Origin of the sequence: Psychrobacter sp. Ps1 (assembly GCF_022129425.1) — a bacterium.
Classification (GTDB): domain Bacteria; phylum Pseudomonadota; class Gammaproteobacteria; order Pseudomonadales; family Moraxellaceae; genus Psychrobacter.
Genome location: NZ_JADQAN010000001.1, coordinates 1 through 115,343, shown reverse-complemented (window position 1 = coordinate 115,343; position 115,343 = coordinate 1). Strand labels below are relative to the sequence as shown.

Sequence of the window (115,343 nt, the reverse complement as noted above, 5' to 3'; positions counted from 1 at the left end):
GGTATTCCAGGTGGACAAGTTGGCTACAATGGTGCGGTTATCGTTGATAACTCAAACGCTGTCATCACTGGCGCTGAGAATATTCAAGCAGTGGTCTACTTTGCCTTTGATAGCAGCGAAATTACTGCTCAATCAGCGAGTGTCCTTAACCAACACGTAAGCCTATTAAATTCAAACCCAGCAGCGACTGTCGTTATCGCAGGTCACACTGATGAGCGTGGTAGCCGTGAATATAACATGGCACTAGGTGAGCGACGCGCACAAGCTGCACGTAACTACCTTGCTGCTCAAGGTGTCACTGCAAACAATATCCGTGTGATTAGCTATGGTGAAGAGCGCCCTGCAGCAGCTGGCAACACTGAAGACGCGTATGCACAAAACCGTCGTGCTGAGCTGTCTTACTAAATTGTGATTTAGCGTTATTTATAGAGTTTGATAGTTTAATTAAAGCCCAGCAATAGTATATTGCTGGGCTTTTGATATTCTTGACCAGATAATTAAATATAGATTATTTAGACATAGCTATTGAGATATGACTATCTATGAGCAAAATACTAAATACATAGCGTTCAGACTTACACAATTTTATATACTCAATTCTATAATAATCGTTTTTGATGACTATTAATATATGCCGACTTCTAACCTCACCCAGATACAGTATACTCAACTCGACACCACGACATGGTGTGTGACTGCTCAAGTGAGTGAGTCAGTCAGTCATTTAGTCACTGGAAGCTTGTGGAATAAGTTATTATGGTTGTCATCCTGTAATACGTCGTATAAAGGCATCATTAAGCTCAATAATCTAAGCTGGCACTATCAGGTGGCGACAGCAGCACCTAGACACTCAGTACCTGCTCTAGCACGTAAACAGCGTCAGCAGCAGCGGCAAGGCGTCAGGCAACTATTACAAGAGCTGCTCAAAAAATTAGAAATAGATGACACCTTGGATGAGTCAAGTTTTCCCTATCGGCTTGTTAATAGTCAGCATTATGTATGCTTTAGCCATACAGGAACTAATAGTTCGAAGCAAACTACAGAATCGAATCAGACAAATTTTACACGTTTACACAGCAAAATAGCGGTTGTTATCAGTCGTCAGCGTCCTGCTGGTATCGATATAGAGAGTAATAATATTTCGTGGCATGTAGTCAAGCGTTTCTATTCAAAGAGCGAATTGGCTATTTTACAGGAGCTATCTACAGATCAGCGTGAACGCACCGCCAAACTGTTATGGCAAATAAAAGAAAGTTTTATCAAAGTGAACCAATATACATTAGCTCAAGGCTTGGGTATGGATTACTCTCACCTTATTTCTAGCTTAATCGAGAATGATAAAGAGATTAACTCTACCTCTGTACCCAATGATAGTGAGGATGCTAACTGCCAATCTGTTTACCGCATTGCCGCGTTACAATCTCAGCAAACTGTCATTGTTTTTTGAGCAGAGTTTTCTGAGTAAAGTTCAAACCTGATTTTTAGAATATCTTTCAATACTTTATTTTAAGCATAAAAAAACGACCCTAAAAAGGATCGTTTTTTTATTTTCTACTAATGACAGTCTTTAAACTGTGATTAGATTAGAAACGGTAAGTTGCACCAAGTTTAACAATTGGGAACCACTCTAACCAATCTTTATCTTCTAAATCTTTCTCAGCTTGGTCAGCTACAAGTTCTGCATCTGGATTAGTATTACCAGCTACGCGATTAATTGTTGCAGTGGTTTTACCCATATATGCTGCGCCAACTTCACCAAACAAACCAAAATTGTTAGTAATATTAGGACGGAAACCAACTGTTAGGTAAGGTGCTAACTTGTTACGATGTTCAATAGTCCCTTCTAAAGCACCTACGTCACTTAATAGATACTTTTCACCATTAACACTGTAATACGCGTCGTCACCACTACCCTCAGGATTTGCACGCACATCAATATCGTTGTCAGGAACGATGATACCAGCACCCATCGTGAACCAGTTACCAGTAGGACGTAATTGCACACCTAAGTAAGGATTGCTAAAATCACTATCAACATCATAATTGATGTCATTTGCGTCAAAATCACCGCCGAAAAGGTCAGCTACATCGCCACCTGCCCAACCAGCTTGCAGTTCAACTTTTTCGTTTAGTGACCAACCAATGTTAGCACCATATCCCAAAGAACCAACTTCAGCACTAACTGACGCTGGGTTCACTACTTTATTAAAGAAACCTTTAGTGCCACCAACAACAGCGCCAGTAGTGTTGCTTACTACACCAGCGTCAGCATTGTATGCATAAGAAGTAGGTTCTGCTTGATAAGCAACTGCAACTGGCTCAGCTTCATATGCGACTGCAGCATTGTTATCAACAACGATAACTGGCTCAGCAGCTAATGCAGCAGTTGATGCTAGAACAGCAGCAGAGATTGCCGTCAATTTAATCAATTTCATAATTATTCTCCTAAAGTGTGAAATAAACCCGCCCATAAAAAACGATGATTGTGCTTTTTTTAAACCATCATTTTGTTGAGGTGATTAAAACAATTCTGACTTGAAAAGTCACCCCTACTGATGCTGTTTTTATTTGCCATTATGTAAAGATTGCATAGGTACTGTAATAATTGCTACACCAATCTGCAAAAATTCGCCTTTATGTTACATAACGTCCTTAAAGTAACCAAACAGCGTAAACAGGAGACTTCGCTTGCTTATTGTTTATGTAAGGGTATTGCAAAACATGTCCACATAATTATCTAGAACGCACTTTGAATCAATGACAGTTATATGGCTTAACCTTACAGAATAGTATGCCTTGTGAATTGACGTATCTATTGTTACTTATATAAGAGAATCTACGCCAATAAATAAAACGATATAAATGATCTCATATAACGCGACTAACGCTTGCCTCAAGCGAATATTATGCTAAATTAGTTGTTATAACAGATTTGTTATAGAACGTCAGTATTGTCACTATTTGTCTTAGTTATGAAAACCTTGTGATGCTGTCTGCTCTATTTCTTTACTCCTACTGAGTCATATATATGCCTAAAGTATCTTCGATTACCCGTGTACTAGAAATCATAGAAGCAGTGTCCTATGCTTCAAAACCGCTTTCTCCACTCGAGCTCTCACAAGAGCTAGATATTCCTAAACCGACCATTCATAGATTGATTCAAAACTTGGTTGATGATGGTTTTTTGACTGTTGATATTGGTGGCGGCATTATCCCTGGTAAGCGCGTGCGCAACTTGAGCGTTGAGCTATGGCAACAACGACTGTTCTTTAACGAGCGACAGATGATTTTGCAAAAACTGGTTGATGAGCTTAAAGAAACGTGCGGTATCGGCATCCCCTATCATATGGATATGATCTATACCAACCGAGCTCAGACGACCTTGCCACTACAGATTTATCTTCCTGTCGGGGCAAAGTCACCTATGTGGTGTACAGCGACTGGCAAGCTATATCTAAGCCAACTATCTACAACTAGCCGTATGAAAATACTACAAGGGTTGCCACTAGATAAGTTTACTAAGAATACGATTACTGATATCGATGCATTAAATGCCGAGCTTGATCGCATTGCTGATACTGGTATCGGCATCGATAATGAGGAGTTTATCTCTGAGATGGTGGCAGTGGCTGTACCTATACTCGACAAAAAGTCACGCTATCTGGCTTCTCTCTATTTGCATGCACCAACTATACGAGTATCACTCGACGATCTGCTGACTCATGTACCACGCCTACAGAAAGCTGCGCAAGACGTTCAGACGCTCGTCTACGATCTGCAAAGCTAACACAGTCTATTAGCCATAAAAAAAGGTCTACGCTATGATTTTAGCGTAGACCTTTTTTCTTTTTAGCAAATGCATTCTCTTAATTAATGCTACCTACTAATGATACGAAAAATTCTTAATATTAGTATCTTTAAGAATTGGTATTCCTAAAAATTGATATGTCTAAGAAGGTTACATTCAAAAGAGAAGCAGTCAAGAGAGTCATGTTTGAGACAATAATGAGACGTCATGACGTCCGATAATACTAGAAAAATCTTTATCACCATTCTCTACAGTATGTGAGGCATATAACTCTGTTGCTTTGGCACCCATTGGTGTTTCTACTTCAGTGTCTTGAGCAGTCTGCATCGCAAGGTTCAGATCTTTTTGCATCAATTTGCTCATAAAGCCGCCTTGATAGCCATTGCTAGACGGCACATTTTCCATGACTTGTGGATAAGGGTTATAAACTTCTAATGTCCAGTTACGCCCTGAGCTCTGTAGCATAATGTCTGATAGCACTTTGGGATCTAAGCCGTTCTTGACGCCTAGATTAATCGCTTCTGCCGTGCCCGCCATCAAGATACCTAACAGCATGTTGTTGCAAATTTTAGCCACTTGTCCCGCGCCGTGCTCGCCAGCATGAAAGATGTTTTTCCCCATCACGGCAAGTATTGGCTCAGCCTTGGCAAAAGCTTCAACGCTACCACCAACAATAAAAGTTAAACTACCCGCAATTGCTCCGCCTGTACCACCAGAGACCGGTGCATCCAAAAAGTCGATACCTGCTTTACTTGCCGCCTCTGCTACTGTCCTTGCATCAGCCGCCGCAATCGTACTACTGTCAATCACAAGCGTGCCTTTTGGTAACTCTGCGAGCAATCCATCAGAGCCACTATCGCCTAAATATACAGAATGTACATGCTGACCTGCAGGTAACATACTAATCACGACTTGAGCATTACTTGCAGCGTCTTTAGGACTTTCTGAGACACTAGCCCCTGCTTGCTTCAAGCGCTTAGTCGCTGCATCAGACAAGTCAAACACAGATAGCGCGTAACCTGCCTTTAATAAGTTCTCTGCCATTGGCGCACCCATATTACCAAGCCCAATGAAGGCGATATTTGGTTTAGAGTTATTATTATCCATCGTACTTGTATCCTTTGTACCCATCTCATCACTCCTTGATGATTTATGATGTAGCTATTGCTACATACTATTTAACAGTATTTATTAGTGAATCTTGATTATTAATGAATGCTGCTATCTTATGTCTTAGCACCTTTCTTTAAAACTTTATGAAATCGCTGACAGTCTTACGTTATAAATCTCTTTTAGGCAACTAGCCGACGTATTGACTACCCAAAGCGTCACTACCTAACCAATCGCTCAAAGGATGCTCACCTTTTGCATAAGGATTGACAAAATGCTGGTCGATATACGCCTGCCCTTCTACACTGATACAATCTACTAATGAGCGCGACCATTTAGGACTTCTATCTTTATCAATCAATAATGCCCGTACACCTTCTTTGAAGTCAGGATTGGCCGCGCAATGTACTGCGACGTTGGTTTCTAAATACAGGACTTGTTCAATCGATAAATCGGCGACTTTGTAATACAGCGCATAGGTTAATGCAGCCGTTACTGGGCAGCCATGGCGATAAGTGGCGACTGCGCGCTGCGTCCAGCTGTCTGCTGCAAAATCTTGGTTTAGCTGCATGAGTGCTGCATCGCTTTGTAGCAGCGTATCGATATCAGCCAAACCGCCACTATTCATCAGTTGCTGGATAGGTTGCCAATATGTTGCCAGCTTACTATCTGGCAGTTCGGCTACGGGCAGTTCAGCAAGCGCACGACTAACAATACTATGTGCGCTATTGTCATGGCACTTATCTGCACTGCTAGTGTTATCGACTGCCTGCCAGTTGCTCTGTCTGAGGCGCTGCATGACGGCATCATAGTCATGGCTGGCAACGGCATACTCTGCCAGATTGGCCAATAGCGCGTCACTGCCATTGCACATCGCGCCAGTTAGACCTAAAAACAAACCCGTCTTAGCAGGCATACGCTGCAAAAACCAACTGCCAGATGCATCAGGGAACAGTCCAATAGTGACCTCAGGCATGGCAAAACGTGTGCGCTCAGTGACTAGACGATGACTACATCCTGCCATCAGTCCCATACCGCCGCCCATGATGATACCGTCACCCCAAAGTATTAGTGGTTTCGGATAAAAATGCATTTGACGATAAAGACGATATTCGTGACTGAAAAACTCAGTAGCATAAGGGTTTGGCATCGGTGCACTGGTAGACATGCTGTCATAAAGCTTACGGATATCACCGCCCGCACAAAAGGCCTTATCGCCTGCACCTTTTAACACAATCGCCACTACTTGGTCATTCGCTTGCCACTCCTCTAACTGCGCTGCTAGCAGTTGGCACATGTCAACACTGAGCGCATTAAGCGATTTTGGTGTATTGAGTGTCATTACCCCAATTAGGTGCCCACAATCTGTCGGTTCAGTATTGAATAATACAGACGCTTCTTGTGCTGTATTATTGGCTGATGTTTGCGCGTTAGTGCTGTTGGTATCGTTAGTCGATGTCGTAGCTGCTGTCATAAAAGTGACCTACAAAGTTAAATAATAAAATGGCTCAAGCGTTTTGACCGCTAGTTATTTGTTTTGCCAATTGGGTTGACGCTTTTCTAAAAAGGCTTGCACCCCTTCACGCTGATCCATTGTGTCAAATAGCTTAACGAAAGCTTCACGCTCATGGATAAGATTTTGTGCAGGCGGTGTGTCTCTAGCCGCTTGAATCAGTGTTTTAGAATAACTGACAGCGACGGGTGATTGTTTAGCGACTTTTTTTGCCAAATCTTGAGCGGCTTGCAACCCCTCGCCTTTTGCAGTGACCTCTTCAACCAGACCGATACGCAATGCTATATCTGCATCGACGCGCTCGCCGCACAGTATCATGCGCTTAGCCCAACCCTCTCCTACTAACATAGCTAGGTTCTGTGTGCCGCCTGCACAGGGCAGTAATCCCACACCTGTCTCTGGCAATGCCATCTGGGCGTGCGCTTCTGCGATACGAATATCACATGCAAGCGCACATTCAAGTCCACCGCCCATCGCATAGCCATTGATGACAGCAATACTGACACCGCGATAGGCAGATAGGGCCTCAAACGCTTCGCCAAATGCAATCGCCATGCTGATGGCACGGCCTTTATCGCCGTCTGAAAAATTGTTTAAATCTGCACCAGCTGAAAAAAATTTTTCACCATCTCCATGCACGATCAATGCGTAGACATCGTCATTGGCATTGAGGTCGATAATGAGCTGCTTAAGCGCATGCAAACTGTCCATCGTCCATGTATGTGCCGGTGGGTTATTCAACGTCAATGTTGCGGTATGGCCATCAATTGATAGCTGTAGATTTGTATACTCTGTCATAAAACATCCTTGTTTCAGTAAAACGAGATAAATTAGCGAAGTTGGCTTAGCCCTTCATCTTGCAAGACTTGACGCGAAATAATCACTCGCATGATCTCATTGGTGCCTTCCAATATCTGATGCACACGCAAATCTCGTACATGACGCTCAAGTGGATATTCATTTAGATAACCATAGCCGCCGTGCAATTGCAGAGCTTCATTAGCAACATCGAAACAAAGATCCGTAGACAGACGTTTTGCCATTGCGCAGTAGGTAGACGCTTGCCCATCATTGTTGTCGACTTTATCAGCTGCTAGATACAGCATTTGGCGCGCGGCAATAGTCTGAGTCAACATATCAGCAAGTTTAAACTGTACCGACTGCAAGCTAGCAATTGGGCTGCCAAATTGACTGCGCTCTTGCACGTAACTGGTTGCCGTCTCTAACGCTGCTTGTGCCGTTCCTACCGCACAAATACCGATATTAATGCGACCACCATCGAGTCCTTTCATCGCGATACGAAAACCTTGACCTTCTTCACCTATCAGGTTTTCTACTGGCACTTTGACGTGATTAAAGCTAATTGTGCGTGTCGGCTGTGCTTTCCAGCCCATTTTGTGCTCGTTTTTGCCATATTCGATACCAGCACTATTGGCGTCTACGACGAACGCTGACACGCCTTTTGGCCCAGCAGCACCAGTACGCGCCATCACCACCAATACATCGGTTGAGCCTGCGCCAGAAATAAAGGTTTTCTCACCGTTTAGTACGTAATGCTCGCCTTGCTTCTCCGCTTTGGTACGTAAGGAGGCTGCATCAGACCCTGCATTTGGTTCTGTTAGGCAATAGCTGCCAAGCCACTCACCGCTGACCATATTGGGTAGATATTTTTTGCATAGCGTATCGCTACCATATTCACCAATCATCCATGCCGCCATATTATGAATACTCATATACGCTGCTACAGCCGTGTCGCCCCATGCAAGCTCTTCGAATACCATCGCTGAGTCCAGTCTTGGTAAGCCCAAGCCGTCATATTCTGGATTGGTGTACAGTCCCAAAAATCCAAGCTCACCAGATTTTTTGATCACATCTATTGGGAAATGCGAGTTACGATCCCATTCAGCAGCATTTGGCTTTAGCTCTTTTTGCGCAAACTGACGGGCGGTTTGGCGAAAGGCGACTTGGTCATCGGTCAATGAAAAATCCATAGGGTCATCCTTGTTCTTATAGATCGAATAGAGGGCTTAAATCTCAGATAAACATTAATAAAAGCGCTAGTAAAAATGTTGGTCAGAGATTTTATAAGACCTTAGCGCGACATGATAGCGGCATAACGATAATAAAATTGCGTTTAATAGTACCGCAAGTCGCATTATCGTCATACCGAAAACACAAAATGTCATAATGAAACAACAATGAGCGGACGACTAAATTGAAATCGTCGTGTTAACACCGCGGCTCGCTTCATCATCAAACCAACGTGCAGTGACTGTCTTTGTCTGAGTATAGAACTGGACGGCTTGCTTGCCATAAGGACCTAGGTCACCAAGCTTGCTGCCACGTGACCCTGAGAAGGAGAACATAGGTAGTGGCACAGGGATTGGCAAGTTAATACCAATTTGACCGACTTGAATGTCTTGCTGGAATTTATGTGCAGCTGCCCCTGACTGAGTAAATATCGCCGTGCCATTGCCATGTGGATTGGCATTCAATAGTGCAATCGCTTCGTCCAAGCTGTTAGCACGCATAATACATAGTACTGGACCAAAGATTTCTTCTTTATAAATTTGCATATCACTTGTGACATTATCAAAGATAGTTGGACCAACGAAGTTACCCTTTTCGAACCCTTCAACAGTAATTCCGCGACCGTCTAGAATCAAGCTCGCACCTTCTTCTACCCCAGTTCCAATCAAGTGCTCGACACGGGCCTTCGCAGCAGGCGAAATCAGTGGGCCCAAATCCTTGTCATTTTTGCCAGCTGAGACGACCAAGCTTTCTGCTTTTGCTTTAATCTCATCAATCCATTCACCAGCTGCGCCTACTAGTACGACGACTGACAGTGCCATACAGCGCTGACCAGCGGCACCAAATGCTGCGCCTGCTAGCTGATTGAGCGTTTGCTCTTTATTAGCATCAGGCAGGATAACGCCATGGTTTTTGGCACCCATCATGCACTGGGCACGTTTACCTGATTGGCTGGCACGCTCATAGACGTGTTTGCCTACATGAGTAGATCCGACAAAAGAAACGGCTTTGATATCTGGATGGTCGCAGATAGCATCGACGGTTGCTTTGCCACCATGTACCACGTTTAGAACGCCTTCTGGTACGCCCGCTTCAATCGCTAGCTCAACCAAACGCATAGTCACCATCGGATCTTGTTCAGACGGTTTTAGGATAAATGTATTACCCGTAGCAATCGCCATTGGGAACATCCATAGTGGAATCATCGCTGGGAAGTTAAATGGTGTGATACCAGCGCAAACGCCGAGTGGCTGCCAAATACTATAAGTATCGACACCTGACGCCACGTTTTCTACGAAGTCGCCGATTTGCAGATTGGCAATACCAGCGGCATGCTCTACCACTTCTAGACCGCGGAACACATCACCGCGTGCATCTGCAATCGTTTTGCCTTGCTCTGCGGTCAAGATTTCTGCCAGCTCATCCATATGATCACGAATCAAAGATTGATACTTTAAAAAGATACGCGCACGCGTGGTAATTGGCGTTTTGCGCCATGTCTCAAACGCAGTCTGTGCGGATGCAACCGCTTGGTTAATCTCATCATTGGTAGTTTGTGGCACTTTGGCGATGACTTCTTGCGTCGCAGGATCGGTGATATCGATCCATTCATCGGTGTTTGATTGTACGAACTGACCATTGATGAGCTGTTGAACGTGGTGCATAAGATATCCTTATCTTTTTTGCGAGACTACCGTGTGACGGCACCTATATATTTATTAGAAAAATAAAAGCGATGAGTATTTGTCTGTAAAGCATTATTAAAAACTGAATTTTAAAATGATTTATTTTGTATCGTTATTGACTATAACAATAAATCAATTTTACGGTCAAGCGCTTTATCAAAATTTTATCTAAGTTTTTTTTGATGGCACGTGTTTTTATAAAAATTGTTTAAATAACGAAAACAAAAAAGCCCATGATGACTCATGAGCTTTTTGAGATTAAATTTATTTGTTATGTGAAATAAAGATCATTGCTGACTTATAGATGATTGGCTTATAGGTGGTTGGTTTATAGATCGATATATTGCACCAATCAATAATCTTTCATCGCCTGCTTAATCGCATCAATAGCGGCTGGATTATCAAGCGTCGACATGTCGCCTGTAGGCCTGTCCTCTGCTAATGCCCGAATAGATCGGCGTAGGATTTTGCCAGAACGCGTCTTTGGCAATGCCTGCGGGAAATAAATGGCCGCCGGCCTTGCAATACCGCCCAAAGATTTGACGACTGCGCCTATCACTTGCTGCTCAATACGAAAACGGTTTTCGGTGGTTTCAATTTGCATCTGATCTTTTAGAACACAGAATGCAATGGGCAGCTCGCCTTTTAGCTCGTCTTGAATACCCACTACAGCGCACTCTGCCATCTCTGGATGTGTACTGATGGCCTCCTCAATCTCTTGTGTGCCTATGCGATGTCCTGCGACGTTAATCACATCATCGGTACGCCCTAAGATGTAGAAATACCCTTCTTCATCTGTCACTGCATAGTCCGAGGTTGAGTACTGCTGACCATCAAACAGACCAAAGTAGCTGCTGATAAATCGCTCGTCATTACGCCATACCGTAGTGAGACAGCCAGGCGGTAGTGGTGCTTTAATTGCGAGCAGCCCTTTTTCGCCAGCCTGACAAGAATCGCCAGTCTCCTCATTGATGACATGCGCTTCATAGCCATACATCGGGTAACCAGGTGACCCCTGCTTGTGCGGCTTATGATTGAATTTTGGTGTATGGCTCAAGATTGGCCAACCAGACTCTGTTTGCCAATAGTGATCTAAAATTGGCACGCCCAGATGCTCAGTCAACCAACTAGCCGTTGATTCATCAAGCGGCTCACCTGCCAAAAAGAACGACTTCACACTAGAGACATCGTAACGCGTCATCCAGCTTTCGTCTTGTTTTTTGAGCATGCGCACACCTGTGGGTGCGGTGAATAGAATATTGACTTTATTTGCTTCAACGATACGCCACCAGATACCAGGGTTTGGCATATGCGGCAAGCCCTCATACATAATACTGGTCATACCCGCCAGTAACGGCGCATAGATCGTATAAGAATGCCCGACGGCCCAACCAATATCAGATATCGCCCAGAACGTCTCGCCAGCCTTGCCGTCATAGACATAATCTATCGACGTCGTCAGCGCGACTGCATGACCACCTGTATCGCGCTGCACCCCTTTCGGTGTGCCAGTAGTACCAGAAGTATAAAGCAAATAGGACGGGGTATTTGACTCGAGCCAAACTGGCTCTACGACTGCATTGGCCTCACAACTATGACGACGCTCAGTTGCATAATCAACATCGATCGCTTTGGTTTCAAATGGCAATATACCGCGATTAATCACTAGCACATGTTCTGGTTTGACAGTCGCTTGTTCGACGCCTTGATTGACTAGGTTTTTATAATTAACAACCTTACCACCGCGTAGCCCTGCATCTACGGTAATGACCATTTTGGCTTCGGCATCATCCATACGGATAGCCAAATTATGGGCGGCAAACCCACCAAACACGACTGAATGGACGGCACCAATACGCGCACAAGCCAGCATGGCGTAAGCGGCTTCTAATATCATCGGCATATAGATAATGACACGGTCACCCTTGTCAATACCGTGACGCTGTAGCACATCGGCAAAATAATTAACTTCTTTATGCAAGTCATTATAAGTTAGGCGGCGCTTGGTATAGTCTGTATAAAACTCGACGTTGTTACCTAAATCTTTAAACGAATCAACGACCGCTGGAAAGGTTTCTATCAATTCTTGATTAATCTCTGATGACACCCACACAAAAGCATCTTGCTCTGCACGGTCTGCCAGATGACGATCGACACAGTTATAACAAAGATTGGTCTCACCGCCGACAAACCATTTGGCAAAAGGCAGATTACTGTCATCTAGAATTTGCTCCGGCTCTTTATGCCAATAAATACGCTTCGCCTGCTCAGCCCAAAACTGCTCTCGATCCGTAATAGACTCATGATAAATATCAGCAAAGTTTGGCGTGTCTGTCGTTTGGGTGGAAACTGGGGATAGGGAATGGTCGCTCATAGTAGCTGTCCTTAGCATAAACGAGAAATGAGGCAATAGTATTTTATAGTTAAGGCACTCAATAAGTTATAACGGTATTCACCTCGCGCGACGCTCTGTCTGCGTGCAACTGGCTGATACCAACTCTAAAATGCTTCAACTATAAAAAACCATGTCTTAGTAGATACTGGTCATCCTTGCCAGAATTAAAAAACCGATACATATCGTATCGGTTTAAAATGTAGCAGAGCCTATGGGAAAGGTCAACTATTAAGCGTGTAATACGCGCTACATTTTGACGAATACAAATATTTGAACATTTAACTAATACTAATTATATCTCAGTTTGATTGGCATACATCTCACGCATGACTTTTTTGTCATGTTTACCAACGGAAGTTTTGGGTAGCTCATCAACGAATTTAAACTGGCTTGGCACACCATACTTAGGAATGATACCGCGCTCTACCGCTTTTTCTGCAATCGCTTTGATATCATCAGCACTAGTATCCTTAGCATCAGGCTTTAGCACCACCAAAGCCAACGGACGCTCGCCCCATTGCTTATCACGCACCCCAATCACTGACACATCGGCTACTGACGGATGTAGTGATAAAATAGTCTCAATCTCTAGTGATGAAATCCACTCACCACCTGATTTGATCACATCTTTTAAGCGATCGGTGATTTTGATATAGCCATCAGGACGTATGTAAGCGATATCTTGGGTATGCATATAGCCATTTTCCCATAACTCTTTGCCAGCGTCGTCGTTTTTAAGGTAACTTTGGGTCAACCAAGGTGCACGCAGTACCAGCTCGCCTGTATTGTCTGGTCCAGTTCCTACTGACTTATTGCCTTCACCCCATACCTGAGCATCAACCATAAGCACTGGTTTACCTGTCATACAACGACGGGCAATGTCTTCTTCCTCTGTCATTTCAGGATCATCGAGACTAAAGCCCGTTAAACTAATAAGCGGCGCTGTCTCCGACATGCCATAGCCTGTATAGACCTCAATGCCTTGGGCCATCGCCGTTTTTGCTAGACCTTCTGTCAATCTTGAACCACCAATAATCATTTTTAGACCATTAAAGCTAGCGTCGCGGTCTTGTGCTTCTTTGAGTACCATTTGCAAAATCGTTGGTACACAATGGGTGATACTGACCTTTTCATTGACAATTAAGTCCATCAACGTATCAGGCGCATAACGACCTGGATAGACTTGCTTTAGACCGACCATCGTTGCTGTAAACGGAAAACCCCACGCATGTACATGGAACATTGGCGTCATCGGCATATAGACATCACCATAGCTTACGCCTTGCTTATCAGGCAGCATACCCAAAGTTGCCGCTTCTGCTAGTGTATGTAGCACTAGCTGACGATGACTAAAGAAAACCCCTTTTGGATCACCTGTCGTGCCTGACGTATAAAAAGTCGTCGCAATAGTGTTTTCATCAAAATCCGGGAAATCAAATTCGCTATTGGCAGCTTCTAATAGCGCTTCATATTCGCCTGTAACACGGCTTTGATTGCTACCAAAGATACCTTCAGCAGTGACACCATTGTCATCTAGCCAGATAATATGCTCAATACTTGAGTTCTCGAACTGATAGTCTTTAACCAATGGCGCAAACTCAGAGTTGAGCATGAGCACTTTAGGCTTGGCATGGTTGATGGTATAAAGGATTTTCTCAGGCGATAGACGGATATTGACGGTCTGTAAAACGTACTCTGACATTGGTACGGCAAAATAAGACTCAAGATAGCGATGACTGTCCCAATCCATCACGGCAACCACATCACCTGCATCGAGCTTTAGGTCTGCCAATACATTGGCCAGGCGATTGATCCGCTCAAACAACTCTTTATAAGTCAGGCGCTTTTTGTCCGCATAAACAATCTCTTGGTCTTGCGATACCGTTTTTGCACGGCTTAATAACTGCTTTACCAGTAATGGATAATCGTAGGCAGATGGTGCACTGTGGTAAATGTTTGACATAGATCTGACTTCCTTGTTTGTCGTACTTATAAGGGATAAATAACAATAATAATAACAATCAAGTTAATAGCAGCATAAAATCTACTGCGCTAACCATTTTAATTTTTATAATAACATCGTTATTGATAGTAAGAAAAAAGCGACGCTGTGTAAAGCGGTCTTACATTAAGTATCATAAGATAGCTAACTGAACATATGCTACATAAGACAGCCAATCACTTTGCCCGTACTGTGGTTTTAATCATGCCAAAACTGGCTATCAATAACGCCAATATCTGCACAAACAATAACAACCATACGGTAAGAGACCACTGCCCTCGCGCATAAGCTATGCCACCCAGCCATGCCCCTAGCGTACCGCCTGTATAGTAGCCCATATAATATAGACCCGATGCTAATGAGCGACCCTTTTTCACATTGACAGCGATATAGCTGATGGTCGCTGACTGTGTGATAAATACACCAGACGACATAATAGCCAGTCCTATAATCACCCCCCATAATGGCGTGACCAGAGTCAATAACAATCCAACCATAGACACGACGATAGCCACCCGTACTGTACGCGCTGAGCCAAACCGACGTAGCAATGTCGTCGATAATGGCGTGATAATAACACCAAGCAAATATACCGCAAAAATATTGGCGAGCGCACCAGTACCAAGCTCATAAGGCTTATCCGCCAAATGTAAATTGATAAAAGTGAAGCAGCCTACAAGGGAGAACAGCACGCAAGCGCCAAGCAGACATGCTGTTACCACATAGCGATTGGTGACATGCTCACCCAGCGTCTGTATCGCTGAGCGAAAATTAGGATTGGCTACAAAATGACGAGACGATGGTAGCATCTTGCCGACCCATATCGCGCCTAGCAAGGTCATTGCCGTCATCACATAGTAACCATGACGCCAGCCTATCAGCTCATGCAAATGCCCCAACAAGAACCGACCCATAAAGCCGCCAAGCACACATCCTGACACATAAAAGGACATCAACTCAGTCATTGCCCGGCCCTCAAACTCCTCACCGATATAGGCAATTGTCACCACCGTAATACCCGGTACAGACAATCCTTGCATAAAACGCCAAATGCCGACCCATTCAATGCTCGAGCTCTGGGCAATAAGCGCTGTCGGTATCGCTAAAAACAATAAAGCACCAACGATAAACGACTTGCGCCCGACTGCATCGGAGAGCATGCCTAGAAATGGTGACATAATCGCAATGGCTAACACAGTGGCACCAACGATCATGCCAGCCTGTACTTCGGTCGCAGCAAAGTCCACCATCATGACCGGTAGCACCGCTTGAATAGAGTACACTTGCAAAAAAGCAAACATACCTATCAGGCCAATTGTGAGCTTCAATATCCACGATGTTGAATGATTGGAGGTGACTGGTGGCACAGCTGTTATATCTTGAATCTGATCTTTAGAATTATTCACAGGGGATCTGACTATATTGGTTATACCATGACTGTAAATAATAACCGTCACTGGCGTGGATGATAGAGAGAAATAACGGTGATTTATGCTAAATGTATAAGCAAAAGCACCATTATTAAACGATAAATGCTCATCATAATGACAAGCAAATTATGGTAGCACATTCATCAATATACTCAGGTTTAAAAGTGTTATTGCCACTTGATAGATTCTTTATTCGGGTACGAGATTATCGTAGAAAAACTTGACTAGGAATCACATTTCGACTTGAGACGGTGAAGACAGCTTTCGACTCACAAGTTCATGATCAAAGTTACGTTTACTGCATATACAGGATAGTATGGTTAGATGCTCTTGACGCACTTGTTGAGTACTTAACTGCTTTAACGATTGATGACGTTGACAATTAACAATCACTACCTACGTCTATTTTTTCTAACCCATAGACATGCACGACCACACAACCTTTTAGAATAAAATTTACTATGACGAAAAATATGGTGCTTTCAAAACTTATTATCGCGATGTGTACATTGGTTTTCTCTACGATGGCCATAGCAGAAATAACTGTGTCCGAAACTAGCGTTAAAAGTCTCAATCCAGTTGGATCAACACTCGACGCTACAAACTCATTAGCGGTAGTAGACTGTATAAAGGATGACGCTATCACTGCTACTGAGCTCACTAAAACACGCGATAATGGTCCGTTTTCTGTAAAGTCCAAGCATGTGAGTCGCCAATCAGCCAATGGCTTTGGTGGCGGTACCATACATTATCCAACGGATGCTGCTAACTGTGGTCTGCTAGGTGGTATCGCGGTAGTGCCAGGTTATGTGTCATATGAGTCTTCTATCAAATGGTGGGGACCGCGTTTGGCCTCTTGGGGATTTGTCGTTATCACTATTAATACTAGCTCCATTTACGATAATCCAGATAGCCGTGCTGAGCAACTGAGCGCGGCTCTCGATTATCTCATCGTTAATGAAACAGTGGGGCATATGATAGATCCAAATCGTTTGGGCGCGATTGGCTGGTCAATGGGCGGCGGCGGTACGCTACGATTGGCAACTGAACGCAGTACGGTGCAAGCCATCATTGCACAAACACCCTATCACGATACGAGCTATGGCGCGATGGATACGCCTGCTCTATTCATCGCTTGTGAAAACGACCGTATCGCCCCGAATAAAAAATATACCAATACCTTTTATCAAAAAGCTGACGGTCCAAAAATGAAGGTCGAGATTAACAACGGCAGTCATTTCTGTGCCAGCCATCGTTTTAACGAGAAACTATTAAGCAAGCCTGCTATCGCATGGATGCAACGTTATATTAACGGTGATACCCGTTTCGATAAATTCTTATGTGGCAATGAAAGCTACAAAGATGATCCTCGTATATCAGCCTATGATTACAAAGACTGTTTATAAGCTATCTTTTAACCCACTTAATAAAAGGAAGGAAAGACAGCTTTCACTGCTGATGATGACATTTGAATAACAACTCTTTTTTATTTTTACACATTTACATTGCTTCTATCTTTTTTCTTACAGACTTTACTCCCATAAAAATTAATAATCATATAGTCAATCCTCTATAAATTGGATACGATGTCAGGCCCGATTAGTCTACAACTGGTAGTACTTTCACTCGCCTTCCTTGTATCCAAATTATATTGAACCGACTGTAGGGTGCTACAAACAAGTAAGATGATTGAATAAATGCACAATTAAGGAGCAATATTGATGACTGATGAAATGTATGATTTGGGCGCAGGGTTCTGGAGTATTCGAGGATCATTTATCAAAAACGGTATCCTTGATATTGGTGTCCAGTGTGCGCTCATAAGACTACCATCAGGTCGATTTATATTCTTAGATAGCTATACATTAACTGGCGATGTGCGTCAGCAAGTCATGGCATTGACCAATGACGGTCAAAATGTCGAAGCTGTCCTCAATGTTCATCCGTTTCATACAGTACACTGTGCTCGAATGGCCAAAGACTTTCCGCAAGCCACATTCTATGGCAGTAGCCGACATCCGAAACAAGTACCTGAAGTCAATTGGGCAGACGACTTGGTCGAAAGCGATGCCGTTGCTGCGCGCTACCCTGAACTCAAATTCTCTATACCTCAAGGCATCCATTACATCTCACCTGACGAGACGGTGCATGCCAGCTCGCTTTTGGCCTACCACCCTGCCAGCCAGAGCATTTATGTCGATGATACCTTTGAGATACCCCCTTCCAAGTTAATAAATGCCGTGCAGCCTAACCTAGGCTTACACCCTACTACCAAAAAAGCGCTCAAAGATGAGCCAAACGCAGCTAAGCACTATTGTGATTGGGCAGTAGAGCTAGCACACGAGTGGCGCGATGGTCGTCATTTTTGCGGTGCGCATTCGGGATTGGTGATATTTGAGGAAGGTCAATTTGAGTCAGCACTTATATCAGCGATTGATTTGGCTCGCCCTGAGCTTGAGAAGGCATAAAAACAAACATAAAGGTGTAAAGAGTTAGAACACATACTACTAAAACAACTCGAAAAACAAAGTTTACGGTGAAAAAGTAGCTTCGTTTTATTTACATATTTTATTTAATTAACTAGACGAGGAAAATTATAAATGACTGATCACATTCATGATTTAGGGGCAGGATTTTGGAACATACGCGGGTCATTCCGTATCGGCGGTGTGATAAACATTGGTACCCAGTGCTCACTGGTCAAGCTATCCTCAGGACGCTTTGTATTTTTGGACAGCTACGCCTTAACAGGTGACGTTCGAGACGAGGTCATGGCGCTCACCAATAACGGTAAAGATGTCGAAGCGGTGCTGAACGTACATCCGTTTCATACAGTCAGCTGTGCTCAAATGGCCAAAGACTTTCCGCAAGCGACATTTTATGGCAGTAAACGTCATCCAAAGAAAATACCAGAAATCAACTGGGCAGATGATTTGGTAGAAAGTGACGTAGTCGCTGCACGCTATCCTGAGCTTAAGTTCTCAATGTCAGAGGGCATTTACTATATATCACCTAATGAGATGATTCATGCAGGTTCTTTATTGGCTTATCATCCTGCCAGCCAAAGCTTGCACGTAGATGATACTTTTATGAGTCCACCAACGAAGCTATTAGAAGCTGTATTGCCTGAGCTAATACTGCATCCTACGACCAAAAAAGCCCTGAAAAACGAGCCAAACGCTGGCGCGCAATACTGCGACTGGGCGACTAATTTGGCTCATGAATGGCGTGACGTTCGCAATTTCTGTGCTGCGCACTCTTATCTTGTTCAGTTCAAAGAAGGTGGGTTTGAGAAAGCACTGGTGAAAGCCGTTAAGAAAGCACGTCCAAAACTAGAAAACGCCTAACTTCTCACACCTTAGACATATATTTTTAATAAATATAAAAACGGGTCGCTATTACTGTATTTACTAGTGTAGCGACCCATTTTTGTGAGCTGATCATAATCATATCAACACTATTATCGAAGCTGTTACCGAAACAGCAATGTCGCAAGCTCATCTTCGTTGTTCAGAATATCTGCTAATGTATAACGCTCAAGCACATTGATAAATGCGGTGAGTGCTTCAAAAAACACGCTTTTTAGCTGACAGGCTGGACTAATCACGCAGCCTAGTAATTTATTCTTTTCTTCCTCAATGAATGTCACTGGCAAATCCGTCCGATGAGCGCCCTGCTCACTATCATTATGAGACGCTGGTACGGCAAAGCACTCAACCAAATTAAAATCAGGCTCTATCTGTTTGATCAATACGCCCAAATTTATATCTTTAGGCGCACGTGCCAATCGTATGCCACCATTTTTGCCGCGCACACTTTCTATATAACCCAGTTGGCCCAACTGATGAATAATCTTGGTCAAATGACTTTTAGAAATACTATAGCTGTCAGCGATATCGCTAATATTAGCCAATAATAATGGATCTGGTCTCACAGCCAAATAAATCAATGAGCGTAGCGCGTAGTCACTATAATTGGTCAGTCGCATTCATTTGCGCTCCTATTTTTATAAATTTTATATATTAAGCTAGGGCGTGTCCTCATTTTAAAAATGGTGATAAAAATGAGATAAATTGCCGTCAAACGAGGAAAATAGTACAGATAATATCGAGATATTGACCAACTATTTGACGATGTTTGGCAAAATTTAGCTGTTTTTAGCCCATGTAAAGGACACTCGTTTGAATTGAGGACACGCCCTAGACAAAGTAAGTCACGTTTGTGGTAATAACATTTGGACATAGCATTTGTAAACAGTATCGTTAGCCCGATTCAACCAAATAAACCATCAGGCCGAGGACGTGCCAGCATGGGCAGATAACTGATGCAAAATAGCACAAAACACGCTATCCAAGCACTTTGCGCCACCATAATCCACATTAGGTAATGATTCATATCTACTAGCGGTAATAGTACGCGGCTAATAAATACTAAGACCATCAAACCGTACATCACGTTTACCGTTTTTGGCGGTTGATGAATACTGCGACCTGTATGTCCCAGAGATACTCTAGTCATCATGGCTAACGTCATCATACCAACACCAGAAATCGCCAGTCCATGCATAGCGATGCTGTGCGGATAACCGAGCCAAGGCTGTAGTGCATACAATAAGAAACTCAAACACATACCTAAAAATGCAATATACAACGACCAAAGTAATGGTTTTTGCCAAATACCGTGATGATACCACCCTATCAGACGAACGATATTAATCACTGCCACGCCAAGTGCGGTCACCGTCAGCAAATACTTATTTGGATAAAATACATCACTAATAAAAAAGGCGAAGAAAAACACTAAGCTTGCGATATCTTGTGTATTACTATTACGTAGTTTAACGGGTTCTGAATTTTCTATACCCATACTAAGACCACGTTCGATAAAAAATGGTACTACGCGTCGGCCAATCGTTAGCACTAACCCAATGATCAAGTAGAACCCAAAATAAATGCCTATCTTGGTTGTGTTCATATCAGCATTGATAATGCCCCAATAGCAAAGTCCGTTGCCAAAGAACAGAAGGGCCAGTTTTGCCAAGATACCCATTTGCTTGTATTGCTTAACTTGCCATACTGCTCGACATACTACATATGCCATCGAGGCGACAAATACTACATCAAAAATGGCTGCTATATATAGCCACGAGATACTATCACCTATGAGCGTCATGCCAAGCCCAAAACCTAACCAGCTCAGACGTGCCAGCAACCAACAGACAGAGATACCTAGCAATTTATAGCCATGTGGCATCATTACCCCTGTCCATGTCTTGACCGCAGTTAGCAGGAACCCGGCTACCACTGCCAAGGCATAACCATACACCATTTCATGGCCGTGCCAATACAGCGGATTCAAAACCTGTGCATCGATATCCGTGTGACCAGTAAACACAAACGCCCATAGCAGCATCGTTACTACAGCAAATAGCGCAGCAGCACTAAAAAATATGCGAAAGCTTAAATTAAGGATAGGATACGGAGAGCTTGGTGGTTTGCTAGGTAACTTGATAGAGTGCATAGCCATCTTCTTAGAGAAATATAGATGGCTTTAATTATAACATTCACTTTAAATGAACGTTATAAATCTTTAGTCTAACTATCAAATATTTTACTCATCGAAGTGCTACGCTTGCGGAAATCTCTAAAATAAATTTCCCAATTATAAAAATAGAGAAATCAGGCTGGCTGTTCTTTAGCTATTATTTAGACATGACTTAGTCAACACCACTTACAACTGTAATGCCGCGATGACTAACGATACGACCACTATCGCCGTGACATACTGCCTAACTTTAAAATATATGTAACTGATAATCTGCGCTCGATGCAGACTATAATCGATAACCAACAGACTTATAAACCCAATCACTAATAGCCAAATAAAGCTACTGGCTGACAAGGTCAAAAAACCAAGCCAAAGGCCAAGCGCAATGATATTGCTATACAGTGGAAGTCTAATAGCCCACTTATTGTTGTCAGCTAAATCTAAATGATTACCCCAATGCGCGCCTGCCATAAATGATGCAATCACTAGCCCATAAGCACTTAGTATATCGACTACTGAACCAAGCATAGACACGGTAACAACGTCTATCATCAGCAAAAATGCACAGGCGACAAACGGAATAGCACCTACAAAAGTTAGATAAGGACTGGGCTTTTTCATTGTTTAAACCTATCTTATGATTAGTCTAATAATAGTTGTCACCTGTTGAGTGGAAGTTTTCAACATACATTAATCACTCTTTTGAGTATTGCCTTGCCACTGACGGATAAATTCACCGTTTGGATCGTATTGCTGGGTTTGCTTGTCGAGATTAAACTGTCGGCATCCTCTTGGATCAGCGCCGACGCCTGCCAGATACTGCCAATTGCCCCAATTACTAGCGGCATCGTAGTCGATCAGATGTTGCTCAAAGTAAGCTGCGCCATACCGCCAATCAAGGCCTAGCTCATGGATAAAGCAACTGGCAACCAGTTGTCGTCCGCGATTCGACATATAACCTGTCGTACTCAATTGATTCATGCAAGCGTTGACGATAGGATACAGTGTTGTACCGTTTTTCCATTGTGCTAACAGACTCTCAATCAATTGAGTTGAAGGAGCGTGCTGACCGATGCCTTTGAACCAAAACAATTTTTCCTGATGGTTCACAGCATACCAGTAGAAATACTCACGCCATAGCAGCTCAAACCATATCCAGTAGGTAGAATCATTTGCGACGACATCGCGCTCATAATGGCGCAGACGATTCAATATCGTGTTTACAGATAGTGAGCCGTTTGCAAGCCAACCGGAGAACTTTGTGGAATGCGTCCAGTCATCTAGCGCGTTTCGGGTAGTTTTATAAGTGCTGGGCGCATCGGAATCGAAATAGGCATCTAAGTGCTTAAGGCCATTTAACTCACCACCTCTAAAACTGGATGGCTGCTGTGATGGCTTATCACGCCCTGCCTGATTAGACAACTGATATTCAAAAAAGTACTCGTTCTTACTCTGCATATTGTCAGGTAATGGAGCAAGTGTTTCTGGCGTTGGATAAATTGCTATATCTTTTTCTGCATGCAGCAAATCATAATCGGTTTCTATTTGTTTACGAAACTGTGTAAAGCTTTTGGGTAAGCTCTCTAGCGGTAACTCGTCAAACAAAGTCGATGTTGTTTGAATGTACCACTGTATCTCTGGATATTTCGCCTGTAGAAGGTCATATACTTTGTTTTGATTATAATCTGCCGTTTGGCTGATGCAGATATCTGTCACTTGTTGCTGCGCTATTAGATCACTCAACTGAGTAAAGACGTCCAATGCTTCATCGCCTTTCTGTAAATACAGCAACCTATTACCCCGCTGCATCAATGACGCATTTAAATCAGCTAGGCTCTCATGCAAAAACTGCTGGCGGGCTTGGCCCATAGCCTCATAGCGATAGGCATCGTAATGGTCTTTATTATCTAATATATCTGTCAACGATGAGGCATAAACCAATAGCAGCTGTCCATCAGTGGAGATTTCAGATGCTGTTAATAGAGTAACATTGTCCGCTACCCGCAAGTCATTATGAAATAGTACCAATGTGACATTGTTATTCTCTGAGCTGTTCACTGATTGATTTGACATACCCTATCCTTCTGGCTGTTTAGCGCTTATCTATTATTTTTAATATTTAGTCTTTAGTCTTGAAATATCATATACAGTGTAAAACATACTTAGCATTCAACTATGATGCGAGCCTAATACTTGTAAGGCAATGCGCTCAGCCCCAGAAACTACTTATAAGCACTGACTCTCATGTGTCTGACTGCTTAAATGGCTTACCTCTAGGAGAACACCATGACTCAAAATAATACTACGACTGAAGAAAATAAATCAGATGAAAAGCGTAAACTTATTAATCGATTTTTGATGAGATTGACAAAAGAGCAGCCTCAAATGTATTACGCTACCACCTCTGAGATATCGCGGAGTATTCATACAATGATAAAAGAGCACACCAACCGCCTGTCGGTAGAAGAACAAGCACTGGTAAGACGAATGACGATGGAAGAGATTGAAGGGTTACTTGGTTTTCATGCCAGATAAGAGATTGACCAATTTCAAATACGTCATTATCAGTAAGTTGCCAAATATCACACAAAAAAAGACCGCTATCAAAGCGGTCTTTTTTATTAGCTATCAACCAGATTCTAATTTAAGGCAATTAGAACGGATATTCACGTGGCTCATTTTGCATTGAGATCCAATGTGTTCTGGTGAATTCTTCTAGTACCCACTCACCGTTGAAACGGCCGATACCTGAATTTTTCTCACCACCAAAAGCCACGTTACTTTCATCGTTTACTGGAATATCATTTATATGGGTCATACCTGCTCGGATACCACGAGCGAAACGTAAACCTTTTTGCATGTCTGCGGTAAACACCGCACTAGATAAGCCATACATAGAATCATTAGCTATCGACAAAGCATCCTCTTCATTTTTGGCTCGAATAATTCCTATCAATGGTCCAAATATTTCATTATAGGCAATATCCATCTCTCTAGTAACTTCGGTAAAGATGTGTGGCGGGACTAATTGACCATTGATTTCACCGCTCAAGAGCATTTTTGCGCCTTCTTTCTGTGCCTCATCAATCTTATCTCTAAGTGACTGAACTTGTTTCTCATTGATGATTGGGCCAATAGCAGTACCTTGATCGTTAGGATCACCTACCTGTAACGTTTTAACATGAGACAAGAAACGCTCTACAAACTCATCGTACACTTCATTTTCAACAATAATTCGGTTAATAGCCATACAGATTTGACCTTGATGCAAGAATTTACCAAAGGCAGCCGCTTTTACTGCTTGCTCAATATCAGCATCTTTTAGTACCACAAATGGACTGTTGCCACCTAGCTCAAGCGCCACTTGTTTGATGTATTCACCACCGTTTGCCAACTCACCGATATGCTTGCCCACTGAGGTGGAACCTGTGAACGACACTAGGCTTGGCGCTTTGTGCTCAACGATTGCATCGCCTATCTCACTACCTGAGCCGACCACGACGTTTAATAGACCTTTTGGTAGACCCGCTTCTTCAAATACTTTGGCCAATAGCAAGCCACCTGTCACTGGCGTATCACTAGCAGGCTTGAGTACCACGGCATTACCAAGCGCTAGGGCTGGTGCAATAGAACGCTGCGTTAAATGTAGTGGGAAGTTCCATGGGCTAATGACCGCGACTACACCGATAGGCTCGCGGTAGATGAAGTTCTCTTTACCAGGGGTATTCGATGGGCGAATCTCACCATGGACACGATTAGGGAATGTCGCTGCTTCAAGGGTAATCGCGCGCGTCGCACCGAACTCGACCATGGCTTTGATACGGGTACTGCCCGACTCTTTGATTAGCCAATCAACGATTTCTTCTTGGCGCTGATCAAGTATGTTTACGACTTTATACAACACTGCAGCACGCGCTGCTGGTGTTTGCTTGGCCCACGCTTCTTGAGCTTGGGTCGCCGCATCATAGGCTTCGTTCAACTGATCCTTGGTCGCTTGCTGGATCTCTACAAGCGTATCACCGTTATATGGGTTGGTATTATTGTTGGTGCTATCGTCTTTACCAGTCTGCCATTCACCAGCGATGAACTGCAAATGAAAGTCACTATATGCACTAGTAGTATTGGTTGACATAATCATCCTTATTTTTAATTTGTTATGTTAAGTATTGGTTTGCGATTATTAAAATAAAATTATTAAGTCAGCGATATCTTAATGAGAAAATATCTGGCAAGTGATAAGTCTGAAATCGTTACCAAGCTATCAATAAATAGTCATCAATTAAAAAAAGCTCTAATGAAAGATGTTCTTTAGCAATAAATACTAACGGTAACGGATAACAACAAAACCCACCTTGCTAGACGACTGGTCTAATGATACCATAGCTACTAATAAAACAAGACTATTTTGTCAGTGAATATTGTTGATAAAACGTAACACATATAACTATATCCTATTACAATATGCCATCAACGTGACGTTCAAATGAACGCTAACTGTTTTAACTGACTATCTAATGCATACGCTAATACAAGCAACTACTAAGGGAGACAATCCTGTTTATGTCTAATACAGACGCAACGACACCAAATACTAAAGCTCATTTACTTGCCACTGGCTACCAATTAATCGCCAAAAAAGGTTTTACCGCTGTTGGTCTAAAGCAAATTTTAGATACAGCAGGTGTGCCAAAGGGTTCTTTTTACCATTATTTCGCTTCTAAAGAAGCCTTTGGTGAAGCAATTATTAATCATTATTTTAGTTTATATAAGACTCGGTTGGATGTCATCGATGCACAAGATGTCAGTGCACAGCAAAAACTATATGATTATTTTCAAAACTGGTATGACACCCAGCAGAACGGCTGTGATCACGAGAAATGCTTGGTAGTGAAGCTAAGCGCAGAAGTGGCTGATATATCAGAAACCATGCGTAAAGCACTTGATACCGGCTATCAACAAACGACCATGTGGCTCGCCGAGCAGATCAAGGCAGGCTGGATAGATGGGTCTGTACCTCGCCACAACAATATATCAGCTGAGAGTATGGCCAAACGTTGGTATTTCGCGTGGCTTGGTGCCAGCCTAATGGCTAAGATCAGCCAAACGAATACGCCCCTAGCGGAAATTTGGCAAATGACGACGACTCAGATGGGACGTTGATAATAAGATAATAAACAGTAACGTTCTCGGTATTACAGCCCCCCTAAATTGGGGCCTTATGTTTGCGCCCACACATCATATTTTCATTTAGAAACCTAATGCTTGATAAAAACGTTGTATGAGAGTTTTGTAATCATTTATAAACAACCACTAGACGACTGGTCTAATTAGTGTACAATGCGCATCAAGCATTTAGAGCAAATGCAAAATAAGCATTGCTTACCACTCATTGTTTAACGTCAACATATTTGGCGAAACCATTTTTATCAACATTAGGAATTTTATGAATAACTTTCAATACTACAACCCAGTCCGTATCGTTTTTGGTGAAGGTCAAATCGAGCAATTATCAGATCTAGTCCCTACTGATGCGCGTGTACTCATTACTTATGGTGGTGGTTCAGCACAGCGTACTGGTACTTTAGACGAAGTAAAAACTGCCTTGTCAGCAAGCGGTAACCGTACTGTATTTGAATTCGGTGGCATTGAAGCCAACCCAGAATTCACTACGTTACTTAAAGCCGCTGATATGGTTAATGAGCACAACATCGACTTCTTATTAGCAGTTGGCGGTGGTTCTGTGATTGACGGCAGCAAATTTGTCGCACTCGTTTCTTCATTAACTGAAGAAGACGGCACTGTCTCACGTGACCAAGCTTGGGATGCCCTAACTGGTTATTGCAAAAACATCGATTCTGCTGTTGATTTGGGTGCGGTATTGACTATCCCAGCAACAGGTTCTGAGATGAACTCAGGCGGCGTGATCAACTATAGTGAACGTCAAGCAAAACTACCATTTGGTAACCCACTTGCCTTCCCTAAATTCTCAATTCTAGATCCAATCAAAACACTTACCTTGCCTGAGCGTCAGGTTATGAATGGTGTGGCTGATGCATTTGTTCATGTAATGGAACAATATCTGACTTACCCAGTAAACGCGAAAGTACAAGATGCCTTTGCTGAAAGCTTGCTTAAAATCCTTATCGATGAAGGTCTAGTTGTTAAGCAAGATCCAGAAAACCTAGAAACACGTAAGAACATTATGTGGACGGCGACGATGGCATTGAACGGCCTGATCGGTACTGGTGTACCACAAGATTGGACAACTCATATGGTTGGTCATGAGCTGACATCATTACACGCTATCGATCATGCCCGTACGCTAACCATCGTATTGCCATCAGTGATGCGTGAGCTAAAAGAAAGCAAAAAAGAAAAACTGCTTCAGTATGCGCGTAACGTATGGAACATTACCGATACTAACCTAGACGACGATGCCATTATCGAAACAGCTATTGTCTACACTGAAAACTTCTTCCGCGAGCTTGGCTTGCCAGTTAGCCTAGAAGATGTTGACTTGACGGAGTCAGCAATTGATCCAATCATCAAGCAGCTTGAAGTACATAACATGGTCAAGCTTGGTGAACATGGTACTAACGACCTAGAAGTATCACGTCGTATCTTGCAGCGTGCTGTGACTAGCAAAGCGTCTTAGTAAGCGCTATAGCAAGAACTGTCAGAAGAATTATAAGAAAAATCGCGACAGTAACAATAACTACATATCGTTATGCTATTTATAGTAGCTATTCAGTTCAATGCTGAGTAGTTACTACATCTAATATCTCTATAATAATGACAATGAATAAATATAAAGGAGTCCTACTATGAGCTTCGATAAAGAGCAGAATCAACAAACCAACCGTCAAATCAAACTTGCCAGCCGCCCGAACGGCGAACCAACCGCTGACAACTTTGACATGACAACCAGCGACATCCCAACGCCAAACGATAACGAGATGTTATTACGCACGGTATATCTGTCATTAGACCCATATATGCGTGGACGTATGAGCGATGCAAAAAGCTATGCAGACCCATTAGCAGTCGGTGACGTCATCATGGGTGGCACAGTCGCTCAAGTGGTTGAGTCTAATATCGATAAATTTGCTGTCGGTGATTTGGTCGTATCAAATTCCGGCTGGCAGGACTACAGTGTCAGTGATGGCGAAGGCGTCCTGAAACTGGACAAAAACATGGCAAACCCTTCTTATGGTTTAGGTGTGTTAGGTATGCCCGGCTTCACTGGTTACATGGGTCTGACTGATATCGGTAAACCACAAAAAGGCGAAACGTTAGTTGTCGCTGCAGCCACTGGACCTGTCGGTGCTACGGTCGGTCAAGTGGGTAATCAATATGGTCTTCGCACTGTTGGTGTGGCAGGCGGTAAAGAGAAATGCGATTTCGCGGTCAACGAGCTTGGCTTTGATGTCTGTATCGACCACAGAGCCGATGACTTTGCTGAGCAATTAAAAGCGGCCTGCCCAGATGGTATCGATATCTATTATGAAAACGTCGGTGGGCATGTGTTTGATGCGGTCATGCCTTTACTCAATGCTCATGCTCGCATTCCTGTCTGTGGCCTTGTTGCCCAGTACAATGCGACCGAACTGCCTGAAGGTAAAGATCGTTTGAGCGTATTGACTGGCCTTATCTTAAGCCGCCGCCTCACCATCAAAGGCTTCATTATCTTTGAAGAGTATGGCGACCACTTCCCAGAGTTCTTAGAAACCATGAGCAAATGGGTAGAGTCAGGCGACGTCAAAACCAAAGAATACATCGCTGATGGTCTAGACAATGCACCAAAAGCCTTTGTCGGTATGTTAAACGGTGATAACTTTGGTAAAACAGTGGTTAAGGTCTCTGACGTTCAGTAACTTATATTAAATAATTGACTGTTAAATAATTGACGATAGGTAATAACTATTGTTAACAACAACTTAACAACATAACTTGCTAAGATCACTACTGAAAGTTACGTCTGAAGCAGGAATAATATTAGCGGTCATCAATTCTATTGATATGACTTGATGCTTAAACCGAGTCATTGTTGATAAAGACAAAAAACACATGACTGTTAAACATTTGCTTTACTCACATATAAACAATAAATAAGGATAATTATGAATATTTTAATGGTACTAACCTCACACGACCGTCTAGGCGATACTGGTAAAAAGACAGGATTTTGGCTAGAAGAATTTGCAGCTCCTTACTATGCGTTTCTCGATGCGGGTGCTAATGTCACTCTAGCATCTCCTGCAGGTGGTCAGCCACCACTAGATCCTAGTAGCGATACTGAAGATACACAAACCAAAGATACCAAGCGTTTTAAAGACGACAAAGAGGCGCAAGAGCACTTGGCCAATACCAAGAAACTTGCTGACATGAAAGTAGAAGATTTTGATTCAGTCTTTTATCCAGGTGGTCACGGTCCATTGTGGGACTTGGCAGTAGATAAGAACTCTATCGAATTGATCGAGAGTTTCGTCAAGCAAGACAAGCCTGTTGCCTTTGTTTGTCATGCACCTGGCGCGCTTAAAAGCGTCAAAGTTAATGGCGAGTACTTAGTAAAAGGTAAAACCGTTACTGGCTTTACCAACTCAGAAGAAGAAGCGGCTGGCCTAACAGACGTGGTGCCTTTCTTAGTAGAAGATATCTTGAAAGCCAACGGTGGTAACTATGAAAAAGCCGCTGATTGGGAAGAGTTTGTGGTCGAAGATGGTTTATTGATCACAGGTCAAAACCCAGCCTCATCAGAAGAAGCGGCTAAGCGTTTGATCAACAAGCTCAAAGGTTAATATCATGATTCGCTTACATCACCTTAATCAGTCACGTTCGTTGCGTACGCTTTGGCTCTTAGAAGAGCTAGGCGTGCCTTATGAAGTGGTCAGTCATCAGCGCGATGCCAAAACTCATTTGGCACCAGATTCCCTGAAGGCAGTTCATCCTCTCGGTAAATCTCCGGTTATTGAGATGGATGGACAGATTTACGCTGAGTCCGGTGCGATTACAGAGTTATTGATTGAACGATTTGCGCCAGAGCGTCTGCGCCCTGCTACAGATAGTTCAGATTATGGATATTATCTGCAGTGGATTGACTTTGCAGAAAGCTCGCTGATGTTGCCATTAATGCTTGAGCTATTTACCAAAAAAGCAGGCATTGATGACAATGAGTTTTTGAGTGGCTATATCGATACAGAAAAAACCAGATTGTTTGAATATCTGGATGCTTCGGTTAAAGGTAAGTCGTTCATTGTGGGTGATAAACTGAGCGGTGCCGACTTTATGCTGTCATTCGATTTGATTATTCTTGCTAAGCGTCAGAAACTTGATGCTTATCCGCATATCAAACAGTATGCTGAAAAGCTAGCCAGTCTTGATAGCTATCAGCGTGCGATGCAGCTAGAAGCGAAATATGATGAATCGATTTAGTACTTAGTATTATTAGTACTTAGTATTATTAGTACTTAGTATTAATTGATACCTCGGTATTAGCCAAAATACTATTATTGACTGACCAATTTTTTGATACACAAAAACAGCTCTGTATAGAGCTGTTTTTTATGCGTATAGCATTTTTTACTTGTTGCATCGCTTGTTTTAATGTTCGTCATATTGCACGAAATACTGCTATATCTTTATTCAATAGCGCCAATGAGTTACGCGCTAATGACAAAAGCGCTGTAGAAGTTATGATAAAATATGTCCTGCATTTCTTGGGTTATCTTTCCAGTTTGACCAGCATTTATATCAGTAACTCCGCTGTTTTTAAGCTATGAACATTCATCGTACTGACCTGATTTTGCGTCTGGAATCTGTTCTATGCCATTCTATTTCCTTATACAGATTATGGTACGTCCATGAGTAATGAATATCAGTTTAAGCCCCACGAACAACCGATAATGGTGGGCTCTCCTGCCAATCCTGATCATCCTGCACGCCGCAAATTATTTTACTTACTGATCGGAATTTTCGTTGGTCTCACTGCCAGTTTCCAAAACGGTCTGCTCGTCGCAAATCTTACTCAAATTCAGGGTCAACTGGGCTTAACGCCAGCTGAAGGTGGCTGGATATCTGTTAGCTATAATATGACCAATGCCTGTATCACCGTTCTGCTGTACAAAATTCGCCAACAATTTGGTATGTCACTTTTTAGCAAAATCACTCTGTTCTTTTTGTTGGCCGCCACGAGTTTACAGTGGCTAATCAGTAGTCACTTATTAGATACGCCTAATATAGGAGTTGAGCCTTATTACCTAGAGATTGTCGCCAGGGGACTTAGCGGTATGGTCGCAAGTGGCATGACCATCTTAGGGTTATTCTATTGTTTGCAAGGTATGCCAACCGTCAAGCGTACTAGTGGCTTAATATTGGGTTTTGGCTTGGTGCAGTTTGGTATTCCATTATCACGAATCATCTCGCCCTATCTCGCCATAGACGGTCAGCTTGAGAATTTATTTTTATTTCAATTTGGTTTGGCACTGATTTGCTTTGGACTAATTAACATATTGGAGCTACCACCAGGCAATACCGAAAAAGTATTTGAGAAACTCGATTTTTTAAGCTTTGCTTTTTTTGCGAGCGGTTTGGCGGCACTGGCTGTTATTTTGGTACAAGGTAGGATTTTATGGTGGACGACGCCTTGGCTTGTCTATCCACTGATGATTGCTATCGTTGGGATTAGCATCGCTTTATGGATTGAAACGCATCGCAAAAACCCGATGTTACAAGTCCGCTGGATGCGTAGCCGCAATATTATTGCCTTTATGATTACCGGCGCTGTTATGCGAATTTTGCTATCTGAGCAAAATGTCGGCGCTGCAGGCTTACTTGCCAATTTGGGCTATGGCAATGATCAGTTAGTTACTTTTTATGCTGTCATAATAGCTGCCAGTGTATTGGCTTTGGTGATTAGTATTTTTAGTACCAATCCAATGGACTTGCGCCGTCCTGTTATTTTTGCAGTGGCATTGATTGCTTTGGGTTCTTGGATGGACGTTGGGGTGTCTATTAATTCCGCTCCTTATATGTTTTATATTAGCCAGTTTTTGATTGCATTTGCCGCGGTGTATTTTATGGGACCTTTGGTTTTCGAAGGATTTCTGCGTGCTATTGCTAGTGGGCCTGCTTATATCATTAGTTTTTCGGTTATCTTTGGTATTTCCCAAACGGTTGGTGGATTGGCAGGTGCAGCGGCTATTCAGGCATTTACGACCATTCGTACACAGGCCCACTATGCAGATATGGTCAGCTCACTGAACTTGGGTGATCCTACGTTTAGTGCTCAAATTGCCGGTACTCGTAGTGTATTGTCAAACCAAACGACGGACGCAGCGCAAGCGAATGTGGCCGCGATGAGCCAAGTGTTGCAAGGGATTCAGCGCCAAGCAACTGTCTCCGCTTATAGCGATCTGTTCTTTTTGATGGCCAGTTTTGCTACTTTCGTTACAGCCATTTTATTGATCAATTATTTTTATAACCGTTACCACAAGCGTAATCCACTTGCTAAAGAACTTGCGGTTATTGCAAAAATGCGTGAACCAAAATAACTTAGCTTATTCTATTAATCATGTTTCACCTCATTCATTTATAGCCAGTCCATTTCAATATTTATTAAAAATTTAGGAGCACGTCATGAGCCAAGAAAAACCAAATGAGCTTAGTCAAACACCTCAGACGTCCACTGGCGCTCCAACAACAGACACACCTATAGCGTCCGATATAAGCAAAGAAGAGCCTGCTACAACCTCTTCGCCATCAGTAACTGAGACAGCAGAAGGTGATGTAGAAAACAGTTCAGATAGCAATGAACCACCAATGCCACCAAAAGAGCCAATACCCGATACTACTGGTTGGTCGCCCAAGAAAAAATCCTATCTAAACTTAGGCTTATTAATTTTATTGATTGTCATTGGCGTGACATTGATTTTGTATGCGTGGAAGCTCCCACCATTTACCCCAACGGTACAGCAAACCAATAATGCTTTTGTCAAAGGTCAGACGACTATTATTAGCCCGCAAGTTTCTGGCTATGTCACTAAGGTAGCAGTGCAAGACTTCGCCAACGTAAAAGCTGGCGACTTACTCATAAAAATAGACGATCGAACCTTTCAGCAGCAGCTCGAACAAGCCCAAGCAAATACAGAGGTAGCTCTTACTAACCGCTCTACCAATGACCAAGACACGCAAACCAGTCAAGCACAAATCGAAGCACGTAGAGCTGATTTGTATAGTGCCAAAATCAATCTAGAAAGCGCGCGTGAAGATGTCAACCGTTATCAAGGTTTAGATGCTATTGGGGCAGTATCGAAAGCAGAAGTTGCTCACATCAAGGCGCAATTGGCTCAAGCACAAGCAGGTGTACAGCAAGCAGAAGCCAATTTACAGGCCGCCCAAGAAAACCGTGAAAAGACTAGTGGCAGTCGCTCATCGCTAGATGCAAATATCAAAAATGCTGAGGCAGGCGTCAAGCAAGCGCAAATCAATCTAGACAATACTATTATCACTGCGCCTGAATCTGGCCAGCTAAGCCAAGTCAGTGTCAAAGAAGGCCAATACGTCAGCGCTGGTACGCAGCTCATGTATATCGTACCAAAAGGCATTTGGATCATTGCAAACTTTAAGGAAACTCAAATAGCCAATATGGCAATCGGCGAGCCTGCGACCATTCACGTTGATGCGCTTGGCGGTGCCAAATTTACGGGTCACGTGAGTAATATCTCGCCAGCGACTGGTAGCGAGTTTAGTGCTGCTGCTGCCAACCCTGCGACAGGCAACTACATAAAAATTGCTCAACGTATTCCTGTACGCATTGACTTAGACCAAAAACAGCCTGAACTGGCACGCTTACGTCCTGGCATGTCAGTCTCAGTGGATGTCGATACCAATATTAAATGAAAGGTTGAATAAAAAATTAAATAGAGAATAATGCCAAACAAGTTAAATAGTAGTTAACGTAAAAAAGCCACTCTAGATACCAAAGAAATTGGATTTAGAGTGGCTTTTTTAGTTTTCTATAATCTATAGCTTCAAACTACAGCAACTATGGTAATAAACGTTTGGTTGTCCAGCTTGTATTGCCTTCATTGACTTCATTGACTTCATTGACTTCACTATTGTCGCCGCTACTCTGCGTATACACAATTCGGTCATGCATCCGATTGGCGCGACCTTGCCAAAACTCGATTTGTTCAATCGTAATCTCATACCCACCCCAAAACTCTGGCGTTGGTACGGCAGTATTATCAGGATGTGCCGCTTGAAGCTGTTCAAACGTTTGCTCCATGACTTCACGATTGGCCACTTCACCACTTTGCGGTTGACTAACCCAAGCACCTACTTGACTATCATGGGGACGCTTTTGGAAATAAGCAGCCGATTTATCAGCAGCTATTTTAGCAATACTACCGCTGATACGAACTTGGCGCTCCAGCTCATGCCAAAAGAATAACGCTTCGGCATTAGGATTTTCTGCTATATCCTGCCCTTTTGCGCTTTCATAATTGGTATAGAAAACAATACCTGTCTCAGTAATCTCGCGTAGTAACACAATACGGACGCTAGGCTTATTGTCTGCGCCACATGTTGCCAAACTCATTGCATAAGGCTCTTGCACCTTTTGTGCTAACGCTTCATTCATCCAAGCTTTAAAGAGCTCAAATGGTGACGTTGGTACTGACTGTTGGTCAAGCTCGCCTTTCTCGTATGAGAGGCGTTGGTCGGTAAAGTCCATGCTCATGGCAGTTCCTTATTTGAAAACTATAATGTTGTTGTCTTAAATACCATTCATTATCTTGAATGCCACTTATTGCCTCAAATACTATTAGCCTAGTACCGATTTTATAAGATCAGCTAAGTCATTAGCCATTACATCACATTCTATTTCATCATCTGATTCTACCATCACGCGAATCATAGGCTCTGTACCTGACTGACGTATCAACAGACGACCACGACCCTCTAGCGTTGCCTGTGCTTTATCAAAAGCAGCAACCAACTCTTCATGTTTGAATGGGTCTTGCATTTGAGATAGGCGTACATTGACTAGCTTTTGTGGCAATACTTCAAAACCTTCAACAAGCTCACTTAACGCACGCTCTCTGGCTTGCATGACTGCCAGTACTTGCAAGCCAGCAATGATAGCATCCCCTGTGCGACTTTTATCTAAGCATAAAATATGACCAGATGGCTCACCACCCAATATCCAACCATTAGCTTCTAAGTCCTGCATCACATAGCGATCACCCACTTTTGCGCGAGTAAATTGAATGTCTGCATCTTTTAGCGCCAGCTCTAATCCCATGTTACTCATGAGCGTGCCGACAACACCTTCAGCTTTGGTTTTACCTTGAGTAGCAAGCACATATAAAACACCGTCTCCGTCGACTAACTTACCCGTCTCATCAACCATTACGATACGGTCACCATCACCATCAAGCGCAATACCGACATCTGCGTCATGCTCAAGCACAGCCTTTTGTAAGCTTTCAGGATGGGTAGAACCACACTCAGCATTGATATTGATGCCGTCTGGCGTATTATTGATGGCAATCACGTTTGCCCCCAACTCGCGCATCACTCTGGGTGCTACGCTATAGCCTGCACCATTGGCACAATCCACTACTACCGTCAGATGACTGAGATCGTATTGATAAGGGAAGCTGCCTTTGCAAAATTCAATATAGCGACCTTTAGCATCATCAATTCGGTTGTTCTTACCTAAATTTGCAGGATCAAGAATAGGCATCATAGCAACGTCACTACCAACGTCGTTCATAATTGCCGTCAATTTATCATTGATTGCAGTTTGCATCTCATCAGTAAGTTTTTTGCCATCACCTGAAAAAAACTTGATACCATTATCATAATAAGGGTTGTGCGAGGCTGAGATAACCACGCCAGCATCTGCATTGAAACTACGGGTCAAATGCGCAATCGCTGGAGTCGGCAATGGACCAAGCATATAAACATCAACACCAGCCGCATTAAAACCTGCTTGTAATGCTCCCTCTATCACATAGCCTGACAGACGCGTATCTTTACCAATCACTACACTTGGCTTACGCGTAGGATTTTCATTTTTTTCTATGAGGACAAGCCCAGTGACGTAGCCTAGTTTTAAAATAAAATCCGGTGTAATTGGTAATTCACCAAATTTTCCGCGAATTCCATCGGTGCCAAAATAGCTCATTATGTGTTCCTCAAGTCAAAAAAATAAAAGGCCAAACTTATACGCAGGCAATGCTATTGTTGTAATAATCTGTTTCTGTATTTTACAAAAAAAACAGCCAACAATAACAGAGCATTGTTGGCTGTTTGTATCTTAAGCTCGCTGCAGCCTTACGTCTCAGCTAACATCAATACGTTTTAAATCTACAAAAGAGAAGTATTTCACGGAACGATCTAGTTTACTCGATAGTTCGGTGCTTCTTTAGTGATTTGCACATCATGCACATGCGACTCTTTCATACCCGCTGAGGTTACTTTGATAAACTGCGGATTGGTACGCATATCTTCAATCGTGGCAGAACCCGTATAACCCATTGATGAACGTAAGCCACCAACCAACTGATTAACGATACCCGCAACTGGTCCTTTATAAGGAACACGGCCTTCGATACCTTCTGGCACTAACTTCTCTACGCCATCTTTTGCATCTTGGAAGTAGCGATCTGAAGAACCATTTGATCCTGACATCGCACCCAAACTACCCATGCCGCGATAAGCTTTATAGTAGCGACCTTGGAACAGCTCAACTTCACCTGGTGCTTCTTCGGTACCAGCCATGAGCGAACCAACCATGATGCATGATGCACCAGCAGCGATTGCTTTTGCCATATCACCTGAGTAACGAATACCACCGTCAGCAATCAATGGAATGCTGTCTTTTAGGGCGCTAGCAACATTATCAATTGCTGAGATTTGTGGTACACCGATACCTGCGATGATACGCGTGGTACAGATAGAACCAGGGCCGATACCTACTTTTACTGCATCAGCACCTGCATCACGTAAAGCGATTGCAGCTTCACCTGTTGCGATGTTGCCACCGATTACTTGCACATGCGGGTAGTTTTTCTTGATCCAAGATACTTTATCGATCACGCCTTTTGAGTGACCGTGCGCAGTATCAACGACGATAACGTCGACATCAGCAGCGATTAGTGCTTCAACGCGTGCTTGCGTGTCTGCACCAGTACCAACAGCTGCACCAACACGTAGGCGACCTTGCTCGTCTTTACAAGCATTTGGATTGTTTTCAGCTTTGGCAAAATCATTAACAGTAATTAAACCACGCAGGCGGAAGTTATCATCAATGACGATGACTTTTTCGATGCGGTGCTCATGCAACAATCTTTTGATATTCTCGTTGCTTTCACCTTCATGAACAGTTACCAGCTGCTCTTTAGGCGTCATGATCTGGCTAACTGGCAATGACAAATTGGTCTCAAAACGCCAATCTCTATGGGTAACAATACCCACAACATTATCTGTGCCTTTTTCGACCACAGGCACACCTGAGATATTGTTATCTTGGGTCAAACGCAGCAATTCACCAATCGTCATCTCTGGGTGGACAGTGATAGGATCAACAACGGTACCCGCTTCAAATTTTTTGACACGGCGTACTTGTGTGGCTTGCTTTTCGATGTCCATGCTCTTATGCAAAATACCCATGCCACCAAGCTGTGCCATTGTGATAGCCATTTCAGACTCAGTCACAGTATCCATTGCCGCAGAGATTAGCGGAAGATTAAGAGTGATGTTTTTGGTCAAACGAGTAGACAGATCAGCAGTTTTTGGCAGAACTTCAGAATAGGCTGGTAATAATAAAACGTCATCAAAGGTTAAGGCTTCATCGACAATTCGCAACATACAGACCCCTAGTGGTGGTTATTTTGATGGGTAGGAGCTCAGGGTTAAGCGTATCAATCATTGCAGCTGCAAGCACAGTGCCGATTCATCGCCAACCACTCAGTTATCCTATAAAAATAACGCCACATTATAACAAATAAGCGCCTCCCTGACACACTATATTTGTCAGATTATTTTACACAAGTGCGTCTTCATCGATGTCAGTCATGTCTCAAACCATTAACAGCTCGCTTTTAAAGCTAATTAAGCTCGCAAGGCTCATCGCTATTCCCAATTTCTAGTCGCCTTTTGTTAACGTAAAACGCTCTGTAGGTAGATATTGGTTCTGTTGTGCATGCAGGTAACCAAGCATTTTCTCTCGTATCTCACAGGCTAGCGTCCATGCTTCTATAGGCCCTACCGATGAAACAGCGCCGCGCAGTTGAATGGTATTTTCGGTTACATCCACCACGTACATTTCAGGTTTTGTTTTATCATCCCAAAGTTTATTGTCCTTGACCATCGATATAAACGCCTCTCGGATAGCGTCAATATCTGCACCATAGTCGATATACAAAAACACAGGACAGGTCTGATGAACCTCTGTATGCGACCAGTTTTCCACTCGTTCAGTGATTAGCTCACGCATCGGCACGATCAAGCGACGCTCATCCCATGTTTTTAGCACGGCATACGTGTAACGCAGGTCTTCGACCGTACTAAAATTACCATCCATTATCACACTATCGCCAATCCGTACTGGCTGCGTCACTGCTACCTGCACACCAGCGATGATATTCCCCAATATCGGCTGTGCCGCAATACCGATAACCACACCTGCAATACCCGCTGAAGTCAGTAACGTCTTGCCAAGGCCTTCCATATTTGCAAATTCACTAAGACCTATCCAGAAACTTCCCAAAATCATCGCGAAAATAAACACACGGCGAAATATCGATACATAAGTACGGCGGCGACGTTCTTTATCAAAATGCTCTGCAGCTAGATTTTCAATCTGCATGTCTTGATAGCGATTGGCAAAAAAGTTAATGATACGAATACCCAACCACATGGTACTAAATACCAGACCAATCCAAATCAATGGACGAGTGGATGAGGCGACTGCATCTAAATAAGGAAAACCACCAGAAACCAAGGTAAAAACCAGTGAAAAACTGATGGTAAAGGTTAATGGTACTGTTAGCTTGCTAACCAAATCTGCGACGCCATTGGTACTGCCAACATACATGCTGTATTTTTCTTCATCGATATAATGATTGATGATTTTTGCAGTACCTTTACTCAGTAGCCAACCCATCCCCATGGTTAATAAAAAGAACAATATCAGCGCTGAAAACTCCCATAACGCAATTCCAAAAAACTTTAGCTTTAACCAAGTGGGCAAATAACGCTCGAACTCGGCTGGATGATACTGCTCATAGAGATTATCAATATTACCTACTGTCTGCGCCGAAAACACCCAGACAGGGGCTTCATCCCCTACTCGTACTCGCTGCAAATAGATAGGAACACGGCGCTCGCGATAATCAATATAGCCAAGCTGAATAGAACGTCTGGCAATACCCATGACACTGCTATTATTACCAAGCGGTGGTTCAATTAAGCCATCGGGGCGATCTGGCATATCGTCGAATACATATAGCTCTTTTTCGGACAATAAGAAATCTAGTCGCTTTGTGAGATCAAGCGCACGGCTACGTTGGCTTTTCTCGTCAATCAAATTCATGTTTAGCGCGTAAGCGGCCAAATCATACTGCTGCTTCATTACGGCTGATTGAAAAAACTCTAAAGCTGCAAGCGGTGTTTCTAAGTTAGCTGGCTCAGATAACGGTGGCAACCCTGCATTTAGTTTATCGAGAATATAGTAGCTCTCACTATATTCTCCGGTCAGTGCCGTATCCCCTTGTAGCCTGCCTGCCTGCTCTACTGCGTTACGTTCAGTAGGATCAAAGATATCTTCAGTAATACCAGAAATACTAACACTTTCATCTTTAAGCGCATTGACTTGCTGAGCGGCATATTCAGAAAAACTATCAGGCTTACTAGGCGTTTGTTTTTCCGGCTCGCTCGCACTCTGTGCATTTTCACTATTTGCTGCATAAACGGGTGAATAGATGACATTTATAGCGACAATCAAAAAGCCCAACAGTACTTGCAGCACATGGCTTTTAAAACGACTTTTCTCTACATCTACTTGATGATTATCATCTGAGCGCAAAACGGCACAATGATGGTTCATAGGATTGTCTTTAAGTGTATTCATGTTTTCAAAGCCATCAGTCTACAAAAGGAAAGTATAAAAAATATATCGCTGCTGCTTTAACCTAATTCAGTAAGCAAAAAAAAGCCAGCCTAAAGCTGACTTAATTTATTACGAGATTTGTAGCTATTTACCATATAGACGGCAAACATTATTTTAAGCGCGGCGCCATGTCGTGCCAGCACGGCTATCTTCGAGCTCAATACCCGCCTCTTTTAATTGCTCACGTATCTCATCAGCACGGGCAAAGTTTTTGTTGGCTTTAGACTCTGCACGTTCGATAATCAAATTATCAATAACCGCATCCGTTAGACCATCTTCTGCCTTATCACCGACCACTGCTTGCAAAAACTGCTGCACTGGCTGCTGTAAAATATTTAATACCTGAGCCAATGCTTTTAGTTGCTGTGCCAACTGCCATGCAGTATCGACGTCTTCTGCTTTAATGGCTTTATTGATATCGCGAGCCAATCCAAATAAGACGCTAATGGCCGTCGAGCTATTGAAGTCGTCATTCATCGCCTTTATGAAGTCTTGTCCAACCGCGCTATTGTAAGCTTCAGCCACTAAGTCTTCGTTGATTATGATTGACTGTCCTTTTTGCTGCTCAACCAATTTTAATGCATTGTATAGTCTGCTTAGGCTATTATGTGCTTCATCCAATGCGCTATCAGAGAAGTTAACTTGGCTGCGGTAATGGCTCGATAATAAGAAAAAACGCACCGTTTCAGGTAAATACTTTGCCATCACATCACGAATGGTAAAAAAGTTGCCCAATGATTTAGACATTTTTTCGCCATCGACATTGATAAAACCAACATGCATCCAGTTACGTGCATACTCGCAACCAGTCGCTGCCTCAGACTGCGCGATTTCGTTTTCATGATGCGGGAACTGTAAGTCATGACCACCGCCATGAATATCAAAAGTACTACCCAAGCACTTAGTCGACATTGCTGAACATTCAATATGCCAGCCTGGACGCCCTTGACCCCATGGTGATGCCCACTGCGGCTCGTCAGGTTTTGCAGATTTCCATAGTACAAAGTCAAATGGATTACGTTTATCATTTTCAACTTCGACTCGCGAACCTGCCTGCATATCGTCCAGATTACGCTTAGATAATTTACCATAACCATCAAAGCTATCAACAGCATAGTAGACGTCACCGTTGTCGCCTGCATACGCATAGTTGCCAGTGACTAGCGTCTCAATCATATCCTGCATATCATCGATATGATCAGTCGCACGTGGCTCAGCATTTGGCATCTCACAACCAAGCGCTGTCGCGTCTTCATGCATCGCTTCAATAAAACGCTGCGTCAATGTACCAATCTCTTCACCGTTTTCAGCAGCACGGGCAATGATTTTATCATCGATATCAGTGATATTACGTACGTAATTCACGTCGTAACCCAAACGTGCCAACCAACGAACGGCCATATCAAAACCGACCATCACTCGCGCATGACCAATGTGACAATAGTCATAAACGGTCATGCCGCACACATACATACCAACCTGCCCTGCTTTGAGTGGTACAAACTGACGCTTGCTGCCAGTCAATGAATCGTAAATGGCAAGTTGGGACATCGCATCTGCAAGTGGTGTGGTCATAGTAAAAAAGCCTTGTAACGTAAATGAAATAAAGAAATGGGAAATCTCAGCCGCCATGTATGAATAAGCCATACCAACGACTGTAACTATAAATCCAGAAAATAAAAAATTCAGACCAAAAACGTCGTGATATAAAACGTAACCCATTATCTTAGCGAAAACAGGCGTAAAATACTACAATGAGCGTGCAACTAACGCTATTCAATCATAAAAACCGTTAAGGATGTAAAGATGGGCAATCGCTTAAGCAAAATATACACACGTACTGGAGATGATGGCAGCACTGGTGTGGCTGATGGCAGCCGCCTTAGTAAAGCGGACGATCTATTTAGCGTCATGGGTGACATCGACGAGCTCAACTCGCATATTGGCTTAGTACGTGCGCAACTAAAACACAATAAAGGGCAATCTATAGAGAAAGAGTTCTCTGAAGCCTTGGTTATCATTCAGCACTTGTTATTCAATATAGGCGGCGAGCTTGCCATGCCAGAGTATGAAGGGGTTAATGCCACTCATATTGAATGGTTAGAGCAGCAAATAGATATGATGAATGCCACATTGCCACCGCTAAAAGACTTTATTTTGCCGACAGGTTCTATATTGGTCAGTCAATTACACGTGGCGCGTAGTGTATGTCGCCGTGCTGAACGTCAAGCTGTGATATTGCAGCAGCAGCGTCCACAAGCGATTCGTCTTACTGCCGTCAGCTTTATCAATCGCTTATCTGATTGGTTATTTGTCGCTGCACGCTTTTGTACAGACCCAGAAAAAGTCTCTGAGGTGTTGTGGGACAGTCAAGCATTGAAAACGTTCACTGACAGTCAATAATACAAACTAAGTATTTAACAATAAAGAGCTTAAACCCAAAAAAACCCCGCGACATGATTGTTACGGGGTTTTTTGTTATTCAGCAATAGCAATTGGCTCTACTGGATATCGCTACCTCTTATTACCATGACAAACTAATAAGTCGCACTGTTGTCTTCAATGATAACCATATCGATGGTTTCATCTTTAGGCACGGCTTTTGGTGTGGCGGGCTTACTAGGCTCGGCAGCTGCTGCTTGGGTGTTTGCAGTCGAACTGTTCTGACTTTCAGCAGGTTTATTAATGGTTGGTGGCGGCGTAGGTTCAGTTGGACGAATTGGCTCAACTGGCGTTACGGTTCTTGGCTGACGGATTGGCGCTGTTTGAGTAGTAGTATCGTTGTTCTGCGTTGCACGGCGCTCAGCAGCACGTTGGGCACGTTGCTCATCCATTGCCGTTTTGAATACAGAACCTGCCATCACATCTGCAACGACAGTAATCAAAGCAGGCTGACCTGCAATACGCGTACGCACTTGACCGCCTTGAGTACCGACGATGTAAGTGAACGCGTCATCAACGAGCATATTGTTATTGATACGGATATTGTCTTGCGCTAAACGCGATTGTAGACTTGGCTGATTATTGGCCGCTTGTACCTGACTGGCTTGATACAAGTCTTCACTTGGTAGCGTCATGCTGACACTTGCTTGACAAGTGGTCATACCGTTTTCATTGGCTTGTTGCAAGATAGCAGCGTTTTGGACGTCAATGACAACACCATTGGTTTTTTCGCTAACCACACCATTTGCTAAACTGATTTCAGCATCATTTGCATAATTGGTAGCCAATGACTGTGCTTGTTGATTGAGCGTATTTTTCAGAGCTGACTTAAGGCGATCTTGCACCATAGGATCATCACAACTGATCGCAGGCGCAACGCTATTTTCAGCATCGACCGTCTCTTGTTCTGTTAGCTCTGCCTGCTCAGTAGTGTCTTCTTTATCTGAGCGATCACAGCCTGCAAGCGCCAAACCACATACCAATCCAATCCCAGCAACTTTATGCCACTTGCTCAAACTTATATTTGCTACGCTCATACTAACTCTACTCCCAATTTACAGGTTCGTACCGCCACTGACTGACAGTGTTCAACATTCAAATCGCAACGCTAGCTGCTACAGATATGAAAACCACATCATTATACGGTGTTTAAATCAAATGGTCATTAGTGTAGCCCATGGATATACAAATAGTGCCCCTCATTGTGGAAAAAACCTGCGTTTGGTTGCAAAAACATAACAAACATTCGCAGATTTGGACTTTAAAAAGTCATATTCAAAAAAGTACGGATTGCATCGCAGTTTTTGTTAGACGTCGTTGATATGACGCTATATGATTGGGCATAAAAATCATCGATAATTGGTGCATATGATAAATTTTAGAGATACGTTATTACTAGGTCATCGAGGCGCACGCGGTGAAGCGTTAGAAAATACCTTCTCAGGCTTTCAATACTCTCAAAATCTTAAGTCAAGAGGCTTAGCAGGCGTAGAGTTTGATATACAACTAAACGCTGATGGTCACTTAATCGTATTCCATGACGATGATTTAGAGCGTATGTGCGGTCGGCAATCACGTATTGACCAGTTAAAACTGACTGAGATTCAATGCCAGTTGCAGTTTGGTCAACCCATTATGACGCTCGCAAGCATAGCACCTGCGCTTAGTGGATTTAACGTTATTGAGCTTGAAATTAAGACGCATAGCCGTACCAACTACGCGGTGTTGATTGCAGCGCTTCGGCAGGCATTTATTGATACACCTCTTGCCAGCTTACCAGTTGTATTGACGAGCTTCGATGTCGAGTTACACAACCGTTTGCAACGTCACAAACTATTATCTCATATGCCTCGCGGCTTGCTTATTCGTACGCCAGAAGCGTTGGCAAGCGCGACCAATACCGCATTGCAACTCGGCTGTATTCAACTGGGCATTCATTATCCGCTTTTGACCCAAGCCGTCATCAAGCATAGCCACCGTTATGGATTGCCCGTAAGTGCTTGGACGGTTAATGATATTCCCACCATTGAGCAGCTCATCAAATGGGAGACTGATGTCATCATTACGGATTTTCCAAGTCATTTGCTGTTGCCTTGACCGAGTTATCCGTACTTTTTTGATATTTAATCATTTTTTCGATAAACGCATTCTTTCCTACATATCTACCCTTCTTGTTACACTTCTCCTTCATGTCTGATAAGTCACTCGTATTTTTGATCAATACATTCTATAATCCATACAAGTTATTGTTATTTAGCAATATTTTTATAGTGTATAAGTGTTCACTTTACACGCTTTTTAAGGTACTATGGTGGCTTAAATTAATACCGTTAGGGATATTATATGATTGCAAAAAAAGCACTTGGCTTACCGCTTAAAGGCTTACGTTTCGCTATCAAATCTGGTGATACGCTTGTAAAGACCGCCAGCACTCAAGTAACGCGTTTTAAAACTCGTTTCGATGAGAAAAAAGCGCAAATGGCGCTTGATGAGCAGCCTGTTGCAAAACGCAATTATGCGAAAGCTTCTGAGCAAGCGGATCTTTCTGCGCAAGAGCAAAGCATTGATATGCGTGAGTTTGAATTTACCAAAGCACCAATTAACTGGATTCCAGCGGCTATTTTAGTAGCGACGCCAATTGCTGCTGCTGTGATTACGCCATGGTATCTATGGACTCATGAAGTTAGCGCTCCTGTTTGGGGTGTGTTTGGTGCCTTTATGGTATGGACAGGTATCAGTATCACGGCGGGTTACCATCGTCTGCTATCGCACCGTGCTTACAAAGCGCACCCTATTGTCAAAAACTTTTTATTGTTAGGTTCAACCTTAGCTGTACAAGGCTCAGCGTTTGATTGGGTTTCTGGACATCGTACTCACCATCGTCATGTAGATGATCGTTTGGACGATCCATATTCAGCACAGCGTGGTTTTTGGTTCAGCCATATTGGTTGGATGCTACGCAACTACCCTAGCGGTAAATTTGATTATAAAAACATTCCTGATTTGACCAAAGACAGAGTCTTACAGATTCAGCATAAATATTATGGTTTGTGGGTAGTTGCCATGAATGTTGGTATGGTTGCTGCTATTGGTTGGCTCATTGGTGATGTTTGGGGTACTTTACTGATCGCTGGTTTGCTGCGCTTGGTATTAACTCATCACTTCACCTTCTTCATCAATTCGCTATGTCATATGTTTGGTACACGTCCTTATACGGATACTAATAGTGCTCGTGATAACTTTTTCTTAGCTATCTTTACGTGGGGCGAGGGTTATCATAACTATCATCATTTCTTCCAGTATGATTATCGTAATGGCGTGAAATGGTGGCAATATGATCCAACAAAATGGTTGATTGCTGGTTTATCAAAAATCGGTTTAACGACGGATTTGCGTACTGTTGATGATACGACTATTAAGCATGCCGAAGTGCAAATGCAGTTCAAAGCAGCACAACAGCAGATCGATACAGCCACAAGCACTGGGCTTGATCTTCCTCATGCGATGAAGAGCTTCCAAGACCGCATTAAGTTTGAATACGATGCATTTAAACAAACTGTCGAAGAATGGCAATCACTGAAAGCTCAAACTATTGAAATGAAAAAAATAGAATGTGCTGATCGCTTACGTGAAGTTGATGATAAGCTAAAGCATGATTATGCGAAAATTGAACAGAAAATCCTTGAGCATAACAGCAATCTAAAAACCGCCTTCCGCTCTATTGGCGCAAACGAAAAAGCGGCTTAATTAACTTCTGATTTGTTTTATAATTTTGAAGCTTCTCCATCCCCCTATCCGTCCTAGATAGGGGGATTTTTTTGCTTATAATTTATCGTTTATGTCATTCTAGCTACTTCTAATAATTTTATTATCATAATAAATAATCAAATATATCGGCTAAACTGTGACGACCTCTAATCTAAAAACAATAACAATCTCGTTCATCACATTCAGTTAATTAAAGACCGAAAAATTTATTTTTTGTCCAGATATTACAAGAGACGGACAGAGTGCAACGATGCCATATGAGAGCTATGCTATAGTGGCATTCTCACTTTTATATTTTAATGGAAACGGCCTGTATGCGTTATCAAAACACTTACGTCAACCTAGACACGCGCCTTTATCATGAACAGCCACCGACGCCACTAGACAATCCTCGTACCGGTCACTTCAATACTCAAGTTGCACAGCAGTTAGGCTGGACAAACGACGAAGACCTGATGACTAATTGGGTTGAGATATTGGGCGGACAATACGTGCCAGCTGATTTTAAACCACTATCAATGGCCTATGCTGGTCACCAGTTTGGGCAATGGGCTGGGCAATTGGGCGACGGACGCGGTTTACTCATGGCGCAGGTACTCGATAATGGTGGACATCCACAAGACTTGCATCTTAAGGGTGCTGGCTTGACACCCTATTCACGTATGGGTGATGGACGCGCAGTCTTACGTAGTACCATTCGCGAGTACCTGTGCGGTCATGCATTGACCCAGCTTGGCATCCCCTCGTCTAACGCTCTGGGGTTTGTGGTATCTGATACGAGAGTGCGCCGTGAGCGTATCGAAGCAGGTGCAGCACTAATGCGTGTGGCAGACAGTCATATTCGTTTAGGTCATGTCGAATGGATTGCCAGCTTTGCCCCTGATGTACTGGGTGAGTTCACTGACTATATGATTGACACTTACTATCCAGAGTGCCGCGATAGCGAAACGCCTGTCTTAGCTTTCTTGACCGCAGTGGTCGAGCGTACGGCCCGTATGATTGCTGATTGGCAATTGATTGGCTTTGCTCATGGTGTGATGAATACAGATAACTTATCTATCACGGGCAGTACTTTGGACTTCGGGCCGTTTGGCTTTATGGAGCGCTTCAATCCTGCTTGGATCAACAATCACTCTGATCATACTGGTCGTTATTCTTACCAAAACCAACCGGCTATTGGTCATTGGAATCTCAACGTCTGGCTACCACATTTTATGCGTTTAGAAGGCGTGACACGTGAGACGTTAGCAGACTGCTTAGCGCCTTATGAAGCAACCTTTATGCAGCATTATCAGCAAGGACTGTGCCGTAAGCTTGGCTTACCGCATCAAAGAGAAAGCTTAACCTTAGCGTTTGAATGGTTAACCTTACTAGAAGACAACTTGCTCGACTATAGCAATAGTTTCCGTGCCCTACTCGGTTTGGTCGCACCAGCAGATCATCATTATGAGCAAAAGCTACTGGCTACCATGACCACTGAATTAAGCAGCGATGCGCAACAAGTATGGCAAGACTGGTCAGCACGTTATCTGGCACAGATTGAGCAGCTGCCACTTGAGCAGGCAGTTAACGACATGCAGACCAACAATCCTGTCTATGTCCTTCGTAATAGCATGGCGCAGCGTGTAATTACTGCCGCAAAGCAAGGTCAGTTTGAAGAAGTTGATCGAGTGTTTCGTTTATTAGCCAATCCTTACAGCGTACAAGATATCGCTAATGATTTAGATAGCAGTGCGCCTGCGCCTGATACACCGCAGATGCCCATTAGCTGCTCATCTTAGTAGTGGCTCGTCTTAGCACCTTTCAATTCTGTAATATTGTGAAATATTATGAAATTTAGGTTGATATACAACTGCATTTTTTGGCATTATCAACAAGATAAATAACGAATATCATTTTATTATATTATTCGCATAATTCACCGTTGTTGACTAGGCAGTGAATTGGCAATAATGCTAGAATGAATATTTTAGCTAGTTTGCTTTTTTGACCTGATCTTTGATCGTCGACCATGATTCTGATGGTCGCGAGTCGTTTAACGTCTGTATACCTTTCAGTTATTATCATTCAATGATTTTTGGAGGGTTAGACGTTGTTTTTTATCACCATTTAATTTATTCCAATTTATTCCAACCATGGCAATTATTATGAATGACGATACCACTTCGAATACGGATAACCTCAGTACAGAAAAAGAGCAGTTTGAACAAGCTGCCTTACATTACCATGAGTTTCCACGCCCAGGTAAAATTTCGGTAACCCCTATTAAGCAGCTAGCTAACCAACGTGATTTAGCACTCGCCTACTCTCCAGGCGTGGCTGTACCTTGTCTTGAGATCCAAAGAGATCCAAAACTTGCGTCTAAATACACGGCACGTAATAACCTCGTTGGTGTTATCACTAACGGTACTGCTGTACTTGGTCTGGGTAATATCGGTCCATTGGCATCGAAGCCAGTCATGGAAGGTAAAGGCGTTCTATTTAAGAAGTTCGCAGGTATCGACGTTTTTGATATTGAAATTGCTCAAAACGATCCAGATAAGTTTATCGAAGCGGTTGCCTCGCTTGAGCCTACATTTGGTGGTATCAACCTAGAAGACATTAAAGCACCAGAATGTTTCAAAATCGAGCGCGTACTACGTGAGCGTATGAACATTCCTGTGTTCCATGATGATCAACATGGGACGTCAATCATCGTTGCCGCAGCTATGCTAAATGCTTTGTTGATTACTGGCAAAAAAATCGAAGAGATTAAAATTGTTTGTTCAGGCGCAGGCGCAGCAGCCATTTCTTGCCTAGATATCATTTGCGCGCTTGGCGTTAATAAGAACAATATCATTGTTTCAGATTCACGCGGTATCATCAGTACTAGCCGTGAAAACCTTGATGAAACCAAACAACGTTATGCTCGTGATATCACAGCTACTTCTATCGAAGAAGTTATGGACGATGTCGATATGTTCCTAGGCTTATCAATGCCAGGTACACTATCAGAAGATATGGTTCGCCGTATGGCAAAAGACCCTATCGTCTTTGCACTTGCCAACCCAACACCTGAAATCATGCCAGAATTGGCACACGCGGTACGTCCAGACGTCATTATGGCAACGGGTCGTTCAGACTATCCAAACCAAGTAAACAACGCGTTATGCTTCCCGTATATCTTCCGCGGTGCATTGGATGTTGGTGCAACCACTGTTAACGAAGAGATGAAAGTCGCTTGCGTAAAAGCAATCGCTGCGATGGCACACGTTGAAGCCACGCCAACTACCAGCGCTAGAAACATCGAAAAGATGCAGAGCTTTGGTCGTGATTACTTAATCCCAGGCCCTCTAGAGCCAAATCTAATCATTGAAATCGCATCTGCTGTTGCCAAAGCAGCGATGGATTCAGGCGTTGCCACGCTACCGATCGATGACATGCAAGCCTATCGTCAGCGTCTGTCTGAGTTTGTTTATAACTCCGCGTTTGTCATGAAGCCAATCTTTGCTCGTGCTAAAGCCGATCCAAAACGTATCGTGTACTGTGAAGGTGAAGACAACAATATCTTGCTTGCTGTACAAGTGGTCGTTGATGAAAAGCTAGCACAACCTATCTTGGTTGGTCGCCCTTCAGTTATCGAAGCCAATATCAAAAAGCTAGGCCTACGTCTAAAAGCTGGCGAGAACATTACCATCGTCAACGTTGATGATGATCCTCGCTACAAAGACTATTGGCAGGGCTACTATGAGAAGAACAAACGCCGCGGTGTAAGCATTGAGCTTGCTCGTCGTGATGTTCGCCGTAAGACGACTTTGATTGGTTCTTTGCTGGTTGAAAATGGTGCAGCAGATGGCATGGTATGTGGTACATTTGGCCATTACCAATTGCATCTAAAATACGTTGAAAGCGTCATTGGCAAAAAACAAGGTATGAACGACTTCTATGCGATGAATGCCGTACTCATGCAAGATCGTAATATCTTTATCGCTGATACTTATGTCCATGAAGACCCAACAGCTGAGCAATTGGCTGAAATGACTGTCTTGGCAACAGATCAATTACGTCGCTTTGGTATCACGCCACGCGTTGCGCTAGTGTCTCATTCTAACTTTGGTGCTTCAGATCGTGCCAGCGCTGTCAAAATGCGTAAGGTTCATGAGCTATTGACCAATATGAATGTCGACTTTGAGTTTGAAGGCGAAATGCAAGGTGATGCCGCGCTTAACGAAAATATTCGTCTAAACGATATGCCATCAAGTCCGTTAAAAGGTGCAGCGAACTTGCTTATCTTGCCAACACTTGATGCCTCAAACATCGCTTTCAACCTGCTTAAAACAGCGACTGGCAGTGCTTCTATTGGCCCTATTCTATTAGGTACTAATAAGCCGGTACACATTTTGACGCCATCAGCGACAGCACGTGGTATCGTCAACATGACTGCATTGACCGTCACTGAAGCGCAAGACCTAGAAAACGAAAAATAGTCATATATCATACCCAGTATGAATGCACCATAGTCAGTTCAAGATAATTTGGATACAAGGAATCCGAGTGGAAGTACTACAAATAGTAGACTGAGCGAGGCTGACACCGTACCCAATCTATAGAGGATTGACTATATTAAGAAGGGCTCTATCATCCATTGACAGAGCCCTTCTGCTATACTAAAACCAGTCAATGCAACTTATAAAGCATTGGCTGTTTTTTTGATTCATAAAAATTGAGCTGATGACATACAACTCAATAATAAGAAGAGGCTTCTATGCAGATTTACCTCGTGGGCGGTGCTGTGCGCGATCGACTACTTAAGCGTCCTATCAAGGACAAGGACTTTGTCGTCGTTGGCGCTACTGTGGCAGAGATGATTGATGCAGGGTTTCAACAAGTGGGCGCTGACTTTCCTGTGTTTTTGCATCCGACCAGTCATGAAGAGTATGCATTGGCACGTACAGAGCGCAAGCAGGGCTCAGGCTACAAAGGTTTTAGCGTACATGCCAGTCCCGATGTTAGTCTAGAGGATGATTTGTGCCGTCGTGATTTAACCATCAACGCGATGGCAATTGAAGTTACCAGCTTAACCGATGATACCCCGATTAACGGACAAGTCATCGACTACTATGGCGGACTACAAGACTTAAAAAGTAAGACATTGCGTCATGTGTCCAGTGCTTTTAATGAAGACCCATTACGTGTACTTCGAACAGTACGCTTCTATAGCCGTTACTACGATTTGGGATTCACCATCGCGGATGACACTCTAGCGTTAATGCGTCAATTGGTCGATACAGGAGAGCTAGCTCATTTGAGTGCCGAGCGTATCTGGCAAGAATCGAGCCGTGCAACTATGCAGCTATCACCGCAAGTCTATTGGCAAAAACTGTTTGAAATTGGTGCGCTCACAGAGTATTTCGCGCCATTGCATCATGCTTGGGACAATATCCAAATAAGAGAAACAGCGCAGACAGCATTATATTTTGCAGGCCAAATGCGTCTAAACTTGTCACAGCGTTGGGCGCTACTAATGACTAGCCTGTCTTCATCATTATTTAATAGCGAAAACTCTGAGTCTACGTCTACCGTATCAACCGCTATAAAAAATATTAACGCTATCGGTAATAAAGCCAAAGTCCCAAAAGCACATACTCAATTCGCGACTTTATTCGCTCAGCAAGCTGAAAAACTAAGCACAATAAACAGTCTAACTGCGGCTGAAAAAATCGATCTAATCCAAGCCTGCGGTGCGCATAAGGAGCCTGACAAGCTCTCTCAGCTGCTAGTGTGCAGTCATGTGTTACAGCTAGCAACACAGCATCGCCAAATGATGCTAGCACTAAACAGCTTTCACGCCATCGGTATGACCGACATTGCGCCAGACCTTAAAGGCCCCGCCATTGGTTCAGCATTACGCCAAAGCAGGATTGAACACTTGCAAGCGCAACAATGATATAGACAAGCACCTTAGAGAAAAAAGTAGTATTGCTATGAACCAAGAAACTAATGCCTACCAAATAGAAAATATAAATAACCAAACGCCAGTGATGCTTGTCACAGGTAGTGCTAGGCGCATTGGGGCGGCTATTGTTAAAGCGGCTCATAGGCAAGGTTACCGCGTCATTATTCATTGTCACCGTAGTGAACGAGACGCTAATGACTTGGCTGACCATCTGAACGACATCCGTGCTAATAGTGCAAAAGTTATCGTTGCTGACTTGACAATAGTTAATGATAAAACAGCTTTAGACAGCTTTGTTGGAAGTATTATAGAGGCGTTTGGACAGCTTGATGTACTGGTGCATAATGCCTCACGGTTTTATCCTAGCCCACTCGGTAGTATCAATCATGCACAGTGGGATGAGTTGCTTTTGACCAACGCAAAAGCCCCTTTATTACTAAGCCAAGCCCTACTACCTTATCTTAAGCAACAACAAGGCTGCATTATCAGTTTGTTGGACATACATGCGCATGATAGACCGTTTAACAACTATACTGTCTATAACATGGCAAAGGCTGCGCATCGAATGATGGTACAGTCGCTAGCACTAGAGATGGCGCCAGAAGTGCGGGTTAATGGGGTGGCACCTGGGGTCAATATTTTACCTGACCCTACTAGCGACCAAGCTATTGATAACGAGCAGCAACAAAGTATTATCAATGCTATCCCCATGCGGCGCATAGGCCAACCTGATGAGGTTGCTCATAGCGTACTATATCTTGTTCAGGCAAATTATGTCACAGGAGAGATTATCACTGTGGATGGAGGCCGTAGTCTAACCATAGCTGGCGGTCACCTGTAATACAAAAATATGGCTCAATAAAAAATATCTTGATTACTGCCTATCTTTTACTTGAAAAATTAAAAAAATCAGGTATCATTGTGCGTCTAACGTTAGGGCCCATAGCTCAGTTGGTTAGAGCAGAGGACTCATAATCCTTTGGTCGTAGGTTCAAGTCCTACTGGGCCCACCAAATTTCAGCACTAATAAAAAAGACCTTCAAGAGATTGGAGGTCTTTTTTATTGTCTACTGTTTTTTTAGTAAATAACAACCATGTTTATAAGCATAGATATAGACACTTTATTCAAGCCTCTTCGCTGACAACGGATAATTATTGATAGTTTTGTAGTGCTGTGTTTTTCAGACCTCTTGCGAGCCGCTATAGCGTAATGTGCTAGTTTTGGACCCAAAAAGCCTAACTATTAATATAGATAAGTTTTGGACCCAAAAAGCCTAACTATTAATATAGATAGGCTTTTCTTAGATAAACAAGTGCCTTGCCTCTACAAGTTAGTAATAAATTTATACACGTAATGACCATCTATTCGTAGTAGACAGTTTTTATATAATCATTGAAGATGGCTGAATAAAATCCATGTACCGATTGCAATTAGCATCACACCACCAAATATTTCAGCTCTGTGACCGATTATGGAGCCCAACACCTTTCCTAACATCACCCCTAGAGTGACCATTATCGTAGTCGCTAGACCAATTAGACCTGCCGCCAGCAAAATATTGACCTTTACAAATGCTAGGCTCACACCGACAGCCATGGCATCGATGCTGGTACCAAATGCAGTCAAAGCAAGTTTGAAAAAAGAATGTCTCGATAGCACTTCTGCCGTTTCATCACTTGGCTTCAGTCCCTCATACAGCATGTGCAGACCGAGCGTAAAAAGTATGACAAACGCGACCCAATGATCCCATGCCTCAATAAAAGACGCATCTATAAAGGATGTGGCAGAGTGACCAATTAACCAACCAATAATCGGCGTGATCGCTTCAATGGTGCCAAAAATAACACCCATTCTGAAGGCTTCGGTAAAACGAGGGTTTTTAAGAATTGCTCCTTTACTGATTGCCACAGAAAAGGCATCCGTAGACATAGAAAAAGCAAGTAATAGAAGTGCGATAGGATTCATGTGATTTTCTCTGGTCGAGTATAGAGTCCACGACATAGCCACACCCCCGACCTGCAGTGTAGATATATCGATGGTCTCGCCAACCGAGAGGTGTTCGCACCATGGCATGTGGCCAAGTATGTTGATACGAACGCTTTCGCAGTACGAAAGCAGGCTACTCCCCAAAGAGTGCTTAGATTAGCATTGATACGCTATAAGTCAATCATAAAATACTAAAGAAGAATTTTACACCTGATAAAGCGTGAAGTTGGAAACGCTAGCAAATACTCTTGGAGCAGATGAATGATTTAGAGAGTTATGAACATTAAAAAACCCTTCACGCTAAATTTTCATAGCATGAAGGGTTTTTTAATGCGTGACGCTTTTTAGTAATCCACGGTATAGCTCAAGCCGTAAGTTGTCCCTGAAGCAGGTAAGCGGTTTAAATCGCCAAAGGTCGTTTGATGATACACGGTCTGATAGTCTTTGTTTAAGATATTATACACGCCGTAGCCCATACGTCCGACAGGTAATTTGACTTGCCCAAGCACATCAAAGGTCGCATAGCCTGTCAATGGCTGCGCACTCGCGTCTGGGTCGTTCTGTTGGTCTTTATAAGCCTTGTCGCTACCGCCGACTGCCAGCGCTTGCAAGCGAATGTTACTGCCTTCGCTAAAGTTATACTGCGCGTATGCCGTGCCTTTGAGTGGCGTCAGGCGTACTGCATCCAGCTCCAGCCAGTCGCCGTCTTTTTTGTATTGCCCGCGGGTATAAGCAACACTGCCGCCTACTTGCCAGTCTTTGTTTAAATCATGCGTGAGCGAGGCTTCAGCGCCGTAAATACGTTCGTCCGTATCGACGACTTCGACGGTATAGTCGTTGGTAAAGCGCACGGTTTTGTCTGAGTCGTTATAAAAACCGCTAACCTTTGCGCTGGTATCACCGCGCGTACCTGTCCAGCCCAGCTCGTAGTTATTGATAGAAATGGGCTGAATATTGTCTGAGTTGACCACAAATCCAGCGCGCACGTCACGTAAGGCGCGCTGCACGTCAGCCGTGGTAAAGCCTTGCGAGAAGTTAGCAAAGACTTGGTCGTCATCGGTCAACTGATAGCTGGTACCAAGGTTAAACAGCACTTTGTCGTGCTTACTGCTACCCGCCTCAACCGCGCCTGCTTCGTAATCAATACCGTAAGCGTCAGCAATATCACTGATGCCATTGGTCGCAAAATAATCCGCCAATAGCTGTTCATAAATGGGCACAAAACGGTCGGTATCCGATTTGATGTTTTGATAGCGCACGCCAGCGCTGGTGTGCCATTTGTCGGTCATATCCACATCGGCATTGACGAACGCGCCCCATTTATCGATAGTGGTTTTTGGTCCGCCGTTATAGCTCAGACCATTACTTGTTGAAGTCAAGCCATTACTTGCAAGGAAGGTAGTCAGGTCTTGGCCATAATAGGTCTGCTCACTCTCTTCACGTTCAAAGTCCGCGCCATAGCTGAACAAGGTATTTTTACCCATAACATCGGTTTCAGTCTGCATAGCGGCGCGCAATCCCATCACCTCAATGTCCGCTTCTGATTGAGTAACCACAGCCGATGCAGCCAATAATTTTCCTAAGGTTGTTTCATCCGTCAAGCCATTATTTACCCATACCTCTTGGGCTTGTTTGTTAAAAAGCTTTCCTGACGGATAAAAGCGCGCCTTTTCGTCACGGTAATAGCCTGTCAGACTTAAGTTAGAACCCAAAAAGTCGCTGTCATTGTAGTTTAGGTTGACCGAGCTTTTGGTATTGTAGGGCTGGTTTTCGATATTGGTGCCATCGATAGCACGTAGTGACGGTATAGTACCTTTTACTAGCAGTACAGACAGATCATTGCCGTAATCGACGCCATAATCGGTATCTTGCTCGCTGTCATAATAAGTCGCCGCAAGATTCATGGTTTTGGTATCGCTAATATCAAAGCCAAGGTTGGCGTTGACGCTGATAGTATCGGTGTCTTGGTTGTCGGTTTGGTTGGCATCAGGGCTGATGCGGTCGCCATGACTGTCAAACTTGCCACCTGTGGTCTCGTAGTCTACATCGACATTACCATACACGCGCTCGCCGCCGTAGCCGATGCTTTGTCCCACATGATAGCCGAGCGAGTCGGATTTAAACTCGCGGCTGCTGTTGATGCCAAGGCGCGTCTGTCTTGTCAAGCCATAGCCTGCCGTCGATTTGGTCACAATATTAATCAGACCGCCGGCTGCCCCCGCGCCATAGATGCTGGTCGCACCTGAGAGCACTTCGACGCGCTCAATTTGCTCAGGGTCGATGCTGTTTAGCTCGCGTGACAGACTGCGCGAGCCAGATAATGGCACGCCATTTAGCAAATACTGTACAGGACGCCCGTGCATGGTCGTGCCGTAGTTACTAACCGAGCCGCTGCTCACGCCAAGGCTGGGCACGAGCTGGGCTAAGATGTCCCCAACCGTGCGGTTACCTGTCGCCTGCGCCTGAATGTCCGCCTCATAAATCACTTGCGTGACAGCAGGCATTTCACTGATTTTCTGTGCCAGCGCTGTGCCTGTTTTGGCATTGGCACTAACTGCAATAGCATCTAAAGTCACACTAGGTACATCGCTTGATGATGCATTCGGGGTCGCCGCAGCGGTGGCCTGCACACCTGATGCACTTTGCACTGAATTGGTATTAGTTTGGGCGTATAACTGCTGGCTGATACAAAGGGTAAGAAGAGATAGAGCAACATGATGGTGGCTTTTCATAATTACTTCACTTAGGTTATTTCACTTCGTTGGATAGGTGGACAGTGATACGCGTTATATTTAGCAAATAATACTGTATGTACTAACTTTGTGAATGACATTCTAAATGATAATGATTTTTATTTCTATAAGTATTTACAAATAGGTTTTTATAAGTAGCGAGTGACCATGTTGACTGACTTACTGCAATTACCGTCCGTTTCTTTGGTAAATTTGGCGAAATGGTTAGACAGTGAGATAAGCGGCTTGTCTCAAAGTTTGTTCAAATAAATAGATAAAAGGGATAAGCCTTCAAGCAGATCGTCATTGACACCGGTAATCTACATGCTGCCCAACTATGAAGTTGATCGTTATGGCGCGCGGGGTAATTTGCAGGCAGAAGGAAGTGTGAACAATAGCATCAACGCGATTATCACCAGTATTTCTTGGATAGCGCTTGCTATGCCAACATCACTACCTGCGGCTAGTAGCTGCGCGCTTCGACTATGGATATAAAGGGTTGTCAACGTGATAACGATGGTAGAGATGATACGGCGACTGATATTATTGAGTGCAGCTCCCTCAGTGACCGAGTCTTTAGGTAAGCTACTAAAACCCACTGTGGTGGTTGGCAGATACGCCAAACCCACGCCGACACCGCGCACACTCATCGTCAATATGAGTAGCCAAAGTGTGGGCTGGTACAAGCACCATGCGAGCATCAAAGTAGACAGCGCACTAATCGTGATACCCGCCATACCAATCCCTCGGGCACCGCGTTTGTCTACCCGCTTGCCAGCGTAATGCGTGGTGATACTGGCCACGAGCGTCGCGACCATCAGGACAACACCTGTCCATAAGGCATTCTCGCCCATCACGTCTTGGATTAACACGGGCAATAGCAAGAGACACAACATCAAACCGACTGTTTGGCTAATGCTAATGATATTACTGTGCAAATAGGTCTTATTGTTAAACAAGCGCACGTTCAATAACGGATGACGCTGACGCCGCTCATATGCCCACCAAACCATCGCAGACAGTAGAAATCCAATAGATAATAAACCCAACGTGGCTATCTTTAATAATCCGTCACTGCTGAGTAGCCCGCCAGTAAAATCTATTTTCAGCGTGCTCAGCCAAACCATCATCGCAAGCAGCCAAACAAGCAAACTGATAAACCCGATGATATCGAAAGGGGTTTCTTGATCATGTGAGCGCATGTCAGGTATTAGCCGCCATACCATCGCCATGACCGCCACACTAAGTGGCAACGTAATGGCAAACAGTGTCCACCACGCAAACTGCTCAACCAAGTAAGCACCGACCAAAGGGCCAAACGCTAATGACATCATAATAACAATGCCCCATAGCGCCATTACTCTGCCGTGCTGCTGCTGCGGATAAATCTGATACAGCATACCAATAGACAGCGGGATAATCAGACCGCCACTCAGTCCTTGTATAGCCCTAGCAATAATGACAAAGCTCATACTAGACGCCAGCATGCCAATAACTGAGCCCAGCATAAATCCAAAAATTGCCGCCAAATAAACATGCTTAAACGGAAACTTTTTGTTTAAGTAGCCACTCAGCATTAGCCCTACACTCATGGCCAAGACATAAGCATTTAACACCCAGCCGCCCATCACAATGTCGACATCAAACACCGACATAAAGACAGGAATTGCTGGATTGAGCGCGCTATTACTAAAGCTGACCACCGTGCCGCCGAGTAGTAGTGTCAGTAACACCTGCTGTACCTGTTTGTCGGTAAAGCCATTACCACTACTATTCGAGGTTTCGTTTATAGACGTCTCATTTGTAGATGTGTTATTTATAGGGGCTTTATTTATAGGAGCTTCGCTCATTAAGCAGTGGCATCATAAAATTGTGTGATGGTCGGCATGACTTACTCCTAGTTATTATTTTGCTAGCCTGACGAGCACGTCATCCAATCTTGCTGAAATTTAGTATCGTTATTCGTATCAAACTGCTGATCAAGTAAGGTTAGATAAGCCTCTGCTGAATGAAGTCAAAATTGTCGGCTATTCAATGCTTGCAGACATGAACTATCTATTTGCTGAGGCTGGCACCTTACGAATGAGCCATAAGAAGTAGCCACCACCGATAATGGCAGCAATCGTACCAGCAGGCAGTTCATAAGGGAAAATAACATAACGGCCAATCCAATCCGCTATCACCATCACCCCTGCCCCTAAGAGTGCAGCTAGTGGCAATTGCCGTTCAAGCTTTACAGCACCCAATGAAGTAGCTAAGTGAGGCACCATCAAACCAATAAAGCTCAACGGACCAACGGCAAGTGTGCTGGCCGTACTAAGCGCTGCTACTAATGCCAATAACGACAAAGTCACTGGCGTAACTGCCACACCTAAATTACGCGCCACACCTGTACCTAGTCCAAGAACGCGCAAAGGCTTAATCAGCAGTAGACTGAGTATAAATAAGATAGCGGCAATGCCAATGAGATACCATACTGTACTGGGCTGCGCACTGTAAGTCGTCCCTGATAACCAGCTGAGCATTGCTTCTAGACGTGGATCTCCCGAGAGCTTGACCATATGCATCACCCCATCCATCATGGCGGCAATGCCTATACCTACTAACAATAAATAACCTGAGCTGACCCTGCGTGCCAGCCAAATAATCAATAGCAGCACGGCCATCGCTCCTGACAGTCCTGAAACCAGCAACGTCCCTGCTCCCGCAGATAGCCCTAAACTTGGTAATAATAAAAACCCTAAAATAACCCCCAATGCAGCACCTGAACTGACACCTAGCACCTCAGGACTGGCCATGGGGTTACGCGTTAAAGTTTGCAGTAGCACACCGGCGACCGCCAACATCAAGCCTGTGGCCGCAGCGCTCAAACTGCGAGGTAAGCGGTACTGCTGCGTAAGCGCCCAGTCCGTACTTAACCCCCAACCATTGATATCTTGTACAAATAAACAGGCAAACATGATAATAGCGAGCACGCCAACGCCCCATCGCCAAAAGGCAATGGATGTATGCTTACCTGCAAGCATCGGTGTCACTGTCTCTATCCGCTCGCGACGCTGACGCAAAATCAGCCAAATAATCAGCGGTGCACCCAAGATACCTGTCATGGCACCAGCTGGAATCTGCATATCAAGTAACGGCTCAAGCAGTAACGCGACATTGCTAGTCAATAATAACAGCAGTGCTCCTAAACCAAAGGCAATGGCCAAACGCTTACCAATAGCAGAAATACCTAGCGCATTGACCAAACTTGCCGCACCAAGACCAATGAATCCAATCAAGCCAACTTCACTAATCACTAAAGCGGTCACAACGGCTACCACCAATACAACAAGTGCGCGAATCCCATTAATAGGTATACCCAAACGTTTTGCCTGCGTGTCATCTAGACTCATCAGCGTTAATGGTTTTAGTAATGGTAGACATACGACCGCCATCAAAATAGCAGTGATAACTAACGCGATACTGGTATGCCAGCTGTTTTGTGCCAAAAACCCAGCCGCCCACGACAGCATGCCATTACTACGCTCAGCAAAAAACAACACCAGTACATTGGCTACTGCGGCCAGCAAAATATTGACCACCAAACCGGCCAATATTAAAATTAATGGATTAAATCGACTGGGTGATGATAAGGCAAATACCAGACCCATACTAATGATAGCTCCTACAAAGGCTACATAAAGTCCGCCATAAATAGCCAAGCTTGGCAAAAATAACGTGACAATAAGCATGGCCAACTGTGCACCCACGCCCACACCTAGCGTGGTATCTGATGCTAAGGGGTTTTTTACCAATTGCTGTAGTAAAATGCTGACCACGCCTAATAGCCCGCCAGCCAGTAACGCTACTACGCTGGTCGCCACGATATGTAGCTGTATCGCCATACTGGCAATATCCAATTGCGAGCTTGGTATAAGCAAGTCACTCAGTGGGCGCGTCCACTGTTGATCTAGCAGCGCCCAACTACTCCATAATGACAAAGCCGCTAGTCCGATGAGCATGGTCCATAGTCGCCAAGACATACTGGCAAATAAAGAAGTTTGGGGATTGGGTTGGTTCGGTGGCTGATTCAGTGGTGATGATGACTGTTTCAATGATTGCGAAGATGATAACGTTGATGAGGGTTTTGGAACTGTTGCTGCTTGAGAAGCTAATGTCATCGTATGAGCACTGTCGGTATGATTATTGATATTATTGTTTTGGTTGTTGTTAGTATCTGCATTGGCGCTCATAGTACTTCCCCGCCTTTTAATGAAACTTCTGACAAGTTATTTGCTAGGCTAACCAATGATGACATCCCACCATAAATCCATACTGGTGGTAGCTCGCCCACACAGCGGGTATTACCATAACCCAGGCGCTGCCAAATTAAGCTGTCATCAATTTCAGCTCTAGTGATTGGGCTCAGCGGGTCGATAATTAATAGACAAGTCTCATCATCTAATTGCGCCAAATCTCCCATTCGTATCGGCACAAACCCCCACTGATTACCCTTGCCCAATACCACAAGCTCTCTATCCATCTGCTCTAGCGCAGGCTGGAATAAGCTGTTTGCCACATACATACGCATGTTATTAGCATCCGCAAACTGTACCACTGCGAATTTCTTGGCTTTTGGATAACGCTCCTTGAATTGCTGACTGGCTAGCTTTATGTTTTTCTGACTTTGTGCAATATAGTCTTCAGCCATCTTTGGGTTATCGATCAGTACGCCAAGCTCCCGCGTCGGCTCGGTATAGTCAGCCCAAGTTGCCGTCTCTCCTTTTGCCGCAGACATTACAGATTCTGCAGGCACATCACTGTATAAATTACGCGCATGCTCATAAAAGTAATTGTCTATAACCATATCAACAGGTAGTTGGGCGATTAGCTCAGCATTGGGCTGATAGCGGATGCCCAAATCTACGGTTGATGATGGCAATTTAGGGCTTCCAACCCACCTATCCCAAACCCTTATATCACCTGTCGCAATTGGTGCATGCCCCATCGCCGTCAAAGTCGCTGCATTACCCCAGTCAGGAGAAACGATATTCATTCTATCGCTGTGACTGTTTTTTGCTTCTGAGGTAGCAGTTGTTTGCGTGGATGTCTGACTATGACAGGCGGTCAATACCAAGCACAATGCGAGGGCGAACCATTTCAATGTTGTCATTACTGATACTGACGTCACTATTGGACGTTTCGATAATTTATCTGTATAAAAAACGGGAGGCATAGAAGCGTATCTTTGTAGGCGAATTAAAAAGAAGGAGCAAAAACCAGACGTTAAGCGACTGCGACAGGCTGTCCAGTAATAGGATGACTGAGTAGCTGCATATCGACATTAAAGATATCGTGTAGCACGGTAGGTTGCATGGTACTGGCGATATCGCCGTTGTGACATATTTGGCCATTTTTCAGTGCGATGACTCGATCGGCATATTGCGCTGCCAAATTAATATCATGGATAATAATTACCACGCTTAAGCCTTGCTCATCCACCAAACGACGAATGAGCTGAATGACCTCGATTTGATAATGCATATCAAGCGCAGCAAGTGGTTCATCGAGTAATAAGTAACGGGTATCCTGTGCCAAACACATCGCGAGCCACGCACGAGCGCGCTCACCACCAGATAGCGTGGCAGTAATTCGATCAGCAAACGCTTCGGTTTGAGTCACTTTTAATGCTTGCGCGACTTTGTCTTTATCTATTTGAGTTGGCTTTTGCAGCCATTTTTGATGAGGATAGCGCCCTAGCATGACCAGCTCACGCACCGTGAATCCAGCAGCTTCTGGCAATTGCTGCGGCAGATATGCCATTTGCCGCGCCAACTCCTTACTGCCGTAGTCATTGATACTGTGCTCATCTAAAGTGACATTGCCGCTACTACTTGCCATCTCACCTGCTAGCGCTTTGATCAAGGTCGACTTGCCAGACCCGTTATGCCCAACCAAAGCCACCAGTTGATTGGTATCAATCTCACAAGTCACGTTGTCTAATAGAGTATTTCCTTGACGGCTGATAGTCAGCTGGTTTGCACGTAGCATATAAGCACTCATTGTTGATAAAAATAATATGTCATAAAAATGATGGTTTATCGGCCATCGGTTATAGACCGATTTTTGATGATCAAACCACAATAAAAATTGATTTTACTCGTAAATGATAACAAAAACAATTATCATTAACTATAAACTCATTCACTTTAATTTCAACGCTCTGTTGATTGCGAGTATTTATATGACCAACCTTCTTTTAGCTTCTACAGAAAACACTGATAAACAAAACAGCCAATACACCTCTCTAAACGATCCTGAAATAGCAAGTGTGGTCGCTCATATTAATGAAGAGCACCTCGACGAACTGCTTGGATTTTTGAGTGCATTTACCTCATTATCTACCGCCGAATCGGATCTGGTCGATGCCCAAATAACTGATATTTATGCTGAAGGTATTGCCATACAGACTTGTCCAAAAGGCGTAGAGAATCAATCAACTGACGCTCAAAATAACTCGCTTCATAACCAGACTTTCTTTATCGCTTTTGCTGCACCTATCTCCCAGCTTGATGATTTGCAAGCCCAATATATCTTGCTAAAACAAAGAGCAGATAAAAAGCTAGGCAAAAAAACAATCAAACTGACCAAGCAAGTATTTGATGTGCAAAGTAGTTATAGAGTCAGCAAAAATATGCTGCGCCTTGAATTGAGCATGCCGTCATTAAATAGTGATACGCCATTAAATAATACCGCTCAGTTAAGTAATGCTAAGGGCGTCACAAGCTCGACGTCAGTACCTACCAACGAAGCGGGTTACGCTTACTTGTTTGATTTAGAGCACAATGCAATGACCGATGCATTGATGACTGACAGCACTGATGGCAATAAAGCTAGTGACTATAAAACTAATGGTAGCAATAAGGAAAACATACGCCCTGCTCGTCCTCACTGCTATTACACTTTGAGAAAAGCATGGCAAGCTGATAATGGAATACGAGCATGGGTCGATGTTTTTTTGCATGGAGATACACCAGGTGGCAACTGGGCAGCAGCACTACAAGCGGGCGAGACCGTCGTTACAAAACGAGAGTTTCCAGAAAAGGTAGAGCACTTACGAAACGGTCAAGCGGTACTGATTGTCGATGAGACCTCGATGCCAACGGCAGCACGACTGCTGGAGCTATGGAACAACCCTACGCCACCATTGGTCATTTGTGTGACGCAAGATGCAGACGATCAAAGCTATTTTGATACTGTAAAAATGCGCAGCGGCCTTGATTGCGATACTGAAAGCCGCAAGGATGATCGTTTTACCGTATTGCCTATAGTGACCAATCAACCAAACTCAGGAGCAGAGTTAGCCACGCTAATTGACAGAGAGTTAGGCGACTATTTGACTGACAATCCTCTACAGATTGATAAAGTTTGGGGGGCGCTAGAAGCAAATACTGCCAAAGCATTGCGCCCATTGCTGAAAGACCGACTTGAGCTAAGTCGTACCGATGTCGTGGTAAAGGTCTACTGGCGTCACGATTAGTTTAGCCTTATAAAATGAAACTCAAAACCTACCCTTATCAAAACTTATCCTATATATAGTGGATGCTACTGATACATCCACTATTAATGTTTGCAGCAACGAATGTTTGTAAGGTATAGTTTTCATTTTGAACGTTTAATCAATATAGACTATAAGCAGATAGCCTTATCGCTAGGATTACCAGTAATAGTCGAGTAGCACCCAGAGACTCACTTCTAATAGACTGTCTAACACCTGTGCCAGAATGCACTGTTATTTTTCTAACCCAAGGATGATATATGAAAAAACTTAGGACGCCTGATTCGTATTTTGCTAACTTGCAAGATTATGATTTTGAACCGAACTATCTGATGGTTGATGATACAGAAGGTGGTGAGCTACGCGTACACTACCTTGATGAAGGTCCAAGCGACGCCGACCCTATCTTGTTATTACATGGTGAGCCTTCTTGGTCTTATCTGTATCGTAAAGTCATTCCAATACTAACAGCAGCAGGACACCGCGTTATCGCGCCAGACCTTCCTGGGTTTGGACGTTCAGACAAACCTGCATCACGTACTGACTACACTTATCAGCGCCATGTCGATTGGATGCAATCGGTACTTGATCAATTAGATTTAAAAAATATCACACTGTTTTGTCAAGATTGGGGCGGCTTAATCGGTCTACGTTTAGTAGCAGCGCATCCTGATAAATTCGATCGCGTCGCAGCAGGCAACACGATGCTACCGACTGGGGATCACGATCCGGGCGAAGGCTTTCGCAAGTGGCAGAAATTCTCTCAGGAGACGCCGCAGTTCAATGTAGCAGGCACCATCAAAAGCGGTACCACAACGACATTGTCTCAAGCTGTACTGGATGCTTACGATGCACCCTTCCCTGATGAGTCCTATAAAGAAGGTGCTAGACAGTTTCCTATCCTAGTGCCCACGACACCAGATGATCCTGCTTCAGAAAACAACCGAGCAGCTTGGGTCGTGCTAAGCAAATGGAGCAAGCCATTTATTACACTATTTAGTGATTCTGACCCTGTAACTGGTGGCGGCGATCGCATCATGCAAAAGCTAATTCCTGGTACCAAAGGCCAAAATCATACGACTATTGTCAATGGCGGTCATTTCCTGCAAGAAGACCAAGGCGAAACGTTGGCTGAGCTTCTGCTGAAGTTCATCAATGACAATCCAAAAGCACAGTAATAGATAACAAAAACCCTGATCGCTAATGTACTAGCAATCAGGGTTTTTAGTAATACTATGATGATTGGTCAACGACAAAATTCGCGAGCTGTCATAACTAAAAAATCTGCTTTTTACACAACCTTGCTATACGATATTTTTGAAAATATCATCGATATATTTCTCTACCGCATCATTATCATTAGTGACCTGCGCATACGTCCTGAGACCTATGATCTGAATCTGAAGATAGCGTGCCAGTTCAGTCGCGTCTTTTTGTGCACTGATTTCACCGCTCTCAATAGCTTGCTCAAACCAAGTAGCAAATGAAGCCTCTATCCCTTCTAAAATTCCTGTCGCGTGTGCCAGTAGCTCTGGACTGTCATTTTGAGTCAGTTCAGCGACCGTTTTTACGATCATGCACATACCACTAGGCGCAGTAGCGCTATTACAAACAATCACTGTATGGATAAAATGTTTTAAGCCATCTAACACTGTGTCTTTTTGCTCAATACAGTCGGCCAATCTCTTGGCACCATCTGCGGCATAGCGATTCAGTGACTCTGTAAATAGTTTATCTTTACTACCAAAAGCTGCATAAATACTACCTGGATGCATATTTACCACATCTTGCAAATTGCGCATTGATGTCGCGTGATAGCCTTTTTCCCAATAGAGATTTTTGGCTTTTTCGATCACATCCTCACGATTGAACTTTATCGGAGCACTCATAATTTTCACCTTAATAGCTTTGCCTTAAAACCTATTTTAAGGCAAAGTTTGTAGAATCAACCTTAGTTCTTGGTTTTAATCACTTTTTATATTATAAGGCTTATTGACCGCCTTTGCTTCGATTAACTGTTTTTATCAAAGTTTTGTGGATAAAGTGCGCGTGCTGCAACATCATCAAAGTCAGTCTTAAAATCAATACCTTTAGGGATATCGCGGGCTTTTTGTACCGCAGGACGGGCATCAATATTTGCAAACCAACGCTTTAGATTAGGATAATTATCCAATCCTGCATCACCTAGTACGACCGCTGCCTTATCAATCCAGCCCCATGCAGAGATATCCGCAATTGTGTATTCATCCCCAACGAAATATTCGCGATCTTGCAGGTGGGTATCTAGCACTTCATAATGACGCTCAGCCTCACGAAGGTAGCGATTAATTGCATATGGGATTTTTTCTGGCGCTTTATGTCTAAAGTGAACAGATTGACCAGAAAAAGGGCCCAATCCAGATGCTACAAACATTAGCCACGATAGCATCTCGCTACGATCTTCTGGCTGTCCTGCCAGCTTGCCTGTTTTTTCAGAAAGATACATCAAGATAGCCGTAGAATCAAACACGCGTTTGCCATCATCTTCTAGGGCAGGTGTTTTGCCGTTTGGGTTGATAGCACGGTACTCAGGTGTATGCTGCTCACCTTTTAGAGTATCTACTGCCACAAGCTCATAAGGCAGACCAGTTTCTTCAAGAAACAATGCTACTTTCATTGGGTTTGGCGTTTGATGGAAATAAAATTTAAGCATAACTTTATCCTATTATATGAAGACAGTCGTCTAATGACTACAAAAGCTGACAACTATAAAAATTGTAATGAGATAACAAAAACAAGCATCTGATTTGAAGCACATTTTTATTGTCTGACATACACTATAAACGCAAATGAACGGTCGTTCAAGTAATGTTATATATTGATATAATAAGCATCATATCAATACTATTTTCTCTACATGCAATGGATGAAGTCGATCAGCTCCATTTCGATAAGTCTTGTTCGTACTACAGAGCCACTAAAGTTAAAAAATATTTTTATCGTTGTTTTTTCTTACTACTTACACAGTGTTACCTTCTTAAGATATTGATATTAATAGAGTAGTATGAATTAAGCAGAGTAATGTAATTTAGCCATTACAATTTAATTGAACGATTACTCAAATAATTATTGAGCGACTGCTCAATAATTATTTATAGTAGTCTCTATTGACTCGCTTGCTAAGCAAAGTTGCTAATTTTGAGTAATTACTCAAGCCAATAATTAAATGTAAATCAGCGACTGCTTTGAAGCGGGCATGAAAACTCTAAAACACACTAAATCTTAAACCTATTATCAGGAATTATATTATGACCGAATTTACTCTACACGATAAAGACACAGCCCCAGCAGAAAGCAAAGACTTACTTGATTCTTCTATCAAAGCATTTGGTATGGTACCTAACCTACACGCTGTGATGGCTGAAGCGCCTGGTTTGCTTGAAGGCTATCAACAGCTACATCAACTGTTTTTAGACAGTAGCTTTGATGATGAAGAGACCACTGTTGTATGGCAAACTATCAACGTTGAGCATGCTTGCCATTACTGTGTGCCTGCGCATACTGGTATTGCTAAGAGCATGAAAGTAGATGACGCTATCACTGATGCATTACGTGATGAAACGCCACTACCAACTGAAAAACTGGAAGCATTGCGTACCTTCACACTATCTGTAGTCCGTAATCGTGGTAACGTTGATGACAGCGCGGTTCAAGCGTTTTTAGATGCAGGTTACACTAAGCGTCAGATTCTTGAAGTTATCCTTGGTGCTGCTCAAAAAGTAATGAGCAACTACACGAACCACATAGCTAACACACCAGTCGACAAACCATTCCAGAAGTTTGAATGGCATAAAGCTGACTAATACGTTTTTCAGCTAACGCTGACACAGTCTATTTGATGTTTTCATGCTGTTGTTCGAAACATCTTCGGGCAGCAGTTTTTCATTTTAATTCATCGCTAATGAGAGATCCTATGGAACAGGTAAAAAAACCCTTACAAATAGACATCGTGTCAGACATTGTATGCCCTTGGTGCGCTATCGGTTATAGTCAATTGGCCGAGGCATTAAAACAAACCAACACGCCGCATGAGATTCATTGGCATCCATTTGAACTAAATCCTAATACGCCGCACGGAGGACGAAACTATCGTGAGCATATTATGGAGAAGTACGGTACAACTGCTGAAGACGTTAAAGAGAGCCGAGCTAGAATGACAGCAGCAGGTGCAGAAGCTGGATTTAATTTTCAGTTTACCGATGATTTCCGTACCTACAATACTTTTAATGCGCATCAGTTGCTGCATTGGGCTGATCAGCAAGGACGTATGCACGACCTAAAACAAGCATTATTCGTTGCACACTTCGTTGATAATAAAAACGTGGCTGACAGTACCGTACTGGCAGATGTCGCAGCAGATATTGGACTAGATCGTAATGAAGCACTCGCCGTTATCGCAGATCAACGCTTTGCCAATGTGATACGTGAAGCCGTACAGCATTCAAAGCAGCAAGGTGTTCAAAGCGTACCATCTGTTATCTTTAATGGTCGGCATCTGGTGAGTGGCGCGCAAGGTGCAGAAAACTACAAAAACATCTTAAAGCAACTAGCAGACATGCCAGAATAAAAACAATAAACTGGATCTGACTTACCAATTACACCCTACTGAGCACAGTATATAAAAAGGTATCATCATTATGTCAAACTCTAATCATTACGAGCCACCCAGCGTCTGGACATGGGATGCAGAAAGTGGCGGTAAGTGGGCAAGTGTCAACCGCCCTATCGCTGGCCCAACGCATGAAGCAGAACTACCTCGCGGCAAACATCCGTTGCAGATCTACTCAATGGGCACCCCTAACGGTCAAAAAGTCACCATTATGGTCGAAGAATTATTGGCGTTGGGTGTAACAGAAGCTGAGTACGACGCGCACCTTATTCAAATTGGTGAAGGCGGACAGTTCTCATCAGGTTTCGTGGAGCTAAATCCAAACTCAAAAATTCCTGTACTTTTGGATACAGAAACTGGTAGCCGTGTGTTTGAGAGTGGCGCTATTTTGTTTTATTTAGCTGAAAAATTCGGAAAACTACTCCCTAAAGATGCAGCAGCACGCACTGAAGTGATGAATTGGCTCTTTTGGTTACAAGGCTCTGCTCCTTACTTAGGTGGCGGTTTTGGACATTTTTATTTTTATGCGCCCGAAAAGTTTGAGTACCCTATCAATCGATTCACAATGGAAGTAAAGCGACAGTTAGATGTACTAGAACGTGAGCTTGCAGAAAATCGCTATTTAGGTGGCGATGAGTATACGATTGCAGATATCGCCACTTGGCCTTGGTATGGCAATCTAATACTAGGCGAAGCATATAATGCAGGAGAGTTCCTACAAGTTGAGAGCTATCCAAATGTACGTCGCTGGGCAACTGAGATTTTAGAGCGTCCTGCTGTGCAACGTGGTCGCAAGGTAAACCGCACTTGGGGTGAACCTGCTGAGCAATTACACGAACGTCATGACGCCTCAGATTTTGAGTTAAAAACTCAAGATAAAGTAGATGCTCAGACAACTGAAGAAGCAAAAAAATAGACGCTTTGTCTATGACTTACTAGCTTACTTAAGTAGTCTAATTAATCGACTTTAAAGGTAATGTTAACTTTTCCTGTTACTACTTGGGACTACTGTAAACATCCAATACTTCTGTACTTAAGACCGCTAATGTAAGGCTGTTAAATAAGAACCGACTATAAAAACACTATTAAAAAGGATAAGAACTATGTCAACAGATTATGCTCAAAAAATTCAAGCCGGTACTACGTTTCCTAAAATGGAAGTACAAGTATTAAACAGTGAAATGACTTCGTTAGGCAAACCTGAAAACGGTCATGACTGGAAACTGGTTGTTGTATACCGTGGTAAGCACTGCCCAATTTGCACAAAATATCTAAATACCTTAGAGACAGTAAAACAGTCTTTCTATGACGTCGGTGTCGATATCATCGCAGTATCTGCAGACAGCAAAGAGCAGTTAGAAGGTCATCTAGATCAAATAGATGTTAGCTTCCCTATGGCTTATGGTCTGACTATCGAACAGATGAATACGCTAGGTCTATATATCTCTGACCCACGTTCAGAGAAAGAAACCGACCATCCTTTCGCTGAGCCTGCTGTGTTCGTTATCAATGCTGAAGGAAAAGTGCATATTGTTGATATCTCAAACGCACCGTTCTCTAGACCAGATCTTGAAGCCTTGGCAAACGGTTTAGCTTTTGTTAGAAACCCAGAAAACAATTACCCTATCCGTGGTATGCACGGCTAATTGATATAGTAGATATAGAGTGTTGATTCACTCGATTATTTAGCTAATCAAATTTCATTGGTTAGATTATAGCGGGCGTATCGAGATAATTCTTGATATGCCCTTTTTTTTGTTTATTGATAACTTAACTGCTATCAAAATATTTAACTTCATTAATCTTTGCTCAGTACTAATGTGTGAGTAGTACTGTTAATCTATAAAAAGAGGTTCTAGACGAAACTCATAGACTAGCCAGCATATAAGGGCTATATTTGAGCTCGAAATATCACCATAGACACTTACCCTTTAAGTAATCTGTATTTCTTTTTTTATCGGTTTATTTTTATAGATAAAACAGACTGTTTTTATGGTTTGATTTGTCTCTCGTTTCGGCTAAATCTCAATACGATTGTACATTTTGATTTATCAATGCTGTTTATTATTTGTTGTTAACACTCGTACACTGAGATTAATTTCTGCTAAAATCATGCAGCAACATTATCAATATCTCATCATAGGTATGAGTAAAAGGATTCGATATGCGATTGAAATCAATCGTTCAAAAATTACATGAACGCGCTCCAAAATTGGGCAAAGCTGCCTCACTGACGACAGCAACCAGCGTTATCACTTTTAATAGTATGTTAGCTGGTCTACCTGTCTGGGTCATGGGTGCTACCAAGGCTATCACCGGTGCTGCCATCGCTGACAAAGCCGTTATCGATGTGACGAACTATTGGATCAATAGCAACAATGCATTGATCGATAACGTATTACCGCGCAAAGATTGGCGCATTAATCTGCCTGATGATGTGCATACCAACGGTAAGTATCTACTGGTGAGCAATCATCAATCATGGGTTGATACCAGTATCGTGCAATATATCAGCGAAAAACGTTTGCCATTGACGCGCTTTTTTACCAAGTTTGAGCTCATATACATCCCTGTCATTGGTCAAGCTTTCTACTTTCTCGACTTTCCTATGATGCGTCGACATTCTAAAGAAGCCATCGCTAAAAACCCTGCTCTAAAGGGTAAGGATATCGAAGAAGCGAAACGAGCGTGTGCATTGCTTAAAGATAAGCCTTTTACACTATTGAACTATCTAGAAGGAACTCGCTTCACTCCTAGTAAACATGATAAACAAGAATCCCCGTATACGCATTTACTTAAGCCACGCGCTGGCGGGTTGTCACTGGCTATGAGTGCCTTGGGGGAAGAGATCGATGGGATTTTGGACATGACGATTGTCTACCCTGACGGTGTGCCAACTTATAGTGATCTATGGAAAGGCAATATCAAACGTCTAGGCGTCGATGTGCGACATATTGAGATACCCAAAGACCTGTTTACTGAGATCAAAAACGGCGGCTATGAAACAGATGAAGCGATAAAAGCGCAGATGTTTGATTGGGTAGAGCAAATATGGCATCAAAAGGATCAACTTATCACAGAGATGCTGGCTGACTTTGAGAGTAAAGATACTATCAAAACAAGTGATCTTTGATACTTTTACCTAAAGATACTCATATATAGATAAGAATTTCTCATAGTGTACTAAGTTCTAATACAGATAATTTGGCACCTCATGACTGAAAAGTTGACGTGCCAAAGTTTTGGATGATGTATGTTTCAATAACTAGCTATTAATAACGAAGTCATTCAAACCTCTTCAACCTCTAAACCGATGACATGATTAACATGTCCAGTTTTTAGATATATTGTTGCGCCCTCTGCTCCTGCCTTTATTTGTACATTTGCATCTATCGGTAGGCGTATCCAACTATCCTGCTGATATACCTGCTCACCTTCTATTAGCTTGCCTGCTATAACTAATATTTCTGCACCGCCATGAACTGTCTCAGTGAATAATAACTCGCCTGCATCGATACGCTGTAGACTAACGTGCTCTACCCCATCGGAAAAAAGCGGGCAGACAGTACGGTTGCCTTGTTGCTGCCAATTAGCATCTTTATAAGTGTTGATAGCCACATGCTGCGTTTCGTCAGACGACATTTGCCGCAACTTGACGAAAATGACAGCACCTTCGTCACTATAAGGCTTATGGCCTGAAGTCGGCGGATTACGTAGATACCAACCTGCTGGATAATGAGTGTCATCTGCAGAAAAAGTGCCTGATAATACTAAAATCTCTTCGCCGCCTGGATGTAGATGATGCGGAAAGTAAGAGTTTGGCGCGTAACGCACAAGACTGGTAGCGCGAGCCTTCTCCGCGCCTACACGATCAAGCATGACACGCTCCACACCATTTTGTGGTGACTTAATCCATTGATGTGCTTCAGGGGTCAGTGAAGCACGTTGTGAAAAATCTGCATTAATTAGCATAAAGTATTCCAAAGGTATTAAATGATTAGGGCGTACCCACAATATAAAACTGAGGACACGCCCTAGACGATAAACACAAATATACGAAGTTGTTACCGCACTAGAATGACCGGTGATAACGTGCTAGCGATAATTTCTGTCGTTGTACTACCGAGAAACAATTGCTGCCATTTCGAATGTCCGTACGCACCTACGACTATAATGTCGACATTGTTCTCTACCTGAAACTTTAACAATCCGTCCACCGCATCAGAAGCAGATAAATGATGTGCTTCAACGACAAACCCAGCATCTTCTAACTGTGCGGCGGCGGCGCTCATACTTTGCTTGGCGGCGTCGTTATGATTGCCTACCATCACGATATGGCCTTTTAGACCTTTTAATAGTGGACTTTTTGACACCATTCGTGCCGCTTTAATAGAGGTCTTGCTACCGTCAAAGGCAATCATATAGGAGCTTGGCTCTTCAAATTTTTCTGAGCAAATCAATATAGGAATATCTGACCCACGAGCGACCGTCTCGATCTGACTACCAATATTGATCCGACTGTTCTTATGATCCTCTCCGCGGCGTCCCATCACAATCGCACGATTTTCTTCTTTGAAATGCTCAATACTAGGAAGCAGTTTGCCGTGGCGTTGATAAACGCGAACATTGACATCAGCGAAACTGCTTTGAATGTGGCTTTTTGCATCTTGTACCAACGCGTTGCTATAGCTGTTGACGACTTTTGCTCTTTGCTCATCCAACTGGGACAACTCTTCTAATAAAAACTGACGGCTATTTATGCCTATAGCACCTGATAAATCCCGTCTGGTCGATGCTGGTATGTCACTGACGTGCAATAATCCAACAGGTACGTTTAGTTTACTGGCATACCACGCTGCATAGTCACAAACCGATTCAGTCACTGCCGAGCCGTCAATACAGGCCAAAATGTGCTGTGATGTTGTCATAATCTGTCCTTAAATTTAATTATTTAATCCTATACAGCTTGTTAGTTCTGACCAAGCTATGCTCTTTGGTTTATGTTCTCTGTTTTATACTCTTTAGCTTATGCTCTTTGGCTTATGTTCTCTGACCGGGCTATGTTTCGTTTACTTCATAATAGTTATCTTTTAAAAATTATCTTATAAAGTACATTTACCTCTTCATTTGATAATAACCAATTTACACGGCTTCATCCAGCGATGTGTGCGACCCTTTTGCAATAATTGCAATTTGTTACTGACAGCATCATGCATGGCTCACCGCAGACTGATACCTAGCTATATACAAAGTCTTATCATCGTCTGACCACATGCGCTAGCAAAGTTTGCTACAATGTATTTTTTAGCATTTATGATTTCGGTATCGTTATTTAGGTGATTGGATTATGGCAAAAAATGCCCTACAGGCTCAATTATTAAAGGCTGGATTGGTTGATAGCAAAAAGGCCAAAAAAATCAGCAAACAAACGCAACATGCCAAGCGTACTGGTGACTCAGAAAGCGTCGAAGCAAAAAAAGCGTTGGCAGAGGCGCAAGCTCAAAAGCTAGAAAAGGATCAAAAGCTTAATCAAGAAAAACAGCGCGTATTGGAAGAAAAAGCATTAAAGGCCAATATCGTCCAAATGATTAAGCAGCATCAAATTACTGAGACAGAAGGTGAGATCAGCTATCAGTTTGTCGATGAGTCCAAGGTAAAGAAAATCGCTATCACTCAGAAACTCTACGATCAAATCGTGGCTGGTCACGTGGTTATCGCACGCTTGGAAGAAAGCTACGCGCTATTACCTCGTCCATTGGCTGACCGTATCGATTCAAAAATGGAAGGCTTTATGGTTGTGTCCAACGATACTGCCGAAGAAGCATTGGCAGAAGACGATCCGTATGCCGCTTATGTGATTCCAGATGATTTGATGTGGTAGAGAGTTGTTTTACTGCTGTTAGCTTTACTATAGTGTTATAAGCCTTCAATCAAGAGCCCTTTATAGAATTTACGTTCTATAAAGGGCTTTTTGCATTTAGACAGGTTAGGCAAATTTTTATAGCGCAAGATAAATAAACGTTAAATGTGTCGATAGACTCAATCAAACGTACACAAATCGGGCTTCTTTAACCTAACATTGCTGGTTTGGTTAAAGAAAGTAACCTAGCGCTCTAATTGCCAGAATATGGATATAATCAACTTGAACAGTTATTCAATAACTACTACAATGCGTTTTTAGTACATTTTGTGGTAATACTTTGTTTATTTTTGAGTAATCACTCAACATTGTTCATATTTTACCTTTGTTTGTTACCTGATAGTTCGGTGCTATCGTGCCCGTTTTATTTGCTTAATTTGTTCCAATTCACTTTTACTTTTTCTCAAAAAGAGATAATCCATGCCAAAACATTTGCCACTCTCACTATTGTTTCTTCGCCTTGGTGTTTTCATCGTATTCTTCTTCTGGACACTCGATAAATTCGTAAATCCTGAGCATGCCGCCAATGTGTTTGCTAAATTCTATGCACTAGAAAACTTGGGCATCACTATTGTTTACCTGATTGGTAGCTTGCAAATTATTCTTATCTTCTCGTTTGTCATGGGTTTATTCAAAAAATGGACATACGGCATCATCTTATTGCTACATGCTGCCTCTACATTTGCCTCCTTTAGTCTTTACCTAACACCTTTTGATAACTTGTTATTTTTTGCCGCATGGCCGATGTTGGCAGCCTGTTTGGCGCTATACCTAATGAGAGACTATGACGCCCTAACATTGGGTAAAAATACGTCTCCAGTATAACTGTTGGCAGCAGTGCTTATTGCTTCAGTCGTATAAATGTCAGCCAATAAGACATAATGTATATACTATCAAGACTGCCGACTTCATTTTTTTATCGTAGTTAGGCGATTCAGACAATTCGATTTGATCGCCACGTTACTCAAATATAGTTACTTAAGTTTAGTTATTCAGATGATGAGTATTCTACAGTTTGAGTAATAACTACGATTTTAGCCTTCGCTCCCTTATTTGGCCGGATTTTCCATGATTAAAAGAATATTTTTAATACTATTAATATTGATATTAGCGGCAAGCTTTTTTTATTTTGACATAAATCAATTATTGACGCTTGATGGCTTAAAAGGGTCGATGGCGCAATTTAATGAATACAAAGCGCAGTCACCGCTATTGATTATCGGTGGGTTTTTCTTACTATATGTTGTCGTTACTGCCCTCTCCTTACCAGGCGCTGCGATTTTGACGCTAGCCGCTGGTGCACTATTTGGTTTGGTTCAGGGCTTACTCGTTGCTTCATTTGCATCGAGTATTGGTGCTACCATTGCCTTCTTGGCATCGCGATATTTACTGCGTGACACCATCAAACAGCGCTTTCCTGAGCGGTTGGCAGCTATTGATGCAGGCGTCGAAAAAGAAGGTGGATTTTATTTATTTACCTTACGTCTGGTACCTATATTTCCATTCTTTTTGATTAACCTATTGATGGGTGTAACGTCTATTAAAACATGGACTTACTACTGGGTCAGTCAAATCGGTATGCTGGCTGGAACGTTTGTCTTTGTCAATGCAGGGACACAGCTGGCACAGATAGACAGCTTATCGGGTATTTTATCTTTCAACTTAATTGTCTCGTTTGCGTTATTAGGTTTCTTCCCATTAATAGCAAAAGGAGTGTTGAATATGTTTAAAAAACGCCGTGTTTATAAAAACTACACCAAACCTAAAAAGTTCGATCGCAATATGATTGTGATTGGCGCAGGCGCTGGTGGATTGGTTACAAGCTATATTGCCGCAGCAGTAAAAGCAAAAGTTACGCTTATTGAAGCAGGTGAAATGGGCGGTGATTGTCTCAATTATGGCTGTGTACCTAGTAAGGCCATCATCAAAAGTGCAAAAATCGCTGATCAAATTCGTCATGGGGAAAACTACGGTCTAGAGAATACTGTACCGCAGTTTTCGTTCAAAAAAGTGATGGCACGCGTACAGCAAGTAGTGGCTGATATCGCACCGCACGATAGCGTTGAGCGTTATACCAATCTGGGCGTCGATGTGGTCAAAGGCTATGCCAAATTAGTTGACCCGTGGACAGTAGAGATCCAGCTAAATGACGGCGGCATGCAGACCCTAACAGCGCGCACCATTGTCATTGCCACTGGCGCTCGTCCATTTGTACCACCTCTGCCAGGTATAGAAGAAACAGGTTACGTAACCAGTGACACGCTATGGACTAAGTTTGCTGAGCTAGAAGAAGCCCCGAAGAAGCTAGTAGTACTAGGCGGTGGTCCAATCGGTAGCGAGCTTGCGCAAAGCTTTGCTCGACTAGGTTCTAATGTGACGCAAATTGAAATGAGCGATCGCATTATGGGTAAAGAAGACCTTGAAGTCTCTACCTTTGCTCATCAGTCGCTCACTGATAGCGGTGTTAATATTTTGACCTCACATCAAGCAATGCGCTGCGAGATACGTGATGGCAAAAAATACATTATCGTCAAACACAATGAAACAGAAATCGATATCGAGTATGATGAGCTACTTTGTGCCGTCGGTCGTAGCGCACGCCTTGAAGGTTATGGTTTAGAGGCGCTAGGTATCGAAACCAATCGCACTATCGTAACCAATGAATATCTCGAGACGTTATATCCCAATATTTTTGCCGCAGGCGATATCGTTGGCCCATACCAGTTTACTCATGTCGCAGCTCATCAAGGCTGGTATGCCGCAGTGAATGGTTTATTTGGCAATCTGAAAAAGTTTAAAGTAGATTATCGCGTCATTCCGTGGGTTACGTTTATCGACCCAGAAGTCGCTCGTGTCGGTATCAACGAGCAAGAAGCCATTGATAAAGGCATCGATTACGAGATTACTCGTTTTGAGTTTGAAGAGCTCGATCGCGCCATTACGGATAGCGCGGCTAAAGGCTTTATCAAAGTCATTACGCCAAAAGGCAAAGACAAAATATTGGGCGTTACGATAGTTTCTGAACATGCAGGCGACCTAATCGCTGAGTTTGTACTGGCCATGAAACACGGTCTGGGTCTTAATAAAATATTGGGCACCATTCATAGCTACCCTACTTGGGCAGAAGGCAACAAATATGCCGCTGGTGAGTGGAAACGTGCTCACGCCCCTGAGACCGTATTGAGTTGGTTGGAGAAATACCATACTTGGCGTCGCGGTTAGTTAATAGCAGTTTGCTGGTAGGCATCGTTAAATGATGCGACTGGTAGCAAAGCTCTAAAAAAAGCCGAACAAAGCTGGTTCAGATTTTGTGGTATCTGTTTGGTTTGACATGGCAGGCTATGAAATCTTTACCAGCTTTACTAACATTTAAATCATAACGGAAACTTGAATGCGCGTTATTACCGCTTTACCGATGCTCAAACGTCTTACGCGATATAGCACCTACGCTATGGTGATGAGCATTTGTATTGGTATATCAGCAAGCACAGCATCGCAAACTACTGCCAATATTAACCAAGACTTGTCACCTTGGCAGCAGATAGAAGCCCAAGGCAGCAATCAAGACGTCTACTTCTATGCATGGGGCGGTGATCCACAGATTAACGCCTATCTACAATGGGTCGCCGATCAAGTCGATGATAAATACAATATCAACTTAGTTCATGTCAAATTGAGTGACACTAGTGAAGCAGTCAGTCGGGTACTCGCAGAAAAATCCGCTCATAATGACGATCAAGGCAGTGTTGATTTGGTCTGGATCAATGGTGCTAACTTTGCCACCATGAGTGAGAACTCATTGTTACTCAAACAATGGGCAAACAAACTGCCGAATTTTTCACTGACTGACCCAGAAAACAATCCAACCGTAAACTTCGATTTTGGTGTGCCAACCGATGGTATGGAAGCACCCTGGGGACAAGCCTCTCTGACGTTTTATTACGACAGCTTATCAACCAGTAAACCGCCAACGACTCTAAATGAGTTGACCGCTTGGACAGCACAAAACCCTGGCCGCTTTAGCTACCCCAAACCGCCTGATTTTTTGGGTATGAGCTTCTTAAAGTACATTCTAGTCATGCTACATGAACAACAAGATGCTCAAACGGGTAAGAATATTAGCGCACAACTCAACTTGCCTGCCACCGAAGAAAACACCGCGCTCGTATTAGATCCGCTATGGGCGTTTTTGGATAACTTTCATCCGACCTTATGGCGTAATGGCGAGCAGTTCGTGCAGACAGGTGCGCAGATGCGGCGCTTGGTCGATGATACTGAGCTGAGTCTCGCGTTTACCTTTTCGGCACCAGAAGTTCCTGCGGCCGTGCAGCGCTATGACTTACCCCAGAGCATTCGCAGCTATGCCATGAGTGACGGCAGCTTAAGCAATACTCATTTTGTCGCTATTCCTTATAACGCTAGCCATCCTCAAGCAGCGCAATTGGTAGCCAACTTTTTGATGAGCCCAGAAGCCCAAGCAAAAAAACAAACCCCTTCGGTATGGGGTGATAAAAGCGTACTGGTTCAATCTACACTTAGCCCTGCACAACAAGCATTATTCAAAACCAAGCAGCCCCATCCAAGCGCCCTGCCCTTTGATAGTGTCAAACGCACGGTAAGCGAGCCACATCCAAGTTGGGTAGAGGCCATCCAGCAAGGCTGGCAAGCACGTTATGGGGTGCGTCCATGAGCCAAGGTCTTGATGAAATTACGAAAAAAGGTGACGGCCCTAAACCTGTTACGCTTGAGAAAACAGACCTGTTTACGCGTATCGTGTCCTTTAGTCCCAAACTCTTAATTCTCATACTAATACTGCCGGTACTCTGTGGCCTCATCTGTGTACTGCTGCCTGCCCTGAGCTGGGTCCCTGCCCTAGAAAAAACAACCTTAAACCTGCAAGGGTTTATAGATCTTTGGCAAACGCCTGGCATCACGCAAATGGCTGCATTAAGTCTCGCTACGGGACTTATCAGCACCCTGCTTGCTTTTGTGATTGCACTGATGATATTAGCTGCGTTTTTTAATAGTGTTTGGTTGCAGCGTATTGAGCACTTACTAAGCCCTATCTTGGTCATTCCTCATGCAGCTGCAACTATTGCCGTTGGATTTTTGATTGCGCCGTCAGGCATGTTTGCACGGCTCATCTCCCCGTGGCTAACTGGTTGGGAGATGGCACCCGATGGTATGTTTCCACATGATCCATACGGTATCAGTATCATCTTGGGTTTAACATTAAAGGAGCTGCCGTTTTTATTATTAATGGCACTGGGCGCGCTTGCTCAGCCTGAACTTGGCAAAAAACTGCGTCAACAATATACCGTTGCGCTCAATTTAGGTTATTACCCAATTACTGCTTTTTTTAAGGCGGTCTTGCCCCTGTTATATCCTTTTCTACGTTTACCGATTTTGGCCGTGTTGGCCTATGCTAGTGCGAGCGTTGAGATGCCGTTGATATTGGGCCCTAACACACCGCCAACGCTTGCCGTCTCTATCATACAATGGTTTAACGATGTTGACCTGACATTGCGTATCAAGGCATCAGCAGGCGCATTATTACAACTCGTATTGACAGCAGGTTTAGTCGGCTTTTGGCTGGGCGGCGAAAAAACTATCAAGGCAATATTTAGTGTTTCGTCAGTCAATGGCAAACGTCATTATGCAGATACTATCTGGCAAAAAGTCACCGCTATACTTACCGTAGGTGTGATTGGCTTTATGCTCATGTCACTCGCTGGCCTTGTATTATGGGCATTTGCAGGATTTTGGCGGTTTCCAGCGGTGCTACCAGAGCAATTCATGCTACTACACTTCCAAAGTGCCTTTACCCAAATGAGCACACCATTGGTCAATACGCTTAGCATTGGGGCCGTCAGTACTGCCTTTGCTGTTTTTCTGACTTTGCTATGCTTGGAAGCTGAGCAACTGAGTGCTAAACCACTGTCACACTTCACCAGTTTTATTATTTACTTACCGCTACTGGTACCAAGTATCGCGTTTCTATTCGGCTTAGTATGGTTACAGCAGTTGGCCAATCATCAATCAGAATTTTTTAATGTGGCGTTTGCCCATCTTTTATTCGTGCTACCGTACGTGTTTTTATCATTGGCCAGTAGTTATCGACGCTTAGACTCACGTTTCGCTCATGTGGCCGCAAGCCTTGGTGCTGCCCCTATCAAGGTCTTTTTACAGATAAAGCTGCCGCAGTTATTTGCCCCTATTTTGATTGCTATAGCACTCGGTCTAGCGATCAGCTTTGGTCAGTATTTGCCAACTCTATTGGCGGGCGGCGGACGTATTGCCACTATTACGACGGAAGCAGTGACACTGGCGAATGGAGCCAGTAGGCGCACCAGTGCTGTCTATGCCATTATGCAAATGGCGCTACCTCTCATCGGTTTTATATTGGCTTGGATGTTACCCAAATACTTTTTTAGAAGTGGCGCTCGGTAGCAGGTTGACCATGACATGAATAAGAGCAGTTGTGAAAATTAGCTGTTATGGAAAAGCTAGTTGCTAACAATATCAAACATTCAAATAATCAGTCGTAAAAAACGCAAACAAAGGGTTCCTGATGCCATCATCTTTACAGATAAAAAACTTACAACTGTTTCGTCAAAATGAGCAGTTATTGAGTATCAATGAGCACATTGCTGGTGGCGACATCCTAACCGTGATGGGCCCTTCTGGTAGTGGCAAATCCAGCTTACTGAACTGGCTAACAGGCACTTTGGCGAGCGATTTTACCGCGACGGGTACTGTTTGGTTAAACGATGAGAACGTGACTCACCTGCCTGCGCATTTGCGCCGTATTGGTGTGCTGTATCAAGATGCACTGCTGTTTTCACACCTATCAGTCGCGGGCAACATTGCTTTTGCTATGCCAAAAGGAAATAAAAAGCAGCGAGTTGAAAAAATAGCGCAGGCGTTAGCGCAAGTGGGATTAGAAGGGATGGGAGATCGTCACCCTGATAACCTATCAGGTGGTCAACAAGCACGTGTCGCCCTACTACGTACGCTACTGAGTGAGCCCAAAGCGATACTACTTGATGAGCCGTTTAGCAAACTTGATACTCAATTGAGGATGGATACGCGGCAATTGGTATTCGATCAGATTCGTACTCATAAGTTGCCTGCTATTATGGTCACGCACGACCAAAGCGACGCTGAAGCAGCTAACGGTAAAGTTATCTATGTAGGACGATAATTTTGGACATCAGAGTCAAACACTCAGCCAAAATGACAAAGAAAGCAAAATATAAAAGGCAGCTCGCATGTTAGACAAGTTCATTACGCCCGTTATCAAGCCACTGCTAACTCCAATAGTAGCGACATTGCATAAGCTCGGTATTACGGCTGATCAGCTTACGGTAGCTGGGTTTTTGATTGGTATGTTGGCACTACCACTCCTCGCGTTTGAGCTATGGTATGGCGCGCTAGCAGCGATTATATTGAATCGTATCTTGGATGGGCTTGATGGCGCGTTGGCACGTTACGCACAGCAAAGCTCAAGCGCTGGCGGTTACTTAGATATCACGCTCGACTTCTTGTTTTATGCAGCCGTACCGCTTGGGTTTATCTTGGCCAATCCTGCCCAAAATGCCATTGCAGGCGCGTTGTTATTATCGGCATTTATCGGGACAGGTTCGAGCTTTTTGGCCTTTGCAATTTCTGCAGAAAAGTTTCAATTAGACAAGCCTCAGTTTAAATATAAGAGCTTTTATTATCTCAACGGTCTCACTGAAGGCACTGAAACGATTGCTATCTTTATCGCTTTTTGCATTTGGCCGCAGCATTTTGTGCTACTGGCTGGTATCTTTGCTACTGCCTGTGCTATTACTATTTTTACCCGTATACATGGTGGGTATCATACTCTTAAACAGCTAGAATCTTCTAAGTAAGCGTCTGAAGATATATGCCGTCTTGAACACCCGATTATGACATTCTAAGCGTTTACTGAGTTATCGAGTCGCAGTGCTTCTATAGATAAGGCCATATCTTCAGCAAGGGCGTGTACCGTCGAGCTCTCTATGTCACGCTGTGCAAAGGCACGCAATCCCATGACTTCTGCCTGTAGACGGCGTCCAAGTCTAACCGGATCAAGCTCACTATCCATCTCACCGACACTCTGCGCCTCCTTAAAGCATTCTATAAATCGCGTCTCCATACCTACCAGCAGCATTTCCACCTTGGTTAACGCTGTTTGCTCACGCGCACCCAGCTCTAGTAAGCTTTTGACCAACATACAGGCTCGGCTCGGTAACGCTTTATCACGAATCCCGCCAAGCTGACGTATATAAGCGGCAAGGCCTAATAAAGGCGTTTCATGATGGCTCAACACTCGCTCAAGCTCAGTCAATCCTAGACGCGCATAGTATTCTAGCGCTTCTTGAAACAAGCCTTCTTTGTTACCGAAAGCGGCATAGATACTGCCTGGGCGCATATCGAGCGCTTGCTCGATATCTTTTAGAGATGTGGCATGAAAGCCCTTTTGCCAAAAAAGCTGTAGCGCACGCTCCAAGGCGTCATGACGGTTGTAAAGTGCGGTGCGTGACATAATGTGCCCCATTTAAAAAGCCGTGACCTCATATAAAAATGGGCACGGCTATAAAACTTGAATGATTGCTCAATTTTATCCTGGATGGGTGCGACAGTAAAGTTAATATAAGAAATGGTCTGGTAAACAAACGTAATGCTAGGGCGCGACTTAGCTATCAACAATCACTCTACAATAATTCAACAGTCATGCTGATAGCTAGTAAATAGTCTCTACAGTGGCTAGTGACAATCTAGTTAAAAAACCAATTAATCGGTCAACAATACATGTTTGGTCTTCTGATAAGCGGACAAACCATCACCGCCCAACTCACGGCCGATACCGCTTTGCTTAAATCCGCCCCATCCTGCTTCTGGCAGTACGATTTGTTGCTCGTTAATCCAAATATGACCCGCTTTGATTTGTAGCGCCATCTCAAGCGCGGCAGTCTCATCGGCGCTCACAATAGTAGCTGCTAGAGCAAACTTGCTATCATTAGCTAGGCGAATAGCCTCTGCATTGTCGATAAAGGTTGTACTGACTAATACAGGGCCAAACACTTCCTCCATCCATAATTGACTGGTCGTTGGCACATTCGTATAGACAGTTGGCGTTACAAAATAGCCAGATACTTCTAACAACTGACCGCCAGTTAAGCAGTCCAGATTTTCAGCTGTCGCAATATCAAAGAATTTCTTAACTTGATTCAGCTGCTGCTCGCTCACCAATGGACCCATTTGCGTCTCTGTCGCAAAACCGTCACCAATTTGCAGACTTTCCGTTTTGACTTTTAATGCCTCAAACAGCTGCTCAGCGACATCTTGATGGACAACCAAACGCGACGTGGCCGAGCATATCTGACCTGCATTGGTAAATATACCGCCAATGATTAAATCGCAAGCGTAGTCAATATCAGCATCTGCGCAGACCACGATGGCAGACTTACCACCCAACTCTAGGCTAATGTCTTTGATGCCTTTTGCTGCTTGAACCATCACCTTTTCGCCGACTATATTACTGCCAGTAAAAGACACTTTGTCAATCAGCGGATGGCTGGTCATAGCAGTGCCCACTTCAGCAGCACCCGGTAAAATATTAACCACCCCTTTTGGCAAGTCAATTTCCGATAAGATATTACCTAGCATAAGCTCTGGTAATAATGTCACTTCAGACGGTTTCAATAGCACGGTACAACCTGCCGCTAGCGCAGGCGCCAACTTCCAAGAAGTCGTTACCATTGGGAAGTTCCAAGGGGTAATCAGCGCACAAATACCCACTGGCGAGTATGTCTTTAATAATCGAATACCCGACTCAAGCGTTGACACCTTAGACCATGTTGCCTGCTCCGTGATGAGGTTGGCATAATAACGATAGCAGGCAATGGCATCCCCTACGTCTATCTTTGCCTCTTCAATTGGCTTTCCGTTGTTTAATACAGACAGTCCAACCAAGGTATCGAATTGCTGCTCCATAGACTCTGCAATCGCATTTAGATAGCGGGCACGCTCGCTTACACTAGTCTGTGACCAACTAGCAAAGGCTTCATCAGCCGCTTCGACTGCCTGCTCTACATGGGCACTGGTGCATAAGCGCGTCGTTGCAATCACCTCGCCTGAATTTGGATCATACAATGCATGGTCATTTGAATGATTAGAATCGGTCGCGAGCGCTGCAATCGTAACCCAGTCACCATTGATATAAGCGGCATTTAATACAACTTCGTTTTGAGCCGTTTGTATGGCAGTTTCTCTGGTTAATTCTGTAGAGTTCAGCATTTCCATAATGGTCAATCGCCTTATATGTTTGATCAAATTGTCTTTATGTGCGTAACGTCCGTAATGTGATTGGCTAAACGGTCGGTTTAACTGACTACAGAAAAACCGACCATTTGCATATTATCGTCAGGCTAGATGCCTTGTGAATACTAGACGCGCCACTAATACAGTAGATGCGCCACTGAGGTGATGACTACCAAGCTGATAAGCGTACGAAGGATAAAGATTAAAAATAGCTCTAACACATTTAGCTTAATATTTGACTTCAAAATCAGTGCACCTACTTCAGACATGTAGATAATCTGAGTAATCGAGGCCGCACCAACGATGAATCGTGTCATCTCACTTTCAATGCTTTTACCGACGAGCGCTGGCAGATACATATCTGCAAAGCCCATAATCATGGCAGGTGCAGCCTTTGCCGCCTCTGGAATCTGTAACCACTCAAGTAGTGGTACAAGTGGTGTCGCAAGCCAATTAAAGACTGGCGTGTATTCTGCTAAGCCCAGACCGATGGTACCAATCGCAAAGATAACTGGAATCAGTCCAAAGTAGATATCAAACAGATTGTGTACGCTGCGTTTGAACACTTTACCTAAGCTTGGCATAGAATGCGCGCGAGTCACCGCACGATTGACCGCCCATTGGTACGTTGTATATTCAGCAGGGATGCCTTCATCTAGCATGCTTTTGCCAGAATGATACGTATCAGGCTTAAGTGACAATGGTGGTATACGCGGCATGATAATCGCAGCGATGAAACCAGTTAGCGCAATGGTTAGATAAAAGAAAACGAAGTTATTGTCTACGCCGATGGTTTTGGCAACCACATAGGTAAAGGCGATAGAAGTGACGGAAAATGTGGTCGCGATAATGGCGGCTTCACGCTGACTGTAAAAGCTTTTGTCATACTCTTGCATAGTGACTAGCAGGCCGATAGACGCTGCGCCAAACCAAGAAGACATTGCATCGACAGCAGAACGACCAGGCAGTTTAAAAAGCTTGATAAATACTTTACTGGCTAAAGTACCCAAAAACTCCATCAAACCGAAATCAGTCAAAAATGGTAACGATAAAATGGCAAAGAAGAACAACGGAATCAAAACAGGAATCAAATCTTCAAAAATGACGCCGCCCGTATTCCGATTGATAATAAACTCAGGGCCAACTTGTAGAAAAATCATCCAAACAAATGCCATTCCTAAAAACCGGATAGCAAGCCAAAACCACTCAACATCAAAGAGTTTTTTAGCAAGCGAACCTTCATTCAGATTTGGCTTTAACGCTTTGACTGCCAGTGCACCAAGAGCGGAGATAGTCACTATCGCCATCGCAATATAGGCTACAAATCCACCTAACACGGTTTGTAGCGTATCGGTCAATACACCTAATAAAATCGTGACTTTACCATCCCACTCGAACGGTATGATAAATAACGCAATACCCAACGCTGAAAACAATAAAAACTTCCACATTGCCGCACGCCACTGTCCTGCTTTTGGCGTTTCTGGATCGACCGTATTATTCCCTAAAATCGGCTGCTGCGACTTATCCATGTAACTCGTCATTTAATTTCTCCTTAATGGGCGATGATTGCCAGTTTTTCCATTTCTCTGTCTGACCAATACCTGGGTTGAGCGAATTGGTTGGATCCAGTTTTTTATAAAAATAATGTAGCTCAGTTTTAGCAGGATACACATGCCCCACATTGTGTTCGGCAGGATACTCAATATGACGTTGGTCATAAAATGCCAGCAGGTCTTCCTTGAATTGCTTGGCATTGGTCTTAGGTTTCAATAAATAGTCTTGGTGCATGACATGACAGAAAAAATGCCCCAAATAAAAAGTTTTGCTGACTTGTTTTTGTAAATGTTCAGGTAGAGTCTCGTCCCAATCTACAGCATTTCTAGGTAAAGCAATATCGGTCGATAGCAGCTCGCCAAACTTATCTTGATTTAAATTATGATAACGAAACATGGCAGCGGTCGCGGCACTGCGAAATACCAATAACGTTTGCGATTCAAGCTCTGTGCATACATGCAGCGCACCTTGATATTGCTGCATATGATTTTGCAAAAAATCCTGCGCAGCAGCGATATTGTTGCCATCGTTTTTATTAGAATCTTTATTAATGCCATTATCAAAGTCGTTACCAAAACCATCTGCGACTTTTATAATCAAATGGTATTTATATGAGAGCGCCTGCGTAGTCAAAGTGGCTGGTAATGACGGCGGCATAAACCTAGATGTTAGTTGCAGTATCCAATCTGGCAGCGTATTTGGGAGATGCCACTTATCCAGATAGTAGCCAATCTTTGCTTGCAGTCGATACAGCGACCCTATCTTGCTAGCAGGGAGCTTACGCATACTCAGACAAGTGTCTCGGCCATAATGTATCGTGATGTCGTTATAATCTTTGTGCATATACTCAGCCAACACGGGCAGGTTCAACTCGCTTTTTAACCATTGTTGCCTGAGTGTGGTGAAGGTATCAGCGTCGTTGGTCGAGATATAAAATGTTTGCTCGTGTTTAGGCTTGGCAAAGGTCGCTACTCTCACCGCAAATACAATGACCTTGCCAGCTGAACTAGACGCTTCATACAGGCCGTTAGGATCGTTATTAAATCGAGCAGGTGTCTCTGCCTCACAATCACGGACTTTATGTTGATAATGATGGTTGGTGCAGGCGTTACTGTTGCTCGTACTTTTTGAGACCTTATTAAACGTGCCAGCTTGCAGGTTCTCTAGCATTTCCTCTGGCTGTGTGCCCAAATCCAGTTCCAGATGGTTGATTAACTCAAACGCTCCTGAGGCATTGCGTCTGGCAAATAACGCCATCTCAGTATAAGCAGGTCCACGCTGCACCAACATCCCGCCTGAGCTGTTGCAGATGCCGCCTATCACCGATGCTCCCACGCAACTAGAACCCAGTACTGAATGCGGCTCACGCCCTAATGACGCAAGGGTGGACTCTAATTGCTGCAAAGTAGCGGCTGGCAAAGCAACCAGTTCTGCTGCATCATTAAGTAAATGCACACCGCCCAATAACTGCATAGAGATTACGACTAATGGTCTGTCATAATCTCCATTCGGAGTTGAGCCACCTGTTAGGCCTGTATTGGCCGCTTGAGCAATGATAATTACATCAAAAGCAGCACAGACATTAATGACGCGCCATAGTGCCACAAGAGAGTGCGGTATCACAACTGCGACGGTCACGTCTGTGATAGCCGCAATTGCACCTTGCACATAAGATTGCTGTTGGCTAGGTTTTGTCAATACATTGGTCGTGCCAACGACAGCAGCAAGCTCCGTCAACAAACGCGGTATTTGCTCATGTCTACTTTCTGACATTTCTCTAGCATTGGGCGTCATGAACATGCTTCCTTGCGTCACCAGCGTTTGTCATTTTTGTGTCGTTTTTTAGAACTGTGACTATCGGTCCCGTTATTATCCGTGGCATTAGCGCCAGTATTACTGTTAATTAAAATAAGTCACTGTCTTAGCCATTTCTTTTAGAAAGTCATCTGCTTCATCAATCTCATAAATGATTGGTTGTTTACCCTTTATGTCTGTCTTTAATGCGTCTAGCAATTGCTGCTTATCAGTGATTCTACGATAGCCAGCCCCAAACCCTGCCGCTAGTGGCTCAAAGTTTGGCGTTTTGATATTGACGCCAATCAGTGGTAAACCGCCCTCTTCCATATAACGACGAATCTCACCGTAGCCTTGGTTGTTCCATAGCAAAACGATCAACGGTAGCTCAAGCTCAGCTGCGCAGATAAGCTCAGCAATCGTAAATTGAATACCACCATCACCCATTAGACTGACAACAGGCAAGTTTGAACCAACCATGGCCCCGATAGCGGCAGGCAAACCATAGCCTAACGTGCCAAAACCCGTCGATGAATTAAACCATTTACGCGTCGCCAAGGCTTCAAGACCAAGGTTGCCACTATAGACAGGCTGCGTTGAATCACCAACGAAAATGACGTCTTCTACCTCATCTCTGATCAGCTTTAGTAATGAATTCTGACCCGCAAAGTCTGTCGTTACATCCTTCAAGATGGCCTGCTTTGCCTCATTGACACGTGACAGTGCTTGATGATCGAATGTCTGACCTTCTAAGCGATCACATAAACCACTAATCGCCATCTGTGCATCGGACAGTACCGCGATATCCGCTCTAAATGGACGCTGCAATTGCTGAGCATCACAGTCGATGCGTACCAGCGTGCCATTTATCTTAAACTCACCATTAAAGAACACATCGTAGTCAGTTTCACCAAGCTCAGTCCCAATCGCTAATACCCAGTCCGCCTCGGTAATCACGGCTCGGCCTGCGTCTAATGACTGGTTGCTACCTAAACTTAATGGATGACCAGGTGGCAGCAAGCCTTTGGCATTAATCGTCAAAAACGTTGGCGCATCTATCAACTCTGCCAGTTTTTGTGCATCACGATCGACATCGACACAGCCGCCTCCATAAAGTATTACAGGATTTTTCGCAGTTTTTAATGACTGTACGATTAGGTCTAATTGCGTAGGATTCGGCAGTGGTCTTGTGACCTGAGGTAGGCTCAAGCTATTTGTACCAGCTTCGCTATTTGCTACAGCATTTAAACTAGGCGGCTTAGCAACATGACGGGCATCAGCGGTGATGATATCGATAGGCAGCTGAATATGTACTGGCCCCGGACGTGCACCATTAAATAAGGCAAAAGCTTCTGCAATGACTTTCGGTAGCGATTCAGGTTGCCAAATGGTCTTGCTCGTCAATGCTACTTTGCTAATCATGCCTTGCTGATCATGCAACTCATGCAAATGCCCTTCGCCGCTGCCAGTGTCTTTGACTTTATTGACACTAGAGATCACTAGCATCGGTATCGAATCAGCCAATGCCTGTGCCATCGCCGTCATAATGTTGGTCATACCAGGGCCAGTAATAATAAAACATACGCCAACCTTGCCAGAGGCACGGTAGTAACCATCTGCCATAAACCCAGCGCCCTGCTCATGACGCGGTGTCACATGACGAATATTGGTATTAGGTAGACCGCGATACAGCTCTACCGTGTGCACACCAGGGATACCAAAAACGGTCTCTACACCATAATACTCTAGCCACTGCACCAATAGCTCACCGCAGGTCAGTGATGAAGAGTCAGACAAAGAAGAAGGCGTTTGCGTCAATTGGGTCATGGGTCAGTCATCCTAAAAAATTTCGCTGAATATTCAGATAATTATCACTACCTCAAAACAACCTTTGTATTTTTCTTTCATACCGATTATTAGTCACTAATTACTGGCTACAAAGGTTGCTCATTATAGAGGTAATCATTGATGGTGATTAATAAACCGCTTTAACCTTGTCGTCATAGCGTACGCCCGGCAGGATACATAGCATCTCAAACAATAAGTTCGCCGCCAATACCGAGGTGTTACCAAATGGATCATACGGTGGTGATACTTCAACTAAGTCCCCGCCCACCACGTCCAGACCGCGCATACCACGAATGATTTCGATACCTTGAGTAGAGGTCAGGCCACCGATTTCAGCAGTACCCGTACCTGGGGCAAAGGCAGGATCAATACCGTCGATATCGAAGCTCAAGTAAACAGGACCATCACCTAGCTTTTCACGTACTTCAGCCATGAGCGGTGTTAGCGACTTGTACCAGCACTCCTCAGCAGGTACCACGCGGAAGCCCTGCTGGGTTGACCAGTCAAACTCTTCTGCGCTATAGCCTGTACCACGTAGACCAATCTGTACCACACGATTACCATCGATGAGGTTTTCTTCGACAGCGCGGCGGAAAGGTGTGCCATGAGCGATTTTTTCGCCAAACATATCATCATTGATATCAGCATGAGCATCGATATGTACCATACCGACAGGGCCATGTTTTTTGGCAAGTGCGCGCAGGATAGGCAATGCGATAGTATGATCGCCGCCTAGTGTTAGAGGAATCGCGCCGTGTTTGACGATTTTATCGGTATAGAATTTTTCGATGATATCAACGCTTTTTAGCAGGTTGAATGTGTTGATAGGCACATCACCGATATCAGCGACTTGTAATGATTCAAAAGGCGCAGCACGAGTGGCCACATTGTAAGGACGAATCATTCTTGACTCATCACGAATCTGTCTAGGACCCAATCTAGCCCCGCTACGGTTGGATGCACCGATATCTAAAGGGACACCAACAAATGCCACATCTAACCCTTCAGCATCAGTTTGAGTCGGCAAGCGCATCATAGAAGCGAAGCCACCAAATCTTGGCATGTCGTTGCCGCTTAATGGTTGATTGAATGTCATAAGTTACTTCCTTGCTTATTTGGTTTAAGTACACAATTTGCTACATGTCATTGACAATACATAAATATAAGAGAAGGAACCATGGTAAAATTTAGAAGTAAACTTCTATTTTTTCGTAATGAAATGCTCTTATAAGTTATTATCAGAAGTTTAGGAAACGCAATGTCGATTGAAAAAGAGATAATGTTGATTGAGTGAATAAGGAGCCACTTTTGATATTGGATGAACTGATAAAAATAGACATCAAAACGCTACGCAGCTTTATGGCTATTGTAGAGTGTCAAGGCGTAACTGCTGCCCAGTCGCGTTTAAATGTCACAACCTCTGTCATTAGTGGGCATTTAACCCACTTAGAAGACCGCTTAGGGATGACACTATGTCACCGTGGTCGAGCAGGATTTAAACTGACAGAAGATGGTGCTGCTGTTTACGAGGCTTGTTTGGGGTTTACCGAATCGGTCGCCAGCTTTCAACATCAGCTGCATTATATTAGACAACTAGACTCAGTCCACGGCGGGCACATTAGGCTTTGCTTGATTGATCAGATGCCCAAGTTTTTTTATGATGCACTTAGACAACGTCTAGCCAACAGCTACCGTAATAACCCGTTAATACACTTTTCTATCGACGTACAAAGTCCTGAGAGCATGTTAGAAAAGCTCTTAAGTAACGAGAGTGACATTGGCGTGGGTTATTTTGGCAGCTTTCCACCTTTACTGACCTTTAAGCCAGCATTTGTTGAAAAACAAGTGGTCTGCTGTGGACGCGAACATAGATTGTTTTACAACTCAGACGGATTAACTTTTGATGATTTAGAACAGAACTATCCGTGGATAAAAAGAGGCTATGTGGTAGAGCATCATATCAATCATATTCGCCCCAAGACATTAAGCGCGACTACTTATCATATGGAGGCGACAGCCCAGCTTATCCTTGCAGGTCACCATGTTGGCTACTTGCCGCGTGATTTAGCGAAGCGTTATGAGGGTATGGGCCTGATGAAAATACTACTGCCTGATGAGGCAAGCTATGATGTCGAGCACCATTGGGCATATCGAGAAAATCAGCCTAAACAAGCGGCTGACTTTTTGAATAAGATGATGAATTTGCTATAAGATACCACTAGGTTTATTACACTATTGCAGACGGTTGTTGGTACTTTAGACCAATGGTTCTTAGCTTCCCTTTGTCATCGACTTCTTTAATAACCAATGACCATTCATCGCTTATCACAACAGTATCGCCCGACACTGGCGCAGTACCTAAATGTGATTTCACGTACTCGGCCACCGTCTGCTCCCACATGTTTTTTGCGCTGTCTTCATCAGACGTTTTGAGTGTTTTTACCAGAGTCTCAGATGCCATAATTCCTGTAAAAAACGGCAAATCACCAAGCTTAACACTCGGTGATAGCAGCCAATCGCCATAGAAGTCATCGATAGCTTTGCGATCTAATGTCGTGTCATTAAAAATCTTAGCGATTTTGCTAGCGTGATTACCTCTCATCGCATACCAGACACTATCGCCGAATTTTAGCTTTGTATGCTCATCGACTACTACGATTTGCTGGTTACGCACTAGCGCAAAGACACTGATTTCATCTGGGTTGATGCCTTTGGAGATACCCATAGGATGACGCCCAATGGCAAATGCGCCCGACTTTGCCTCAAACTCATACAGCGTGATACTGGCCTTATCGGATACCCAGACTTCATGCTCCTCTTTTGGGTCTTTATTGGTTGGAATACGTACCTTAAACAGATTGGCCATCGTCGGGATGGTTGTGCCTTGCAAAATCAACGACAGAACCACGACGCCAAAGGCAATATCAAACAGCATAAAGGCATTATCTATACCAGCCATGACTGGTAAAATCGCCAAGGTAATAGGCACTGCACCGCGCAACCCGACCCAAGAGATAAACCCAATCTCTCTGTCTTTAAATTTGAAAGGTTTGACACTGGTATAGACGGCAATAGGACGCGCGACAAAGATCATAAAGAGCGCGATTGCAACCGAATAATGCCAGACATTGAGGACGTTTGACGGAGTGACCAATAGTCCTAATACTACGAAAAGCACCGCCTGCGACAGCCAAGCAAAGCTGTCCATCACTCGCATGACATGCTCTGTTGAACGTACCTTATGATTACCGATTAGCACACCAGTGAGGTATACCGCCAAAAATCCACTGCCGCCAATAAGATTGGTCGCGGCGAACACAGCCAAGCCAGCGGAGAGAATCAAAATAGCGTACATACCTTCTGCCAAATGTACCTTGGGCAATAATCGGGATAAGAAATAACCGAATAACAAGCCCATCCCTAGCCCAAAGCTCAGCTGCTGTAGCAATAAAACTAAAAAGCCGAATACTGTCTGACCAGCAGGATCAACATTTAGCGCAATCAAACCAGTGACTAATAAAATAGCCAAGGGATCGTTGGCACCAGACTCAAGTTCAAGCGTGGCTTGTACACGGTCGTTAAGCTTGACACCGCCATTACGTAATAGAGAAAATACGGCAGCGGCATCGGTAGAGCCGACAATCGCAGCCATCAGCAACCCAAATCGCCAATCGACCTCGAGCAGCCAAGTGACAAATACCCCTAGCACCATGACCGTGACTAACACGCCCCATGTAGCCAGCGTAATCGCAGGTTTTAGACCCACTCGAAACGATTTAAAGGACGTACGTAAACCACCATCTAGCAAGATACAAGCTAAGGCGGCCTGCCCAACAAAATTGGCTAGCGCATATTGAGAGAACTCAATACCCAAGATACCCTGCTCGCCTGCCAACATACCCACTATCAAAAACAGCAACAACAATGGTACGCCTAAGCGCGCTGATAATGTACTCGCCATGATACTGGCGAAAATTAATAATGCGCCTACGAGATACAGGATATTTAAGGTATCCATTGTTTTTGAGCCCTATTTTTTATTATTAAGAATAGTAATTGATTGCGATGGGTTTTTCGTTATCTTGCTGTTAGTAGATATTACACCAGTGAGCCTATCATAAGCGGCCGTTATTCAAAATATGAATGACAATTACTTATGATGATATTAGCATCACCATCAGAACTAGCAGCCAATACTAAATCAATAAAAACACCTCAAGAGAAAACACTCAAATATTAAAGTGAAGTACACAAAATGCCATTGCTAGGCTAAAAGAGTTTACGTCTTAATACTACTTAACCCTGAATGTATTGCCATGTCAGTACCAGAATCGCAGCCGCAACCGTCCAAGCGACCACACCTAATAGCAATGCTTTATATAAACTCATATAACTGATGCTAAAGAACACCACAAAGGTATAAATCAAATGCGGTATGACACCAAGCATACTGAATATCAACGCGACCTTTAAATCAGCAGGACTGCGCTCAGTACCAACGATAAAGTGACTGATTAACGTAAAGGTGGGGAATAGTGGCGCAAGAGCCGCCAAATAGAAAAATCGGGTTTGGGCGAACATTTGAATCGCCAGTACCATCAATGCGCCGATAAGCATTTTTAACCAAATCACGACGGGTCTGTCTCCTGTTGACTATCAAGGCTGAACGTAGCCCAATCCGCCATGATACTAAAGTCTGCAAACTGACATAAGAGCAATCGCTGATTAATTAATCCGTATGATAAAAAATGTAAAAAACCCCACTTAGCTAAGTTGCTAAATGGGGCTGTTACTTTTATTCAGTAGGCTTTTACGAATTACTTAATCCTTTTTTGGTTTTAGTGCCGCGCTGATGTCTGCTAGCAATGGCGGTATATCATGCTTGTCTGCGATTACCTCAATCATTATAAGCTTGTCGGTAGTCGCAGCAGCTTTGTTGAAAGCAGATTTTAGCTCGCCTGCTGTCTCTGCTTTGAGTAATAGGCTATTTTCTTCTGTCGCGCCAAACGCTCGCGGCATGATTTGCCAATCGCATTTAGGAATATCATTATAGTATTGGTTTTCGCCATGAATCGCGCGCTCTACCGTATAGCCGTCATTGTTAATTAAGACGATCACAGGATTGATGCGCTCTTGAATCATGACCGCCAACTCTTGGACAGTTAGCAATGCTGAACCATCACCAATCAATAACACACTGCGCTTATCTGGCGATGCGATTGCCGCGCCCAAGCTGGCAGGCAACGTGTAGCCAATTGATCCCCACATCGGCTGCCCATATGACGTCACCCCTTCTGGCAGGCGCACATCACTGATACCAAAATAGGCAGTCCCTTGTTCAGAAAACACCAAGTTATTGTGATCTAAACGGTCAGCAATAATATGCCATAGGTCATCTTGGCGGATAGCCTCACTGTCTTTACCTTTTTGTTCGTGCGGCTTAACTTCTTCACAGAAAGGCTTTGGCACGATGTTAATGCCAGAGGTCATCACTTCATGTAGGGCTTGCAACGCATCTTTTAGCGCAATCGGTGCAAAGTTCCTACCACTGATAGAAGCACGCTCATAATGCAAGTCTACGACTACATCTTCATTGATATCTTGACTAAACCCTGCGGTAGTAGTGTCAGTATATTGCACCCCTACTTTGATAAGGCATTCGCAGTTTTCTACCGCATCTTTGACAATTGGACGTGAGGCAACACCCGCATAAGTGCCTGCCCAACGATCGCTATTCTCATCAAGCAGCGTCTTACCCCAAGATAGCGTGGTATAAGGAATATCCGTATCAGCGATCAACGCTTTGAGCTGTGATTGTAACCCCAAACGATGCACCATCAAATCTGCCATTAGGGTTGTGGACTTATTTGGCAAAAACTCGGTTAAGGCTTGCTTGAAATCTGATAATGCCGCTTGGCTAGTAATGTCTTCTTGACTATCGATCAGCTTGGTCGTTGGTGGATAGATAGGCTGACGCGCGACGTCTGGTGAGAGCAATAGGTAACCTGGACGATGCTTTTTGAGAATCAATCGAATTACTCTATCAATTTCTGAGGCAGCATTTTCAGGAGTAAGCTGCGCACGGGCCACCGTCACTGGCTCGACCATCTTAATAAAATGGTTAAATACCCCATCACCAAGCGAATGATGAATACGGCGCTTTGAGTCTTGTAGCGCTGTGCTTGGTGCACCTACGATATGCAATACAGGCGCATATTCAGCAAAAGAACCTGCGGTCGCGTTAATCGCTGACAGCTCACCTACGCCAAAAGTCGTCACCATAGCGGCAAATCCACGCTCGCGTGCATAGCCATCGGCAGCATAGCCAGCATTTAGCTCATTTGTGTTGCCTACCCAGCGCAGCTTATCAGAAGCGAGAACGTTATCCAAAAAAGTTAAGTTAAAATCACCAGGTACGCCAAATATCTCAGATGCACCCGCTTCTGCGACACGATCAAACAAATAATCAGCGATGGTATATTGTTGACTCATTTTTTATCCCTATGACTTATCTTTGTAAGTATTGATAATTGTGAATGTGATTACGATTAAATTATAAAGTGCGTCCCAGCTTATTTATGTACTACAAAGCTTTTGGAATACATATTATAATAAACCGTTATAACATATATCTATGGCCAGAAGACACGCCTATTTTAATAACTTTAATTTTTTTCGTCATAGGTGTTGACACCTAAAAAAAACTGCGTATAATACGCCTTCATCAACTGACGATAGTTAATTGATAATTAGCGGGAATAGCTCAGTGGTAGAGCATAACCTTGCCAAGGTTGGGGTCGAGAGTTCGAATCTCTTTTCCCGCTCCAAATACTTAAAAAGCCTCACTTAACAGTGAGGCTTTTTTTTGTCTAATTTTCAGGGGCTACAGCGTTTTTATGTCTTATTGCCCAATCAAGCTATTAAGTTAATCTAATGAGATAAAAGTCTCAAAATCAGCACCGTGACCAAAACGTGACCATTTCGTGCCCACGCTATAAATACTGATTTTATAATTGACCCCAACTGACTATTCCTACCTTTATAAGAAGCAATGCTAAGAAAATATTTCTTAGCATCGCTTTTCCTTTTCCACTGCTTTTTTATAATTAGTTTATAGCGTGACCAAAACGTGGCCAAATCAGGGAAAAGTAAATATAAAAATAACCCCAATCTTAATTTTATATTTTGAAGCGCCTTGTATATAAGGCTATACAGCTGTTTCTCTACTCATATATTTCCAGTTTTATAAGTCATCAAGACTGGTCACCCACATCTTTAGTATTTGGCTTATAGATAAACAAGTCACCCACCTGTACGTCTAAAAACTCACATAACTGGTCGATAGTATTGAAATCAATTCTTGATGACTCTTCATTATATAGTTTATGAAGGGTTGATTTACTCATGCCTGTTGCTCTTACAACATCTGCTACACGCAATTTTTTCTCTGCCAAAATAACGGGGAGTTTAGACACAATCATAAATTTACCTCTTTTCGGGTAAAAATGCTTTACATTGCAGTAAAAAGGTAATATATTACACAAATCGGTTACTAATTACCTTTAAGCGGGTAAATTATAACTGATTCCTTCAAGATGCATTTTTACAGGTTGATAAAATAATTTTTATTCTATCACTTAATGCAATGACTTAATAACTGAAAAGAGGTAAACACCATGAGTAATACTTATTTAACAACTGATGAGTTAGCCGAACGCATCAAGTACGACGCACGTACTATCCGCAATCAAATGAAAGATACCGTTTTGATTGAAAACATTCACTACATACGCCCTTTTGGTGGTCGTAAGATTTTGTACGTATGGGAGCGTATCGAGGAAGACATGTGCAAGCCGGTTATGAGCGCTATCAACGGTATGGCACTTCAATAAAAAAATAAGGAGATTTACTATGGCTACTATGCGAGGACGGTTTGGTAAGCTGGTCGTTGACTTCCGCTACTTAGGTAAGCGCTGTCGAGAAAAGACCAGTTTAGAAGACAACCCAGCTAATCGTAAAAAATTAGCGCAAGTCATGAAAAAAATGGAAGCAGAAATAACTTTAGGCATCTTTGACTATGCTGCTTACTTCCCAAAGAGTGAACGAGCCCAGGAGATGACGGCATTGGCTGATAGAGCCGAAGCTTGTATCAGTCGTAATCCGACCTTTAAGGAGTTTTCGGAAACATTTTTTGAGGAGAGGAAGATTGAATGGCGACCGAGCTATCGGCAAAAAATAAAGATTATTTTGAATAAGTATTTATTACCTGAGTTTGGTGGTAAAGCGGTACATGCCATAAAAAAACCAGACTTGCTGACCTTCCGTAGCTCCCTCGCCAAAGTTTGTTACGGTAAAGATGGTCAGTCAAGTCTGTCAGTAGCACGGATCAACCAGATCATGATACTTCTTCGTATGATACTAGAAGAAGCATCAGATCGCCATGAGTTTGAGATGCCTTATAAAAATATTAAGCATCTCAAACAAGCTCGTCCGGATGTAAACCCGTTTACATTGAGTGAGGTATGGCTGATTTTAAAGCATGTTCGAGCTGATTATAAGCCCTACTACACTATTCGCTTCTTTACAGGAATGCGTACCAGTGAAATAGATGGGCTGAAGTGGGATTGCATTAATTTTGATCGCCGTGAGATTAGTATAAGAGAGGCATTAGTTAATGGTGAGATGGGTCCGACTAAGACATTAGGCTCACAACGTGATATTGCGATGTCACAGTTAGTGTATGACGCACTACAAGACCAGAAGGCACGCACCTTTGGCAAGTCAGAGTTTGTGTTTTGCAATTCACAAGGCAATCCAATGGAGTATCGTAATGTGAATAGACGGGTATGGAAACCCACACTTGCCCTACTCGGACTTAAGCACAGGCGTGCTTATCAGACTCGGCATACCGCAGCGACGCTTTGGCTCGCTGCTGGTGAGAATCCCGAGTGGATAGCTCGTCAGATGGCTCATAGCAGTACGGAGATGCTGTTTCGTGTGTATAGCCGTTATGTGCCTGATATCACCCGTCAAGATGGCTCAGCGATGGATAACTTACTACTTGCGAGTAAGGAGAAGTTAACAGGCGCATCGAATAGCTCTGGAGCTGAAACACTAATCACGAATGCACAAACTGACAAGGAGACGTCACAATGAAAATCATCAATTATGAGGAGCTGTTTGGTGAGTTTAAACCTGATGGTGCAATCAGTACAGATGCAAACCTTATTGCTAATGCGTTGATGCGTGAGTTATATATTTCATCTGGTCATAACCTAGCACGCTTCTTAGGAGTGAAGCGGTGCTTTAACAATGACATGGCGATGCGTATATGGGTACAGAAGCGCTTAGATGCTCAAGATGGGTACTTTATAAAAGATATGAGCAGTCAGCTTCAAAGCGAGCTCTACGAGCTATTACCGCACTCTGATTATGGCAGCTATTGAGGAGAGTATGATGAGTGTCAAACTTCAACCCAATATGACGCAGAGTCCATATGATATCAAAATATGTGAGGATTACTGGGCATACGATAATAAAAGCGGTTTTATTAAACATGTGAAGACGCTTTGTGAGAAATATGAGGTAAGTCCTCAAGTATTCTTTGAGACAGTTGCTCAGTGTTATGCCTACTTAGACGATGTTGTATGTGAATACTGCGGCTATGCTTGTCCAATTGAAGTACCTGCTGATATTCCTTATATGCGTGCCAAAAATAGTTGGTTATGCATAATATGTGAGCATGCTTTATGGCGGACAGATCAAGCAAATAAATGAGCATTAATCATCCAAAAAGCCAGACAGCTTAAGTTGTCTGGCCTTTCTATATATCAAATACCTTCTCTTAAAGATATTCTAAATTTGATGAACCTACACAACCCTCAACATTTTTACTCATTTTTTTAAAATTAAGTTGAGTAGAGTCGCTACTTTAATTAGCTACCTTTTAATAATTATTTTGCTTCTTTTATTTAGTGTATTTATAAGACCTATGTTTAAGTGCACTCAAACACCAGCCTTTTCTGCTGCATAAGTTGCTTGGCTTTGACTGTAACCATCACTTTGAGAAAGTGTTTCGATAAGATTTTTGCGTGAGTAGCCAGAGTATTCAAGCCAATCTTTTGCTGACCTCAGTGCCTGCTCGTTCCAATCGACATTCAAACCATCTACTGCTACAGTCCCATCATCAATAGTATAGCCATCACTTTGAGAGAGCGTTTCAATAAGATTCTTACGTGAATAAGCAGAATATTCTATCCAGTCTTTTGCTGCCTTCTTAGCTTGCTTTGCCCAGTTAATATCCAAACTGTCTACCGCAAAAGTAGCATCCCTAATAGTATATCCATCACTTTGAGAGAGCGTTTCAATAAGATTCTTACGTGAATAAGCAGAATATTCAAGCCAATCTTTTGCTGACCTAACAGCATTCTTTTGAGGATTTGTCAGATCGGCTGAATTCTTAGGTGTAAACTCCACTGTTTCTGTTTGGCTCTGCTCAGGCTTGTCGCTCTTCGATTGACTCAAGTTTAGGCTATCTACTGCTGTGGTCGCATCACTGCTCGTATAACCGTCATACTCTAGTTGCTCAATCAGACCATTACGCGTGAAACCCGAATCTTGAAGATAAGACTTCGCTGTTTTCTTAGCCTGCTTAATCCAGTTCATATCTAAACTATCTACTGCTATAGTCGCATCACTGCCTGTATAACCATCATACTCTAATTGTTCAATCAGACCATCACGCGAAAAACCCGAGCTTTCAAGATAGCTGTGAGCAGTTCTAACCGCATTTTTTTGAGCATTGGTTATGTTTGTAGGGTTACTTGGTGTTGCTTGTGCAGCTTCTGCTACCACTGGATCAGGGAAGCAAGTCAAGAAAACATCGTTTGTAGGTGGTGACTGTGGCGCAGTACTGGCTGACGTGGTTATATCAGGTGTAGCTTTTAATGAATGCGAATGAGGAATAGGTGGCGGCGTATTTGTATTTGGACGAACCATGCTTACTGACGACTTTGGTGTAACTGCCCGAGGTTTTTCATTAAATGACTCAGCGATAGAGACAGGCATATTTTGTGGCAGTGTTGGTGGCATAGCAGGACGTGCCGCAACTTCTGGTTTTGGTATATTATTAACCAATTGGTCATGCGTTAAGCTTGGGACATGATCTGTTTTTGATCCTTTAGAGCGATTACAACGCCAGCATAGTACTTGTAAGTTATCTTCTGTTGATTTACCACCTTTTGATAAAGGAGTAATATAATCAATCTCAAGTAAAAGATTTTTTTCATCCGAAGTGGAAAGAGAGCATATTTTACAAGTAAAGTTATCTCGTACTTTAATTCTTTCTCTCAACTTGGCTGTCATTAATGCCCGTTGACCTGCCACACTATTCTCAAACTTCACCAATTCAGCTAAGTAACCGATAAATCGTTCTAGCTGGTCTAAGTCTAATCTGAAATCAAACCTTGATGAGCTGTTACCACCAGCTGAAACATACTGAAAGGTATAAACAGGAAAATACAACTGAGATAAGTTAACAAGCATAAAGCCTAATTCTTGCTTTATTCTTTCTTCACTAGAGCGCATTACAAATGCCGGTATGGATTCCATTACACTTGCTATCGTAGCATCTCTTTCTTGCACCAACAAAACCTTACCTTGTTCGGCAGCAGAAAAATCATTTAGTGCATTCTCAAACTTCTCTAAAGTTTCTTCAGTCGGTTTGATGTTAAAGTACTTACATAGATACTTGAATGGCTGATCGTTAGCGTTTTTCACAATAGATAGAGAGCATGGATGCGTCCATCGGTTGTTTGTGCTTTCAGACCAGTTTTTTCTTTTCATGTTATATCTACTGGTGTCAGACAGATTTCCTTTACCGTAGTCGAAGGATTCTATATCAGCATATGACAGCTTTAGGTTTTGGATATGTTGATTTAAGTCATTACAGTCTTGTACATGCTGAGAGATACTTTCTTTTATGGCAAGAAACTCTTCACTCTTGAAATAACGATCTACAGCATACGGGTAAGCGACATTCTTTATAAAAAGATAAGCAATAACTGCAAAAATAATTGTATAAATGAAGTGCTGCCTTTCATTCAAAATTTCAGGCAGCACCCTCATACATTTAAGCGTCGGTATGAGCTGGTAGTTTACTAGCCAAAACATCTACTTTTTCAATAGACGGTGGCTCTGAAAATAGCTCATCGGCCTGATCCATCAAAGCAGCTGCAACTTTGCCAGATAAATGTGCTTGGCGACCCGCCTCATCAGGAAATGCATCAAAAATACCAAATGTTGTAGGTCCAAGACGTAGGCCAAACCACGCAACTGTCGCAGGTTCTTCCATTACAATAGGTAAACCGGCTTTAAGGAAAGCTTCCACTTCGTCTTCTTTACCCGGTTTAGCTTCAAGACGGACATATAAAGCTGTTTTAAGCATGACTAAAACTCCACAATTGATTAGAATGAAAACTGATTCTGACATTGCTAATGTATGCATGTCAGAAAGTTTTGTTGTATAAAAGTTAAAAAAAATTTCCCATAGCTGAGCCAAAATCTGGGTTTTTATTTCGACATAATGCTAGGAATTTATTCAAGTTAATATCATTAACTTGAATCAAAAAATTAAGATATGAGATGATTAAATTCAATCTTAGTTATATAAGGATCAATTGACTCTACCTTAGATTTATAAGCTGACCTCTTCATCTGGAAATTATATTGCTCAAGAAGCATTCAAGAACCACATTGTACATCCTCATATCTATGAAAGTTATGTAGCTAGGAATTTGCTGTGAAACTCTATATGTTTCTCTATAAAGCTCGCAATGAAGTAATAGCTATGGTCATACCCTTCTCTTAGGTTAAGTGTAAGAGGATATTCTTGTTCCAAACAAATATTACTAAGAAGCTTAGGCCTTAACTGTTCTTCAAGAAAATCATCAGCTGTTCCCTGATCGACTAAAATAGGTAAATGAACTTCAGCGTTTTTGATTAATTCAATCGCATCATAGCTTTTCCATAAAGTTTCGGTTTCACCTAGGTAGTGTGTAAAAGCCTTTTTCCCCCAAGGTACTTGGCTAGGTGCAACAATTGGTGCAAAAGCAGAAATACTTTTATAAAGCTCAGGATTTTTTAACCCAATTACTAATGCACCATGACCACCCATGCTATGACCCATAATACTTTGGACTTGATTAGTCGGAAAATTCAGGTCAATCAGATTTCTGAGCTCTTCCACAATATAATCATACATTTTGAAATGCTGTGACCAGGGTGCTTGTGTTGCATTCACATAGAATCCTGCGCCTTGGCCTAAATCATAATCTGCATGATCTGGTACATCCTCTCCACGTGGGCTGGTATCTGGTGCAACAATAATGACTTTATGTTCAGCCGCATACTTTTGTGCTCCGGCTTTAGTAATAAAGTTCTGTTCGTTGCAAGTCAGTCCTGATAACCAATATAAAACTGGCAACCGCTCATCTTTGTCATGAGGTGGCAGATATATTGAGAATTTCATTGAACAGTTTAATGCTATTGACTGATGGCGATATACTTCTTGCGATCCACCAAAAGAAGCATGTTTCTCAATTATTTCCATAATCAATTACCTATGTTGAGCAAGACTTCATGAGAAATTAAGTAAATAAAGAGTCTTACATTCTCCACAGAGAATAGTGATAAAGATTTAAAATGTAGGCAGGTTTATTGAACCTATACACGATGCCTACACAGATAGATCTGTTTTACAGATGATGTACCGTTTTAGAGGATTCCATGCATGTCAATCATGATTCACATGCATGGAAAAATATAAGGTCTGACGCAATTATTCGTAATGAATTACAGTACGAATTGACTTACCTTCATGCATTAGATCAAAGGCTTCATTGATCTGATCCAAGCCCATCGTATGTGTCACAAATGGTTCTAATTGAATTTTACCTTTCATGGCATCTTCAACCATTCCTGGAAGTTGCGTACGACCTTTTACGCCACCAAAGGCAGAACCTAGCCATTTACGACCAGTAACCAGTTGGAATGGACGGGTAGAGATTTCCTGACCTGCGCCAGCTACACCAATAATTACCGATTGTCCCCAGCCACGGTGTGCACTTTCAAGGGCTGAACGCATCACATTCACGTTACCAATACATTCAAATGAATGATCTACACCCCAGCCAGTCATTTCGACAATTACTTGCTGGATTGGTTTATCGTAATCTTTAGGGTTCAAGAAGTCCGTTGCACCAAACTCTTTTGCCAGCGCAAATTTATCTGGATTCATGTCAACCACAATAATACGCCCTGCTTTAGCTTGACGTGCGGCTTGTACGACTGCCAAACCAATACCACCTAAACCAAAGACCGCAACACTATCACCTTCTTGTACTTTAGCCGTGTTATGTACTGCACCGATACCCGTTGTTACCCCACAACCCAGTAAGCAGACATGTTCGTGATTGGCTTCAGGATTGATTTTAGCCAATGATACTTCTGCCACTACAGTGTATTCACTGAACGTTGAGCAGCCCATATAGTGGTAAATCAGTTGACCATTGTAGGAAAAACGAGTGGTACCATCTGGCATTACGCCTCTACCTTGAGTTTCGCGAACGGCAATACACAAGTTCGATTTTCCAGATTTACAGAATACGCACTCGCCACATTCAGCGGTGTAAAGTGGAATGACATGATCACCTGGTTTGACGCTAGTCACGCCTTCACCAACCTCGACTACAACACCAGCACCTTCATGCCCGAGAATAGCCGGAAAAACACCTTCAGGATCATCGCCAGACAAAGTAAATGCATCTGTATGACACACACCGGTATGGGAGATCTTGATTAATACTTCACCTTTCTTCGGTGGTGCAACATCAACTTCAACAATTTGAAGAGGTTGACCAGGACCAAACGCAACAGCAGCACGTGACTTCATGGAATAATTCCTTATACAGATCTATTTTAAATATGATTTTAGAATCTTGGCGATTTCAGCCAGTTCTTCTTTTCGTTGTTGTTCTGTGGTTTCACCTGATACTAAAGTGTCCTTTAAATGAACCTCCAACATCTCATTCATTAAACCATTAATAGCACCACGCACAGAGCATATTTGTTGCAGAATTGCACCACATTCCACATTGTCTTCTAATGCTTTTTCAATCGCTTGCGTCTGACCTTTGATCTTTCTGACACGTAGAAGAATCTTTTTTTTGTCTTCAACCTGATTAGGCATCAGACCTCCTTATTTGCTAGCATTAATACTATAGTACCCCATAGTATAAAAAAAGCAATATTTTTTATAAACCTTAAAAATTTAGGTAGTGTTTCAAAAAGTATGCTGAGATTAAATGAAGTCACTATTGGCTCTGCAACTGGATGCCATAATTAACTTTCCGAATCTTTACAATAACTTATAAAATTAAACTTCTGACATACTCCCCCACTTTTGACTAGCTCTTTACGAAACAGGTTTCTCAGGGATTTTAAAAGCAAAAGCTCTTAGGCGACTTCCTCACGGATTTAGGCATGCTTTCTGCTTCACAGAGCGACTTTTACCGCATCTTTCCTCCACAGACAAAGTGGTATGTTCTACCGCTAGAATATTGTGAGAAGCATTAATATCCGTATTCTTGCTAAAGCCACACTCAATACTGAACTAACACATCTAATTCGATGCCTTATTTTGCAATTATTTCCCTCAACACCTATAGTGAAAAGCTTACCAATACTTTGCTGACAGTCTTTAAATGCAGTGATAAAATTATCCCATTGATTACTTGAAATTCGGGTATAGTGATTAACTGTTTCAACTAACTACAAACGTGTTGCACTTGTGTTTTGAATCTACTTTCTATATTTGAAGTGTCAACAGACTCTATACAAAATCTGAGAAATATATGAACCTTCTATCCCCTGTCATACTGCTCACAGCGGCAGTGATTTCAGTCCCCTTAATCAAGCGCCTAGGATTAAGCTCGGTATTGGGATATTTAATTGCAGGATTAATTATTGGTCCATTTGGACTAGCGTTTTTCTACGATTCTGCGTCTATTCTGCATGTTGCTGAGCTTGGTATTGTGATGTATCTGTTTGTGATTGGACTAGAAATGCGTCCATCGTATTTATGGAGTTTAAGAAAAGAAATTTTTGGATTAGGCACATTACAGATTAGCGCCTGTTCATTGGGGTTAATGGCGGTAGGCTTGGTCTATGGCTATTCTTGGCAAGTGAGTTTTGTATGTGCTGCAGGCTTTGTACTCACCTCGACTGCAATTGTGATGCAACTTTTGGGAGATCGTGGAGACATTGCTCAACCACGAGGACAAAAAATTATCTCGATCCTGCTGTTTGAAGATTTATTGATTGTCCCTTTATTGGCAATTGTCGCTTTTATCGCACCGAATCATGTTGTTGAAAGTACTTCTATGCGTTTGCAGAGCATCGGAATTGGTTTAATTTCAATTGTAGGTTTAATCGCTGCAGGCTATTGGTTGCTTAATCCTTTATTTCGCTTATTAGCCGTAGCCAAAGCCCGTGAAGTCATGACTGCAGCAGCACTCTTGGTGGTGCTCGGCGCAGCATTACTGATGCAAGTCAGTGGCTTATCGACGGCAATGGGGGCATTCCTTGCAGGGGTATTACTCTCCGAATCCACTTTTCGCCATCAGATTGAAGCAGATATTGAACCGTTTCGTGGCATATTGCTCGGATTATTTTTTCTAGCCGTAGGTATGTCATTAGACCTTGACGTCATAAAAAATAACTGGGTGTTAATTTTAAGTGCTGTACTTGTGCTGATGTTTGTCAAAGCATCCATAATTTATCTGATTGCACGCCTGACCAAAAGTTCACACTCTGAAGCACTCGATCGCGCATTACTAATGGCTCAAGGGGGGGAGTTTGCTTTTGTACTCTTTGCTGCCGCCATGAGTGCTCAAATCATTAGTGCTGATGAAAGCTCAAACCTGAATGCGATTGTAGTCTTGTCGATGATTTTGACCCCCATCATAGGCATTCTGTTTAAACGTTTTACCCAAACTACAGAACAAACTTCTTTAGAAAATATCCGTATTGCTGAAGGACTTTCTGGAAAAGTCCTGATGATTGGTTTCGGTCGTTTTGGACAAGTCTCAAGTCAATTATTGCTTGCTCGAGGTATTGATGTTTCCATCATTGATAATGATATCGACATGATTCAAAACGCTGAAAGATTTGGATTTAAAATTTATTATGGCGATGGTTCTCGTTTAGATATTTTACATGCCTCTGGAGCAGATACGGCTGAAGCCATTGTTGTTTGCGTAGACCACAAAGAAACGACGAATAAAATTGTAGAGTTGGTGCAACATGAATTTCCTATGGCCAAGTTACTGGTTCGCTCTTATGACCGTGAGCATGCGCTGCATTTAGCAAAACAAAATGTGGATTACATGATACGCGAAACCTTCGAGTCGGCAATGCTATTTGGCGGTACAATTTTAGAAGAACTGGGTGTTGACCAGAGTGATGTTGAAGAAATTAGCCAAGAAATCCGAGAACTAGACAAAGAACGTTTTGGAACTGAAACTGCAGCAGATGATGTCTATGCTGGTATCGGCTTGCAATATACAGGACCGCGTCCGACTGCACCTTTAATTAAACCAAAGCAAACAGGGCAAATGCTGAATGAAGATGGCACTCAACCTTGACTACTCCACCGGCAATATTCCCCCCGATTAATGAAAGCTTGGTTATATAAAGACCAATTGGTTGTACGATAAATTTTAGGTGCAGGATTATTCATTTGAAAATTATATTGTGGCATAAGCCTTAGAAATAGTTTTGTGCAACAAAGCCTATTTTTAGTGAGCGGATGATATTTATTATTCATTATTTAGGAATTATTAAATCCTATAAATATCATTTATTGGATTAATTTACTTTGGTATTGTGCATGTCATCCCCCAGTTAAAAATAAGGAACAACTATGAATAAGATGATGAATGCGCTTATCCTAGAAAATTTTGGTGATCATGAATTTAAACGTGTAGAACTCCCTATACCTCAACCAGAGGCTGGGCAAGTTCTAGTACGTATTCATGCTAGTGGTGTAAACCCTATTGATTATAAAATTCGTCTTGGTGAAGCAACATATGCTATGCCAGAGCTTCCTGCCGTGTTGGGAACGGATATGGCTGGGGTTGTAACTGCTGTTGGTGAAGGTGTCACCCACTTCAACGTCGGAGATGAAGTTTACGGTCTGATTGGTGGCGTCCGTGGTCTTCAAGGATCTTTAGCAGAATATGTTGTAGCAGATGCTGATCTGATCGCATTAAAGCCACGGAATATCTCTATGCGCGAGGCAGCAGTACTACCATTGACGTTCCTCACCGCTTGGGAAGGTTTAGTGGATAATGCGAAGGTCCAACCAGGGCAAACTGTACTGGTTCAAGGCGGTGCTGGTGGCGTTGGTTATATGGTGGTTCAGCTTGCAAAAGCACTTGATGCAAATGTTTGGGCGACTGCTCGTACAGCTGATCAATCACTGATTTCAGAACTCGGTGCAACACCTCTCGATTACACAACAGCATCTTCCGATGACATTATTGCTGCAAGCCCTGAGGGTCAAGGTTTTAACATTGTTTACGACACTGTGGGTGGTCCAGTACTCGAAGCTTCACTTTCCATGACGACTCACTATGGCCACATCACCAGCTGTGCTGCATTTGGCAATCATAATTTAGCGAATTCATCTCTACGGTGTGCCACAGTGTCTGGCGTATTCGTCCTAATGCCGACGTTAACAGGGAATCGCCGTTCTCATCATGGTGATATCCTTAAGACCGCGACTCGTCTCGTTGAGGAAGGTAAACTGCGTGCTATTGTTGATCCTCGTCATTTTACTCTAGACCAAGCGATTGAGGCTCATGATGCTGTTCAAGATCGCTCTGCCAATATTAAGGTAGTTATCGATGTCATTTAACGCACTTCAGGCCAAGACTTGGCGCTTCAATTGTATTGGAGATACAGATGTTCTGACATTAGAAACACTTCCTGTTGCTTTACCAGCCGCAGGAGAAGTTCTAATACAGATGAAAACGATCGGACTCAACCGGGCCGATGTAATGTTTCGGCGTGGTACTTATATTCAAAAGGCAGTATTCCCTTCTCGTCTGGGATATGAGGGAGCAGGCATAGTTCTTGCGATAGGTGAAGGTGTACGCCAATTTTCTCCAGGAGATGCAGTATCGATTCTTCCGACTGACAATCTAGCCAAATATGGGACATATGCGGACAAGCTTCTGATTCCAGAAAATTTTTTAGTTCACAAACCCGATAGTTTAAGCTGGGAAGAAGCTTCTTCAATCTGGATGCAGTATTTGACGGCTTGGGGTGGTGTAATCCATGCTGGTGGATTATCGAAAGGAAAAACGATCTTGATCACAGCAGCTTCAAGTAGCGTAGGACTAGCTGCGATACAGATAGCTGAAGCAGCGGGGGCTAAGGTCATTGCAAGTACACAGACGATAGAGAAAAAGCAACGTTTACTGGATCTCGGTGTTAAAAATGTTATAGCCAGTGAAGATGAACCCGATTTGTATGAGGCCCTTGTTTTACGTTTAGGTGGAGAACATCTTGATGTCGCCTTCGATGCTGTAGGAGGGCCACATATTGAACAGATTGCAAAAGCGATGTCTGTAGGAGGAACTATGGTTATGCATGGTGCACTTAGCCCGGAGAACACACCATTTCCCCTTAAAGTTGCATTACGCAAGAGCTTAACCATGCGAGGTTTTTTGTTCCTTGAGGTTCTCCATGACCCTGTTCTAAGGGAGCAAGCCAGACGATTTATTCTTAGCAGTATAGGTGCAGGATATCTTCGTCCAGTGATCGACCGTTGCTTTAACTTTGAGGACATGCATGACGCTCAGCGCTATCTTGAATCAAATCAGCAAATAGGAAAAATTGTAGTTACTCTAAATACATGATGGTCTTATCTGATTCAGGTTTCTATATGGCCCAGCACTTCCACTAAGTAATCAAACAATGCTCGGATTCGCAAAGGTGTCGGGCCCCGCTGTGGACGATATAAATACAGGCGCCAAACGGGAGAGGTTTCCTCATGAAGTATCTGAATGAGCTTACCACTCCTAAGCCACGGCAAAACTAGAAATCCAGGCATGTGTCCGAATCCAACTCCAGCGAGAATAGCTTGAAATTCAGCTTCTAGATCATCTGTAATAAAACGGGGCTTTGATGGCGTAAAGCTTCGACTTTCGGTGAATGTCCATGGCCAGTAACGCCCTGTTTTATGATCGACTAGTGCTGTTAGAGGGTATTTATCAAGGTCAATAATTTTTTTGGGCATTCCAACCTTATCAATTAACTCTGGCGTACCCACAGAATAAAATTTCACTTTAGCCAATTCCCTTGCCACATATCGATTGTCCGGCAAAAATCCAAATCTGATCCCGATATCTATCCGCTCATCGATCACATCCGAGTGTGAATCTGTTAGCACACAATCCACGACAATATCTGGATAACGTATGGCAAATTCTGCTAGTGCAGGTACTACCAATTTACGCCCTAACACAGACGACACAGTAAGACGGACAGTCCCACGCATTTCATCTCGTTTTTCCTTGGTGTCTTTTACAAGCAAAGCATCGATCGATTCCACCGCAAGACGTGCTTGCTTTGCCAGACGCTCACCATCAGCGGTAATTTTAATTTGTCGAGTACTTCTGTAAAACAGAATCTCTCCGCGCTGCTCTTCTAGCTCTTTTATTGCCCGTGTCACTACCTGTGGGGAAATACCCAGTTGAGTTGCTGCCTCTTTAAAATTTCGAGACTCTGCTGCGACACAAAAGATACGCATCATTTCCAATTTGTTCTGCATGTCCAATCCTGTGTTATGGTAATTATTCCGTAAATAGGAATTCTGAAAGACAATATTATTCATTTATTATACCTAACAAGGCTGTAATACTTAACCCTCAAATATGATTGACAGATAGGTTGAAGGTTACTTGTATGAATAATATAGAAAATAAAGTTATTGTTATCACTGGTGCAAGTGGTGGTTTAGGTGAAGCTACTGCTCGCTTACTTGCTAAAAAAGGTGCAAAGGTTGTAATTGGTGCTAGACGTACTGAAAAATTAGAGGCTATTGTTCACGACATTCGTGCTGAAGGTGGTCAAGCTGAATTTATTGGTACGGATATAACCAAACAACATGAAGTACAAGCACTTATTGAAAAGGCATTAAGCGCATTTGGTCAAATCGATGTATTGGTAAACAATGCTGGATTAATGTCTATTGCACCATTAAGTGAGCTAAAAGTTGATGAATGGGATCGTATGATCGACATTAATATTAAAGGTGTTCTTTATGGTATAGCAGCTACCCTACCTGTTTTCCAAAAACAAAACTTTGGACACTTTATTAACCTCTCATCTGTTGCAGGGGTAAAAGTATTTAGTCCAGGAGGTACTGTTTATAGCGGTACTAAGTTTGCTGTAAGAGCCATCTCTGAAGGCCTTCGTCATGAAGTTGGGGAAACAATTAGAACGACTACTATTGAGCCTGGTGCAATTGAGTCAGAACTAAAATTCGGTTCTTCTCATAAAGAAAGTTCAGAGTTTGTTACTGATTTCTACAAACAAGCCATACCAGCTGACTCAGTCGCTCGAGCAATTGCTTATGCAATTGAACAGCCTGCGGATGTAGATATTAATGAAATTGTTTTGCGCCCAACGAGCCAAGAGTTTTAATGATTGAATAACATAAAATGGGAGCACTTCGCTCCCATTTTTACTAGGGCGTGTTGAACATTCAAATGTGGCACTGGCGGCGGCTATTTTACAGGCAATACGCAGTGAAATTTTCGAAGCCTAGTTATTCTAGGATAGACAATTTCGCCATGTATTGGCAAAAAAGAGCCCCGCCCCAAAGGGCTGATGCTAAAATCACCCCAAACGGTGTTGTAAACCTAGCTAAGGCCTCGACATTATCGTCGGTTTACGCCTAGTTTGGTGCGATTTTATCTATCAGCAGTCCTAATATTTGAATGTTCAACACGCCCTATATTTTTTAAAGTTGAGGACAAATCTATGAAAGCCGTATCGTATGTTATAGACAACCATGATGATTTTAAAAATTCATTGGTAGATATTGAAAAAGCGAAGCCTACGCTTAAAGAGCGTGATGTACTGGTAAAAGTTCAGACAATCTCTGTGAATCCAGTTGATACCAAAGTGAGAAAAAATTCGTCTGAAGCAAATAATCGTATTTTAGGTTGGGATGCCGTTGGGGAAATTATTGAAGTTGGCTCAAAAGTTACCTCGTTTAAAGTAGGAGATTCTGTTTGGTATGCTGGCGATTTAACCCGAGATGGTAGTAATGCTGAGTATCAAGCAGTCGATGAACGAATTATCAGTCTTAAACCAATTACAGTATCTAATGCAGAAGCAGCAGCATTGCCATTAACTGCAATAACGGCATGGGAAATGCTGTTTGATCGGTTTCAAATTTCAGAAACAGAAGTTGGCAGTATTTTAATTATTGGTGGTGCAGGTGGTGTAGGATCAATCGCTATCCAACTCCTAAAAGCAAAAACAAATCTGACCGTTATAGCAACAGCGTCACGTGAAGAAACGAAATCTTGGGTGGAATCACTTGGTGCCGACCATGTCATTGATCATAGCAAAGATTTAAATGCACAAATCGAGACACTAGGCATTGCAAAACCAAAATACGTATTCTCTACAAATCATACAGACACCTATATCGAGCAAATAGTTTCTCTGATTGCACCACAAGGCAAGCTTGGATTGATCGATGATCCACAAACCTTTGATATTATGCCGTTTAAGACTAAATCTATTTCTATCCATTGGGAGTTGATGTTCACCCGTTCAATGTATGAAACCGATGATATTGAAAAGCAAGGTGATCTGTTGCAACAGGTTGCCCAATTAGTTGACCAGCAAAAAATTAGAAGTACGCTTAACCAAAATCTAGGCAAAATTAACGCTGCAAACTTGGAGAAGGCGCATAAGTTGCTTGAATCAGGCAAGTCAAAAGGCAAAATTGTACTAGAAAACTTCTAAAACAAATTCAAGGTGAAATAATGACTATTTCAATAATTGCGAACTTTAAGGCAAAATCAGATCAAAAAGAGACGTTAGAAGCGCTTTTAAAAAGTGTAATAGAGCCTACGCTTCAAGAAGAAGGGTGCTTGAAATATGAGCTTTATATTAGCGAAAATGACTCGAGTAGATATTTCTTCTTAGAAGAATGGCGTAGCAGGGAGGATTTAGATATCCATATGGCCACTGATTATATTCAAAGTTTATTTGGTAATATCCAATCTCTCATTGAATCAAGTGATATTGTAGAAATCAAAAAAATATAGCTGTATAGTCAATCCACTATAAAAGCGTTACAGCGTTAACCTTGCTTGAAGTATGACAGATACATCTGCACTCGGCTGCCTTGTACCACTCTCAAATTGGATTAACTATATTCGGACATTATGATGAAGTATTCTTCAAATTAACATAGAGACTTAGAAAGCTAACATAAAAATGGGAGCTCTAAGCTCCTATTTTTTGAGTGAAACGCCCCGACTATATCGGAGAGTGGATTGCTTGAGTCAGTCAGCTTTGTCTGACTCACTAAGACTATCATGGTATCGTCTCTCAAACTAAAAAGGCGACACATAACCAATTTTACTATGCAAACGGGTTTTGTTAAACCAATCCACCCATTCAAGGGTTGCCAGTTCAACATCGTTAACGCCAGTCCAGTTGTGCTTTAAATAATGAATCACCTCGGTTTTATACAGCCCGTTAACCGTTTCAGCCAACGCATTGTCGTATGAATCACCTTTGGTACCAACAGAGGCAATGACGCCAGAATCCGTCATCCTAGAAGTATAGCGAATGGATAAGTACTGAACGCCGCGATCACTATGATGAATGACATCCTTGGGATTGTTTCTATCTGTTATGGCTTGATTTAATGCCGCCATCACCATATCGGTGTTCATACGATTAGATACCTTCCAACCACACGGCGAGCAAACAAGTCTAAAACAACCGCTAAGTAGCACCAGCCACCTTTGATACGGATGTAGGTCAC

Annotated in this window: 92 protein-coding genes, 2 tRNA genes, 2 pseudogenes and 1 riboswitch (1 of these 97 running past the window's edge); of the genes and pseudogenes, 48 read left to right on the top strand and 48 right to left on the bottom strand. The window is 43.0% G+C overall.

The genetic code is table 11. The features are described 5' to 3' along the window. Positions 1-405, top strand: the 3' portion of a protein-coding gene (gene pal, locus I3249_RS00480; RefSeq protein WP_057760480.1) for a peptidoglycan-associated lipoprotein Pal. It extends 114 nt beyond the left edge of the window; 405 of the gene's 519 nt are visible here — the last part of the coding sequence; its start codon lies beyond the left edge, outside the window; it ends in the stop codon at positions 403-405. Positions 406-631: 226 nt separating this feature from the next. Then, positions 632-1,447, top strand: a complete 816-nt coding sequence (locus I3249_RS00475) for a 4'-phosphopantetheinyl transferase superfamily protein (RefSeq protein ID WP_238068023.1) — start codon at positions 632-634, stop codon at positions 1,445-1,447. Between the two features lie 136 nt (positions 1,448-1,583). Here the strand turns inward: I3249_RS00475 and I3249_RS00470 are convergent, their stop codons facing one another. Further along, positions 1,584-2,435 (bottom strand): hypothetical protein, encoded by an 852-nt coding sequence (locus tag I3249_RS00470; protein ID WP_238068022.1) that lies wholly within the window; start codon positions 2,433-2,435, stop codon positions 1,584-1,586. 593 nt (positions 2,436-3,028) lie between these two features. On the opposite strand from I3249_RS00470, the gene I3249_RS00465 reads away from it, so the two are divergent. After that, complete coding sequence (locus tag I3249_RS00465; protein WP_238068021.1) at positions 3,029-3,787, top strand: IclR family transcriptional regulator; 759 nt, start codon at positions 3,029-3,031, stop codon at positions 3,785-3,787. A gap of 201 nt (positions 3,788-3,988) precedes the next feature. Here I3249_RS00465 and mmsB read toward each other — a convergent pair whose 3' ends face one another. From mmsB to I3249_RS00425, 8 genes are all read right to left on the bottom strand, one after another. Then, positions 3,989-4,939, bottom strand: a complete 951-nt coding sequence (mmsB, locus tag I3249_RS00460) for a 3-hydroxyisobutyrate dehydrogenase (protein ID WP_238068020.1) — start codon at positions 4,937-4,939, stop codon at positions 3,989-3,991. Positions 4,940-5,108: 169 nt separating this feature from the next. Further along, a complete protein-coding gene (locus I3249_RS00455; RefSeq protein WP_238068019.1) occupies positions 5,109-6,392 on the bottom strand; it encodes an enoyl-CoA hydratase/isomerase family protein in 1,284 nt (427 codons plus the stop codon). A gap of 54 nt (positions 6,393-6,446) precedes the next feature. Further along, entirely contained in the window at positions 6,447-7,229 is a 783-nt protein-coding gene (locus I3249_RS00450; RefSeq protein WP_238068018.1) for an enoyl-CoA hydratase, read from the bottom strand. A gap of 32 nt (positions 7,230-7,261) precedes the next feature. After that, complete coding sequence (locus I3249_RS00445) at positions 7,262-8,422, bottom strand: acyl-CoA dehydrogenase family protein (RefSeq protein ID WP_238068017.1); 1,161 nt, start codon at positions 8,420-8,422, stop codon at positions 7,262-7,264. A 219-nt stretch (positions 8,423-8,641) separates the two neighbouring features. Further along, positions 8,642-10,126 carry a CoA-acylating methylmalonate-semialdehyde dehydrogenase gene (locus I3249_RS00440; protein ID WP_238068016.1) on the bottom strand — a complete coding sequence of 495 codons (1,485 nt, stop codon included), beginning with the start codon at positions 10,124-10,126 and terminating at the stop codon, positions 8,642-8,644. Between the two features lie 373 nt (positions 10,127-10,499). Further along, positions 10,500-12,521 carry a propionate--CoA ligase gene (locus I3249_RS00435; protein WP_238068015.1) on the bottom strand — a complete coding sequence of 674 codons (2,022 nt, stop codon included), beginning with the start codon at positions 12,519-12,521 and terminating at the stop codon, positions 10,500-10,502. Between the two features lie 313 nt (positions 12,522-12,834). Continuing rightward, positions 12,835-14,505 carry a fatty acid--CoA ligase gene (locus I3249_RS00430; RefSeq protein ID WP_238068014.1) on the bottom strand — a complete coding sequence of 557 codons (1,671 nt, stop codon included), beginning with the start codon at positions 14,503-14,505 and terminating at the stop codon, positions 12,835-12,837. Positions 14,506-14,720: 215 nt separating this feature from the next. After that, entirely contained in the window at positions 14,721-15,875 is a 1,155-nt protein-coding gene (locus tag I3249_RS00425; RefSeq protein ID WP_346268569.1) for an MFS transporter, read from the bottom strand. 572 nt (positions 15,876-16,447) lie between these two features. Between I3249_RS00425 and I3249_RS00420 the strand changes: the two genes are divergently transcribed. From I3249_RS00420 to I3249_RS00410, 3 genes are all read left to right on the top strand, one after another. After that, a complete protein-coding gene (locus I3249_RS00420; protein ID WP_238068013.1) occupies positions 16,448-17,380 on the top strand; it encodes a prolyl oligopeptidase family serine peptidase in 933 nt (310 codons plus the stop codon). Positions 17,381-17,695: 315 nt separating this feature from the next. Beyond that, positions 17,696-18,442 carry a hypothetical protein gene (locus tag I3249_RS00415; protein ID WP_238068012.1) on the top strand — a complete coding sequence of 249 codons (747 nt, stop codon included), beginning with the start codon at positions 17,696-17,698 and terminating at the stop codon, positions 18,440-18,442. Between the two features lie 132 nt (positions 18,443-18,574). After that, a complete protein-coding gene (locus tag I3249_RS00410) occupies positions 18,575-19,321 on the top strand; it encodes a hypothetical protein (protein WP_238068011.1) in 747 nt (248 codons plus the stop codon). A gap of 125 nt (positions 19,322-19,446) precedes the next feature. On the opposite strand, the gene I3249_RS00405 is transcribed toward I3249_RS00410, so the two are convergent. The 4 genes from I3249_RS00405 to I3249_RS00390 form a co-directional block, all read right to left on the bottom strand. Next, positions 19,447-19,962 carry an Rrf2 family transcriptional regulator gene (locus tag I3249_RS00405; RefSeq protein WP_238068010.1) on the bottom strand — a complete coding sequence of 172 codons (516 nt, stop codon included), beginning with the start codon at positions 19,960-19,962 and terminating at the stop codon, positions 19,447-19,449. A 284-nt stretch (positions 19,963-20,246) separates the two neighbouring features. Then, positions 20,247-21,494 (bottom strand): NnrS family protein, encoded by a 1,248-nt coding sequence (locus tag I3249_RS00400; RefSeq protein WP_238068009.1) that lies wholly within the window; start codon positions 21,492-21,494, stop codon positions 20,247-20,249. A 210-nt stretch (positions 21,495-21,704) separates the two neighbouring features. Beyond that, the gene (locus I3249_RS00395; RefSeq protein ID WP_238068008.1) at positions 21,705-22,142 is read right to left on the bottom strand and encodes a DUF3429 domain-containing protein; all 438 of its coding nucleotides are present in this window, start codon (positions 22,140-22,142) and stop codon (positions 21,705-21,707) included. Positions 22,143-22,211: 69 nt separating this feature from the next. Continuing rightward, positions 22,212-23,594, bottom strand: coding sequence for a DASH family cryptochrome (locus I3249_RS00390; protein ID WP_238068007.1), 1,383 nt, complete (start codon positions 23,592-23,594; stop codon positions 22,212-22,214). Between the two features lie 213 nt (positions 23,595-23,807). Here I3249_RS00390 and I3249_RS00385 point away from each other — a divergent pair, with 213 nt between their 5' ends. Continuing rightward, the gene (locus tag I3249_RS00385) at positions 23,808-24,056 is read left to right on the top strand and encodes a hypothetical protein (RefSeq protein WP_057760515.1); all 249 of its coding nucleotides are present in this window, start codon (positions 23,808-23,810) and stop codon (positions 24,054-24,056) included. A 118-nt stretch (positions 24,057-24,174) separates the two neighbouring features. On the opposite strand, the gene I3249_RS00380 is transcribed toward I3249_RS00385, so the two are convergent. Then, positions 24,175-25,653 (bottom strand): aldehyde dehydrogenase family protein, encoded by a 1,479-nt coding sequence (locus tag I3249_RS00380; RefSeq protein WP_238068006.1) that lies wholly within the window; start codon positions 25,651-25,653, stop codon positions 24,175-24,177. A gap of 428 nt (positions 25,654-26,081) precedes the next feature. On the opposite strand from I3249_RS00380, the gene I3249_RS00375 reads away from it, so the two are divergent. The 7 genes from I3249_RS00375 (at position 26,082) to I3249_RS00345 (ending at position 34,418) form a co-directional block, all read left to right on the top strand. Further along, positions 26,082-26,681: a TetR/AcrR family transcriptional regulator gene (locus I3249_RS00375; protein ID WP_238068005.1), complete on the top strand. Its 600-nt coding sequence runs from the start codon at positions 26,082-26,084 to the stop codon at positions 26,679-26,681. 283 nt (positions 26,682-26,964) lie between these two features. Continuing rightward, on the top strand, positions 26,965-28,176 hold the full coding sequence (locus I3249_RS00370; RefSeq protein ID WP_201579895.1) for an iron-containing alcohol dehydrogenase: 1,212 nt from the start codon (positions 26,965-26,967) through the stop codon (positions 28,174-28,176). A 169-nt stretch (positions 28,177-28,345) separates the two neighbouring features. Next, positions 28,346-29,395, top strand: a complete 1,050-nt coding sequence (locus tag I3249_RS00365) for an NADP-dependent oxidoreductase (RefSeq protein ID WP_238068004.1) — start codon at positions 28,346-28,348, stop codon at positions 29,393-29,395. A gap of 246 nt (positions 29,396-29,641) precedes the next feature. Beyond that, positions 29,642-30,319 (top strand): type 1 glutamine amidotransferase domain-containing protein, encoded by a 678-nt coding sequence (locus tag I3249_RS00360; RefSeq protein ID WP_238068003.1) that lies wholly within the window; start codon positions 29,642-29,644, stop codon positions 30,317-30,319. A 4-nt stretch (positions 30,320-30,323) separates the two neighbouring features. Next, positions 30,324-30,953, top strand: coding sequence for a glutathione S-transferase (locus I3249_RS00355; protein WP_238068002.1), 630 nt, complete (start codon positions 30,324-30,326; stop codon positions 30,951-30,953). 428 nt (positions 30,954-31,381) lie between these two features. Then, the gene (locus tag I3249_RS00350; RefSeq protein WP_238068001.1) at positions 31,382-33,070 is read left to right on the top strand and encodes an MFS transporter; all 1,689 of its coding nucleotides are present in this window, start codon (positions 31,382-31,384) and stop codon (positions 33,068-33,070) included. Positions 33,071-33,155: 85 nt separating this feature from the next. Further along, positions 33,156-34,418: an HlyD family secretion protein gene (locus tag I3249_RS00345; protein WP_238068000.1), complete on the top strand. Its 1,263-nt coding sequence runs from the start codon at positions 33,156-33,158 to the stop codon at positions 34,416-34,418. Between the two features lie 145 nt (positions 34,419-34,563). Here the strand turns inward: I3249_RS00345 and pdxH are convergent, their stop codons facing one another. The 5 genes from pdxH to cysS all read right to left on the bottom strand — a co-directional run bounded on the left by pdxH (position 34,564) and on the right by cysS (position 42,273). After that, complete coding sequence (gene pdxH / locus I3249_RS00340) at positions 34,564-35,253, bottom strand: pyridoxamine 5'-phosphate oxidase (protein WP_238068084.1); 690 nt, start codon at positions 35,251-35,253, stop codon at positions 34,564-34,566. Positions 35,254-35,343: 90 nt separating this feature from the next. Then, on the bottom strand, positions 35,344-36,711 hold the full coding sequence (glmM, locus tag I3249_RS00335; RefSeq protein WP_238067999.1) for a phosphoglucosamine mutase: 1,368 nt from the start codon (positions 36,709-36,711) through the stop codon (positions 35,344-35,346). A gap of 212 nt (positions 36,712-36,923) precedes the next feature. Further along, positions 36,924-38,396 carry an IMP dehydrogenase gene (guaB, locus tag I3249_RS00330; protein ID WP_057760534.1) on the bottom strand — a complete coding sequence of 491 codons (1,473 nt, stop codon included), beginning with the start codon at positions 38,394-38,396 and terminating at the stop codon, positions 36,924-36,926. A 277-nt stretch (positions 38,397-38,673) separates the two neighbouring features. Further along, positions 38,674-40,659 (bottom strand): mechanosensitive ion channel family protein, encoded by a 1,986-nt coding sequence (locus I3249_RS00325; protein ID WP_238067998.1) that lies wholly within the window; start codon positions 40,657-40,659, stop codon positions 38,674-38,676. 153 nt (positions 40,660-40,812) lie between these two features. Continuing rightward, positions 40,813-42,273, bottom strand: coding sequence for a cysteine--tRNA ligase (gene cysS, locus I3249_RS00320; protein ID WP_238067997.1), 1,461 nt, complete (start codon positions 42,271-42,273; stop codon positions 40,813-40,815). A 231-nt stretch (positions 42,274-42,504) separates the two neighbouring features. On the opposite strand from cysS, the gene I3249_RS00315 reads away from it, so the two are divergent. Further along, positions 42,505-43,101, top strand: coding sequence for a cob(I)yrinic acid a,c-diamide adenosyltransferase (locus I3249_RS00315; RefSeq protein ID WP_238067996.1), 597 nt, complete (start codon positions 42,505-42,507; stop codon positions 43,099-43,101). Between the two features lie 134 nt (positions 43,102-43,235). Here I3249_RS00315 and I3249_RS00310 read toward each other — a convergent pair whose 3' ends face one another. Then, positions 43,236-44,177 (bottom strand): hypothetical protein, encoded by a 942-nt coding sequence (locus I3249_RS00310; protein WP_238067995.1) that lies wholly within the window; start codon positions 44,175-44,177, stop codon positions 43,236-43,238. Between the two features lie 331 nt (positions 44,178-44,508). Here I3249_RS00310 and I3249_RS00305 point away from each other — a divergent pair, with 331 nt between their 5' ends. The 7 genes from I3249_RS00305 (at position 44,509) to I3249_RS00275 (ending at position 53,856) form a co-directional block, all read left to right on the top strand. After that, entirely contained in the window at positions 44,509-45,237 is a 729-nt protein-coding gene (locus I3249_RS00305) for a glycerophosphodiester phosphodiesterase (RefSeq protein ID WP_101205086.1), read from the top strand. A 471-nt stretch (positions 45,238-45,708) separates the two neighbouring features. Then, positions 45,709-46,887 carry a fatty acid desaturase gene (locus I3249_RS00300; protein ID WP_179799003.1) on the top strand — a complete coding sequence of 393 codons (1,179 nt, stop codon included), beginning with the start codon at positions 45,709-45,711 and terminating at the stop codon, positions 46,885-46,887. Positions 46,888-47,222: 335 nt separating this feature from the next. Further along, positions 47,223-48,689, top strand: a complete 1,467-nt coding sequence (locus I3249_RS00295; protein ID WP_238067994.1) for a protein adenylyltransferase SelO family protein — start codon at positions 47,223-47,225, stop codon at positions 48,687-48,689. A 366-nt stretch (positions 48,690-49,055) separates the two neighbouring features. After that, on the top strand, positions 49,056-51,374 hold the full coding sequence (locus I3249_RS00290) for an NADP-dependent malic enzyme (protein WP_101205089.1): 2,319 nt from the start codon (positions 49,056-49,058) through the stop codon (positions 51,372-51,374). Positions 51,375-51,652: 278 nt separating this feature from the next. Further along, entirely contained in the window at positions 51,653-52,834 is a 1,182-nt protein-coding gene (locus I3249_RS00285) for a tRNA nucleotidyltransferase (protein ID WP_238067993.1), read from the top strand. Between the two features lie 37 nt (positions 52,835-52,871). Next, complete coding sequence (locus I3249_RS00280; RefSeq protein WP_238067992.1) at positions 52,872-53,684, top strand: pteridine reductase; 813 nt, start codon at positions 52,872-52,874, stop codon at positions 53,682-53,684. Positions 53,685-53,779: 95 nt separating this feature from the next. Next, positions 53,780-53,856: transfer RNA gene (locus I3249_RS00275), tRNA-Ile, on the top strand. A gap of 377 nt (positions 53,857-54,233) precedes the next feature. Here the strand turns inward: I3249_RS00275 and I3249_RS00270 are convergent. From I3249_RS00270 to I3249_RS00245, 6 genes are all read right to left on the bottom strand, one after another. Further along, the gene (locus tag I3249_RS00270) at positions 54,234-54,809 is read right to left on the bottom strand and encodes a manganese efflux pump MntP family protein (protein WP_165597223.1); all 576 of its coding nucleotides are present in this window, start codon (positions 54,807-54,809) and stop codon (positions 54,234-54,236) included. 7 nt (positions 54,810-54,816) lie between these two features. Next, positions 54,817-54,984: riboswitch (yybP-ykoY riboswitch) on the bottom strand. A gap of 190 nt (positions 54,985-55,174) precedes the next feature. After that, positions 55,175-57,562, bottom strand: coding sequence for a TonB-dependent receptor (locus tag I3249_RS00265; protein ID WP_238067991.1), 2,388 nt, complete (start codon positions 57,560-57,562; stop codon positions 55,175-55,177). Positions 57,563-57,912: 350 nt separating this feature from the next. Next, entirely contained in the window at positions 57,913-59,412 is a 1,500-nt protein-coding gene (locus I3249_RS00260; RefSeq protein WP_238067990.1) for an MFS transporter, read from the bottom strand. 201 nt (positions 59,413-59,613) lie between these two features. Then, on the bottom strand, positions 59,614-61,797 hold the full coding sequence (fhuB, locus tag I3249_RS00255; RefSeq protein ID WP_238067989.1) for a Fe(3+)-hydroxamate ABC transporter permease FhuB: 2,184 nt from the start codon (positions 61,795-61,797) through the stop codon (positions 59,614-59,616). Continuing rightward, positions 61,794-62,780 (bottom strand): ABC transporter substrate-binding protein, encoded by a 987-nt coding sequence (locus I3249_RS00250; RefSeq protein ID WP_238067988.1) that lies wholly within the window; start codon positions 62,778-62,780, stop codon positions 61,794-61,796. Before I3249_RS00250 ends, fhuB begins: the two co-directional genes overlap by 4 nt. A gap of 50 nt (positions 62,781-62,830) precedes the next feature. Further along, positions 62,831-63,595 carry an ABC transporter ATP-binding protein gene (locus tag I3249_RS00245; RefSeq protein ID WP_101205244.1) on the bottom strand — a complete coding sequence of 255 codons (765 nt, stop codon included), beginning with the start codon at positions 63,593-63,595 and terminating at the stop codon, positions 62,831-62,833. 193 nt (positions 63,596-63,788) lie between these two features. Here I3249_RS00245 and I3249_RS00240 point away from each other — a divergent pair, with 193 nt between their 5' ends. Together I3249_RS00240 and I3249_RS00235 are read left to right on the top strand one after the other, a co-directional pair. Then, positions 63,789-65,084, top strand: coding sequence for a siderophore-interacting protein (locus I3249_RS00240; RefSeq protein WP_238067987.1), 1,296 nt, complete (start codon positions 63,789-63,791; stop codon positions 65,082-65,084). Between the two features lie 278 nt (positions 65,085-65,362). Beyond that, on the top strand, positions 65,363-66,280 hold the full coding sequence (locus I3249_RS00235; RefSeq protein WP_179799687.1) for a haloalkane dehalogenase: 918 nt from the start codon (positions 65,363-65,365) through the stop codon (positions 66,278-66,280). 126 nt (positions 66,281-66,406) lie between these two features. Here the strand turns inward: I3249_RS00235 and I3249_RS00230 are convergent, their stop codons facing one another. Beyond that, positions 66,407-66,991 carry a TetR/AcrR family transcriptional regulator gene (locus I3249_RS00230; RefSeq protein WP_238067986.1) on the bottom strand — a complete coding sequence of 195 codons (585 nt, stop codon included), beginning with the start codon at positions 66,989-66,991 and terminating at the stop codon, positions 66,407-66,409. 122 nt (positions 66,992-67,113) lie between these two features. Continuing rightward, complete coding sequence (locus tag I3249_RS00225) at positions 67,114-67,794, bottom strand: glutathione S-transferase N-terminal domain-containing protein (protein ID WP_238067985.1); 681 nt, start codon at positions 67,792-67,794, stop codon at positions 67,114-67,116. 595 nt (positions 67,795-68,389) lie between these two features. Here I3249_RS00225 and I3249_RS00220 point away from each other — a divergent pair. The 5 genes from I3249_RS00220 (at position 68,390) to I3249_RS00200 (ending at position 72,883) form a co-directional block, all read left to right on the top strand. Continuing rightward, positions 68,390-68,944 carry a carboxymuconolactone decarboxylase family protein gene (locus tag I3249_RS00220; protein ID WP_238067984.1) on the top strand — a complete coding sequence of 185 codons (555 nt, stop codon included), beginning with the start codon at positions 68,390-68,392 and terminating at the stop codon, positions 68,942-68,944. Positions 68,945-69,054: 110 nt separating this feature from the next. Then, on the top strand, positions 69,055-69,708 hold the full coding sequence (locus I3249_RS00215) for a DsbA family oxidoreductase (RefSeq protein ID WP_238067983.1): 654 nt from the start codon (positions 69,055-69,057) through the stop codon (positions 69,706-69,708). Between the two features lie 70 nt (positions 69,709-69,778). After that, the gene (gene yghU / locus I3249_RS00210; RefSeq protein WP_238067982.1) at positions 69,779-70,666 is read left to right on the top strand and encodes a glutathione-dependent disulfide-bond oxidoreductase; all 888 of its coding nucleotides are present in this window, start codon (positions 69,779-69,781) and stop codon (positions 70,664-70,666) included. Between the two features lie 187 nt (positions 70,667-70,853). Then, entirely contained in the window at positions 70,854-71,396 is a 543-nt protein-coding gene (locus I3249_RS00205) for a redoxin domain-containing protein (RefSeq protein WP_057760581.1), read from the top strand. Between the two features lie 518 nt (positions 71,397-71,914). Next, the gene (locus I3249_RS00200; protein ID WP_238067981.1) at positions 71,915-72,883 is read left to right on the top strand and encodes an acyltransferase; all 969 of its coding nucleotides are present in this window, start codon (positions 71,915-71,917) and stop codon (positions 72,881-72,883) included. 155 nt (positions 72,884-73,038) lie between these two features. Here I3249_RS00200 and I3249_RS00195 read toward each other — a convergent pair whose 3' ends face one another. Both I3249_RS00195 and I3249_RS00190 read right to left on the bottom strand, forming a co-directional pair. Continuing rightward, positions 73,039-73,722 carry a cupin domain-containing protein gene (locus tag I3249_RS00195; protein WP_238067980.1) on the bottom strand — a complete coding sequence of 228 codons (684 nt, stop codon included), beginning with the start codon at positions 73,720-73,722 and terminating at the stop codon, positions 73,039-73,041. Positions 73,723-73,814: 92 nt separating this feature from the next. Next, complete coding sequence (locus I3249_RS00190; protein WP_238067979.1) at positions 73,815-74,678, bottom strand: universal stress protein; 864 nt, start codon at positions 74,676-74,678, stop codon at positions 73,815-73,817. A 419-nt stretch (positions 74,679-75,097) separates the two neighbouring features. Here I3249_RS00190 and I3249_RS00185 point away from each other — a divergent pair, with 419 nt between their 5' ends. From I3249_RS00185 to I3249_RS00155, 7 genes are all read left to right on the top strand, one after another. Next, complete coding sequence (locus I3249_RS00185) at positions 75,098-75,631, top strand: DUF2058 domain-containing protein (protein WP_114700184.1); 534 nt, start codon at positions 75,098-75,100, stop codon at positions 75,629-75,631. Between the two features lie 459 nt (positions 75,632-76,090). Further along, complete coding sequence (locus I3249_RS00180; RefSeq protein ID WP_238067978.1) at positions 76,091-76,495, top strand: hypothetical protein; 405 nt, start codon at positions 76,091-76,093, stop codon at positions 76,493-76,495. Between the two features lie 348 nt (positions 76,496-76,843). Beyond that, on the top strand, positions 76,844-78,892 hold the full coding sequence (locus I3249_RS00175) for a bifunctional TVP38/TMEM64 family protein/FAD-dependent oxidoreductase (protein ID WP_238067977.1): 2,049 nt from the start codon (positions 76,844-76,846) through the stop codon (positions 78,890-78,892). Positions 78,893-79,061: 169 nt separating this feature from the next. Beyond that, the gene (locus I3249_RS00170) at positions 79,062-80,360 is read left to right on the top strand and encodes an ABC transporter substrate-binding protein (RefSeq protein WP_238067976.1); all 1,299 of its coding nucleotides are present in this window, start codon (positions 79,062-79,064) and stop codon (positions 80,358-80,360) included. Beyond that, positions 80,357-82,120: an ABC transporter permease subunit gene (locus I3249_RS00165; protein WP_238067975.1), complete on the top strand. Its 1,764-nt coding sequence runs from the start codon at positions 80,357-80,359 to the stop codon at positions 82,118-82,120. Before I3249_RS00170 ends, I3249_RS00165 begins: the two co-directional genes overlap by 4 nt. Positions 82,121-82,241: 121 nt before the next feature. Next, positions 82,242-82,874: an ATP-binding cassette domain-containing protein gene (locus I3249_RS00160; protein ID WP_238067974.1), complete on the top strand. Its 633-nt coding sequence runs from the start codon at positions 82,242-82,244 to the stop codon at positions 82,872-82,874. A 67-nt stretch (positions 82,875-82,941) separates the two neighbouring features. Further along, positions 82,942-83,568, top strand: coding sequence for a CDP-alcohol phosphatidyltransferase family protein (locus tag I3249_RS00155; protein ID WP_238067973.1), 627 nt, complete (start codon positions 82,942-82,944; stop codon positions 83,566-83,568). A gap of 44 nt (positions 83,569-83,612) precedes the next feature. On the opposite strand, the gene I3249_RS00150 is transcribed toward I3249_RS00155, so the two are convergent. From I3249_RS00150 to speB, 6 genes are all read right to left on the bottom strand, one after another. Continuing rightward, positions 83,613-84,224 (bottom strand): TetR/AcrR family transcriptional regulator, encoded by a 612-nt coding sequence (locus I3249_RS00150; RefSeq protein ID WP_238067972.1) that lies wholly within the window; start codon positions 84,222-84,224, stop codon positions 83,613-83,615. Positions 84,225-84,472: 248 nt separating this feature from the next. Beyond that, positions 84,473-85,984 carry an aldehyde dehydrogenase family protein gene (locus I3249_RS00145; RefSeq protein ID WP_238067971.1) on the bottom strand — a complete coding sequence of 504 codons (1,512 nt, stop codon included), beginning with the start codon at positions 85,982-85,984 and terminating at the stop codon, positions 84,473-84,475. Between the two features lie 155 nt (positions 85,985-86,139). Next, entirely contained in the window at positions 86,140-87,546 is a 1,407-nt protein-coding gene (locus I3249_RS00140) for a YjiH family protein (protein ID WP_238067970.1), read from the bottom strand. Continuing rightward, on the bottom strand, positions 87,527-89,353 hold the full coding sequence (dld, locus tag I3249_RS00135; protein WP_238067969.1) for a D-lactate dehydrogenase: 1,827 nt from the start codon (positions 89,351-89,353) through the stop codon (positions 87,527-87,529). Before dld ends, I3249_RS00140 begins: the two co-directional genes overlap by 20 nt. A gap of 105 nt (positions 89,354-89,458) precedes the next feature. Beyond that, positions 89,459-91,180 (bottom strand): 5-guanidino-2-oxopentanoate decarboxylase, encoded by a 1,722-nt coding sequence (locus tag I3249_RS00130; RefSeq protein WP_238067968.1) that lies wholly within the window; start codon positions 91,178-91,180, stop codon positions 89,459-89,461. Between the two features lie 148 nt (positions 91,181-91,328). Then, positions 91,329-92,297, bottom strand: a complete 969-nt coding sequence (speB, locus tag I3249_RS00125) for an agmatinase (RefSeq protein WP_238067967.1) — start codon at positions 92,295-92,297, stop codon at positions 91,329-91,331. Positions 92,298-92,509: 212 nt separating this feature from the next. Here speB and I3249_RS00120 point away from each other — a divergent pair, with 212 nt between their 5' ends. Beyond that, a complete protein-coding gene (locus I3249_RS00120) occupies positions 92,510-93,412 on the top strand; it encodes a LysR family transcriptional regulator (RefSeq protein WP_238067966.1) in 903 nt (300 codons plus the stop codon). Between the two features lie 16 nt (positions 93,413-93,428). Here the strand turns inward: I3249_RS00120 and I3249_RS00115 are convergent, their stop codons facing one another. The 3 genes from I3249_RS00115 to I3249_RS00105 all read right to left on the bottom strand — a co-directional run bounded on the left by I3249_RS00115 (position 93,429) and on the right by I3249_RS00105 (position 97,693). Next, the gene (locus I3249_RS00115) at positions 93,429-95,219 is read right to left on the bottom strand and encodes a potassium/proton antiporter (RefSeq protein ID WP_238067965.1); all 1,791 of its coding nucleotides are present in this window, start codon (positions 95,217-95,219) and stop codon (positions 93,429-93,431) included. A 278-nt stretch (positions 95,220-95,497) separates the two neighbouring features. Further along, positions 95,498-95,833 (bottom strand): GlpM family protein, encoded by a 336-nt coding sequence (locus I3249_RS00110; protein WP_224737711.1) that lies wholly within the window; start codon positions 95,831-95,833, stop codon positions 95,498-95,500. A gap of 189 nt (positions 95,834-96,022) precedes the next feature. Then, positions 96,023-97,693, bottom strand: coding sequence for a thiamine pyrophosphate-binding protein (locus tag I3249_RS00105; protein WP_238067964.1), 1,671 nt, complete (start codon positions 97,691-97,693; stop codon positions 96,023-96,025). Positions 97,694-97,953: 260 nt separating this feature from the next. Between I3249_RS00105 and I3249_RS00100 the strand changes: the two genes are divergently transcribed. After that, a tRNA-Gly gene (locus tag I3249_RS00100) sits at positions 97,954-98,028 on the top strand. 426 nt (positions 98,029-98,454) lie between these two features. Here the strand turns inward: I3249_RS00100 and I3249_RS00095 are convergent. Further along, complete coding sequence (locus I3249_RS00095; RefSeq protein ID WP_201600699.1) at positions 98,455-98,682, bottom strand: helix-turn-helix transcriptional regulator; 228 nt, start codon at positions 98,680-98,682, stop codon at positions 98,455-98,457. Positions 98,683-98,877: 195 nt separating this feature from the next. On the opposite strand from I3249_RS00095, the gene I3249_RS00090 reads away from it, so the two are divergent. From I3249_RS00090 to I3249_RS00075, 4 genes are read left to right on the top strand one after another with little or no spacing between them, the layout of a single operon-like run. Further along, positions 98,878-99,093 (top strand): hypothetical protein, encoded by a 216-nt coding sequence (locus I3249_RS00090; protein WP_011513303.1) that lies wholly within the window; start codon positions 98,878-98,880, stop codon positions 99,091-99,093. Positions 99,094-99,112: 19 nt separating this feature from the next. Continuing rightward, positions 99,113-100,357, top strand: a complete 1,245-nt coding sequence (locus I3249_RS00085) for a tyrosine-type recombinase/integrase (RefSeq protein WP_238067963.1) — start codon at positions 99,113-99,115, stop codon at positions 100,355-100,357. Beyond that, positions 100,354-100,647 carry a hypothetical protein gene (locus tag I3249_RS00080; RefSeq protein WP_062844820.1) on the top strand — a complete coding sequence of 98 codons (294 nt, stop codon included), beginning with the start codon at positions 100,354-100,356 and terminating at the stop codon, positions 100,645-100,647. The genes I3249_RS00085 and I3249_RS00080 overlap by 4 nt, the downstream gene beginning before the upstream one ends. 10 nt (positions 100,648-100,657) lie before the next feature. Beyond that, entirely contained in the window at positions 100,658-100,978 is a 321-nt protein-coding gene (locus I3249_RS00075) for a hypothetical protein (protein ID WP_238067962.1), read from the top strand. Between the two features lie 228 nt (positions 100,979-101,206). Here I3249_RS00075 and I3249_RS00070 read toward each other — a convergent pair whose 3' ends face one another. From I3249_RS00070 to I3249_RS00045, 6 genes and pseudogenes are all read right to left on the bottom strand, one after another. Continuing rightward, entirely contained in the window at positions 101,207-103,321 is a 2,115-nt protein-coding gene (locus I3249_RS00070) for an Ltp family lipoprotein (protein ID WP_238067961.1), read from the bottom strand. Between the two features lie 10 nt (positions 103,322-103,331). Next, the gene (locus tag I3249_RS00065) at positions 103,332-103,646 is read right to left on the bottom strand and encodes an antibiotic biosynthesis monooxygenase (RefSeq protein ID WP_025651767.1); all 315 of its coding nucleotides are present in this window, start codon (positions 103,644-103,646) and stop codon (positions 103,332-103,334) included. A 333-nt stretch (positions 103,647-103,979) separates the two neighbouring features. Then, complete coding sequence (gene fghA, locus I3249_RS00060) at positions 103,980-104,810, bottom strand: S-formylglutathione hydrolase (protein ID WP_238067960.1); 831 nt, start codon at positions 104,808-104,810, stop codon at positions 103,980-103,982. Between the two features lie 228 nt (positions 104,811-105,038). Further along, entirely contained in the window at positions 105,039-106,151 is a 1,113-nt protein-coding gene (locus I3249_RS00055; RefSeq protein WP_238067959.1) for an S-(hydroxymethyl)glutathione dehydrogenase/class III alcohol dehydrogenase, read from the bottom strand. Between the two features lie 21 nt (positions 106,152-106,172). After that, positions 106,173-106,448, bottom strand: a complete 276-nt coding sequence (locus tag I3249_RS00050; protein WP_001133624.1) for a metal/formaldehyde-sensitive transcriptional repressor — start codon at positions 106,446-106,448, stop codon at positions 106,173-106,175. 431 nt (positions 106,449-106,879) lie between these two features. Beyond that, positions 106,880-107,011: pseudogene (locus tag I3249_RS00045) on the bottom strand (IS1 family transposase); the annotation flags it as partial. A gap of 101 nt (positions 107,012-107,112) precedes the next feature. Here I3249_RS00045 and I3249_RS00040 point away from each other — a divergent pair. From I3249_RS00040 to I3249_RS00030, 3 genes are all read left to right on the top strand, one after another. After that, complete coding sequence (locus tag I3249_RS00040) at positions 107,113-108,903, top strand: monovalent cation:proton antiporter-2 (CPA2) family protein (RefSeq protein WP_238067958.1); 1,791 nt, start codon at positions 107,113-107,115, stop codon at positions 108,901-108,903. A gap of 278 nt (positions 108,904-109,181) precedes the next feature. Further along, a complete protein-coding gene (locus I3249_RS00035) occupies positions 109,182-110,177 on the top strand; it encodes a zinc-dependent alcohol dehydrogenase family protein (protein WP_201607801.1) in 996 nt (331 codons plus the stop codon). After that, entirely contained in the window at positions 110,167-111,183 is a 1,017-nt protein-coding gene (locus tag I3249_RS00030; RefSeq protein WP_095570626.1) for a zinc-dependent alcohol dehydrogenase family protein, read from the top strand. The genes I3249_RS00035 and I3249_RS00030 overlap by 11 nt, the downstream gene beginning before the upstream one ends. Before the next feature lie 14 nt (positions 111,184-111,197). On the opposite strand, the gene I3249_RS00025 is transcribed toward I3249_RS00030, so the two are convergent. Continuing rightward, on the bottom strand, positions 111,198-112,097 hold the full coding sequence (locus I3249_RS00025) for a LysR family transcriptional regulator (RefSeq protein WP_238068083.1): 900 nt from the start codon (positions 112,095-112,097) through the stop codon (positions 111,198-111,200). 134 nt (positions 112,098-112,231) lie between these two features. Between I3249_RS00025 and I3249_RS00020 the strand changes: the two genes are divergently transcribed. The 3 genes from I3249_RS00020 to I3249_RS00010 all read left to right on the top strand — a co-directional run bounded on the left by I3249_RS00020 (position 112,232) and on the right by I3249_RS00010 (position 114,615). Further along, positions 112,232-112,972: an SDR family oxidoreductase gene (locus I3249_RS00020; RefSeq protein WP_238067957.1), complete on the top strand. Its 741-nt coding sequence runs from the start codon at positions 112,232-112,234 to the stop codon at positions 112,970-112,972. Positions 112,973-113,311: 339 nt separating this feature from the next. Then, on the top strand, positions 113,312-114,310 hold the full coding sequence (locus I3249_RS00015) for a zinc-binding alcohol dehydrogenase family protein (RefSeq protein ID WP_238067956.1): 999 nt from the start codon (positions 113,312-113,314) through the stop codon (positions 114,308-114,310). 20 nt (positions 114,311-114,330) lie between these two features. Beyond that, positions 114,331-114,615 (top strand): putative quinol monooxygenase, encoded by a 285-nt coding sequence (locus I3249_RS00010; protein ID WP_075107531.1) that lies wholly within the window; start codon positions 114,331-114,333, stop codon positions 114,613-114,615. A gap of 291 nt (positions 114,616-114,906) precedes the next feature. On the opposite strand, the pseudogene I3249_RS00005 reads toward I3249_RS00010, so the two are convergent. Further along, positions 114,907-115,343: pseudogene (locus I3249_RS00005) on the bottom strand (IS3 family transposase); the annotation flags it as partial.

Bases quoted from the DNA above. Each gene is read 5' to 3' on its own strand.
- I3249_RS00475 (WP_238068023.1), top strand. From the start codon at position 632: ATGCCGACTTCTAACCTCACCCAGATACAGTATACTCAACTCGACACC.
- I3249_RS00470 (WP_238068022.1), bottom strand. From the start codon at position 2,435: ATGAAATTGATTAAATTGACGGCAATCTCTGCTGCTGTTCTAGCATCA.
- I3249_RS00465 (WP_238068021.1), top strand. From the start codon at position 3,029: ATGCCTAAAGTATCTTCGATTACCCGTGTACTAGAAATCATAGAAGCA.
- mmsB (WP_238068020.1), bottom strand. From the start codon at position 4,939: ATGGGTACAAAGGATACAAGTACGATGGATAATAATAACTCTAAACCA.
- I3249_RS00455 (WP_238068019.1), bottom strand. From the start codon at position 6,392: ATGACAGCAGCTACGACATCGACTAACGATACCAACAGCACTAACGCG.
- I3249_RS00450 (WP_238068018.1), bottom strand. From the start codon at position 7,229: ATGACAGAGTATACAAATCTACAGCTATCAATTGATGGCCATACCGCA.
- I3249_RS00445 (WP_238068017.1), bottom strand. From the start codon at position 8,422: ATGGATTTTTCATTGACCGATGACCAAGTCGCCTTTCGCCAAACCGCC.
- I3249_RS00440 (WP_238068016.1), bottom strand. From the start codon at position 10,126: ATGCACCACGTTCAACAGCTCATCAATGGTCAGTTCGTACAATCAAAC.
- I3249_RS00435 (WP_238068015.1), bottom strand. From the start codon at position 12,521: ATGAGCGACCATTCCCTATCCCCAGTTTCCACCCAAACGACAGACACG.
- I3249_RS00430 (WP_238068014.1), bottom strand. From the start codon at position 14,505: ATGTCAAACATTTACCACAGTGCACCATCTGCCTACGATTATCCATTA.
- I3249_RS00420 (WP_238068013.1), top strand. From the start codon at position 16,448: ATGGTGCTTTCAAAACTTATTATCGCGATGTGTACATTGGTTTTCTCT.
- I3249_RS00415 (WP_238068012.1), top strand. From the start codon at position 17,696: ATGACTGATGAAATGTATGATTTGGGCGCAGGGTTCTGGAGTATTCGA.
- I3249_RS00410 (WP_238068011.1), top strand. From the start codon at position 18,575: ATGACTGATCACATTCATGATTTAGGGGCAGGATTTTGGAACATACGC.
- I3249_RS00405 (WP_238068010.1), bottom strand. From the start codon at position 19,962: ATGCGACTGACCAATTATAGTGACTACGCGCTACGCTCATTGATTTAT.
- I3249_RS00400 (WP_238068009.1), bottom strand. From the start codon at position 21,494: ATGCACTCTATCAAGTTACCTAGCAAACCACCAAGCTCTCCGTATCCT.
- I3249_RS00395 (WP_238068008.1), bottom strand. From the start codon at position 22,142: ATGAAAAAGCCCAGTCCTTATCTAACTTTTGTAGGTGCTATTCCGTTT.
- I3249_RS00390 (WP_238068007.1), bottom strand. From the start codon at position 23,594: ATGTCAAATCAATCAGTGAACAGCTCAGAGAATAACAATGTCACATTG.
- I3249_RS00385 (WP_057760515.1), top strand. From the start codon at position 23,808: ATGACTCAAAATAATACTACGACTGAAGAAAATAAATCAGATGAAAAG.
- I3249_RS00380 (WP_238068006.1), bottom strand. From the start codon at position 25,653: ATGTCAACCAATACTACTAGTGCATATAGTGACTTTCATTTGCAGTTC.
- I3249_RS00375 (WP_238068005.1), top strand. From the start codon at position 26,082: ATGTCTAATACAGACGCAACGACACCAAATACTAAAGCTCATTTACTT.
- I3249_RS00370 (WP_201579895.1), top strand. From the start codon at position 26,965: ATGAATAACTTTCAATACTACAACCCAGTCCGTATCGTTTTTGGTGAA.
- I3249_RS00365 (WP_238068004.1), top strand. From the start codon at position 28,346: ATGAGCTTCGATAAAGAGCAGAATCAACAAACCAACCGTCAAATCAAA.
- I3249_RS00360 (WP_238068003.1), top strand. From the start codon at position 29,642: ATGAATATTTTAATGGTACTAACCTCACACGACCGTCTAGGCGATACT.
- I3249_RS00355 (WP_238068002.1), top strand. From the start codon at position 30,324: ATGATTCGCTTACATCACCTTAATCAGTCACGTTCGTTGCGTACGCTT.
- I3249_RS00350 (WP_238068001.1), top strand. From the start codon at position 31,382: ATGAGTAATGAATATCAGTTTAAGCCCCACGAACAACCGATAATGGTG.
- I3249_RS00345 (WP_238068000.1), top strand. From the start codon at position 33,156: ATGAGCCAAGAAAAACCAAATGAGCTTAGTCAAACACCTCAGACGTCC.
- pdxH (WP_238068084.1), bottom strand. From the start codon at position 35,253: ATGGACTTTACCGACCAACGCCTCTCATACGAGAAAGGCGAGCTTGAC.
- glmM (WP_238067999.1), bottom strand. From the start codon at position 36,711: ATGAGCTATTTTGGCACCGATGGAATTCGCGGAAAATTTGGTGAATTA.
- guaB (WP_057760534.1), bottom strand. From the start codon at position 38,396: ATGTTGCGAATTGTCGATGAAGCCTTAACCTTTGATGACGTTTTATTA.
- I3249_RS00325 (WP_238067998.1), bottom strand. From the start codon at position 40,659: ATGAATACACTTAAAGACAATCCTATGAACCATCATTGTGCCGTTTTG.
- cysS (WP_238067997.1), bottom strand. From the start codon at position 42,273: ATGACCACACCACTTGCAGATGCGATGTCCCAACTTGCCATTTACGAT.
- I3249_RS00315 (WP_238067996.1), top strand. From the start codon at position 42,505: ATGGGCAATCGCTTAAGCAAAATATACACACGTACTGGAGATGATGGC.
- I3249_RS00310 (WP_238067995.1), bottom strand. From the start codon at position 44,177: ATGAGCGTAGCAAATATAAGTTTGAGCAAGTGGCATAAAGTTGCTGGG.
- I3249_RS00305 (WP_101205086.1), top strand. From the start codon at position 44,509: ATGATAAATTTTAGAGATACGTTATTACTAGGTCATCGAGGCGCACGC.
- I3249_RS00300 (WP_179799003.1), top strand. From the start codon at position 45,709: ATGCGTGAGTTTGAATTTACCAAAGCACCAATTAACTGGATTCCAGCG.
- I3249_RS00295 (WP_238067994.1), top strand. From the start codon at position 47,223: ATGCGTTATCAAAACACTTACGTCAACCTAGACACGCGCCTTTATCAT.
- I3249_RS00290 (WP_101205089.1), top strand. From the start codon at position 49,056: ATGAATGACGATACCACTTCGAATACGGATAACCTCAGTACAGAAAAA.
- I3249_RS00285 (WP_238067993.1), top strand. From the start codon at position 51,653: ATGCAGATTTACCTCGTGGGCGGTGCTGTGCGCGATCGACTACTTAAG.
- I3249_RS00280 (WP_238067992.1), top strand. From the start codon at position 52,872: ATGAACCAAGAAACTAATGCCTACCAAATAGAAAATATAAATAACCAA.
- I3249_RS00270 (WP_165597223.1), bottom strand. From the start codon at position 54,809: ATGAATCCTATCGCACTTCTATTACTTGCTTTTTCTATGTCTACGGAT.
- I3249_RS00265 (WP_238067991.1), bottom strand. From the start codon at position 57,562: ATGAAAAGCCACCATCATGTTGCTCTATCTCTTCTTACCCTTTGTATC.
- I3249_RS00260 (WP_238067990.1), bottom strand. From the start codon at position 59,412: ATGAGCGAAGCTCCTATAAATAAAGCCCCTATAAATAACACATCTACA.
- fhuB (WP_238067989.1), bottom strand. From the start codon at position 61,797: ATGAGCGCCAATGCAGATACTAACAACAACCAAAACAATAATATCAAT.
- I3249_RS00250 (WP_238067988.1), bottom strand. From the start codon at position 62,780: ATGCCTCCCGTTTTTTATACAGATAAATTATCGAAACGTCCAATAGTG.
- I3249_RS00245 (WP_101205244.1), bottom strand. From the start codon at position 63,595: ATGCTACGTGCAAACCAGCTGACTATCAGCCGTCAAGGAAATACTCTA.
- I3249_RS00240 (WP_238067987.1), top strand. From the start codon at position 63,789: ATGACCAACCTTCTTTTAGCTTCTACAGAAAACACTGATAAACAAAAC.
- I3249_RS00235 (WP_179799687.1), top strand. From the start codon at position 65,363: ATGAAAAAACTTAGGACGCCTGATTCGTATTTTGCTAACTTGCAAGAT.
- I3249_RS00230 (WP_238067986.1), bottom strand. From the start codon at position 66,991: ATGAGTGCTCCGATAAAGTTCAATCGTGAGGATGTGATCGAAAAAGCC.
- I3249_RS00225 (WP_238067985.1), bottom strand. From the start codon at position 67,794: ATGCTTAAATTTTATTTCCATCAAACGCCAAACCCAATGAAAGTAGCA.
- I3249_RS00220 (WP_238067984.1), top strand. From the start codon at position 68,390: ATGACCGAATTTACTCTACACGATAAAGACACAGCCCCAGCAGAAAGC.
- I3249_RS00215 (WP_238067983.1), top strand. From the start codon at position 69,055: ATGGAACAGGTAAAAAAACCCTTACAAATAGACATCGTGTCAGACATT.
- yghU (WP_238067982.1), top strand. From the start codon at position 69,779: ATGTCAAACTCTAATCATTACGAGCCACCCAGCGTCTGGACATGGGAT.
- I3249_RS00205 (WP_057760581.1), top strand. From the start codon at position 70,854: ATGTCAACAGATTATGCTCAAAAAATTCAAGCCGGTACTACGTTTCCT.
- I3249_RS00200 (WP_238067981.1), top strand. From the start codon at position 71,915: ATGCGATTGAAATCAATCGTTCAAAAATTACATGAACGCGCTCCAAAA.
- I3249_RS00195 (WP_238067980.1), bottom strand. From the start codon at position 73,722: ATGCTAATTAATGCAGATTTTTCACAACGTGCTTCACTGACCCCTGAA.
- I3249_RS00190 (WP_238067979.1), bottom strand. From the start codon at position 74,678: ATGACAACATCACAGCACATTTTGGCCTGTATTGACGGCTCGGCAGTG.
- I3249_RS00185 (WP_114700184.1), top strand. From the start codon at position 75,098: ATGGCAAAAAATGCCCTACAGGCTCAATTATTAAAGGCTGGATTGGTT.
- I3249_RS00180 (WP_238067978.1), top strand. From the start codon at position 76,091: ATGCCAAAACATTTGCCACTCTCACTATTGTTTCTTCGCCTTGGTGTT.
- I3249_RS00175 (WP_238067977.1), top strand. From the start codon at position 76,844: ATGGCGCAATTTAATGAATACAAAGCGCAGTCACCGCTATTGATTATC.
- I3249_RS00170 (WP_238067976.1), top strand. From the start codon at position 79,062: ATGCGCGTTATTACCGCTTTACCGATGCTCAAACGTCTTACGCGATAT.
- I3249_RS00165 (WP_238067975.1), top strand. From the start codon at position 80,357: ATGAGCCAAGGTCTTGATGAAATTACGAAAAAAGGTGACGGCCCTAAA.
- I3249_RS00160 (WP_238067974.1), top strand. From the start codon at position 82,242: ATGCCATCATCTTTACAGATAAAAAACTTACAACTGTTTCGTCAAAAT.
- I3249_RS00155 (WP_238067973.1), top strand. From the start codon at position 82,942: ATGTTAGACAAGTTCATTACGCCCGTTATCAAGCCACTGCTAACTCCA.
- I3249_RS00150 (WP_238067972.1), bottom strand. From the start codon at position 84,224: ATGTCACGCACCGCACTTTACAACCGTCATGACGCCTTGGAGCGTGCG.
- I3249_RS00145 (WP_238067971.1), bottom strand. From the start codon at position 85,984: ATGGAAATGCTGAACTCTACAGAATTAACCAGAGAAACTGCCATACAA.
- I3249_RS00140 (WP_238067970.1), bottom strand. From the start codon at position 87,546: ATGACGAGTTACATGGATAAGTCGCAGCAGCCGATTTTAGGGAATAAT.
- dld (WP_238067969.1), bottom strand. From the start codon at position 89,353: ATGACGCCCAATGCTAGAGAAATGTCAGAAAGTAGACATGAGCAAATA.
- I3249_RS00130 (WP_238067968.1), bottom strand. From the start codon at position 91,180: ATGACCCAATTGACGCAAACGCCTTCTTCTTTGTCTGACTCTTCATCA.
- speB (WP_238067967.1), bottom strand. From the start codon at position 92,297: ATGACATTCAATCAACCATTAAGCGGCAACGACATGCCAAGATTTGGT.
- I3249_RS00115 (WP_238067965.1), bottom strand. From the start codon at position 95,219: ATGGATACCTTAAATATCCTGTATCTCGTAGGCGCATTATTAATTTTC.
- I3249_RS00105 (WP_238067964.1), bottom strand. From the start codon at position 97,693: ATGAGTCAACAATATACCATCGCTGATTATTTGTTTGATCGTGTCGCA.
- I3249_RS00095 (WP_201600699.1), bottom strand. From the start codon at position 98,682: ATGATTGTGTCTAAACTCCCCGTTATTTTGGCAGAGAAAAAATTGCGT.
- I3249_RS00090 (WP_011513303.1), top strand. From the start codon at position 98,878: ATGAGTAATACTTATTTAACAACTGATGAGTTAGCCGAACGCATCAAG.
- I3249_RS00085 (WP_238067963.1), top strand. From the start codon at position 99,113: ATGGCTACTATGCGAGGACGGTTTGGTAAGCTGGTCGTTGACTTCCGC.
- I3249_RS00080 (WP_062844820.1), top strand. From the start codon at position 100,354: ATGAAAATCATCAATTATGAGGAGCTGTTTGGTGAGTTTAAACCTGAT.
- I3249_RS00075 (WP_238067962.1), top strand. From the start codon at position 100,658: ATGAGTGTCAAACTTCAACCCAATATGACGCAGAGTCCATATGATATC.
- I3249_RS00065 (WP_025651767.1), bottom strand. From the start codon at position 103,646: ATGCTTAAAACAGCTTTATATGTCCGTCTTGAAGCTAAACCGGGTAAA.
- fghA (WP_238067960.1), bottom strand. From the start codon at position 104,810: ATGGAAATAATTGAGAAACATGCTTCTTTTGGTGGATCGCAAGAAGTA.
- I3249_RS00055 (WP_238067959.1), bottom strand. From the start codon at position 106,151: ATGAAGTCACGTGCTGCTGTTGCGTTTGGTCCTGGTCAACCTCTTCAA.
- I3249_RS00050 (WP_001133624.1), bottom strand. From the start codon at position 106,448: ATGCCTAATCAGGTTGAAGACAAAAAAAAGATTCTTCTACGTGTCAGA.
- I3249_RS00040 (WP_238067958.1), top strand. From the start codon at position 107,113: ATGAACCTTCTATCCCCTGTCATACTGCTCACAGCGGCAGTGATTTCA.
- I3249_RS00035 (WP_201607801.1), top strand. From the start codon at position 109,182: ATGAATAAGATGATGAATGCGCTTATCCTAGAAAATTTTGGTGATCAT.
- I3249_RS00030 (WP_095570626.1), top strand. From the start codon at position 110,167: ATGTCATTTAACGCACTTCAGGCCAAGACTTGGCGCTTCAATTGTATT.
- I3249_RS00025 (WP_238068083.1), bottom strand. From the start codon at position 112,097: ATGCAGAACAAATTGGAAATGATGCGTATCTTTTGTGTCGCAGCAGAG.
- I3249_RS00020 (WP_238067957.1), top strand. From the start codon at position 112,232: ATGAATAATATAGAAAATAAAGTTATTGTTATCACTGGTGCAAGTGGT.
- I3249_RS00015 (WP_238067956.1), top strand. From the start codon at position 113,312: ATGAAAGCCGTATCGTATGTTATAGACAACCATGATGATTTTAAAAAT.
- I3249_RS00010 (WP_075107531.1), top strand. From the start codon at position 114,331: ATGACTATTTCAATAATTGCGAACTTTAAGGCAAAATCAGATCAAAAA.